The sequence below is a fragment of the Bacillus sp. ISL-4 genome (assembly GCF_018613275.1).
In the GTDB taxonomy this organism is placed as follows: Bacteria; Bacillota; Bacilli; order Bacillales; family DSM-1321; genus Peribacillus; species Peribacillus simplex_E.
Genome location: NZ_JAGGQN010000038.1, coordinates 1 through 115,343, shown reverse-complemented (window position 1 = coordinate 115,343; position 115,343 = coordinate 1). Strand labels below are relative to the sequence as shown.

Below are 115,343 nucleotides of genomic sequence, written 5' to 3'. Positions count from 1 at the left end.
AGTGGCTGTCATATTATTCCTCTCCTTCATTAGTAAATGCTTGATACTCATCTTCGTTTAGAAGGGAGTCTAATTCTTCTGGATTGGACATTTCTACTTCGACTAACCACCCTGCTTCAAATGGATGCTCATTAATCGTCTCTGGAGCGCCTTCTAACTCTTCGTTTACAGTAACTACGGTACCTGAAACAGGTGAGTAAAGTTCGGAAACTGCTTTAACAGACTCAATCGTTCCCATCGATTCATTGACAGTTACTTCATCATCAATCGCTGGATTTTCAACAAAGACGATATCACCTAACGCTTTTTGTGCATAATCAGAGATTCCAATACGAACACGGTTTCCTTCTAATTGTTGCACCCACTCATGTTCTTTGCTATATCGAAAACTTGATAATAATTTCGTCATTGTATTTTCCCCATTTCTTTTCTTTTTGTTTTTTTACTATTCCCATAATTCAGAATATATTTTAGGTGATTTTACTCTTAGGTAGTCGATATTAGGCTGCATGCAAGGTAACGGATATCGACTCATGAAAACTACACGATAACTCTATTAAAATATTTCCGCTTACCTTTTATAGAATGGTGCATTAACAATAACGGCTTCAATCTGTTTATTTCGGATTTCCACTTTTATCGGCGTCCCCACTTCAGCTTGATCGGCTGATACCAAGGCAAGACCTAAGCTTTTCTTCAAAGATGGTGATTGTGTTCCTGAGGTAACAATACCTATTTCCTCTCCATCTTTAGAAATTACCTTATAACCATGACGCGGAATCCCCCGACCTGTTACTTCAATCCCTACTAATTTTCGTTTTAATCCAGTTTCTTTTTGTTCTGTAAGAGCAGATTTTCCGATAAAGTCACTTTCTTTGTTCGTCTTTACGACAAAGCCGATTCCTGCTTCAAGCGGGCTAATATCGTTACTTAGTTCTTGGCCATAGAGTGCAAGACGTGCTTCCAGCCGAAGCGTGTCCCGTGCACCAAGTCCGCATGGTTTTAATCCACTCGCGGCTCCTGTTTCTAAGATCTTTTCCCAAAGTGCTACCGCTTTGTCTGCAGATAAATAAAGCTCATATCCATTTTCTCCTGTGTAACCTGTACGGGATACAAGTACGTCGGAAATCCCCGAGATGTTGACGTGTTGGGCGAATTTAAATGAACCAATTTCTGATAAATCAATTTCCGTTAACTTTTGCAAAATGCTTTCTGCCTTTGGTCCTTGGATGGCAAGCTGAGCGATGTCTTCCGAAATATTTTGGAGCTCCATCTCTCCTCTTACATGCTGCTTCATCCATTCGAAATCTTTCTCAATGTTTGCAGCATTAATGACAAGTAAATATTTTTCATTCCCTAATTTATAAACTAATAAATCATCGACCGTTCCACCGTCTGGATAACACATTGCGGTATACTGTGCTTGATTGATGCCAAGCTTTGTTAAATCGTTTGTAACAAGGTAGTTAATATAACTCTCGGCATCTTTCCCTTTCACAAGTACTTCTCCCATATGAGAAACATCAAAAAGTCCTGCTTCAGTTCGAACAGCTTCATGCTCTTCTAAAATGCTGGTAAATTGAACCGGCAGAGCCCAGCCACCAAAATTTATAACTTTTGCTCCGTATTTTTTATATACTTCAAAAAGCGGTGTTTGCTTTAATGCTGTTTCAATACCCATGTTCTACCCCCAATTATGATTTTCTGCAAAATAGATGTTCTTTCACTTGTTACCAGTTTCTTTCATTGCCAGGATTCCATAAGACTTATCTCGAAGGGTCCTTGGCAAATCTTTTATACAAAGCTTGAATAATCTCATTACAATGCGGCTCTCAATCCCTGTAAGGGACATGTCGGCTACTGAAGATGTAAAGGAGGTTCCAATCACATTCCGATTGATGAAAGGAACTTCAACATGTACTGCAACTGAATCACAAATCAATCGTGAAATTCAATGCAATGCAATGACTTTCGCTTCACGGCTTTCTTTGGAGTTCCGCAACTCAACGATTGTCCCAGCTGCCATGGCCGTTGCTTAGGTTTAAGCAAAGACATAATTCCATTAAGCTGCCCCTTTCTTTACACAGTAGTTGGCTGTTGAAATAACGGATAAACATCACAAATCTCTTTGGTTGTTTCTCTTGCTTTCTGAAGAACGTCTTTATTACCGTTACTCTTTAGAACGGTTGCAATCACTTCACCAATTTTCACCATTTCTTCCCTTTTCATGCCTCGAGTTGTTAAAGCTGCTGTCCCCATTCGGATACCGCTCGTAACAAAGGGCTTTTCTGGATCATAGGGAATCGTATTTTTGTTAACAGTAATGCCCGCGTCTTCTAATAATTTCTCCGCTTCTTTTCCTGTTAAATTCCACGGACGCAAATCTAAAAGGACAATATGATTATCTGTTCCACCAGAAACAAGGGCTGCACCTTCATTTTTTAATGTTTCTCCAAGTGCTGCAGCATTTTCAATGATTTGTTGCGCATAATCCTTAAAGCTTGGTTGTAAAGCCTCGTTGAAAGCAACTGCTTTTGCTGCAATGATATGCATTAGTGGACCGCCTTGAGTTCCTGGGAATACGGATTTATTAATCGCTTTAATAATTACCTCATCATTCGTTAAAATGATGCCCCCCCGCGGTCCTCTTAATGTTTTATGAGTTGTACTTGTCACAACATCTGCATATGGGATTGGGGATGGGTGAAGACCGGTAGCCACCAGTCCGGCTATATGAGCCATATCCACCATAAGTTTTGCACCAACTTGATCGGCTATTTCTCTAAATCGTGCAAAATTAATCGTTCTTGGATAGGCACTTGTCCCTGCAATAATCAATTTAGGTTGTTCTTTCTTTGCGATAGCTTCCAACTCATCATAATCAATTAACTGAGTATCTTTTCTAACTCCATAAGACACAACTTCAAACCATTTTCCTGAAACGCTGACTGGACTTCCATGGGTTAAGTGGCCACCATGTGAAAGGTTCATTCCCATCACCTTATCACCAGGCTGAAGCAGTGCGAAAAAAACTGCGAAATTGGCTTGTGCACCTGAGTGAGGCTGAACATTTGCATATTTGGCACCAAAAAGATTTGTTAAGCGCTCAATAGCTGCTTGTTCTGCCACATCGACAAATTCACATCCACCATAATAGCGCTTTCCTGGATAACCTTCTGCATATTTATTTGTCATCACGCTTCCCATGGCTTCTAATACATCAGGGCTAACAAAGTTTTCTGATGCAATCAATTCCAGTGTTTGATGTTGACGTTTCCCTTCCTTCTCAATCGCTTCAAAAATGGTTGAATCATTTTGTTGTAAACTCATTTTATTTTCCTCCTAAACGTTATTACTGAATTTTTACTCAATTCTGGATTTACATATGGTACTAGACACTAAAGTTTCTTTCCCGCTACAGGCCTACTTTTCTATGAAAACTGTTAATAACAGTATGCTTTACAACCTTTTTTGCACGCAAAAAAGGACAGAAAAGGGTCGTAGCGTTCTCTACCCTTCTCTGTCCTTTTACCTGAGAGTTTAGCTCCATTTTTTAATAGAGCCTTTCCCCTTTGGTGGCGTATATGTTTATACGCGCTCTCCAGAGGTGCGTCCATTTGTGGTTCCATCTACCTGAGAGATTTGTTCCAAGGGTCTTTTTGGAACTTGCTCCTTCGGTGGCTTGTCGCTTTGCACTCTCCCACAACTGTCATCCGCTTATTCAATTTGGTACATTTAGAATAGTTGTTGATAATAATTATGTCAAGTATTTTTGAAAGCGCTAACAAAACTATTCTAAAATATTTTTTCAAATTATAATTTGTTCATCCAGATATCTTAAGGCTTTTTATAACGGACAGATTTTTTTACTCACCGAGTTGGAAAATATGGAGCGTCAGCAATCTGGACAAACACCGTTAATAGAATCAAAGGGTTTCTTGCCTTTTAATTCCCCGCTACCTCTCTCTGATTCGCCTGTTCTACCTTCGTTTTGCGCACCTTATAGATCGCAATCAGCATAATAAACCAAACAGGAGTTACGAATAAGGCTACACGAGTATCGTTCGCAAGTGCAAGAACAACAAGGACGAATGCTAGGAAAGCAAGGATCAAGTAATTGGAAAACGGATAAAGTGGTAATTTAAATTTGTTCTTTTTCACTAGATCTGGTCTTGTTTTACGATATTTCATATGACTGATGACTGTAATTCCCCAAATATAAATGAAACATACTGTAGAAATACTTGTAATTAAGGTAAATACTCCTTCAGGCATTAAATAGTTCAAAACAACGGAAATTAAAATGACAACAGTTGAAAAGAGCAATGCATTGGAAGGCACTTTACGGTCATTAAGTTTTGCAAACGGCAAAGGTGCATTTTTATCTTTGGCAAGTGAGAATACCATCCGGCTTGTACTGAAGATTGCGCTGTTACATGCAGAAGCAGCCGATGTAAGGACGACAAAATTGACGATACCAGCAGCTCCAGCGATACCTACAGCCACAAATACTTGGACAAATGGGCTTTCCGTTGGGATGATTGCGTTCCACGGATAAACACTCATAATGACAATAAGTGCGCCAATGTAGAAAATTATAATCCGAATAGGAATATTATTGATCGCTTTGGGGATAACTTTTTCTGGATCTTTTGTTTCACCTGCTGTTAGTCCTACAAGTTCAATGCCAACAAACGCAAACACTACCATCTGGAATGAGAGGATAAAACCATTTATTCCATTTGGGAACATACCTTCATGACTCCATAGATTCGTGAAGCTTGCTGCGCCTGAATCAGTGGAAAAGCCTTTAATAATCATGAAAATACCGATAACAATTAGTGCTAGAATAGCTATGACTTTAATTAATGCGAACCAGAATTCCATTTCGCCAAAAAGTTTTACGGTTGCAAGATTCATAAATAGCAGAATGACAAGTGCAATTAACCCTGGCATCCACTGTGGTACAGAGGGAAACCAATACTGAGTATAAAGACCAACTGCTGTTAAGTCGGCCATTGCGATTGAAATCCAGCAAAACCAGTAGGTCCATCCGGTTATAAATGCTGCCATATTACCCAAATAGTCCCTTACAAAGTCAACAAAGGAATGATAGTGCAAATTAGATAAGAGTAGTTCTCCAAGTGCGCGCATGATTAAAAAACAAATGACGCCTGTAATCATGTAAGCAATTAAAATTGATGGTCCGGCTAAATGAATAGATTTTCCTGCTCCAAGAAATAAACCAGTTCCGATTGCCCCACCAATAGCGATGAGTTGTACGTGCCTGTTTTTTAGCCCTCTATCCAACTTTTGTTCCTGCATATGATTTCCCACTTTCTACTTTTATAGGCTAGCTGGAAATTCCCCCTTATAAAGGGTCGGTCCTTCGACTGTGAAATATTAGCGTACTGGAATATTGCACTATAGATGTAAGCGTTTTCTTTAGTTGGTACTAGATATAGGTTCTTTTGAAATCTACCAACCTATTTGAAAATATAGTGTTAATTGAACAAATCAAAAGATAGACTCATTTATCTACAGATCACCATGCACACTCCTCTCTTTTTATCTTTCCTAGTACAAAAAAGACAGAGGAAAGATAGGGATTTTCCTAACTTCCTCTGTCCTTTTACCTGAGAGTTTAGCTCCTTCGGTGGCCTATGGCTCTCTTCAGAGACGCGTCCAATTGTAGTCCTTTTACCTGAGAGATTAGTCCCCTGCTTTTTTAGGGTTTGCTCCTTCGGTGCTAAACAATGTTTAGTCTCTCCAACAATCATCATCCGCTGATATAAAGTTGTTTTTATAGTTGTATATTATCGGGTTTTAATGGATATTTCAATGATTATCTGAAAAAACTTTATTTTCTGAAATTTGAATATAGACAATTTTGATCTTTATGAACAGTGTATAATTTAGAAGATTTAGCTGCTTTTCTATGTCGCAAGGAATCCAAACAAGCTTATGTATAAGCGAAACATTTTTACATTTTTCCGATTGACAATACGGCTAAATTTTAAAGATGGGAAAGGACATAATGTCTATAGTTTCAAAATAATTGATGTATGGAAAAAGAGAAAATTCGAGACTCGCGAGAATGCTTGCAGCAGGATAGATTGCTTTGGAGCTTCCTCCCTAAGTTCAGCAGTTGTTTCAGAAGCTTTCTTTTCTTTAGCAACTTCCTCCTTGTCCCCACCACCTGCTATATTAGCAATGATGATAATTGCTAGAACCCATACCCACGACTTCTTTGGTCTCTTTAGCTTGATTTTCTTTTCCTTATCCATTTTACCTCATACCCCCCTTTACAGTTTTTCAGTCGGACTGTTGTAAACAGAAATAGAATAACATAATTTAGATCAATAAGGTTTAAATTTGTCATCTCGTATTCATTTTTCACTTTCTTTGTTAAAACAATATGTATTCGAACTAAATATAAAAAAGGTGGATTTACGAACCCTTTTATTGTGGAATTTCGGATGAGTGGAAGTTGATGAATACTCCTACGTAGTAAGGTTTATAGTTTTGTCCATATTAACAGAAAAGACAAAGTAGTTATGTCCTGAAACTATAACTTTGGAATTGAACCACATCTTGTTGTCTTTTCGATTAAAAAAGCCACAAGGTAAATAATTATTCTATTTCATTTTACCAGCGTCAAACTGGGACTTTAATTTGGTTAGCAGCATCTTTTAAAACATGTTTATAAAGTATGATCAATTTTATACCTTACCTTGATAAAATAACATATTATAAGAGCGTGTTTAGATTGATCAAAACACGCTCTTTTAGAAATTCAATCGAATCATTATTTTATAAAAAGGATTGATTTATTTGTATTTCCTATTTAAAGATAGGTGAAAATTCGTTGTTATCGTTGCCTTTTCCATAGGAATATGTTGGTTAAATTTTTTATTTAAGAATCAATCAGCTCCTACCTCGCACCGTGCATGAAAGTTTCCCTCCACACGGAGCTCCGTCTATCAGCTACAACCAATCTTTATTAGCCTATCTCGGTAATCGTTTTGCTTTTTATCAATAGAATTATCTAATACAGCAAAGCATGTCAACATCTGTACCACACCTTACAAATATTCTATTCTTTTTCCTAATCTAACTCATAATAACCACAAACAACATATCCTACTGCCTTTGCTGCCACGAGAAGGGCATCTTCATCGATATCAAATTTAGGATTATGATTAAAATAAGGTTTGTCTACTCCTTTAGGTGTACAAGCAATGTAAAAGAAGCAGGAAGGAATTTTTTCAGCATAATAAGCAAAGTCTTCAGATGGGGGCATTGCTGGAAATTCCTTTACCTCTTTAATATCTTTATCATTTGCATTCTTAAGTGACTCAGCAACCTTTCCTGTTAATTCAGGATCATTATATAAAGGTGGATAGTCATTCGTATATGTTAGTTCACATGTTACACCAAATTCCTCTTCAAGTCCTTTGACAAGACGTTTAACTTCTATTTCAATTTTTTCTTTTGTTTCAACAGTCATATAACGAATATCGCCTTCAAGCTCTACGCTGTCTTTAATTATATTAAATGTTCCTTTTCCATCAAAAGAACCAATTGTTATCACACCAATATCAAAAGGACTTAATCGACGGCTAATAATCGTTTGAGCAGCTGTAACAAAATGAGCACCAGCTACAATGGCATCATTTGCTAGATGTGGTGAAGAACCATGTCCACCTCTACCTTGAACTTTTAATTTCAAATAAGCCCTGCCGTTAAAGGAATATCCAGCATGATAACCAACCACTCCTGCTTCGTCCATTGGCAGCAGATGGATGCCAAATATATTATCTAAATCGTCAAGTACCCCGGATTCTACAATACTCTTTGCCCCGCCTGGCGGAACTTCTTCCGCATGTTGATGAATAATTTTGATTGTACCGGGAATTTCATCTTTTAATTGAATGAGGCAATCAGCTAAGACTAACAAGTAGGCTGTATGGCCATCATGACCACACGCATGCATAACGCCTTCATTTTTTGATTTAAAGGGTATATCCGTTTCTTCAACGATTGGAAGTGCATCAAAATCAGCTCGAAGACCGATGTTTTTTCCAGGCTTTCCACCTTTAATGGTCACGATAATTCCGTGTCCATTACCTACATTAGATTGAACTTCTGCGTCCTTTTCTTTATAAAAATCTATTATATATTGAGCTGTCTTTTCTTCTTTAAAAGATAGCTCAGGATTTTCGTGTAGGTGCCTACGAATTTCAATCATTTCAACTTTACGCGATTCTAGCATATCCATTAATTCACTTATCATAATCTCTTCACCCTTTCATTATTTTTCAAAATGCCACTAAAGGAGCCGTTTTACATTTCCATCTATTAATTATTCTATAATAGGGTTCCTGTTGCTACCAGCCAGTGTTTTTTTAGAAGCATTAGATGTTTTACGGCATTTTTTGGCACCAAAAAGAAAATTAAAGTTTACAAATTTTCAATGTCTTCCACTAACGTATAGTACCCACCTTCTGTATCTTTAATGAGATGTTGTATTTTGATAAAATGTTCTCAAAATTCACTTTTTTCTAGCCGATATTTATAAATCAATACTCTCAAAGGTAGTTTCCATAATTGCCTTATTATTATTAACAGAACGATGCCAACGGCTACTAATCCAACCAGGAACACCTTGAGATCCCTTCTAAAAATTGAGTAGCTCTTCAGCTTGGATAGCAACCAATTCATCTAGTTTTCCTGGTTTAGCTGTAAATACATCAATTCATACTATTGTATTACTTGATTCCATATTCATTATCTCCTGTCATTTAAATTACTTATCTAAATTCGTTAAAAATCGGTAATTCGTTTTATAAAAGGTTCGTCAGTGCTAACTGTCATTATTCTTTATGAAAAAAAACTAGGGAGTCAAATCCCTAGTAAATTTTACAAATTTATCACCTCCAGTAACAAAAAAAGACGGAGCTTTTTGCTCCGCCTTAATGCTAGAATATTTTTTTCTCATTCAACTCGAGAGCTAATTCTTTAAAGAACTGTAGCGATTCTGGATTTCCCATGGAGTCTGCATTCACTACCTTATCAAACTCGAACCCTAATAACACTTTACGAATCGGGACTTCCATTTTCTTTCCGTTCAATGTTTTTGGAATTTGTTCAACTACATGGATTTGGTCAGGAATAAAGCGAGGGGACACATGCCCTCTGATTTGTTCCTTGATTTTTGCCGTCAATGCAGGATCCAGGGCTTTACCGGGCTTAAGAACAACGAACAGCAACAGTGAGGAACCCCGGCCAAGCACTTCCCTATCAATGACAAGGCTTTCCATCACCTCGTCTATCGCTTCGACTACCCGGTAGATATCGCTAGTTCCCATCCGTACACCAGAACGGTTGATGGTCGAGTCGGAACGTCCATAAATGATACAGCTGCCCTTGTCGTCGATTTTTATCCAATCACCATGTTTCCATATGCCAGGATACGTATTGAAATAACTCTCGTAGTATCTTGACCCGTCTTGATCATTCCAAAAGTATAGCGGCATGGACGGCATCGGTTTGGTAATGACCAATTCACCGACTTCATTAATCAATGTTTGACCATGCTCATCAAAGGCTTCCGCACAAACCCCTAATGCCCTTCCTTGTATTTCTCCGATTCTCACGGGCAATGTTGGGACACCTCCAACAAAACCGGCACAAACATCGGTTCCGCCACTGGATGAACTTAGCCAGATATCCTTCTTGACATTCTCATACACCCATTTATAACCGTCGCCAGACAATGGGGCTCCAGTGGAAAAAAGAGCCTTCAATTTGGATAAATCATATTTTCCCATGGGTTTGTTTCCTAACTTCATGGAATTAGTAAGGAAAGGTGCACTTGTTCCAAAGAAAGTCATGCCTGTATCTTCCGCCAATTCCCAAAGGGCATCCATATTCGGAAAAGAAGGACTGCCGTCATAAAGGACGATGGTCCCTTCATTAAGTAGACCGCCCATAAGGAGATTCCACATCATCCAGCCTGTCGTCGTAAACCAGAATACAGTATCCTCGGAAGTCATGCCTTGATGGATTCTTGTTGATTTAAAATGCTCTAATAATATACCGCCATGCCCTTGTACAATTGGTTTTGGCATCCCGGTTGTACCTGATGAATAAAGAATCCACAGCGGATGATCGAACGGAACACTTTCAAAAGATAATTCTGTCTTTTCTTTTAAAAGGTCATCCCAAGGAATCACATCTGCCAGATTCACTTCCAAAACCGTTTTTTCTATGTAAGGAACTAACACGGTATGCTTGAGAGTGACCAATTCCTGTATAAGCTGTGAGACGACTGATGTTTTATCATATACATTTCCATTATACTGATACCCATCAACCGCCAGTAATACAACCGGTTCAACCTGTTTGAAACGATCTATGACACTTCTTGCCCCAAAGTCAGGTGAGCAACTGGACCAGATGGCACCTATGCTTGCTGTTGCCAAGAAAGCTATGACCGCTTCAGGAATATTTGGCATATAGGCAACAACACGGTCACCGGATTTCACACCAAGTTTCCTTAATGAATGGGCGACAGAAGCTACTTTTTCTTTCAGCTCTTTCCAGCTAACCTCTTGCTGCCTGATATGTTCGGAACGAAAAAAAATCGCCGTTTTTTCTTCTTGATCATTCAATAATGCATTTTCAGCATAATTAAGCCTTGCCCCCTCGAACCATTTCGCTCCTGGCATTGATTGCTCCGCTAAAACCCTGTCATATTTCCTGGCTGCTTTTACATCACAATAATCCCAAATTGAAGCCCAAAATTCCTCCAGTTCATCTACCGACCATTTCCATAATTCATGATAATCATGAAATGTTAAACCTTTCTTTTCTTTTAACCATTTCACGTATTTAGTCATTACCGTTTGCACGATTTGTTCCTTTGTCGGTTCCCAAATGATTTGTCCATCTGTAAGCGATTTCATTTCATCATCTCCCTTAGGCATCAAATGCGTCATTGAATCATTTCATAATATTGGTAGTTTACTTAAATTGTAATCTATGAGTTTAAAACCGTCAATTTACATTAAACTTAAATAGACTCGTTTTTATGTATTGGCAGGTTAATAGAGAAACATGTCCCTTTCCCTTGTACACTTGACACATGTACCGTTCCATCCATGCTTTTGATAACGCTATATGAAACCATCATGCCTAATCCCGTCCCTTTATTTTTTGTCGTGAAGTAAGGCTCACCTAAACGGTATATTTGTTCCTGTGTCATCCCAATTCCCTGATCTTGAATCTTAATTTGGATGGTGGTGGCAGCACGAATTAACTGTATGTATATTACACCATCATGTTGCATCGATTCTACGCCATTCTTTAAGATATTGAACAAGCATTGCTGGAATTTCTTCCTTTCCCCCATGATATAATAAGCTCCATCTTCAATTAGGGATAGCTTCAATTCTGTTCGATTATTGTTAGCCAATGGTTTTATGTTGTTCACGACATGCTGAATTTCCTCGGATACCCTTAATCGCTCTGTGTTTTCAGGGCTTATGGCAGCAAATGTCAAATAATCATTAATGACTTCCGTGGCCCGATCTAATTCCTTCAGTGCAATATTTGCATAATTGACCTTTGTATGGGAAGGCACGTCTTCGCTTAACATTTGAATATAGCCCCTGGTAACAGTAAGGGGATTTCTGACTTCATGAGATATGCTTGCAGCCAGATGACTAACGATTTGCAATTTTTCCGCCTTCACTAATTTTTCGAGAACCTGAAAATTAGTGAGGATGACTTCCCAAAGTAAGATTACAACAACGATTCCTATGACTTGGATCGTGAAGTATTGTTTCCATAGACTTATTCCGATAGTAAGTTCAAATACTTCTATTGAAATAAACTGTGTGAGAATTTGCACAATGAAGATTAATGATATACCGATGAGAATTTTTTTAATGACAGACATTTTCAGATAGTATTTAGATATAAAAAACAAGGAAACTCCAATGAGTGGAAAGGTGATGCATGAAATGTAAAATCCATTTTCCCCCCCTGATAAATAGCGAATTAGAAGAGTGATGACTATCAATATGATTCCTAACCGATAGCCTCCATATAAACCGCCTAAAAGAAAAGGGATCCATCTAAGATCCCAAACGAAATCCTCTTCTATAACAACGGGAAATAGCATGCATAGAACAAGTGAAAGAATAGGGAAAATCGATAGGAAGGATCCTTTTAATGCATCTAAACGATATACGTACTTCACTAGATAGCTCATTTGCAATAAAAAGATCGGAAAAAGGATAATTAAAAAGTTAATCAGTAAATCTTTTGTCATAAGATTCATTTTTACACCGAACTTTCGATATTTTTCGAAGATTTAGACAGGTGTATCAATCATAACAAGATAGAGAATGATAAGCTAGTGGAATTTCCATGCTGGTCTAAAAAAAGATGCAGCTAGAGGGACCAACAAAGAAAGCGGATGATTCAGGGCTAGAAAAAAACACTGAAACGACGAAGTCATTTCAGTGCCATCAAAAAAAGATCCGAATACGAACTTAATAAAGAGCTGACTTTGCGAGCATGGTAATTGTCGCATCATCCATCGGAGGATTATGAAGTCCTGCGCGTACATCCCTATAGTAACGTTGCAGGGGATTATTTCGTTGTAAGCTTTTGGCCCCAACGACTCTCATCGCTTTATCGACGATGGAAATCGATTTGTTGACGACCGATAACTTAACAGCACCCAATTGCTTCGATAATTCATCATGATCTTCAGGGTGCCGCACCCATTTTTCTGCGACAGAGTAGAGGAAATGGTGTGCTTCGCCCAATTCCAGTTCCATCTCCCCGATTGTCCGTTGAACATTCGGAAGGTCCCTGATTGGTCCTGGTAAGCTATTGGGAGAATAGGTTTTCGCAAATTCGACTGCGTAATTTCTGGCAGCCACTGCGATACCCAAGTAGCATGCCGGTATATGTAATAGCCACGCTTCAGGTTTTCTTTTTTCACCAGGATTGCTTTTCATCACATAATACTTTTCAGGCAGACTGACATCATTTAATACCAAATCGTGACTTCCTGTCCCCTGCATGGAAATCATATCCCAAGTTTCTTCTATACTTACCCCCATTACATCACGATGAATTAAAAATGTGCCTAGCTGCTCATCCTCGGGAACCCATGCCGTTACTAGAAAAATATCAAGGACGGGTGAGAGTGTAGTGAAAGTCTTTCTGCCATTCAAATTCCATTGATGACCCTTTTTGATAGCGATCGTTTCCGGTCGGCCTCCGCGCGTCGGGCTTCCCGTTCCAGCCTCGGATGCTGCCGTGTTGATGAGAGCGCCTTTCGACACTTCATCAAACAATTCATTCATGACTCCTTTTTCCCATGGTCTCTTCTCCGTTAAGGATAGGACCGTTCCGACATGCCACCCTATTCCTAAGGCTGTCGGGCCGCAATATTGGGCTATTTTTTCTTGGCATAGGAGAAAATCATATAAGGAACCTCCATATCCTCCATCTTCTTTTGCTAAAGTTAATTGGGGATATCCGAATTCCTTTAACACCTGAATGTTTTCAAAAGGAAATCCCTTTGAATCATCAAGCGCTTCAGATCGGCCGGAAAAGGACTGAATCGCTTCCTCTAATTTTTGAATATATTCTTTTTGCTTCTGTGAATGAAAAAACGACATGAAGATCATCCTCCTGTAGTAAACAAAATCCTGAACCATTTAGCAGCAGAAACAGAACTGCGAACGCCACTTTATCATATCACCTTAGTGTAGTTTATGATTTGAATCTGCCCATTAAGAGTCAATATCTTCATTTTTATATTCTTTGTTCGCATTCTTGTAAGCTTCCTTCGCCTGATCAATATCTTTGTTTTCGAGAAAGTAAGCTATCGCTGCTTGCCCGATTCCATATGTGACCGCGCCAGCTACCGCACCGGAAACCGCTAGACCAGCTCCTGGGATGAATCGGACTGCAGCCCTGACACCTTCCCTGACAAGGAGACCGATTCCAACATTGATCCCTAATGCCGCAATGAATTCACTTGCAGTTTTTGTATTGATTTCCTTATCCGCGATAAAACCAATCACCACAATCATCAAACCTTGAATGCCGGTTAAAATGGGAAAATCAGCGAAAGGTATTGGCTCTGCACCTATTAAACCGGCTATTGCCGTAAATGTTCCCACTATCGTCCGCGCGAATTTCTTCTTAACGAATTGGCTCTGCATCGCTTTGGCGGTCTTCAGCTTCGCTTCACTGGGTAAGGCCTCGATCAAGTAATCAGAAAGCAAATCTATGTTCCAACGCATATCATATTCAATATTTCCTTCTTCATCAAAATCAATATACGAACAAATAGGAATGATGTTCAATAGTGGTATTTCACACTCTTTAAATCGTTTTGACATCAAAGCGACGGCTTCATCAATATTCTGTTTTTTCTTAGGATTGGCATCAAAAGGTGCTTGTTTATAATGTGGCGGATCTAATTCATCCACTTGGGTGACCACACAGATTACGGGTACATCATAATGGTGATTCTCTTTAACAATTTTGCGCAGCTTATTCAACTCATTTAAATCTTCTTCAACCCTTGAATCTGTTTCTTTTGCTTTAATCAAGAAAAGAAACACATCAGGCTGTTCTTCGGTTACCGCTTTTATCAATTCATCCATTGGTGTTTCTTCTTCGAACTCTTCCGTAGGAGCTTCACTCTCACCCAGTCCCCGGGAGTCCAGCAAACGGATTTTGGGCTCGGCATCACTCGGGTACCAAAGCCATTTTCCCTTACCCGTTCCAGATTTAACGGAACTGACATATTGCCGTTCCTGTCCAAACATCGCATTGATCAGTGATGATTTTCCGGACCCTCGCCTTCCGACAAGAGCAATTCGCGGTTCCCTTGCATCAACTGTCATCGTTTTAAGCTTTAGGAGCTGGTCGAGCATTTTGTTCTTTTTCGATTGTGAAATGGGCAGCTTATCTACCTGGCCTTTAATGAAACTGAATATGCTTCCCATTTCTTCGTGTTTTTCCACCATCAGTCATTCCCCCTTGTTAAGAAGTTTTTTAAGTAACATTTACCCTTGAACGATTCAATTTAAGCATGTAACTTCAATCTCCTTGCAAAATTAGGGGCTCCATTTCTTATATTCATTTAACTCTTTTCTTTTAAGAACATAACGACACTGGCCATGTATTTTTGGATTTCCTGGACTTGAAAGGCTGCAGAATCCGCAATCTGTTTGTAATGATGCTGTCCTTCATCTGTGATTCGTAAATACCGTTTAGTTCGTTTTTCACTTTCCCATCTGCCGACAAGAAGGCCGTTCTCTTCCATTTCATGAGATAAATCGTATAAATAGCCGTTTGAAGCGATCCAACCGAACTGATTTTTAAGCAGATCGCCAATTTCCCCCATGTAAATGGGCTTCTTAGTGAAAGCGGCTTTTAAAGTTACATAACGGACAAGGTCTTTTACCGATATTATTTTTGAGAAATACGACCTGTATTCTTCTGGAAGTTCATTAATAACCGGTGGGTTTTCACCAGAACCCCTTAAATCAAACATGAAGCGATCAATGACCTTTTTCACTTCGGAAAACCGTTCCAGGAAATTTTCTTGGTACCATATGTAAAGCTCTTTGCCTTTTTCAGTAATTTGATAATAATTTCTTCCCTTATTCGTATATAATGATAAATGGTTGGATTCGACTAGCGTATTGGATATTTTACATAGATAGTCATAGCTATGTACTTTTCCAGTGAACGTATTTTTTAGGTCCTGATGAATTGCCCTTGGATAATTCGCTTTTATTCTCAAAGAGTGTAGTAAAAAAATCGTTAAAAATTCCCGCTGGCTCAACCCAACCGTTTCAACCGTTGCAGACAGTTTCTCCCCTTTCTTCACTGTCAAAACCCCCTTTATATACTGTTTATATAACATATTTATTAATTATTTCTTCCTTCCCCTTATTATCCTGTGCTCCCACATAATAGTAAAGTTTTTACTGCCTAACTGCCTAGTACTAATTTTTCGAATTCGATCTATTGTGGGATGAAGAAATTAAGAATATTCTGTCGAGGTTTATTTTAAAATATTTAAATAAAACAAAAAGAAGAAACGGCCTTATCTTGTGCCGTTTCTTCTTTTTGTTTACTGTTCCGTTAAAATGATCGGATCTTCTTTTGTAATGACGAGGGTATGTTCATATTGGGCGGAGAGTTTTCCATCTGCCGTTCTTGCCGTCCAGCCGTCTTGGTCCATTTTCATATGCCATGTTCCTGCATTCAACATTGGCTCGATCGTGATGACCATCCCCTCTTTTAAACGGGCACCTTTACCTGGCTTACCATAATGTAGGACTGTTGGGTCCTCGTGCATGGTTTTACCGATTCCGTGCCCTGTAAAATCGCGAACAACAGAAAACTTTTCACCTTCTGCATATGACTGGATTGCATGCCCGATGTCCCCAAGACGGTTTCCTGCCCGTGCAACTTCGATGCCCCTATATAAAGCATTCTTGGTTACATCCATTAAACGCTGAGCTTCATCGGAAACTTCTCCGACTGCATATGTCCAAGCTGAATCCGCCAACCCTCCGTTAAGGTTCACTACCATATCAATCGTAACGATGTCTCCCTCTTTTAAGGCCTTCTTTTGCGGAAAGCCGTGGCAGATTACATCATTCACTGATGCACACGTTGCATATTTGTAGCCGTTATAGCCCTTTTGTTCAGGAGTAGCACCATGCTCCTCCAAGTACTTATCGACAAATTCTTCGATTTCCCAAGTCGTGATGCCCGGTTTTATCATTTTTGCAATTTCTCTATGCGTAGCAGCAAGAAGTTTGCCCGCTTCATGCATCAAATTTATTTCTCGTTCACTTTTAATGGTTATCATTTAAAATCCTCTTTCGTTTTATAACTTTTCTGATTGAGACTCCTTATTTATCATATGCCTTTTTTTATATAAAAAGCAACCAAAAACCCGGTAAAAATCACCGGGTTAATTAATTCTTGACCTTTTCTGTACCTGTAATTCCGAGAAAAATAAGCTTTTGAATTACAAAAGTGATAAAAACACGTTTTCCTTTACCCAATTGCTCTATGATTATTTTTCCGGGGGTGAATTACCTACAACATTATAATCACTATGGGACTTAATTGTCTCAAAAATTCTATATAGGCCCATTCGCATTAATTGGATACAGATTCCCATTTAATGCGAATGAAACTCTACCTGTTTCCTCTGATACTACCAATACAAGGGCATCACTTCGTTCAGATAAACCTAAAGCAGAGCGATGTCGTGTTCCAAGTTTTTTTCCCCCTGTTGGTCTGTCTGAAAGCGGAAGGACATTTGCTGCGGAAACAATCTGATTTTGACTAACCAATACGGCACCATCATGTAGTGGATTTCCAGGAAAAAAAATTGATTCCAATAAAGAATGGGTTAACTCCGCTCCTATTGAAATACCTGGTTGGATTAAAGAATCAAGAGAATCTCCCCGTTGAATAACAATCAACCCTCCATGTCTCAAGTTCGACAAATTTTGTACGCAAATTGATAATTCGGGATATTTGTCCGTAAATGGTGACAAATAACAGTTCAAATAAAATGTTGCTGCTTTCATATCGATGTATACGAATTTATTCTTTATTTTCTCGAAATTTCCAAGAAGACAATAATTTTCATCACCCATTGCTTCTAAATTATCCTGTAATGCCGATATTACTTGACGAATTTCCTCTTTTAACATTTGTTTCATTGGTGAAAAATCACAATTGCCATTAGTCACAGGCATGCACCTCCCTTTTATTATTTCACTCTCTTTTTTTCAATAAATCTTAATTGGCTCTCTATAAAGAACATTCTTATTTTCCCTAGCTCTGTTTATGCCTTGTTAAATTTATAATTATGAATGTACTTAAAGTTTGTCTTCAAGATAATTAATTATTCATCTTAACTATCAATCAGTAATGAATTCACATTTTTTTATGTCATATGGACAAGGTAAGAGAATAGATATGTTAATGACCTGTTGAAAGATATCTTATAATAAGAGGTGGTATTAGATGCCTTACGTAACAGTATTTGACCAAGGAACGTTTGAAGTTGAAAATGGAAAAAAGTTAGTATTAGCATTGGAGGATAATGGTATTAATATTCTTCACCGATGCGGCGGGAAGGCTAAATGTACAACTTGCAGAGTGGAAATATTGGCAGGTGATTTTTTGGAGGTCACACATGAAGAAAAAAAGGTCTTTGAAGAAAAAGGAATGGAAGATCATTTGCGTTTATCTTGTCAAATTTACGTGAATGGAGACATAACCGTTCGCCCGATCAAGACAATTGAGAACTCTGGACTTCCTGCCGGGCCAAGGCCTGCAGACTAAATAGTAGTATCAAAAAACATCAAAATGACTAAAAATAGTTTTTCTAGTCGTTTTGATGTTCTTTTATCTTTTGCTAAATGATTTACTTCTTTTCCATGACCGCAAAGTAATTATCTTCATTATCAGCAAAATTGAAGACTCTTCCAGATGGCATATTCACAAGTTCGCCCACTTTGATATTCTTCTCCGAAAAGTCTTTATATAATTCATCAAGATTATCCGAGTAAAACATTAAAGAAGGTGTATTAAGATTTAATTCCGGCTGCATTTTAGCAATGAATTCCTTATTATGCAGGATGATACTCGTTTGTGCTTCCTTTGTTGGGGCTATTTCAATCCATCTTAGCCCTTGGCCGTTATTTTCTTCAGAAATTACACTAAAACCGAATTTTTCCGTCCAAAATTTCAATGACTCGTCTTGGTTATTTACATATAACATGATTTGACCGACTTTATTAATCATTTGCTTCTCTCCCTTTCTGCTAGCTCCGTTATTAATGATATCCATTACTTATAAGCATATTGTTGGTTGGAATTATATAACCAATTGAATCGTATAATAAATACAAGATTTAATCAATATTCACCAAGATTCCATTTACCGACTGGGAAGTCAATTTCTTTCGTATTTTGCTTAATTATTTCTTCTGCATAATCCAAATAATCTGTATGTGCGAATTCCCTTCCAGATATTGCGATACCACAGTTAATGGTACTTTAACTCTAACTCTCTTGGAGTAAAAAACCGTCTATGTTTTAATGCTCCTATTCAATTCATCAAGTGTAAAAGAAAAATGATATTTTTAGGAAGCTTCCCATGGTAGTTAAAAAAAGCCTTATAAACTTTACATACAGAAATTCACAGGAGTTGCAGGACTTTTCAATTTTCCCCAGAACTTCTATACAGAGTATTTCTTAAAGGAGAGTGAAATGGTGGTTATATCGAAAGAGGGTTTGTTAAATATATTGGAAGGCAACAGGAGATTAACAATGCGGGTGGTTGAAGCCTTCCCTGAAGAGGTATTATTTCACTATACCCCGGCCGGGAAGCTTCGCCCTTTCGCAGAGATGGTTAAAGAAATCATGAACATTGAGATTGGATATATGCGTGGTATTGCACTTAGTGTTTGGGAGTATCCAGATTCGTTTGCTGGAATTTCCACCAAAGAGGAACTAGTTTCAGCATGCGAAGCAGTAAGGGATGATACTAGGAAACTGTGGGAGGAAATGACCGAGGAAACGCTTGCAATGGTGGAAAAGGATCCCTTTTTCGGTCCCTCACAAAGCCACTTTGACAGACTTCAATATGCCTTGGAAAATGAGATCCATCATAGGGGACAAGGTTATATCTATCTTAGAACACTCGGAATTGAACCACCGGAGTTTTTTGTCAGGTAATAATGAAACATAATGTCAATAAACTTGTAGCAACGAATAAAAATTAAAAAAATTGGAGTGAGATAGATGTCAGTTGATGCATATCTTAATTTTAATGGGAATTGTCGAGAAGCAGTAGAGTTTTACGCAGAGGTTTTTGTAACGGAACAACCAAATATCATGACCTTTGGTGAAACACCACCTAATCCGGAATTTGCCCTTCCAGAAGAAGCGAAAGATTTAGTCATGCATACAAGGCTAAATATTAATGGAAGCAATGTCATGTTTTCCGATACTTTTCCTGGTATGCCCTTTGTTGAAGGCAACAATATCAGCCTGGCATATGTCGGTAATGATTTGGATGAAATAAAATCGATCTTTAACAAACTAAGTGTAGGCGGCACGGTTGGTCTAGAGCTCCAAGAAACATTCTGGAGTAAAATTTACGGTCAGTTAACCGATAAATTCGGAATCAAATGGCAATTCAACTTCGAGAGCTGAGAAATGAACATGACCCTTTATTGATTAATCTCCAATTTGGATATAGGTCTTTTCACTGGTGAAAAGTTCTATATCCTATTTTATTTCCATCACCAGGGGCAAAGATACTGTAACTAGCATAAGGATATAATTTTTCGTTAACCCTTAGAGGATGCTATATAAAGGTTATTAGTTAAATGATTGGCTAGTAAAAATTGAATTCTCAAACGCTTTTAATTTCACCCTAACCATTACATAATTTTTTAGGTTCCTGATAAATGGTGTATAGTAATAGGGTATTTCAATAATCGAAAAAACTAATTTCTTTTATAACCCCAATAACTGAAGGGTTTAGTTATAAAAGACTTGCTAATATGTAACCGAAAAGGAGAAATTATGAAAAACAAAATTCAAAAAATCACAACCAACTTGTGGTTTGATAATCAAGCTGAAGAGGCGGCAAAGTTCTACACATCCATCTTCGAAAATTCTAAGATCGGTAGAATTACTCGCTATGGAAGAAATCAAATCCACGGGAAGCAAGAAGGGTCAGTGATGACAGTGGAATTTGAATTGGAAGGACAAGCATTCGTAGCATTGAATGGCGGTCCTCAATTCAAATTCACAGAGGCAATATCATTTATCATCAATTGCGAGGATCAAGAAGATGTGGATTATTATTGGGAAAAACTTTCCGAAGGCGGAGACGAAAAAGCGCAAGTGTGCGGTTGGCTGAAAGATCGATTTGGTGTGTCATGGCAAATTGTCCCTGCGGAACTAACCGAGATGGTAAACGACGCCAATCCTGAAAAATCAGAAATGGTTATGAAAGCGTTGCTTCAAATGAAGAAAATTGACATAAAAACTTTAAAGCAAGTGTATAAGGGATAGGATCCAAGAAACAACTATCTTGTAAGATCTGTTTATTCTAGTAAAGTATACGATTTTGAAGTAACTAAAACCTAGTTTCTCGTTATTGTAGGTGTGAAATTAGGTTTTGATATTTGAATTTCCTTAAAGCTGTTAATCCCCATTCCCCTGGCGATCCCCCTATTAGAAAAGAAAAACCTTATTAAGTATAATGAAATAAATGATCTAGATAGTTTTTAAGGGAGAAATAGAAACGATGGACAATATATTTACTCCAGCACTACAGCGTGGCGATAAAATAATAGAAAGAAAAATCCGCTATGACTCCTTAGTTGTGGAATATAATTGTTTGCTGTTAAAAGCACAAAATCAACATGTCGTGCTTTTTCATGAAATCATGGATTCGTTCACGATGAAAGCGGGTCCTATAAAACTAACCATTCCTATAGGCAGTTATACAATTGCTCATTATTGGAAAGACCGTCCTTATAATTTATACATTTGGAGAGATAGCCAAGGGAATTATTTAGGATCCTATTTTAATATTGTAAGGAATACATATATGGAGGATAAGCTGGTTTCCTTTGAGGATTTGATCATTGATATCTTGGTGCTTCCGGGTGGGGCACATTTTATTTTAGACGAGGAAGAGTTACCTGTGCCATTAGAGCACTATGAGAGTGGTTCTGTTAAACAAGCCCTAAACTCTTTACTTGATTCCATTGATATTCTTCTTTCACAAACCATTTCAGAATCCGTGAAACTCTATAAACATAAAGACCTCCTTCCATGGTTGAACAACAAATGACATTGGTTTTGATACTTTGAATTCCACAACAGTGAAACCTTTAGCATGAACAAAAAGCCTACTTCATTCAGTAGGCTTTTTTTGTTCTCCCTCACTCACCATCAGCTTGAGCCGATATACTGTCGGCAAGCTCCTCAATGTTCTTAGATACCTTCGCACTGTATGAATAATCACCGTAGCAATATGGGTATCGAAAATTCTCTTTGTCTCCGCCGCAATCATAAAGGGTAGGGTTTTTTTCGACCTGAAGCATGGAAAACTTCTTCGCAAGCTCCTCAGTATGCTTGCCCCCTTTATTCGCAACGAAATCAATATAACCAATTCCCATGTTATATGCTTGAATGATCGTGGCAAAATCCACGTCCTTTTCATTGCCATATTCATTGATTCTCTTAAAATGTTTCACTCCATACTTAATGCTTTCCGTTGGTTCTGTGATTGTATTTGGATCAAGACCCGCTGACTCAGATGCCTGCATTGGGTCACCGCCCCGTCCTCGGCTTTCCTGCTGCATCAAAGCAATCAATGTCGAAGTATGCTCCTCAAGCCCGTATTTAGCCAACTCGTCTCTGAGAAGTGAACTATACTTTTTCACGTTCGTAAAAGAATCAAGCGTATTTACTGATGTGGAAACATTTTCGGAATTTGGGGTTCGCATGATCTCCTTTATTAGCAAAAATGCAAAGATGAGGATAAAAATGACTAAAACATTCTTTGATTTCTTACGTTTCTTCTTCACAATCTCTCTCCGTTATCTCTAAGTTATATATTTATATCTTAACAAATAGTAAGAGTAATAACTATTTAGAATACCAATTAAATGTTCTTGAAAATGAGATTACTAGCATTGAATTAGTATTTTATCTTTAACTCTTAACTTAACCCGCAAGAAAACTTAAAAATACCTGGTCACTCAGCGTATGTTTTTTCGGATAATGAGACACCCTATTATGTGGAGGTGATAGGTATGGATAGGAAGAATGATAAAGAAGAAGTCCTTGATGATAAAAAGAAAAAAAATAGAACTGAGTTTGGGGCAGATCCTGATGAACAAGAAATGAATGGTCTGTATGGTATGTTGGAAACTGAATATGAAGATAAGCTTCATGATAAAGAAAAATAACGAATGGTTTCTTGGAATTTTGTTAAGCGCCTTGTATGGCGTTTTTTTAATGAGTTCATCTGTTTTGAGCTTCTTGAATCTATTCTAAAGGTTCGCATTTAGGCTATAAACTGATTTTTTACATAAGCAAAAAAAACGAAAACCCAGAAAGTCTTCGTTTTTATCAAATCAAAAAAAGTTTTGGTCTCTCATAAAGGATACGATTAAAAAGGGAGTGACCTAATACTGGCACTCCCTTTACTTAATTAGTATTGTGATGATTGTCCGCCATCAATCGGAATGACTACCCCGTTAATGAACTCTGATTCCCCTGATAATAAGAAAGCGACTAAACGGCCGACTTCTTCAGGTTTACCAAAGCGTTTCTTAGGATTCACACTGACGAAATCCGCCATTGCTTCTTTCCAATTCTCCCCGCCTATTTGCCTGAATGAACCTTCTACCATCGCTGTTAAGATTACTCCTGGTGCAATGGCATTTATGCTGATTCCGTATTGACCATATTCTATGGCAGCTGTTTTTGTTAATCCTGCTACAGCATGTTTACTTGCAACGTACGCAGCTTGGTTGAGCACTGCACGAATTCCGCCTACAGAAGCAACGTTCACCACTGCCCCTGATCCTTGTTCTTTCATGATTGGCAGGATGTATTTCATGCCATAAAATACACCATTAATATTGATGTCCGTTACTTTGTTGAAAACGTTGCTATCGTATTCAGCCGTTGGTGCCTGTTTACCTTCGATACCCGCATTATTATAAAAACCATCGACTCTACCATATTTGCTGACTGTTTGGTCTACATAGTTCTTTACCGCTTCTTCATCTGATACATCTGCAGTGATCAGAAGCACGTCTGAATTTGGTGCAATTTCAAAGATTAATTTTTTTGTTGCTTCCAAAGATGCATCGTTTAAATCAACTAATGAAAGTTTGGCTCCTTCTTTAGCCATTTCCAATGCGGCTGCTTGGCCTAAACCTGATCCTGCACCTGTAATGATTACTACTTTGCCATCGAATCGTTTGCTCATATGTCAAAACTCCTTTTTAAGTTATCTGGAAAATCTATTTGATTATAATGATTATCCCTTAAAGCTTAAGAATCCATCATCAACAGGAATGACTTGTCCATTAATGGCATCCGCTTTTTCAGAGAACAAGAACGTTACAACTTCAGCAACTTTTTCTGGCTGAATCAATTTTTTTCTCATATGAAGTTGTGCCAAACTGTCCAGGAACTCTTGATCATCACCAATGATCGGCGTTTCGATAAAACCTGGTGCAACACCGACAACACGAATCCCATATTGCGCAAGTTCAATTGCTCCTGATTTAGTCATGGCGATGACTGCAGCTTTTGCAGCATGGTAATTAAAGCTGCCAATTGAAACCATCGTCCCATATATTGAAGCTGTATTAACAATCGTTGCGCCTGTTACCCCAAGCTCCACCATCTTCCGTGCTGCATAATACATGCCATAATAAACGCCGTGTTGGTCAACATCAACGACTCTGTGGTAAGACTCTGGATCCATCTCTAAAAATGGTTTTACTAGTCCAATTCCAGCGTTGTTGAAAATTCCGTCGATGGTGCCATGACTGGCAACTGCAGCTTCTACCATCGCTTCCACTTCTTCCGCTTTAGCTACATCCACTTTCACAAAAGAAGCCGTACCTCCCTTTTGTTGAATAGATTCAGCCGTTTCTTTAGCAGCAACATCATTGTAATCAGCCGCTACGACAATAGCCCCCTGTTCAGCTAATTTAAATGCAGTTTCCTTTCCAATTCCGCTGCCTGCTCCTGTAATTACTATGACTTTTCCTTTTAAACTCATGTATTCGTCCCCCTATACTAAAGTTTATTGCTTATCAGATTAAAATGGCCCCGCCGTCGATTACAAGTTCTTGACCCGTAATGTGGCTGGAAAGATCTGATACTAAGTACATCATTAGATTTGCAATTTCCTGCGGCTCAGCATACCGACCATCCGGAGTCGTTGCTTCCAACTGTTTTCTAGCCGCTTCAGCTGCCGCGGAATCACCTTGACCAAATCCGCTTTCAATCGACCGCATCATAGCCGTGTTGACGACACCTGGGCAGACTGCATTCACCCGTACACCGTGGGGAGCAACTTCGACACCAGCAGTTTTCGTCATTCCAAGAACCGCATGTTTACTTGCACCATACGCCACCATGTTTGGCGTTGCGAGTAAACCAGCTCCAGAAGCTGTATTCACGACCGCCCCGCTTTTCTGTTCAATCATATAGGGCAATACATGTTTCAAACCCAAGAAAACGCCGCGTACATTTATTGACATTAATTGATCGAAAACTTCAGTAGGATAATCGACAAGTGGCATGATTTTGCCTTCCCACCCAGCATTATTCAGGAAAATATCGATTTTCCCATAAGAATCTATCGTTTTTTGAACATAATTTTTTATATCGTCTTCATTTGTAACATCGGCTTTAATGAACTTCGCTTCGCCGCCTTTTTCTTTGACTTCATTTACCGTTAACATGCCAGCCTCTTCAGAAAGGTCAACAACAACCACTTTGGCTCCATTTTCTGAAAGTGTAATAGACGCTGCCCGGCCGATACCCCCGCCGCCACCGGTAACAATTGCTACTTTTTCTGTAAAATCAAATGCTTGCATAATATTCTCCCTTTCTCCCTTTGATCTTGGTGAAGATATTCTTATTTGAATACGATTACATCATAACATTACTTTTGTCGATTGTCGACAATTTGGTTTTAGAGTCAAAGACTCTACATCACTCCGCGATTCAGGGCTTCCTGAATTTCATTTTTTGCTTTAACGAAATCACCTTCGAGAATGGCCTCAATAGACATTTTTAATCTGAAATGGAAATTTTCCATCGTTTCTGTATTCCATTGACTTTGGGCAAAAACCATGAGGATATGACTGGCCTCTTCAAAAAATCTTGATAAAGCCTTGTTTTTAGCAATTGATAAAATATATCGAAATATCTGTGTTGCCCTTTTTTGATACTCGATTACATTACCTTTTTCACACTCATCGGTTGCACTTTCCAAATGCTTTCGTAATGATTGCTTATTTTCTGCGTGCCAATTCCCTTGTGAAAATTCAAAGCCCATCTGGATCAGCCCGATCGTAACATCATTATATTCAATGATTTCCTTTTGTGAAAATGGCTTGACGATCGTTCCCCGCCTCGGTATTCTCTCAACAATACCGTCAACCTGCAATAGATAAAGCGCTTCGCGTACAGGTGCACGGCTCGTATTCAATTCTTTGGAAATGTCTTCTTCGACAATTTTCTCTCCAGCTTCTATTTCCCCTTCAATGATTTTTTTTAAAATGTGTTTAGCGATTTGTTGTGGTAACGATTCCCCAAAATAAATGCCATCTGTCAAATTGGAAGTATTTCCAAACATCTTTCAGCACTCCTATACTTCTATAATTAATTGTGGTTCTTTTAGTATAACATAAGGATAGGAATTAACTTCCTTTGTAAAATACATACCATAATGGTAACCAACTAAGAAAAAGAGTATTAACCGTTGTGGAAAAAGCTCAAAAACGCGAGGAATTATACTAATGCTTCTGATTTTGGAATTAAATTCAACAGATATAGAGCCCCTTTTATAGAAAGGGCTCCATGTGTACATTTTTAATCCACAAGCCTAGGTTTCGCTGGATCGCAGTTTGGCTTTTCTGTGTCTGTCGATTCAGCAAGTTTCGTTAAATAATAACATTCTTCACGCCACATATGATCTGCCATTAATGGCGAAAATGTTCCAAGAGCCTGCGCACTGAGGTCAAGCTCCTCCAATTCATGCAGAAAGTGCTGAAAGAATTTAATTTCCAATGTGACGTCCGAATTCATTTTTTCCAATGCTGGAAATGTTGACAGATTGGTTCGTAAAAATCCAGCCATTTCAACAGCTTTTAAATAAAAATCATTAAAATGTTTTTTATATTGGTCACTTTTCTCTTTTAATCTTTTTTCAACATCATCCATATTGGATGATATTGCACCTGCATGCCCTGCTGCATCCAACAGCCAAAGCAAATGGTGATGTAGTTCATGAAAAACCGGCGGCATTTGATTTGAATTGAAGTATTTCAATAATCTTAAATATTCTTCTAATTCGTTCACCATATGATTAATGAATGAAGGTGAAAGATGTATTTTTATTTTACCTACTAGATGTTCTTTAAGTAGGCATAGCTTAAACTCTCGAAACCTTAATGCCTCTTCTTCTGCCATGGCAGTTAGTTGCGAAATCTCTTCTGAATTGGCTTTACCAAGGAGAGTATCAAAAATCCGAATGAATTCTGAGGCAATTTCAATGTTTTCCACTTCAACCGGAGCTAAAGACTCATGGATGAACCTGCCATGGTCTCCTAAGATTTGCAGCCAAAACCGATGCTCGAATCTTGCTGTTTTTTCCAAAAACTCGTTCATTCGCTCTCCCCCATAATTTAAAGTATCGATTGCACTCATGATTTTTTATTCCTTTAAGGATATACATATGAACAAAAAATGAAAAAAAGGTCAGCAAATTTATATTAAATGATTATCATTCTTAAGCGAAAAGAGAAAGGTGCCCTGCACCCTGTTTGCTCATCAACTTATTCTAACCAAGCAGCTATTGAATGCTTCCTCACTAGTCATACCTTACCGAAATAAATCTTAACGTAGCGTTCCAAATGTTTAATTCAAATGATGTATATCAAAGTTTATTACAGCTTATATTAGATCGGATTTCAAAAGAATATCTCCAAGAACTTTTATATAGACTTATATAGTCCCAAAAAATTCGGATACAAAAAACGAGCCCCTGAATAATTGGCTCGCCTTCGTAAGAAAATTAATAATTTGAGTCATTTACATCGGCTTCCATATCGATTTCCATATCCATTAGAGCTGAGCTCAAGCTTTTTCCATGCCGATCCAATGTAAGTGATTTTGTAACGCCTCCGCCTAGTGCGTTTTGCATGACAAAATTCAATGCTCCAATTTTTGGCAGTTCATACCTAACCACTTCACCCTTCACTATTTCATGAAAGTATTCCTTAACCTTTTCTGCTGTTACCTGTTTTTTTACTTTTTCATAATCTTCCATACGATAGACGATGACGGAAACATTTGAAATATTTCCTTTATCCCCTGATCTAGAGTGCGTGACTTGCTTGAGTTTCAATCTTGTCGACCTCCTCGTACGTTACGTTGATTGTAATATCTTCGCTAGGAATAAGAATTGAGGCAATTGACACAACCTCTTGGACACTAACCCGCACACCACCGCCTCCAGCAGGCCCATTAGTATATAGTGCTTCCACCTCTTGGCCAATTAAATTAGCGGCTCTTTTATCAGCAGTCCTGGCTGCCACCCTTAATCGTACCTCCGATAGTCTTTCTCCGTCATACAAAGGTGCCGAAATAGAGGATCCATATAAAGAATTAGAACCAATATGATCGATTCTCATTTCTTGAATTTCAATATTAGCCTGAATCAATCGATGTCTCACTACTTCTTCTGCCAGTCTTGACCTTCCCAAACAACCCGAACCTCCGTAACTAATTTCTGCTTCAACTATGTATCCGTCCAAATAGCCGATGCTCGTTTTATAGTAACCGCTCTTCTTTTTTCCAGACACTCCCTTAATATGCACTTGGTTTGTTTCTTTTTCTATCACTTCTATTTGAGAAAAATCAGCGATAACATCAGGGGTAAGATATCGGGTTGGGTCGTGAATTTCATATACAACCTGTTCCTTTACGGTAGCAGTCGTAACCATGCCTCCCGAATCCTTAAGCTTGGTTAAAAAAAAATCCCCATTTTCCTGTACTTCGGCGATCGGATAACCGACATTCCATAAGTCCGGAACATCCTTATACCCCGGATCTGCGAAATAACCACCGGTCACTTGAGCTGCACACTCGAGTAAATGACCAGCGGCTGTACCCCTACCAAGAAGCTCATAGTCTGTATCCAGCCAACCAAATTCATGCTTGAGTGGTGCAACTACTAATGAAGGATCTGATACCCGGCCCGTAATTACAATGTCTGCCCCTTCCCGCAAAGCGGTAACAATTCCAGAAATTCCGATATAGGCATTTGCAGAAATTATGGAAGACTTCAACTCTTTCAATGGGACTCCGGTTTCAATAATTGTACAATCCATGTACTTCCCAATGCTCGGATATACATCATCCCCACTTACAGCTGCTATTTTTAAATTACTGATGCCTTTTTCCTCTGCTATATTCTTAACAACCTTAGCGGCTGCGAGAGGGTTTGCTGCTCCCATATTGGTGATTAATGTAACATTATTCTCGACACACAGAGATAAGACCTTATCCATACGATACTTCAATAAATGGTTGTACCCCTTATCTGAATTTTTCATTTTCTCCTGCTGTGCAAGGGCAATTGTTCTCTCTGCTAAGCATTCAAAGATGATATAATCCAAATCTCCTTTTTGAATTAATTCCATCGCTGGCTCAATTCGATCGCCTGCGTATCCTGCACCCGAACCAATTCTAATCTTCTTCATAATAAAGTCCTCCCTTCAAGCTCCAGTAGGAATTGGAGCAATACTTGATCGTCACGATTGATATAAATTAACTGATTGAAGGGTACGCTTAGCACGTTCTACAATTGGAAGGTCAATCATTTTCCCTTCAAGCTGCAAAACGCCTTCCCCTTTGGCTAATGCCTGTTCGAACGCTCTTACAATTCCTTCTGCTTCCTCGATTTCTTCAGGGCTAGGGGCGAAGACCTGGTTTACAAGATCGACCTGATCAGGGTGAATGATTAATTTCCCTTGAAATCCAAGCTCCTTAACAAGCTGGGTTTCGGCTAGAAAGCCTTTATGATCTTTAATATCAACAAAAACCGTGTCAATAGGAGGTCCAACTCCCGCAGCCCTGGAAGTAACAACCAATTGGGATCTTGCATAGAGCAATTCTTGGGCATTCTTCGTTATTATTGCATTTATATCGAATGCATAGTCCATGGAACCGAATGCAAGCTGCTGAACTCTCTGACTAGCAGATGCGATTTCAAAAGAATTATATAATCCTAAAGCAGACTCTATTAAAGGTACAATTTTTATTTGGCCTTTATTTAGATTCTTTTTAGATTCCCCTTCAACTAATATATGATCTAAAGACATAATTTCTTCTTTTGTCTCAGCTTTCGGTAATACAATTCCTGTCAAGCCGGAATCGATTAAATCAAGTAAATCATCGTAAAAATATGGTGTGTGGAATCCATTTATTCTGATGAAATTTTCCTTTTCCTGATTCGCTTTGATAAATTTCCTTACTAAATCTCTTGCATCTTTTTTTCCTTCTGGAGAAACAGCATCTTCTAAATCATAAATGAATACATCGGCACATAATTGCTGCACTTTCTTTAATTTCTTTTCATCAGATCCAGGAATGAACATCCATGTCCGAGGAATCATAACTTCACCCCTTTCCATTTTTCCATCATTAGGAAGTTAATGCCTTATATTTTTCCGATGATTTGGTTTTCAAATCCAAACTCCTTTAGTATAGACTCTGTATGCTCGCCAACATCCGGTATAGGATTCATAACTGGCTCCACATCTTCGAAAGTAACAGGGGGGATGAGTGCATTTATTTTTCCGGCAGGTGAATCGACTTCTCGCCAACGTTTCCGGATCTTCAATTGTGGATGGTTGATGAATTCCTCTACCGTATTTAAATGGGCATTCGCAATTTTTGCTTTTTCAAGTTTTTCAATTATCCCACTCGAGTTCATTTTTTGAAAAACAGCGTCAATCATTTCCTTGAGAATACTGCTATTAGAAACTCGTAATGCATTACGCTGAAACTTTCTATCAGTAGTTAATTCAGATTTTTCTAACACATGTGTACAAAAGCTTTCCCACTCCCGCTCATTCTGAATACCAAAGAATACTAATTTTCCATCCCCTGCAAGGAACGGACCATAAGGATAAATCGTTGCGTGATTTGCCCCAGTTCGCTTCGGATCCATCCCACCATACCCAGAATAGTAAAGTGGATATCCCATCCATTCTCCCAACGCCTCCAGCATTGAAACCTCCATCACCTTTCCCTTACCTGTCCTAAAACGGGAAATAAGTGCAGTTAATATACCAGAGTACGCATACATACCTGCTGCAATATCCGCAATCGATATGCCTGTTTTCGATGGAGTGTCTTCTGTTCCAGTAATGGAAACGACTCCCGCCTCACATTGAATGAGTAAATCGTATGCCTTTTTATCCATATAAGGACCAAACGTACCGTAACCTGAAATTCCGCAAATCACAAGTTGAGGATATTTTTCTTTGAGGACAGTGGAACTAAAACCAAGTCGATCAACAGCACCGGGTGCCAGGTTTTGAATGAATACGTCCGCCTCCGAAAGCAGTTTATCCAAAACCAGCTTTGCTCCATCCTGTTTTAGATCAAGCGCCAAGGATTCTTTCGATCGATTGAGCCAGACAAAGTGGCTCGACATTCCGTGAACGGTTGAATCATAGTTTCGTGCAAAGTCTCCAGATCCAGGCCTCTCTACCTTTATCACACGCGCTCCCAAGTCTGCCAATTGGCGAGAAGCAAAGGGAGCTGCCACCGCCTGTTCTAATGATACAACTGTAATTCCCTCAAGAGGTAACATTGAACCACTCCCTAATTTAATTTTTCAACCTGTCTTATTTAAAGAGGTATTGCCCCTGTAAGCAATGCCACGATTGTCATCACGATAGTACTACCAAAAGCCCAGAAAAAAATCTTTTTCTGAAGATCTCCTAAATCGACCTTACATAATCCAATGAGGACAAATACAGACGGATTTAATGGACTCAAGGGAAAACCCGTTGTCCCGTTCCCTAATAAAGCAGCCCTGCCTATTTCTATTGGGTCAACTCCAAAGGCTGCCCCGGCCTCACTTAGGACCGGAAGTAGCCCATAATAAAAGGCATCAGGAGAAAATATTAAACTTAAAGGCATACTGACCACTGCTACTAGGATTGGTAGATGTCCTCCCAGCCAATCCGGTATAGCTGAAACCATAGAAACAGCCATTGCGTCAATCATCTTAGTTCCAGAAAGTATTCCTGTGAAAATACCAGCCGCGAATATTGTAGTACATACCATAACCATGCTTTGGGCATGAGAAGCAATTTGTTCTTGCTGTTTTTTCACGTCGGGAAAGTTCACTAACAAAGCAATGGCGAACGCAACAATGAATAAGACGGGCACTGGAATTATTTCCATTATTAAAGCAACAATCAAAGAAATAGTTAAGATTAAGTTGAACCAATAGAGTTTCGGTAGACTGGAAGACATTTCTAGTGTTGCCGCGATTTCTCCCGATTCCATTGAATCGCCTTTGTTAACCTTAATTATGCCTATTCTTTTACGTTCGCTCATACCAAATATATACGATACAAATACTACCCATACAGCCCCAGCTAACATGGCTGGAATAATGGGATTAAACAATTCAGTGGATTCCGCCCCAAGGGAAACCATTGCCCTAGCCAGCGGCCCTCCCCATGGAATGATATTCATGACACCCGCACCCAACGCTACTACTCCAGCTAAAGTAAGTGAGCTCATGCCGAGCCTTTTATAAATTGGCAACAAAGCCGTGACTGTTATCATAAAAGTTGCTGATCCGTCCCCATCCAAAGCAACTACTAAAGTTATGATAGCCGTGGCCATAACTATTTTGAGAGGATCTCCTTTTGCAAATCGAATTAGGCGGGATATCATTGGGTCAAATAAGCCCCTATCGATCATCAAACCAAAGTACAAAATGGAGAAACCAATCATAATCCCTGTCGGTGTAACTTTTGCAATTCCATCCAACATCATTTTCCCTATTTCCAAACCAAATCCGCCGATAAGTGCAAATATAATCGGCACAAGTGCAAAAGCGATTAAAACAGAAACACGTTTTGACATTACTAAATAAAGAAATGTACCAATCATCAGAAACCCTAAAATAGCCATTCACATATCCCCTTGTAAATGATTTATTTGTAGCCCTTATATCCATTTCAAACGAAAGGATTTGAAGAAAATACCTAAAAATCCTTTCAAACTCTCTGAGAAAACGGTTACATTCCTTGTCATGAAGAGAAATTACAAGTTGCTCTATGGAGGGAGTGATATATATTTATGAAAAAACGCTTAAGAGTTCTGTTTTACAATTTTATTTTGGTGTTATTATCTGGGGAGTATGGATTTGCTATCTTATGGAGGTGGCCAGTCAATGTACGATTCGTCATTTTCTTTATCAGAGTTACACATTGTATTAGTTTATCAAAATCAATACCAGTCTCTATTCCCATTTCATGAAGCATGAATACAAAGTCTTCAGTTGCATCGTTTCCTGCTGCACCCGGCGCAAAGGGACAACCACCTAATCCTCCTATGGAAGTATCAAAAGAAGTGATACCCGCTTGCAATGCTGCTAATGAGTTCGCTTTTGATAAACCATAAGTATCATGGAAATGGGCTGTTATTTTCGCTGAGGGTGATAGGTCCAAGGTTTTACCGAACAATTGATATACTTGCTTAGGATTAGCCCGGCCTATTGTATCGCAAAGCACAATTTCGTCCACCTTCAATTTTTCTAACGTATGAACAAGACCAAGGGTTGTCTCCTCCTGAACGGGACCTTCATATGGGCAATAAAAAGCAGTTGAGATATGGAACCGTATAAACATATTTTCATTTTTAGCCTCCTCTACAACAGAGGATAACTGGAATAAGGACTCTTCAATGGACATCCTTACATTTTTTTTATTAAACGTCTCACTTGCCGCAACAAACAAGGACAGACTGGTTGCCCCTACATCTTTAGCCAAATCAAATCCCCTCTTATTTGGAATCAAGGTCATGTATTGCACATCTTCTCGTTTGTTGATATTTCTAAAAACTTCGGCTCCATCCGCCATTTGTGGTACATGTTTAGGTGAAACGAATGAAGTAGCCTCCATTCTTTTAATTCCCGTCTCACTCAGCGCATGTATCAATTGCAATTTCGAATCAGTTGGAATAAAGATTTTTTCATTTTGAATTCCGTCCCTTGGTCCAGATTCTATAATATCAACACGTTTTGGAAAGTTCATTTTTATTTCATCTCCTCATTTTGTACTGCTATTTTTTCAGCTTAATAGTTTCATGATCTGAAATTACCCCGGAAGCGAGCCACTCATCATATTTATCCTCCGCTAGTTCCAAATCCCCCTTTAACACCTGTTCTGTGTGCTCTCCTAGTTTTGGACCAGCCCAATTAATACTTCCGGGAGTTTTACTCAACTTGGGTACAATGCCTGGAACTTTAAGTTTTCCCAGTCCTTCAACATCCATATTATGGATCATTTCCCTAGCAAGGAAATGTGGATCATGCACCATGTCCTCAACACTATAAATTGATCCTGCGGGTATGTCTGAATCATCAAGTAATACCAAGGCATCAGCTAAATTATGTTGTATCGTCCACCCACCAATTACTTCATCTAGATACTCAGCATTCTGTACACGTCCGTCATTAGATGAGAATTTAAGGTCATCCCTTAAATCTGGTCTTTCGATAACCTCCATAAGCCTCTTGAAAATGCCATCTCCATTTGCCCCGATTACAATGTATTTACCATCCCTGCAAGGATATGTATTCGAAGGTGCAATTCCTGGTAGGGTGCTTCCGGTTCTTTCACGAACCACTCCGTAATGGTCGTACTCTGGAACTGCACTTTCCATTAAACTGAAGATTGATTCATATAGAGCAACGTCAACACATTGTCCTTCTCCACCAGGTTGGTCTCTATGATATACAGCCATTAATGCCCCCATAACAGCATATAATGCAGTTACAGAATCTCCCAAGCTAACCCCGACCCTTGTTGGTGGCCTATCAGGATAACCTGTTAAATAGCGGATACCCCCCATTGCTTCTCCAATGCTTCCAAACCCTGGCTTATTTCGGTACGGTCCGTCTTGGCCATATCCTGATACCCTGACCATAATGATCTTAGGATTAATTTTTTTTAAATCATCATAGCCAAGCCCCCACTTCTCCATAGTCCCGGGTTTGAAGTTTTCAATAATTATATCCACTTCTTTTGCTAATTCCCGAATGATCTCTTGGGCTTCCATTTTGCGTAAGTCCAATGAAATACTTTTTTTGTTCCTGGATTGAACAAACCACCATAAGGATGTGCCCTCATATAGCAATCTCCAATTTCTGATAGGGTCCCCCTTTCCAGGAGGTTCTACTTTTATTACCTCGGCCCCAAAGTCAGCCATTAATCTTCCGGCAAAAGGACCAGCTATCAAACTACCTAATTCCAATACCTTTAATCCATCCAAGGCACCCTGTTTTATATCTTCACCCATGTACATTCACCTCTTTTTATTTTTTCTACCTAGATAAATTACGTTGTAAACGCTTGCTTTCTATAAAAATCAATTCCGTTAAAACGAAAACTTTCCTAATTTTTTGATAATTCTATAATAATTGACAATTATTATAATGTCAACGGTTAACCGTCAACATTTTTTTATGTTATAATTTGAGCTATTAAAGTAGGATTTAAGCTATTATTATTGAAATATATCTATGAACTGTAAAATCCAAATAAATTGACTATTATATATATAGATATAAATTTGTTACATAGGGGGGCAATATTATGAAAGAAATACAAAAAACTGAACTGCTTCATAATCAGGTATATCACATCCTGAAAGGTATGATAATAGACGGTGAATATCAACCTGGAGAGCGTTTGGTCGAAACCAGGGTTGCTGAAAGAATCGGGGTTAGCCGGGGTACAATTAGAGAAGCCTTCCAGATGTTATTGAAAGATTACCTACTCGTTCGTAATGGTAAGGTCATATCTGTTTATAACCCTAGCGTACAAGACATTATTGATGTATATCAATGCCGAATTAGCCTTGAATCCTTAGCTGTTAAATTAGCAACTCAGAATATCACAGATGAGGAATTAAGCAAATTGGTCGAAGTTATAAATGACTCTAAAATAGCCGTGAATATGAATGATACAAAAAAGCTTACACAACTAAATCAGGAATTTCACGATATCATTGATCTTGCTTCCCACAACCACCAATTAATCCAATTATGCGATGTTATCAAGACGAAAATACTATATATAAGAACTAGTATTTTAAAAGTGCATTTTAAAAACTTTTCCGATTTTGTAGATGATCATGAACGGATCCTTCTAGCCATTCAGAATAAAGATCCGGTACAAGCCGAACAGGAAATGCATTCCCATATCGAAAAAAGCTTCAACACAATAAAAGCAACTTTTAAGTCCATCATTGATCAATAAAGGATTTTATTTCTAATTTTTTTAATAGAGAAAAAAAGCAGTACTTTCCTTATTAAGTTTAAAAGATAATAAAAGATCATACATAATAGTAAGGACTAATATGTATGATCTTACATGCAAAAATAAGTATTAAATAAAGTTCAAAAAAATATCAAAATGACAGATGATGCTACTTAGGTATTAATTAACATATCCATCAAATTACTTGGAGCCAGAATGACCTGTAGTGATGTACTGTTTTTTTAGGTTATTATGTCAGATCGTAACAGTAACTGTTAATGTCGTTTACTGAATTGCATTAATCTGATATATGACCTAATTTCAACAGTAATTTTATATCCCTTCATTAAAATGATGATTCTTCATTTAAATAAATAAGGGCGGCAGTCCGATAGATTTCTGTTGTCTCCGCAAGTTCTTCAACATCTACATATTCATTTATTTGGTGTGGTACTTCCCTTTCCCCCGCTCCAATCGTGACAATAGGAATACCAGCCATATGAAGGAATGTCCCATCTGTTGCTCCTGGGACACCGTTATACACCGCTTCTTTTCCCGTAACGATTTGAGCAGCTTTTGCAACAGCTTTGACTACTGGGTTTTCACGATCGGTGATGGTCCATGGACGTTCCTCAATCACTTCCATTTCTGCTTTAAAATCAGGATCATCTTTAGCAAATTTGTCTATTATGTTTTGCAATTGAGATTTTATAACCTTATGTTCTTGTCCAGGTATAGTTCGAATATCCAATGTGGTCATGCATTGATCTGGAACGACATTAATTTGTGCTTCCCCGTGAACAGGTCCCATTAAGATTGTAGGTGTTATGGAGGGCCACCCCAACATATCATGCTTTCCAAGACGTTCTTTCTCAAGAGTTTCTAACTTATCAATTTCGCAGATTATTTTAGCCATACGTGTATTCGGATTGATTCCGCTTAAAGGCATAGCTCCATGAGCCATTTTTCCGTAAACATTAATGGCAATCCGCATGGCCCCCTTTTGTGTAATACAGACTTCATTTTCTTCGGGCTCACAAATGATAGCTCCTGTTACATCTTTTGCCCATCCCTGTTTGATAAAATGCTTAATGCCAATCATCATTCCCTCTTCATCACAAGGAATGCATAAAATAATTTTCCCAGACCAGTATTCCTTATCTCTTAATAAGGAATGGATAGCAGTAATCATACACGACAGATTTCCTTTTGTATCATTTGTCCCTCGGCCATACATTTTTCCATTTACAATTTCCGCTCCAAAAGGATCGTACTTCCAAGCTTCCCGTTCTCCTTCCGTTACCACATCTGTATGTCCTTCGAAAAGTAACGTTTTTCCGGGTCTGCCAGAATCAACAACGCCGATAACATTTGGACGGCCAGCCTCTACTTCTTCAATATATACTTCAATCCCTATATCTCTTAGATAGTTTGCTACATAGTTCGCGACTTTTTCTTCGTTTCCGCCTTCAACTCCGGGGCGATAGACACTTTCAATTTTGACAAGAGACTGAGTAAGTCGGATTACTTCCTCTTTATCTCTTATTCTCCTAGCCTGCATTTGCTGTACACTCATTCGTAAATACTCCCTTTCTATTAGAAATTTTTTCATGATTAGCGGTGATTCACCTTCAATTGAGAAACGTTCGTATACTCGTAATTTTCAAAAAGAAACTGTTAAAAAGTCCTTCGATTGCTTTCCCTTTTTAATTGAATGTTGGTTACACTTGGCTCATTGATTACAATCTAACGGATAGATCGGTCTAATAATTCTTTGATAATTAAAGCTAGCTACCTTACTCGTACTTAATCGTGAATCTACTGAGAATGTCTTTTAACAATGTGCTTAAACCAGCTCGGAAATGCTGTACTGATTTTAATGTGACAACCCGTTATTCATTTAGTTAGGATTTGGACAATATATCATTACTTTCTTTTTGGAATACCGCTTTACCGCCAATAATTCATATCTTTATTTTGATCGGTAGGTAGATGGCTGGTTTCCTCCTACAACCTGACCTGTAGAACTCTTCCTATTAACTGCACCATAAATTCCTAGAAGCGGATTAAACAGTGCGACCGGACTGTCGGAACCTCCAGCCGCTATTATCCCCTTATCAAGGAAATCACGTACTGGATACATATGATTGACTCGTTCTCCGTAACTTTTCATGTAGCCATCACCATATTCAAGGAAGAAAGCAGGATTGGGAATAGGAATAACTTCCAGTTGCCTTATCCGTTCAACTAAATCAGGCCTTGTAATTCCTGCATGTTCGATCCGATGGCGGTGATTCTTTCTTGGATGTTTTTTCAATGCCTCTTCAATACAGTTAAGCATCATTTCAATAGCCCGGTCTCCTTAAGCATGAGCTGTGATCTGAAATCCTTTTTCATGAGCCTCTCCGAGAATCCGGTTAAGTTCCTCCTGGCTAAAATACGATATAACTGAATTTTCTGAATCACCAGTGTATAAAAGTTAGTTTGGGATAATGGTATTTAATTAAAATGATCAAAATAAATTATTGATATAGATGACAGGCTACAAAGTGATTGGACCCTTTTTTTGTGAGTGCCGGTGATAGAACTTTGCAACAATCCATTACATGAGGACATCTCGTATGAAAAATGCATCCCGATGGGGGATTAAAAGGAGACGGTACATCCCCTTTTAAAATAATCCGTTCCTTTTTTAATTTAGGATCGGGAATTGGAACCGCGGACAATAATGCTTGAGTATACGGATGCAATGGATGTGAAAATAGTTCATCTGTTGCAGCCCGTTCTACCATATGTCCTAAATACATAACTCCTATGATGTCAGCTATATGTCGAACGACACTTAAATCATGGGCAATAAAAAGGTAAGAAAGATTTAAGTTATCTTGCAATTCCTGCAACAAGTTTATGACCTGCGACTGAATGGATACATCTAGAGCGGACACTGGTTCATCGCATATTACAATTTTAGGGTTTACCGCTAGTGCTCTAGCAATCCCAATCCTTTGTCTTTGCCCTCCTGAAAATTCATGGGGGTAACGGTAATATTGGTCTTCTCTAAGTCCGACTTTATGAAGTAAGTCCAAGGTTCTTTCCATACGCTCTTTCTTTGACCCCATTTTATGTATCTTCATAGGCTCTTCAATTGCATTCCCTATGGTTTGCTTTGGATCTAAAGAAGAATGAGGATCTTGAAACACCATTTGTATTTCTTGCCTAATTTGCTCGATTTCCTTCCCTTTTAACTTAAATAGGTCTCTTTCCTTAAATATGGCTTGACCCTCTGTAGGTTCCGTTAAACGCATGATAGTTCTTCCTGTTGTACTTTTCCCACAACCCGATTCACCTACAAGCCCAAGCGTTTCTCGTTCATTTAAGGTAAACTCTACATTATTTACAGCTTTAACATGCCCTTTCACTCGGCCAAGAGGTGTATGGATAGGGAAATATTTCCTTAAGTTCTTGACCTGTAAAATCGGAGTTCTTTCATCTGACAGCGTCTGCAATACCTTTTCGCCTCCCCTCTTGTAATACTGTTTCATAATGCCAACAGCGCACTTTATGTCCGTCTTCAATCCCTTTTAATTCAGGTGGTTTTTCTTCACACACACTTGTAGAATACGAACATCTTGGAGCAAAGCGGCACCCTTTGGGAATATCATTAAGAGACGGGACCATCCCTTCAATCACATGCATATTTTTAGAACGGTCCCCATCTAAACGTGGAATGGATTTTAGCAATCCTTTGGTGTATGGATGTAAGGGTTCCGAAAATAAAGATCCTACTTCAGCTTCTTCGATTATTTGGCCTAGATACATTACGACTACACGTGTACAGACCTCAGCAACTACTCCCAAGTCGTGTGTTATCAACATGACTCCCATGTTTAGTTCCTTCTTCAAACCTTGAATCAAGTCCAATATTTGTGCTTGTATAGTGACGTCTAAAGCGGTGGTGGGCTCATCAGCGATTAGTAGATTAGGGTTACAGGCCAATGCCATAGCAATCATTACTCTCTGTCTCATTCCTCCTGATAATTCATGCGGATACTCATTCACCCTTTTTTCTGGAGAAGGAATTCCTGTTAATTTAAGCATTTTTATAGCTCGGGTATAAGCTTCTTCTTTTCCAAGATTTTGATGAATGATGTAAGACTCTGCAATTTGATAGCCAATTGTATATACAGGATTAAGAGAAGTCATCGGATCTTGAAATATCATAGATATTTCGTTTCCACGGATGTGTCTCATTTGATCTTCCCTTAAGGATAGTAAGTTTCTGCCCTTATAGATGAGCTCTCCTTCATATTTAGTCGTGTTTTCATTTAACAATCGTAAAATAGATTCCGAGGTTACACTTTTTCCGCATCCCGACTCTCCAACAATCCCTAGGGTCTCTCCTGAATATATCTCGAACGAAACCCCATTAACTGCGGTAACAGGTCCCTGTTCTGTCATGAACGTCGTTTTCAGGTTTTTGACCTCTAATAAACATTCTTTACCCATAAACGTCCTCCTCATTAATACCGTGTTATTATTATTTCTTTACCTTATTGGTGTGCGGATCGAGTAAATCACGTAGCCCATCACCGAAGAGATTCAAACCCAAAACGGATAAAATAATGAATGCACCTGGAAAAACTGTCATCCACCAAGCATTAAAAATTACGATTTTACCATCAAATAAAATGTTTCCTAGGCTTGGTTCTGGCGCAGGAATACCTGCTCCCAAAAAGCTGAGCGATGCTTCAATTATGACAGACACTCCAAATACGTAGGTGATTTGAACAATCAGAGGAGACATAGTGTTTGGAGCAATATGAAGCCATATAATTCGCCATGAACTGGCCCCTTGTGATCTCAAAGCTTCTATAAAGGTTTGTTCTCTGACTACAATGGCAGCAGAACGAACGACACGCGCGACAGTAGGTGTATTTACAATAGATAACGAAAGAATGACATTAATTATATTTGGCCCTAATGCTGCCATGAGCGCAATGGCCAATAGAATTGCAGGAAATGCCATTAATCCATCACATATCCTCATCAGGATATGATCCAAGGTCCTATAATAAGCTGAGTACAAACCAATTATTGCTCCAATTACCAGTGTTATCGCTGCTACCGTAAGTCCAACGGTCATGGATACCCGAGTGCCATAAACTACCCGGCTAAATATATCCCTGCCAAAGTTATCTGTTCCAAAGAAATGTTCAGCACTCGGTGGGCTAAGACGAGCGGTTACTATCATGTCATAAGGTGTATATACGGTGATCAAAGGTGCAAAAATAGAGATTACACTGAGAATTAAGATAATCACACTTCCTGTAACTACAAGCCGATTTGAAAAATACCTGCGCAGAAGTAATGATTGACGTTCTTTCTTCATATGATTTTTTGAATATAATGGGTCTGTTTTTTGTATAATTGTTTTTGCTTCCATAAATCATTTCCCCTTCAATTCATTTCTTTATTTCCGACTTAACCGTACCCTTGGATCAACCACACCGTACAGTAAATCTACTATTAAATTAATGAATACATAAGCGGCGGAAACGAGCAGAACAGTTCCTTGGAGTACCTCGTAATCTCGCTGCACTATCGAGTTCATTATAAGTTGACCGAGTCCAGGTATATTAAAAACCGTTTCTGTAATTACAGCTCCCGCTACCAATGTCCCAAAGGTTTGTCCAACGACAGTCAATATAGGGATAAAAGCATTTCTCAATGCATGTTTATAAATGATTAATTTTTCTTTTACACCTTTTGATTTTGCGGTTTTAATGTAATTCATGCTGAGTACCTCTAACATAGAGGCCCTTGTCATCCGCGCAATCAAAGCCGCTTGTATGGCCCCAAGAGACAAGGCAGGCAATATTAGATATTCTAGGTGAGCCAATAGCCCATCATCAAGTGGTTTATATCCAGCTACCGGAAACCATTGGAGTTTCACTGCGAAAAATAAAGATAATAATAATGCAAGGAGAAAGCTTGGCAAGGAAATTCCCAACAAAGAACCCACCATGAAAATTTGGTCTGTGCTCGTTCCCCGTTTTTTTGCCGCAATAATTCCCATAGGAATAGCTATAAGTATAGAAATCCCCTGTGCCAATATCGCTAACGAAAGTGTGGGACCTAAGTGATTCATAAATACCTGTAATACTGGTTCCTTCATATAAATAGACATTCCCAAATCGCCTTGCAGAAGGCCAAAGACCCAATTGAAAAATTGTTCGTACATAGGTAGATTTAAACCGAGTTCTTCTCGTAATCTTTCAATGTCATCTTCAGTTGCATCTGCCCCAAGCATTACTGATGCCGGATCTCCTGGTATTAAATGCATAATGAAAAAGACTACAATAGCTACAGTTAATAGAACCGGAATGAGTGATAAGACTCGCTGTAGAATATAGGCTTTCATCAAGTATCTCCTTTCTACAATTAACCCCCTCACAATGTAAAACGTATGAAGGGGAATCTAAACAATTAATTTTATTCTTTAGCGGTCGTATTCCATAAAACAGGTCCAAGGAATTCTTGATATCCTTTGACTTTATCCGCTTTTACGGATATGGAATCATAAACACCAATATTAACAACAGGCATATCTTCCCAAATCACTCTTTGCAATTCATTAAAGGTTTCTTTAGCTTTATCCTGGGAAGGCTGAGCTTTAATTTGATCCAATAGTTTGTCTATTTCAGGGTTATTCGTCCAGCCTGCAAACTTTGCTCTGGAATCCAGGAATGGATATTGGAGAGGGGTTGCACTAACAGGCCAGCTAGTAAAAAACATTTCCCATTGGTCAGGTTTATTTCTGCGATCTAATAGAGTAGACCAATCCACCACGTCTAGCTTTACGTTCATACCGATTTTCTGAAGTTGTTGCTGAACTGCCACGGCCGAATTATAATGTTGTGAATAGTCACGGCTGGTCAGGATTCTTAATTCTTCCCCATTATACCCAGCTTCCTTTAGCAATTGTTTGGCCTTTTCAGTATCTTTAGTTTCATAAATTTCTTTCCCCGTGTCCGTGTACCATAAGCCTTGCTCTTTTAGCATATATCCAGGATCCAGTCTAAAATAGCCATCAGTAACGGCAGCTGTTAAGACGTCTTTTTTATCAATTGCTAAATTCACAGCTTGGCGTGCTTTAACATTTTTCAGGAATCCATTTTGTTTATTAAAAATTAGAGTGTGAATTCCCAAAGGCGCTTGTATGGTTTCGAGACTTGGTACATTTTTAAATTGTGGTGCTGCGTCCCATGGCATCATTACGCTCAAGTCATATTCTCCACTAATCATCCCTGCTACTCGGGTCGAGTTATCAGTGACGAAGTGAAAATATATGTCATCTACAAGAGCTTCCTTTTTACCAGCTAAACCGTCTGCAGGTTGGGATGAAGCCTGATAATCATCAAATTTCTTTAAATGAACGTATTGATTTTGTTTCCACTCTACAAACTCAAAAGGACCTGTTCCGATATATTCTTTGATTCCACTCTTATCAGCCGATTCTATCACCTCTTTGGGCATGATGGCTGCGAATTGTCCCACTTCTGCCAGTACTGGTAATAGAACGATAGAGGGTGTTTCGACATGCAGGATAACTGTATATTCATCTTTAGCTTCCCACTTAGAATTTCCCAGGTTTGCCTTTGCAACGGCACCTTCTTGCCATTTTGTCATGGAAGCAATGACATCCTCCGCCTTCATTTCTTTTCCATTATGGAATTTGACGCCTTTTCTCAAAACAAAAGTAACTTTTTTTCTATCTTTACTAACCTCATAGGATTCAGCAAGCATTGGAGTTACTTCAAATTTAGAATTTAAAGTGACTAGTGTCTCAAATATATGCCTTGCTGGGTCGCGTGTTGCATTTGCTGTTGTCAGGTGTGGATCCAGTGATGTCGGCTGGGCTGGATAGGCCACTTTTAGTGAACCACCTGGTTTGGATGATGAAGAATCAATATTGCTAGAACTATCTGACTTCGAACTGCATCCAACAAGCGCAAGAGTACAAATCAACATGACTATCGAAATGAAAAGATTTTTCTTTACAAACATTTTCTTTCCCCCTTTTATCATACTGTAATTTATATGGATAGATTTATTACTAATGCAGTGGAGGGTTTGTTCCTTCTGGAAGAGGGGTTCTGTAATTACCTTTGGCTTCTATTTCTTTTTCAAATTCTTCTTTTGCCACTTCCAATAGATTCTCATTTTTCATTAAATCGATGACGCTTAATCCTAATATTTTAGAAGCCATTAGCATTCCTTTTTGTCCGATTCCAGAACCTACCGAAGCGGTAAATTGCCAAGAATGGAATGGCGTACCAATAGGCGCACAAGCTGTATTGAATTGAGCAGTCGGAACATTCCATGAAACATCCGCCACATCTGTTGAACCGGCTAAATATCACCTTCATCGTAAGGTTCAACTATCGTGTCATTTAAGTTAAACTCTACTAACTCAAGAGGTGCACCGGATACTCTTACAACAGTCTCCTTTGTTCCTGGTGCAGAGGAAAGGGTCAACTCCTTAGCTAAAGCCCTATCTTTTTCATCAAATGGCGGGGGACCGACTTTTTTCATACTTTGCAGTAAAACTTGACCTAATACTTTATTAGGAAGCATGTTATAACAGCCAGTTAGGAACTGAACCTCATAATCGGTTTCCGTCATTAGAGCAGCACCCTTAGCAATATTTACAATACGATCATACATATCATCCACATCCTGCCTATATGGTGCGCGGATGTAATACCAAATTTGTGCTCTGTCAGGTACAACATTAGGTTCATAACCACCTTGTGTAATGGTAGAGTGAATTCTTGCGCCATCAATAAGATGTTCCCTTAGAAACTGCACGCCCGTATCCATCAACTGAACAGCTTTCAAAGCACTTCTTCCAGACTCAGGATTAGTAGCTGCATGTGAAGCTTTTCCGTGAAAAGTAAACTTTACAGAATTCATGGCTAAAGAACTGCTGCTCCAAAGAGTATTTAATGTACCGGGATGCCAGGTTAAACATAAATCTGCATCTTTAAATATACCTGCACGAACCATGTACACCTTGCCAACTAAGATTTCTTCCGCAGGACAACCAAAAAATTTAATTTTGCCTTTTATACCATCAACTTCCATGGCTTTTTTAGCAGCTAAAGCGGCGCCTACACCAGCGACACCGAAGATGTTGTGCCCGCACCCATGTCCATTACCGCCTTTTTCAACTGGATCCTTTCCCCCGGATACTTTTTGTGAAAGGCCAGGAAGGGCATCATATTCTCCTAAAATACCAATAACGGGTTTTCCGCAACCCCATGTTGCGACAAATGCGGTAGGCATAACTGCAACACCCATTTCAATAGAAAAACCCTGCTTTTCAAGTAACTCTGCTAATAATCTCGAAGACCGGTATTCTTTAAGACCTAGTTCAGCAAAATCCCAAATTTTCTTGGAAGCTTCGATCAATTCAGGGCCCATTTGATTGATCGACTCCATTACTATATCCTCGCTTCTCTTCATTTCGAGGTCGCTACTCATGGATTTCCTCCTTTATTGAAATTACACTCAAAAGAGGTAAGAGCATTTTCTTTCCGTGAAAGGTTTGGTATTTGTTTGATATTGTTTTAGGAAAAAGCTTAAGAAAAATAAAAAAATCTTGTCTCGTTCATTTTTAACTACCTCGTCTACTATCTACATTAAGAATTCTCCTTTACCTATTCGTGCAAGATTTGACGATAGGTAAAGCCGCGTATGCAATGTCGCTTTTAAGTGAACGAAGCAGCATATTTCGCAGTCAAAAAAATAGATTTATTAAAAAAATTAATGATATCGTTCTAATTTCATAACCTTACTCCGAATTATATAAAATTAGAGAATCGCTTTATGGACTCCCTTTTATTAATCCGTATATATCTTTTTTTAATTCGATATCTTGTTCTGCACTATCGTTTCTCTTTACCTAATATCAAGTTTATTTGATTGGGGCTGAACTGAAGCAGAAGTAACAAGTTCTTTCTTAATTGTAAAGACGAGTAGAAAGCAGATGAATAAGACTATACTAATAAAATATAATCCCGTCTCTACGCTACCTGTAGTATCCTGTACATAACCAATTACATATGGGCCGATAAAGCCACCTAAATTCCCAATGGAACTAATGAGTGCTATTCCTACTGCAGCTTCTAATTCAGTAAGGAATAATGAAGGAATAGCCCAAAAAGGTCCGAAAATACTATAGATACCAACAGTTGCAACAGACATCATAAAAATAGATAGTATAGGATCCGTAGTTAATCCACACCCCATAAGGCCAATAGCACAAACAAGCGGTGGAATAGCGGCATGCATTTTTCTTTCACCAGTGCGATCAGATCGTCGTGCCCACCAAACCATCGCTATTCCTCCAAAAATATAAGGAATCATAGTAATCAAACCGACTTGAGTATTTGTTAAAATATTCGAAAAGGATTTGATAATGGTTGGCATCCAAAACCCTATTCCGTACAAACCAGTGACTAACGTAAGATAAATAAGCGACAATCTCCAAATTCTAGTACTCCCAAATATATTTTTCAGACTAGAGTGTTTGCCTATTTCCTTTCCTTGATTATCTTTTTCAATTTCGGAAATGAGCCACTCCTTCTCTTCCTTTGTAAGCCACTTTGCTTGTTCTGGACGATCCGTTAAATAAAAAATTGTCGTAATACCTAAAATGACAGCAGGAATTCCTTCAAGTACAAATATCCAGCGCCATCCAGCCATTCCACCCCAATTAATATTATCGATGATCCACGTGGTTACTGGTGCTCCAATTATATTGGACACTGTCAAGGCTGTCATAAAAAGGGCTACTGCACGAGCTCTTTCTTTTCCACGGAACCAATACGTAATATAAAGTAAAACGCCTGGGAAAAATCCAGCTTCGGCAACTCCTAGTAAAAAACGTAAAATATACAAATGATTCGCATTTTGGACCCAGGCTGTTAAAATTACAACAATACCCCATGTTATCATGATTCGCCCAATCCATTTTCTCGCTCCTATACGATGCATTAGCATATTACTGGGTACTTCAAATAGAAAGTATCCAATAAAGAAAATACCGGAAATTAATCCCAAAGTGGATGCTGTTAACCCAAGATCTTTATTCATTTCCAGAGCAGCATAGCCAATGTTTACTCTATCTAAAAAAGCAATGATATATAACACAAAAATATAAGGAATAATTCTTCTGGATACCTTTTTTATCGTACGAGCTTCTAATCCAGATTTATGCATTTTACTAACCCCTCTTTGGAAAATTTTTGTGAACTTTGGAGAATAAAAGAATAGTTCGTTCTTTTTTATTTCCTCCGATTTTATTTAATGAACTCACGGCAATAACCAGTAATGGTTTAGTCAAAGTATACAGGGATTCTGGCGCAAAACTGCAATTAGTGTGTCAAATAGATTCGCTGATGAAAAGCTAGACTGGGACTGCTCTAAAGTGGGTGTCATAGGCTATAAATAATGGTGAAATAAAAAAACACGATTGGAGTTGTTCTTTTTCAGTATTATGGCAAAATCATAGTTTCAATATTAAAGGCCACTAACGAACATTTATATTTTTTTGAAAGCATACGATATTGCTTAAAGTACTTGCACTAAATCGTATGCTTTCAAAGATCACTTAAATAAATGAGTCTTGTTATCTATGTTTTCGTCGTGCTCATCGATTAAATTCCCCGTCCTCCATCTACATTGAGTATCTCCCCAGTTACAATTTTTGCTAAGTCGGAAGCGAGATAAAGGGAAGCTTGCGCAATATCCTCTGGTTGTATAAGGGAACCTAATGGAACACTATCCAAAAAGATTTTTTTCTTATCTTCTTCCATCAGTGTCCCATCCCCGTTCAAAAATTGATTGATCATCGGTGTATCAGCAGGTCCTGGGTTAATGGCATTCACACGAATTTTATACGGGGCGAACTCCAATGCCAATGCCTTTGTAAGCATAATTGCAGCTCCTTTTGAGGCGCAGTATGCATTTAAACCCGGACGAGCTCGAACCCCTGCAATCGAAGCAATATTTATTATCGAACCGCTTTGCTGTTTTTTCATGATTGGAGCTGCATACTTGGTAGTTAAAAAGATTGATTTCGTATTCACGTCCATAATCCGATCCCATTGTTCAATACTTAAATCCTCCACCTCTGTGAAGACCTGAGGCACACCAGCACAATTTACTACTATGTCTAATCTTCCAAAAACCTCCTCCACTACCTGGAATAGTGCAGCCACGTCTGAGTTATTAGAAACATCGACCTGAACGGCCTTTACTTTTTCGCTAGAAAACGAATCGCTTGCTGCTTTAGCTGCCTCGATATTCAAGTCTGCGAAGATTACATTTGCTTTTTGTTCAACAAATAATTGTGCAATGGCTTTCCCCATACCTGATCCTGCTCCCGTTACAATGGCTGTTTTCCCCTGTAATAATTTCTCAATCATAAGTTAATCACCACCATTTTTTCATCAGTCATTTCTTCAATTGTATATCTGGGTCCTTCCTTGCCAATTCCACTATTCTTAACTCCACCATATGGCATCATATCGTTGCGGTAAGTTGATACGTCATTCACGATTACTCCACCATATTCCAGCACCTTAACTGCCTTTAAAGCTAAAGCCAGATCTCGTGTAAAAATGCCTGCTTGAAGACCATATTCCGATTGATTGGCCGACTCAAATGCTTCCGAAATATCTTCGTAAGGGATTATCGCCACTACAGGTGCGAACACTTCCTGGCAAACTACTTTCATTTTCGGCGTTGTTTGAGTTAAAACTGCTGGATAAAACAGGGAACCTTCTCTACGAATCCGCGTAAGCGAAACAGCACCTTCTGAGATAGCTTCATTGACCCACTGTTCTACGCGAATCGCCTCTTTTTCATTAATCATTGGACCTATATCCGTGTCCGGTTCTTCCGGATTCCCAACTTTTAGTTTCTGAACATATGAAAGATACTTTTCTGTAAAATCATCCAATACAGAATTATGCACATATAAACGCTGAACAGATATACATGCTTGCCCTGCATTGTGAAAGCTACGAGAGGCCGTAAGTTTGGCCGCTTGGTCCAAATCAGCATCAAAATGAATAATGTTGGGTGAATTGTTCCCTAGTTCTAACGCTACTGGGCGCATTCCACTTTTCTCTTTAATATATTGTCCAACTCCTGCTGATCCAGTGAAAGAATACATGGCAATCCGTTCATCCTGTAAAAGCCATTCACCAACTTCAGCGCCACCATTCACCACATTTACATATCCTTTTGGCAGTCCAGCCTCTTCAAACAGTTCTACTAATTGAAACGTGGTCACAGGTGTGTTTGGTGCTGGTTTGACTACTACTGTATTTCCTGATGCTATTGCTGGGGCGATTTTATGTATCGCTAACAATAATGGGTAATTAAACGGAGTGATGGCTCCAATGACACCTTTAGGGACACGAATTGTGAACCCCAATCGATTATCCGCTCCTTCGACGGCCTGTAACGGAATCATTTCACCAGTAATTCTTTTTGCTTCTTCCGCGGACAAACGCAAAGTTTCAATTGTGCGATCCAGTTCTCCTTTTGCATCTTTAATGGTTTTACCTACTTCTCTCACCAAGGTGATCTCAAATTCTTCTCTACGTTCATGGAACAACTCTGAAGCTTTCAATAAAATTTGATACCTTTGAAATGCAGTTAATTTATCTTGTTTAAAGCATTTTTGTGCCTCTGTTATAGCATTATAAACATGTTGCTTTTCTGCCTTAGCAATATGAGTTAATACTTCACCTGTAAATTTATTGTATACAGGAATCTTTTCTTCTGTAGGTACTTGCTGTCCACCAATAGATAAATGATAGTCTTTAATAATCATTTTTTCTCCCCCAAATAGGTTTTTAAACTCATTTCCCGTATTTTTGAAACAATTGCATCTCCCATTTCCATGGTATTAGCCGTTCCTCCGAGATCAGGAGTTCTGATTTTACCTTCGAATAACACTTCTTCTATGGCGTTTAACACCAATTTCCCTAATTCAGGAAGTCTAAGGTGATCCATCATGAGACTAATGCTCCAAATTTGTGCAATTGGATTGGCAATACCTTTTCCTGCTATATCTGGTGCTGAGCCATGTATTGGTTCGAACATCGAAGGATATTTCCTTTCAGGATTGATGTTTCCAGAAGGTGCCAATCCTAGTCCCCCAACAATAGCGGCTCCTAAATCTGTTAAGATATCTCCAAAAAGATTGCTTCCCGCTACGACATCAAAACTTTCAGGCTTTGAGATAAAATACGCAGCAAGGGCATCTATATGATAGAGTTGAACATCTACATGAGGGTACTCATTTCCAATTTCCTTAACGATTTCATCCCAAAATGGCATGGTATGATTAATCGCATTGGACTTTGTTGCAACCGTTAGCCTTTTCTTCGCCCTACTTTCAGCCACTGAATATGCATATTTGAGAATCCTTTCGCTACCATAGCGCGTAAATACATTGTTTTGTATCGCCGCTTCATAAGGAGTGCCTTCGTGAATCCGACCACCGATATTCGAATATTCCCCTTCTGTATTTTCTCTAATTACGACAAAGTCCAAATCATCATGTGATTTATATCTCAAAGGGCTTTCCAATCCTTTAAGCAGTTTGACCGGCCTCAAGTTAACATATTGCTGAAAATGCCTGCGAATTGGAAGAATAAGTTCCCATACCGAAACATGATCTGGTACAGAAGGAGCTCCAACGGCACCAAATAAAATCGTGTCGTAATCCTCCAATAAACTCAATCCATTTATTGGCATCATCCTTCCATGTTTTAGATAATACTCACAATTCCAATCATAGAAATCGTAAACAAATCTTACATCTGAATGTACTTCCTCGAGCACTTTTAAAACTTTCAACCCTTCATTAACTACCTCTGGACCAATTCCGTCCCCAGGAATAATTGCGATGGAAAAGTGTTTTTGCAATTTCTTCACCTCATTATGTTTCATAATAATGTGCTACAAATTCATAACTTGCAAAAACCGTGCCAACAAAATAAAAACACTGAAAATTCAGATATATCAAACGATAAAGGGCCGTTTTATTTTACAAGCCTTCGATTAGTGTTTTAAATTACAACGATATGTTGAAATTTGAAACACTATAGATTATATTCTTTTAGTTTTCTCCATAACGTAGATCGGTCTACCCCTAGTGCTTGTGCGGTCTTAGTTTTATTATTGAAATATTTTTTTAAGGCCGCCTCAATCAGTTCTCGTTCATTCACTTTAATGCTTAAATCAGAAAGATCTTTCTGGTTTTTGTTCCTATTAAGCTTTTGTAAAAGAAATTCGCCGCTATGCAACGTTAAGGTTGTACCCTCTTCAAGCAGTACCATTCGTTCAACTACATTTCTGAGCTCCCTTATATTTCCTGGCCAGTCATATTCCTTAAATAATGTATATACCTCTTGGTCAATACTAACAATTTTCGTTTCGCGTTTTTCGTTAAATTGATTGACAATTGCACCCATTAGGTCAGGAATATCTATTAATCGATCGCGCAAAGGTGGTAAATCAACATTCAAAACGTTAATTCGGTAATATAAGTCAGTTCGAAACTTTTTTTCTTTAATTTCTTCCTCTAATTTTCGATTTGTTGCAGCAATGATTCGAACATCTACTGGCACAACACGATCGCCCCCGACCCTTCGCACTGTTTTTTCCTGAAGAACACGCAATAATAGAGCTTGGATATGAAGAGGCATTTCACCGATTTCATCTAAAAACAAAGTGCCACCGTGAGCAAGTTCAAATAGACCTGCTTTTCCTCCCTTATTCGCCCCTGTAAATGCACCCTCTTCATAACCGAATAATTCACTTTCCAACAGGCTTTCTGGTAATGCAGAACAGTTTACAGCAACAAAAGGACCCAGTACACGTGGACTTGCCAAATGAATACCTTGTGCGAATAATTCTTTGCCAGTTCCAGATTCACCTGTAATTAATACAGTTGCATCAGTTTTAGCAAATCGTTGGGCTAAATCTTTAGCCTTTACCAATTCCAAGGATCGGCCAACTATATCACTCAGTCTATGTTTTGCTTCGAGTCCACTTTGATGTAACATCTTTCTAAGTTTAAGCTCCATTTTTTGAATATTAGTGATTTCTTTAAAACTTGAAACTACGCCGACTATTTTACCTTTTACAATCACCGGGAATCGATTTATGACAATTTGCCTCCCCATGACTGTTGCAATATCCCCCATTTCAATTTTTCCAGTTGCAAGAATGCGCATCAAATCGGAATGAGGGATAAATTCCGTAATCTTATGTCCTTTTACTCCATCTTGTAGACCTAATAATTTTTTCGCATGTTCGTTAGCTACTGTAATTCTTCCCTCATGGTCTACTGCCACAACTCCATCGTGGGCAGATTTAACAATAGCTTCTACCTGATACCTTTCCATGGCTATACTTGCAGTTAATTTGTCAATGGAAATTGCCATTTGTATAGTAGAAATCAAAGAAGATAGGGAGGGGTTGATAAGATGTACGGTTCCTGTATGTGAATGAGTGAGTAAATCTTTCATCCAAACTGGAGCTACATACACCGTATCCGGTTGTATACCAGCTGAAAAAAATTTTTCTTTACTTACAAAATGTAATGGGATATGTGGATTTTCATCAAATTCTTTTTTTAGCCATTCATTTTCTTCATCTGATGCAACAACACAACATTTTTTGCTAGAGTCATTCATTAGACCTTTTTTTTCATTCGTTCTCTCAATATCATCCAGACGAATGGAAAGTGGTAGTATTGGAACTTGAAGAGCTTCTAATTCTTTTTGGTAGATAGCTGGCGTTATAATGACCATCGGGTTCATAATCTGCTCTAACAAAGCATTCACAGAATAAAAACGAGCCGTTTTGTATCCTACTCCTTGAAACAGTTTTCCAATTTGATTTTCCAATGAGTCACTCATTTTATATAAAGCAATCATTACACTTCTCCTTGCTACACAGATTTCGGAATCAAATCTACATTTTCATTACAATTATACACTTTACATACAATATATGGCATGCTAACTTCATGTCCAACTATATATTTCAAAGGTGTTCATGTTTGCTTTTCTCCCTCCTTGAAATGAAAAAATATGGATTCTTTTAAGAATAAAGTTTAAGGCTAATGACATTTTATTTTATTTAAGTGGTGTTCGAGTCTAAATGCACTTTGTTTAAAACCAAAGGCGGTCATTTTAGCACTTATTTAACTCCCTGGCAGTTATCTGCAAATACAAACATCATATTTGTATTGATTTAACAGTTCTGATTATGGTAAGATTTGTAAAATTCTGATTGTTTGGAGGAAGGTAGATTGTCAAAGGGAATAATGAGTTACATTGACTATCCAATGGTGAAAATTCCAGGGGGAGAAATAGAATTAAGGGACGACAGAATTAAAAGCAAATGGAAAGCAGAAATAAGACCATTCCTTCTTGCCCGTTATCCTGTTACTACGGATTTCTACTATGATATTACAAATAAATCGCCTAATTCTTTTGATCGAGATCTAAAACCTGTTGTGAATATTTCTTGGAATGAGGCAATTTCTTTTTGTAATCTACTTTCACGGAAAGCTGGACTGGGAGAGTGTTATTCTAAAAATGGTGAAAACATAGTTTGTGATTGGGAATCAAGCGGTTTTCGAATTCCTTCAGAAGCAGAGTGGCAATATGCATGTAAAGCTGGGGCTGCTGGTTATAGATATGGTGATCTGAATAAGATTGCCTGGTATAACGAAAATTCAGGGGGCATAATACATGAAGTAGGAACAAAGGAACCGAATCCATGGGGTTTGCATGATATGTTAGGGAATGTTTGGGAGTGGTGCTGGGATTTATATGATGAACAAGTGTACGGCACCTACCGTATTTTTCGAGGAGGTAGCTGGGCTGAGGATGCCAGGGGTTGTGGAGCTTCATGTCGTCGGCGCAGCCATCCGACATTTTGCATAGACGACCTAGGATTCCGTCTTGCCCGGTCTTTTTAACTTCACCAATCAAACCAACTTAATTCAAGGTTTTACAGTTTTACTAACGGATAACAGGAGGAAAACAGAGAAATCAGCTGTATCTATTTGTGATGAACAAAAAAAGAAGTAGGTTCAACAAAAAGGATCGATTAGAGATTAAATCCAAAAAAAAAAACCGTCTTTCATGTTTCTTAGCCGTACTGCTATTCATATTTCTTTCCAGTTTTTTTGGTTGGATTCCGATTGTGAACAAAATAAAAAACCTGATAATTTTTCAGGTTTTTTAATATTTTCATCATTCGATTACCAGAGAAAGGCGAGAAAAACTAAAGATGCAATTGCCCCAAAGGCAAATCCATTTGCAGCACCCCAACCATACCCTGCATTAAAACCTCCATAACCAAAACCCCCAAGGTTTCCGCCACCGTCAAATGGACGAATATATACACGGTTCGGCGTAAGGCGTAACCCGGTGTATGATTCCCCGATGAACGGTTCCTCTACTTGTACGAATTTCAACCGGCCTTTCAACACCTTGCCTGCATTTATGATAATAATTATGATAACCCATTTTACACTCCCCTTGTCCGTCGATTATACATCGTATGCATTCGGGGACTAGCATGCATGAATTAAATACCCACCAAACCTTTAAAAGTCTTTCCCATATTCCTTGTCAATGGTTAAAACACTCTTTGAAACCAAAGCATAAAATACATTTATACATGTACCAAAGGAGATTATGCCATGAAACACTCATACCAAGACGCACTAGCCATAATTGGAATTGAAGGGGCACACCCTGGTGGATTTGAACTGACTAAGAAGCTCTTGAAAAATGAAGAAATCGATCATACGTCAATAATCCTTGATGCCGGATGCAGGACTGGGCAAACCTCATCTTACTTGGCAAAAACGTTACTTTGCCAAGTATCCGCGCTTGATAATCACCCAGAGATGGTGAAACATGCAAAAAAAAGATTCCAACAAGCTAACTTAAGCATTGACCTATATAAGTCTTCAATTGAAGAACTGCCTTTTGACAATAATTCTTTTGATTTTATCATAGCCGAATCAACGACTGCATTCACGGATATACAAAAATCGCTCCGTGAATTTTTCAGGGTCCTTAAACTAGAAGGAACTTTGTTATCCATTGATATGACAGCAGAAACCAGCCTTGATTCTGCCTCAAAAAAAGAAATCATGGATTTTTATAATTTAAGAGATTTATTGACGCAATCCGAATGGTTAAAGGCCTTCCAACAAAACGGATTTACAGATTTAAAAATCTTGAGATCGAGTACCGTCTTAGAGGAATTAATGAATTCTTCAGCATCAAATAGCCTCGTTCAGCCATTAAATGAATCCTTGGAACGAGTCATGAACGAACATTACCGCCTCATTCTATCTTATGGAAACAGCCTCGGATATAGAGTATACAGAGCAAGTAAAAAGTAGGGCATTTATTATGCATTACGCAGCTCAAGATTGTCAGGAATTATGAATACAATAAAAAAACCTAGAACAAGTTCAAGGTTTAAAGGGATGGTTCTATTATCTTAGGCGATGATTTTTACACAATTTCGGCCATTCTTCTTTGCGGCATATAAGGCTTGGTCGGCCCGTGGCATCAATGTTTTGATGGAATGGCTTCGGTCACCAGCTTCAATTAAGGCATGAGTCACCCCGAAACTGCAGGTAACGGAAATCTTCTCTTCATTAACAACTGCAATGCTTTCCGAAACCTTTTTCCTTATAATATCGGCCAACTCATAGGCAGTGTCTAAAGCGGTATCCGGCAAACATATGATAAATTCTTCACCGCCATATCGCCCCAATAGATCTCCTTCCCGAACGTGCTCCTTTGCAGTATTTGCAACAAGCGTTATGACCGCATCCCCTGCTTCATGTCCAAAAGTATCATTTACATCTTTGAAATGATCGATATCGAACATGATGACTGAAACACTGCCGCCTTCCATGCTTAGAGCATCGAATAACATTTCCGATTTATTAATGAAAAATGTTCTATTCAATATTTGCGTTAATCCGTCCAAGCTGGCCAGTTGTTTCAACTTTTCCAGCATTAGCACTCTTTCAGTTACGTTGGAGAAGGTGATGATCTGTCCGATAGGCATGTTACTTTTGTTGAGCACAGGTGAAAAACCAATATGGTAATGTACCATTTTACCACTTAGGCTGCAATTAAAATCACTGTCTTGCTTAAGTTCGATTATTTCCTTAAGATGATGATTCCCATTTAGCACACTTGTAATCGATTTACCTATGGAATGTTCATCCAACAAGGGGATGACTTTGCACATTCCATGGTTATAGTCAACAATCAAACCCTGTTGATTTAAAACGATGACACCATCTTTCATACTTTCAAAGACAGTTTCCCGAGCGATCGGGGCTACATTGAACATTTGAAAAGTCAAAAGTGCCGCACCATGAAAGATAAACGTGATACTCATGGATACAGGACCAAGATCGATACCATATGAGCTTAATCCATTTATATAATAGTAATTTGCCATTATAGGAATAATAAGACCTGCCACCATCATTGATATTTGCATCCTAAATCTGAGTGAGGATTTTTTCACCTGCTTTAGCAATATGATTATACTTAACATGACACATAAAAAAAGGAAAAGGGAGTGGACGTAAAACCAAGGGCCCCCCACCAGTTTAATAATTGGAAAAGGACTATCGCTTCTCAATTCCATTGATTTGTAATACAAGTGATGAAGGTCATTTGTATAATGCATGAAAATGGTGATGAACGGAATGATGAAGAGTGCATATTGCCAGACCTTCTTAATTCTCTGCCCGACATATTCAAGGCACATCAACAAAAGGAATACTGGGATGAATGGTAAGGCCAAGTACTCGACCCTTAACCAAAATATGATTTGTTCCAAAGATGTACTGGAAAGTTCGAAAGCATAGGAAAAAGTAAAAATCGAAGACAATAATGTCACGAGAATATAGGGTTTTGCTCCAGGTGCATCCTTGATCCTTAACTGTGCAAATAAACATAGGAACAAGCTTAAAACACCTGCCATTATAACTACGAGTATGTATAACAATAATTCCCGCGGCAATGCGATCAACTCCGTTTAACAAAAAAATACTTTTTCCGTATATTATATAGCACTTTATGACTAAGTGACGAGAGTTTATTCAGGGAATTCTGAATTTTATATGTCAAGATTTTATAAACACGCCATATTTGAAAGCTATTTACTAACTCCCCTAAACCGCCGAACCTAAAATAACATCCAGTTTTTAAACATAAAAACCCTGCTTCATCACTTTGAACATGAGTGGCAGGGTTTTTGTAAATAAACAAAGTTTTAGATGCGGATTATACCTTTTCTGTTACTGCTGTGAATCGCTTTAAGAATGTCAGTATTTTTTGATAGACGGCAATTTCATTTTCTTTTTTGGAAAATCCATGTCCTTCATCTTCCAGAAGCATATAATCGACATCTCTTCCTTTATCCTTCAAGGCTTTAACGATTTGATCTGATTCTGCTTTGACGACACGGGGATCGTTTGCTCCTTGAATGACAAGCATTGGCTTTATCATGGATTCTAAATAGGTGATAGGCGAATACTCGATTAGTTTTTCTTTGTCTTTTTCCGGATTTCCTACCCACTGATCCATGACTGGCTTCCAGTCTTCTGGAACGGAATTGATAAATGAGAAGAGGTTGGATGGTCCGAAAATATCGACAACCGCTTTAAAATAATCCGCATGTCGTCCGTGTAGCAGAAGTGCCATATACCCTCCGAAGCTTCCCCCCATCAATAGAATGTTACCTTTTTGTGCATGCCCTTGGTTAATGAGCCAATCAAGGCCGGCTACATTATCAAGTCTTGGTCCATTTCCCCAATCTCCTTCCACCATTTTCGTGAATTCCAAACCATATCCAGTAGAACCGCGGAAGTTTGGCGCAAAAATACTGTAACCGTGATTCAGGAAAAATTGAAATGATGCCCTAAAGGACTTCCGTTCTGCCGCTTGAGGACCGCCATGTGGCCAAAAAATGACTTCACCATTGTCGTTTTCCCTTTTTGCCCTAAAAAATAACGATTCGATCTCCAAGCCATCAAAGGAAGGGTATGTAATGATGTCCGGTTCAACCAATTCATTGGAATCGACGCCAGGAACAGTATATTTAGTTAATGATACCCACTCATCACCTGTATTTTTATAGATATTATGAGGCTTTGTTGCGCTCATGCCAAATAAGTAAAGCGTGCTAGATGAAGCAACCTCAAGTTTATTAATGACGCTGCACGGCACGGGAATATTTCTCCAATCTTCATTTTGCAGATTGAATTCATATAATTGATCCTCTACACCCTTTTGACTTGTTATATATAATAGTTGATTCTCTTTACTATATTTAATGGCTGTAAAACTCTCATTCTCCAATTCTTTAACTTTACTGAATTTGTTTGTTTCAAGATTGTATGAAGCCAGATAGGTAAAGTCCGAATCATAATCAGTCAATAAATATATCATCGAATCCGAAACAAAAACACCATCATTCACTGTGTGTTGTTTCTCAGAGGGCGGAGTGAGCAAGATATCTTCGTTCCCTTTTTTTGCATAGAGAAGGGTATATGTATTAGCAAAGTGTTTATAGTAAAGTAAGGTTTCTTCATCTGGGCTGAAGCCAAATAAATAGGTCGCTGCGTCTTTCCCCTCCAGTACCAGCCTCTCCTGTCCTGATTCTAAATCTAAACAATAGGAATTTAGAAAGGAAGGATTTCCTCTGGATGTCGTGTAATAGAGCTTTTTACTGTCATTCGATAATTTTGGCATGAAATTACGTGTATTTTCATCATGGATGATTTCCTTCATTTTCCCGCCATTCAAAGGAACCCCGTAAAACTGGGTATTTTCATTACCGTCTTGATCGAAACCAGCAATTATAAACCGGCTCTTCTTATCATATATCAGCTCTTGGCAGCTCTGATCAATTGATGTAAGCGGATATGGAAAAGAGTTTGGCAAATCCATTCCCCATAAATTATACTTGCCGCTCAAATTGGTACTAAAAACCAGATGTTTTTCATCTGGACTTACAGCAAAATCAGCAATGGAAAAGGTTCGTAAAAATTGCTCAACATCAGGTTTTGGAAAAGTGATCATTTTGGCAACCCCTCACATTTATAATATAAAGAAAAATCTGTAATTTATTATACCATATTTTTCCTGATTTATATACGTAAATAGTCAGTCTATGGAAACCGAACATTCAAGTTATTATATATGCAACTTATTAGGAGTAAACGATTGTTCCGATGTATGCTAATTCCAAGGACATCGGGGCTTTTTTTTGTCATCCGATAGAATGATAGAAAGGGCTCGTTCAAATACGAAAAAAGTCTTAAGAGCACTTGGCTCTTAAGACTTTTATTAATCAATCGATATATCTTCTTGCTCCGGCATATTCCTCTCCGTATCCGGATGTTTTAATTTCATCTATCCTTACATGTGTTGAGCTGTTTGGCGAATGGATCATTTTGCCGTCACCAATATACACTCCGACATGATGGACCTTTCCTTTCCCTTTATCATGGGCAAAAAATAGTAGATCACCTGGCTGAAGATTTTCTTGTTCCACCTTTTTACCATATTGCGCCTGAATGGAAGAGTCCCTTGGGATCGTTATTCCATTAGCATGGTACATTGTATAGGTAAATCCAGAACAGTCAAATCCAAATCCGGACATTCCGGCCCAGAGATAAGGAAGCTCTAAAAATCCCTTTCCTGTTTCAACGATGTCCTTACCGGTTGGAGCTGGTATTTGATTTTCATTTTGATAGACGGAAACATCCTGCTTTTCTATCCATTTTGCTCCATTACTCGGTGTCATCACCTTCACTTTATCTTTTTTTACCTGCAATAGCGGGAGGCGGGTATCGAAGCTGACCTCCATGAATTTGGACTGAAGTTTCGAATCCGAATAAAGCCAAGTCTTCGGGGCATTTACAAGGACAAATCCTCGTTTAAATTGTTTCTCAAATGAATTTCCGTCTTTTAATTGAGCCTTTGGCATCCATCCTGGGTAACCAATATCATTTCGGGGCGTCGGTTGATTGGCAACGGCTACTTTCACCCATTCACCCTGTTCTTCTAAAATCGTCACTTTTGAACCATATAGAGCTTGTGTTTCCAGGTTACCCACAAGCCACAGCTTGTCTTCATAATTCATCGAGCCGATCCAGGCATTCAAATCAACAGGATTCGATGCAGAAGGAGCATCGATTTCCCTCAATAATCCCGGCTCCGTCCAAAGAGTTGCCACAGCTACATCTACATAGGCAATTCTCTCCTTCTCCTTTGAACTAGCTTCATTGGGACTGAATACTAAAATACTAAGAGCAAATATAGATAGCACTACAACGGTTAACCTTTTCAAAATAATCACCCTTTCGAAATAGTTTTTATTAGTAAAAAACACTATTGTATTAATAGTGTTTTTTCCAACAGATTATTTCAGCCCTTCATAAGGCTCATATTTCGTATACATATCTTTTCGGCGATTACGATCTTTGAAAGTGGTCGCCGCACCATTCTTTCGATTCTCATATAGTTCGTCCATATCGACCGTACCGGAAATGATTGTATGTTCATTCATTTCCGCCTCGGCTACTACTCCATTTGCTGGCCAAGCGCTGTCACAGGGGCTAAGTATACTGGCGCGGCCGTATCCGTTCGGCAGCGGTGTCCCTGGTTCACCAACAGTGGGGCAATGAACAAAATATACCTGATTCTCGATTGCACGTGCATGTGCGCAATAGCGTACCCGCCAAAAACCAGCCTCAGTAAATGTGTATGATGGGCAAAAAATGATGTCGGCCCCATTCACAGATAATATCCTTGAAATTTCAGGTATCTCCGCTTCATAACATACCGCTATTCCTATCTTAACCGGACCTACGGAGTAAACTTCCAGATCATCACCTTCAGAAGTATGCCAATTCGCTTCAGCAGGAAAGATATGAGTTTTTTTATGCTCAACGACCGATCCATCTTTATCAAAAATGTATGCGATATTGAAGTATTCATTTTCGCGGCGTTCCAGATGCGTGCCCGCAATGATGACCTGCTTTCTTTTTCTGGAGAGTGAACTGAAAAGATCTTTGTATTGATTGGTATATTTATCAATCCTGATAACGGACGAAGCATTTTGTTCTCCAAAGGCCGCTGATAACCCGATGGTTAACAGTTCAGGAAAAATGATATAATCCGAGTTTTAGGGAACTTGGTTGATCAAGTCTTCTACTTGTTCCTGAAATTCATTGAAATTTGACACTTTTTCTACTCGAAATTGACAAGCCGTTATTTTAATTTTCACAGAAGCCCTCCCAAATCATGCTTTTTATTCCATTAGCCTGGTTAAAAGAAATTAGGATATCTTGTCCAGATCATTCATTTCGGTCTGTTGCATAGAGATATGTTTAGTCAGTGCACTTACAATGAATGTTACTACAATATTAAACAACAAAGCTATGACGCCTGTACTGATATCATTAATTACATGTGGGATATCTGGCAGGAATGTAGCAACCTTCACATCTGCAATTGTGGCATATAAAACAATCAAGACGCCTGCCAATATCCCTGCCATTGCACCATACTTATTGATTATATTGGTTTTTGGTAAACTGCAAAACAACGAAGGTGCCAGTTGTGTAATTAAACTGTATGACATGATATTCAAGATGGCCAATGCCTCGCCGCCTGTTACCGTTACAATTAAAGCAATGATTGAGATACCGATGATGATGATCCTGGAGACAATCAATTGATGTGTTTCAGTCGCAGCAGGGACCAGAACTTTGTAAAAGCTATTTGTCAGACCTACTGATGCAGCCATTAGCATGACTGAAGCCGGTACTAGGGCCGTCAATAAACCTGCAGCTCCGATAACCCCTATCACCCATGGATCGAATGTTTGAATCGCCAGCCTTAAAAGTGAGAGATCCCCATCAGCCCCTTGCAAACCCGGGATTTTCATGATGGCTGTAAATCCGATGAAAAAAACGAATAGCAGTAACAATGTGTATAAGGGTAAAGCAATCGCATTTTTGCGAAGGGTCCTTTCCCCATTGGACGATAAAACCACCATGAATGTTTGTGGCAGCAAATAAAATCCTAGTGCATTCAGCAAAACGGTGGACACAAACCAGGACTGACTCAATCCCTGATCTGCCAAAACCAACATTTCCGGTTTAGCAGCTTGGACGGTCTCGAACATTGGCTGTATGCCTCCGAAGTAATGAAATGGAATGTAAATCCCTAAAAAGATAACGACCACCAAGATCATGAAATCTTTCAGTATGGCTGTCCATGCTGATCCATGAATGCCTGAAATCATTACATAGGTAGATACGACAACAGCACCGATGACACTTGCAGCAACTGGAGAAATTGCTCCGTAAGATGCTTCGGAAACAATGATACCTAATCCTTTGAGCTGTATGACTATGTACGGCACGAGGGCTAAGCTTCCCAATACAGCCACGATCATCCCCATTGTCCTGCTCTTATATTTAGATGCAAAATACTCTGGCTGAGAGATAATGGAATGGCGTTTTGAATATCTCCATATTTTAGGGACGAGCCAATATGATAGGACGTAGGCTAAGAAAATATAGGCGGGAACATAATAAGCAGCGGCACCTTTTGAGTAAGCCCACCCACTTCCGCCCAAGAATGTAAAAGTTGTATAAATTTCACCTGCTATCAAGAGAAAAATGAAGAATGTACCGAAGCCCCTGCCCCCTACGGCAAATTCCTCCATGTCCATATCCTTCCCTTTTCTTGCTTTTATCCCTAAATAAAGTGCCAGAACCAAGAAGATGGAAATGATGAGTAATGATATATTCATTCAGAATCACTCCCTTTATTATCAGGATCGAACTTATAGACAATCATTAAGATGATCGATGCCATGACCATCCAAAATGCAACCCAAAATAACAAAAAAGGCATACCCAATATGTACGGTTCTATTTTATTTGCATAGGGCAATAAACCTAAGAACCCTATAAATGGAACAAAAAGCAATAGCTTAATAGCATCCAAATTATACCCTCCCCTAATTAGGTTCCGAACATGGATGTATCACCATCAGTCGTGCCTAGTTTCAAACTGAACTGATGGGTTGATAGCATCCGTGGCTTACTGTCATTAGCTGCTTTCAACCAACCGTATATGCGTCTTAAGCGGACTGGATGGCAAGGACCGTTTCCAATATTACATTGACGCCTTTTTCACAATCTTCCCAAGTAGTAAGTTCCTCTTCACAATGACTTTTACCGTTGATGCTTGGAACGAAAACCATGGCAGTCGGTATATAACTGGCTATAAACTGCGCATCATGTCCTGCACCGCTTACCATTCTCTTATAGGGTAGACCTAATGTTTTGCTCGATTGCTCAAGCAAATTGCAAATGGATTTTTCGAACCAAACGGTATCCCTGTCCCACAATTTTTTCACTTGGATGTCGCAGCCGCCTTCTGAACCTGTTGTTGTAAGGCTTTCAATGACTTCCTCCACCTTTTCGATGACATTGGAATCCTTATGTCTCGCTTCTAGCGAAAAAACCACTTTATTAGGGATAACCGTATGGATATTAGGAAACACATTTACCCTTCCCATTGTAAAAACCAAATCGTCATCAAGCATGCCTAGCTTCTGACGAGCCTCCATAATCAAGCTATTCGCAGAGAAGAAAGCATCTTTTCTCATATTCATCGGGGTGGTTCCGGCATGATCGGATTCTCCCGTAACTTCTATTTCATAGCACACCATACCAAGGACACATTCAACGACACCGATCGTTAGTGATTCACGTTCAAGAATCGGCCCTTGTTCAATATGCAATTCTAGAAATGCAGTCGCTTCTTTTAAACGATTCTCTTTATCCCCTGCATATCCAATGGCATTCAAAGCACTTTCGAAAGTCGTTCCGTCACTATCTGTCTTTTGCAGCATGATGGATTTTTCGAATTTACCTGAAAGAACTCCCGAAGACATCATGGAAGGTTCGAATCTGGCTCCCTCTTCGTTCGTAAAATTGACGATCATTACCGGAATTTTAGGTTGGATATTATTTTCCACCAGAGTCCTCACGACTTCCAAGCCTGCAGCTACACCCAAGATACCATCAAACCGCCCGCCCTTTTTTACGGTATCCATATGTGATCCCATCACAATAGGCGGTTTGTTTTCAAGTCCCGCCAAAGTAGCGTAAATATTCCCCATATCATCAAGCTTTATGGTCATACCCAATTCTTTACAGCACGTGCAAAAGAAATCACGGACTAATCTATCTTCTTCGGAAAGGGATAGCCGTGTGACTCCATTGTTTTCTGTCCTTCCAAAATCAGCAAATTTCTCGAGCGTACGACTCAGCCTCTCACCATTAATTAATAATTTTTGCTTTTTCATAGCGAATATCCCCCTTTTAAATTCTACATGCGTTCGCTTATGCCAAAAATGAAAGTGTATTGTTGTTTTAGAATAGTTACGCTAGATTTATATTTCTACTAATGTTCCCCTATGATAAAGAATCTCCCCATTCAGAATCGTTGACTCAACATTCAAATCCTTGATATTTTGGGAATCTACTTTCAATATACTATCATTCAATACTACTAGATCGGCCAGCTTGCCTGCCTCCAGGCTGCCTTTGACATCTTCATCGAAACTCGCAAACGCGCCATTCCATGTGTATAGTTTTATGGCTTCTAATACGCTAATAGATTGAACCGGACCTATTTTCTTACCAGACCTGCTTGTTCTATTAACAGCAACGTGTATGCCTAATAAAGGGTCGTGATCAGTAACGGGAGCATCGGAACCTCCTGCGGCCAAGATGCCATTATCAATATAATCACGGGCGGCGTACATGTGATTGACCCTATTGCCGTAGTGTTCAATATAAATATCACCGAATTCATAAGGAAATGGGGGGTTGGGGATTGGGATGACTCCAAGTTCTTTCATCCTCATTTGTAAATCTGGCGAAGATATTCCAGCATGCTCGATTCTATGTCTATGATCTTTTCTTGGCGATTCATTCAATGCCTTTTCCACGCAATTCAAATACATCTCTATCGCTTTGTCGCCTTGGGCATGGACTGTGATCTGATAGCCTTTTTTATGAGCCTGACCTAATACTTGATAGATCTCCTCTTCTTTATAATAAAGAATGCCAAAATTGCCAGGATCACTCGAATAAGGCTCACGGGTAGCGATTGTCGGTCCGGTACTGCTGCCATCCGTAAACAATTTTGCTGGTCCGATTTTGAATCTTTCGTCGCCAGTTCCGGTTATGACTCCCGAATCCACCATTTTATTTACAAATTCATGAGAATTATTCAATGAACCGACCATCGCATAGATACGGAGACGAATATCGTTATTTTTTATGGCCTGCTGCATTAAACGGAAACTTTCAGGACCATGTGCACCAGCTTCATGAATGCTTGTTATGCCTGCTGCGATGAAATGTTCCGAGGCTATTTTCACCGCTTTCAACAGTTCACTTTCTGAATAACTTGCTCTGTCGGCCATTATCATATTTGCTGTTTCAATGAGTTTGCCTGTAATCCTCCCAGCCCTATCCTTTTCAATGATCCCTCCAGTTGGATTCTCTGAGTTCTCATCAATTCGGGCAATCGCTAACGCCCTGCTATTCACCACGCTTATATGGCCGCAAGTACGGGTTACCATGATGGGATGGTCTGTTGAAATAGCATCCAACTCCGCTATTGTTGGATAACGTTTTTCTTTCACAGCGGTCTCATTAAAGCCCCAGGCGCGAATCCATTCACCTTTAGGGATCGTCGAAGCTTTCTTCTTGAGATCGATCAATATATCTTCTACAGATTTGATATGTTCAGCTTTACAACTTACTGCCAATTGATTGACTCCGTACAATATAAGATGAATATGAGAATCTATAAACCCGGGAAGTAAGGACTTCCCCTGCAAATCGATCACATTCGTTTTTTCTCCGATAAATACCTTGATTTCATGATTCGTACCGACTGCCGAGATACGATTACCTTTAATTGCCAGGGCTTCTGCGACTTCATTTTTTTGATTTACGGTTATGACCTCGCCGTTTATGAACACGATATCAGCTTTCAAACAACACACCCCTTCCTTATTGTTCCACCCTCATTACTACGTCCTCTTCCTTTGCTTTCTCTCGCCTTTACTTATCGGAATATTCTGTTTTCAACAGATTCATTATATCCACACCAGATTGTGAAATCATTAGACAAATAGTTAAAAATTTCATCGTTTTTTTATACCTTTTATATAATTATGTCTTATTCCCTATGATTTGCTGATCTCCCTTTTATCACGCAAAAGTGATCAATAATATTCATAAGGTGTCTATAACCAATAAAATAGGGATAGGTATAGCTGCTGATATGCTTACCTATCCCGCCTTTTATTTTTTTACAATCCATTCAATCTTCCAATAATGCCAATGGTCAAATACTGTTTGTTTGCATTAAAATCCCATGTCCAGTTGCGAAGGCTTAATTCGCTTTTATCCACATTTTCAATAAACGTTTTTACCCCAATCAATGCTGCCCCATATCCTACGCTTGAGGCCAATGCAAAGATGGCATTTATCCCTTCATTAATTGTATCCATATACTCAGGTTCGATTTTTAAGATATCAGTCCATGTAATACAGAATCCATTTTGCTTGGTACATTTAGAAATAGAGTGATTCATTTTACGTACGATTTCATCCCTTAAATCTAAAATTCCATTCTTAATCTCTTCTGCGCCTTTTTTCTGATATGGGTGTTCATAATCAGAAAGCAGTTCCTTGGCCCAATTATAAAATAGTTGGGTATAAATGGCGGATGTTGCCACTATATCAAAATCATTATAATAATTAGCAAAAACACTTTCAGAAAGCTGGCCTAATCGATTCTCGGTTTCCTTTAAATATTGAATGATTTCCTTTGCCGGTTCACCACGATCCAGCATGGAAGATAGGTGGTGATCAAAATCCACTTTATCGAGGCCTGTTACATCGATTTCAACAAGGTGAATTTTCTTCCGGGTCCGTTCAGGCAAATTCGCCGTACCCTTTTCCATACTTTCCATATCAATATCAAATAAATATATGGAGTTGCATCTAGTCGCATATACTCTAAATCCAAATCATCGCAATTGCCTGCACCAACGATAGCCACTTTATCTGCGAACGCTTTTTTTGAAAAAACGGCATCGAATAGCCCCGTAACTTGTAGACGATGCTGTTGCCACCGCAACTTTCTGTATTCATCCCGATTATGATTCATTTTTCTTTGATAGATTTCCAAGTCAATCTCTCCCTTTAGGGTACTAACGATTTATTTATTGTAACAAAGTATCCCGATATTTTGGAGGGTGGGCAATTTAGATTTCGCACCGGGAAAAGATCCGCTCAATTTCCATAGTAAAAAGAGCGATAATAATGTTAGAATAATATGGTAATTATTGATTACAGGAGGGTATTCTTTGAGCAAAACAAAAAAGATTTTACTTACATTACTAGGTATTTTTTCAATCATTGTCGCCGGAGTGGTGATACTTGTGTTTTCATTCACACAGAGTATGAAAGCAGATCCCGCTGAAGAAAAGAAGGTCCGGGATCAAGCTGAACGATATTTAGAAAAAACTTTTCTTGACGGAACCGAAATATATGATGTTCTATACGACAATATGGGAAACCGGGGCTATTTTAAATACGCAGCTAAAGTGAAACATGAAAAATATGATACTCAATTTCTAGTTTTCTTTAATGATGATACAGGGAAAATGGAGGATACATTCATATCTGATAAATGGCAAGATGATGCTGAAAAAGAAATCAGGCCTTATGTTGAAAAAGAACTTGGTGACGTATTGATTTCCAAGGAAATGGGAGATATTGCAGAGAGTGATGAGTGGAAGGAGATTCAGGAAGAAATAGGCGATCATAATCAATTACTCTTGGTCTTTGATGAGGAGATCGGGAAAAAATTGAAGATTGATCCGAATAAACCAGCCAGCTATAAAGATTACGAAATTTCCCCAACCATTCGGATTACCCTTTCACGTAAGAAACAGGACGCAGATGAAGACCGCTTTATCGAAATTATCAATGCCCTAAAAAAAGATGGTGTTCTTAAACATGGAAATATGATTGTAGAATATATTGGTACCAATGGTGTGCCACTTGAAGATGAGGAAAGGAACAAATCTTTTTAAACGTTTGAGATTTTTTAAATAAAATACACATCAAAAATTTTTATCAATTTTTTCTAGACCAGCGGTTCGATAAATACTTAATACTTTCAATCCTTTGACTCCAGGCTTTTTTTCCACTGTTTTCATCCTTACATTTTGTAAAAAGTACATTATTTTTCAGATAATATATATATTTCGGGAAATATATTATGCTAACAAAGTGAAATGAAGTGTAAAATCATCTATTTTTAGTCTTCCTTATTATTCATTATGAAAATTATTAATCCTTCCATCTGAGTTATAGCCTCATTTTATGAATAAATGTACCTAGTAAAATATATTCACTAACTCTTTAATACCGTTAACGATAAACGTTAAATGGAAGAATTCCCCCCACTCCTATTAGATTTTCAAATTCAATAGAAGTGGGGATTTTATTGTTTTTAACGCACTTTTCAATCATAAAATATACCCTATCCGGTAAAACGTTCGGCATTTTCACAAAATTAAAAATAGGAAATTTAACCCAAGACTTTTACCCTTTTCTTAATCGTATAAATATTCAAAAAAATGTCGAGTTGAGTCATCTATACTTTTACCCTTATACTAGGGAAGAAAAATTGAAAGGGGAGAATTATACATGAAGAAGGATATTTCAATCATTGGTGTACCAATGGATCTTGGTCAAACTAGAAGAGGAGTCGATATGGGTCCTAGCGCAATCAGATATGCAGGATTGAGCGAAAGACTTGAAAGCATAGGATACACTGTTCGTGATGAAGGTGATATTAAAGTAGAAATACAAGAGAGAGCACAGAGTGATTTAGACACAAATTTAAAGAATCTGCAGGACGTAGCAGAAGGTAATGAAAAATTGAGTCAAAAAGTGGATGAAGTCATCCAATGCAATCGGTTTCCTTTAGTATTAGGTGGAGATCACAGTATAGCAATCGGGACATTAGCCGGTTTAGCGAAGCATTCTGAAAACTTAGGTGTAATATGGTATGATGCACATGGAGATTTAAACACTGCCGAAACTTCCCCATCAGGAAACATACATGGTATGTCCCTAGCAGTAAGTTTGGGTCTTGGCCACCCTGCACTGACTAACATTGGCGGATATTCTCCAAAGGTCAAACCAGAAAATATTGTCATTATTGGTGCACGTTCTTTAGACCAAGGTGAGAAAGAGTTAATCAGGGAAAAAGGAATTAAAGTCTATACGATGCATGAGATTGATAGAATAGGTATGACAAAAGTGATGGAAGAATCGATTGCCTATCTGAAGGAACGTACGGATCTTGTTCATTTATCACTTGATCTTGATGGTCTTGATCCAGATGATGCACCAGGGGTCGGAACACCTGTAATGGGAGGTATTAGTTACCGTGAAAGCCATCTTGCCATGGAAATGTTAGCTGAAGCTAATATCATTACATCAGCAGAGTTTGTTGAGATAAACCCAATATTAGACGAGCATAACAAAACGGCTGAAGTTGCTGTCGCATTAATGGGCTCATTGCTTGGAGAAAAATTACTTTATGGAGCGGAAGACCAATTTAATACTGCTGATTTACTGGTTGATGTTAAATAGTCGACATCTTTTTAGATAACTGGTATTGTAAGAACTTATGAGAGATTTCATTAAATAGATGGCACAGTGGAAATAGCCCCTACTTCAACAGGGTGCTTGTTACCCATTGAAGGATGGTCCACACGAATCCATTCATCCCTAGTTTCCTGACGCTTGGCTTCCTTTTCTTTATAAGCGGCGCTACCTGAAATTAATTCTGCATTGGAATCTATCTATCTCTAAATGCAGAAATAATCTCTTATTCTAGGGAATTCAACAACATCTAAGATTCAAATCAAATCTTTTACATTTGTGAGTAAAATACACAAATTCCCTAATAACGTCCAGACATAAATGAAACCGTTTGCACCCATCAGGTAAAGGAGTTTTTCAATGAAGACAATAGAAAATCAACCAAATGAATTAAAACGGAGCATGAAAGCAAGACATTTATTTATGATTTCAATAGGGGGATGTATTGGTACGGGCTTTTTCATTGGTTCAGGCTATACCATTCATGAAGCAGGAGCCTTCGGTGCTATCCTCTCTTACATAGTCGGCGGCTTCATCATGTATTTAACCATGCTTTGTCTAGGCGAACTATCCGTTGCCATGCCTGTTTCCGGTTCGTTTCAGACATATGCGACTAAGTTCATCGGTCCTGGAACCGGGTTTGCCATCGGATGGCTTTACTGGCTAGGTTGGGCCGTTACAGTTGCTTTAGAGTTTTTGGCAGCAGGACAGCTTATGCAAAGATGGTTTCCCGAATCACCCGTTTGGATGTGGTGTGCAATCTTTGCTTTTCTCATATTTTCACTAAACGCTTTATCAGCAAAGGCATTTGGCGAATCGGAGTTTGTTTTTTCCAGCATAAAAGTATTAGCCATCATTCTGTTCATCATCGTTGGCGGTGCTGCCATGTTTGGCCTTATTGATATGAAAGGTGGACAAGAAGCACCATTTTTCTCCAACTTTTTCAGTGAAGGCCTTTTCCCCAATGGGATATCGGCCCTGCTTATCACAATGATTACAGTTAACTTTTCCTTCCAGGGAACAGAGCTAATCGGAATTGCCGCGGGAGAAAGTGAAAATCCAGAAAAGGTCATACCTAAATCGATCAAACAAACCGTTTGGCGTACCCTTTTCTTCTTCGTTCTTTCTGTCTCTGTTCTTTCAGCGTTGATTCCAAGGGAACAGGCAGGAATCGTTGAAAGTCCATTCGTTGTTGTATTGGATAGTATCGGAGTTCCTTATGCGGCTGACATTATGAACTTCATAATTCTAATAGCGCTTTTGTCCGTTGCAAACTCCGGCCTTTATGCGGCAACACGTATGCTTTACTCGCTTTCTAAGGAAGGCATGGCAAGTCCGAAGCTCGGTATGGTAAATAAGCGAGGAATTCCGCTTAATGCCTTGCTTATCACCCTTGCAATAGCTGGTTTGTCTTTACTTTCAAGTGTAGTAGCCGCCAAAACAGTGTTTGTCTTTCTTCTCTCCCTTGCAGGATTAGGAGCACAAATTGGCTGGATTGCAATCGCGGCTTGTCTTCTTGCTTTCAGAAGGTCATATATCCGCAAAGGTGGACAGGTGGAAAACTTGAAATTCAAAGTACCGCTATATCCATTCATCCCCATTCTTGCCTTGATAGCAAACTGCATCGTCATGATCAGTCTTGCGTTTGTTCCTGAGCAGCGAATGGCCCTTTATTGCGGGGGGACATTCTTCCTTGGATGTTATGCGGTTTATCACTTTAAAGTGAAGAAAAACAAGAAAGTGGAATCTCCAATGCAGGAAGTTGAATTAAATGCCGGTAAAAAAATGGTCATTTAATCCTGAAGTCTGAGGAGTAGAGTAAAAATGGTAAAAAGCGATCTTTACAATTCATAAAGATTGCTTTTCAAAGAAGAAAAACCCTGGATGTTTTCAAACCAGGGTTTTTCTTTTATTAAATCACCGTTTCCTGCATAGCTATCCAATGGTAAACCGCTTTATAAATTCTTCCTTTCCCCTTCCAGCTTTTTTAGTTCCCATCTCCCTGTCTATGATAATAGGCATATAATAGGAAGTTAAATTTTCAGTTCCATTTAGTCAATAAAAAAAGTATGAAAAAAAATCATCTTAATCGATGATTTTTTTTTGTGCATATTCCTTTAATCTAGGCAGGATAGGCTCTAAAATTTCCTTGGCTATGTAATCCGTATCCAATCCAATGAAACGTTCACTTTCCATGTCGACCGATCTCGCATTTTCCGGGTCATTACAAAAAATAAACGATATGATACCGTTATCTACCGTCATATCTACATATTTAAATGTAATGTCATGTTTCGTAAGACAACTTTCAAACGCAATGCACAATTCATCTATATTTGATTGACTAATAGATGTGAATTTCATATTGATCATCCCCTCTGCTAAAGGATAGCAAAATAAAGCATGAATTTCAAAGCGAAATTCAAGTCCCATTCTTATGTTCATGATTCATCTGACACTTTCGACCAAAGTGAACATAACCAAAAACTTGACCTTGTTTGGAATATCATCATTTGAAGCCTTTTGATGAAAAATGGCATGTGTAGGATTTTCCCATAAGACATGAATGTAACCAATCGATTTCATTCAATTCCCCACCCTCACCCTGATTTATTTTTTTATCTTTCAACAATGATTAATAAGGATTTCCCTAGGCATAACCGCATATTGTATCGCCCGGTATGCAGTTCCTCATGAATAATCCATGGCATGTCTCATATCTTTATACAAACACCTTGTTAGGAGTGGGCCAACATGAAGTCTTTTTATAAAGGAACGCTCATTTTGATTGTAGCAGCGTTTTTTGGTGAATGTATCGAATTTTTAGTGAACATGCTCCTGGCCAGGGAATTACAAGAAGAGGGCATGGGGCTATATATGTCCATATTGCCAATTTTCTTTTTGATATATGTGATTGCCAGCCTTGAATTACATATTTCCATTTCAAAATTCGTTGCGGAAAATAAACAGGCAATGCATTATAATCTTATCATTCATGCACTTAAAATGGCTGCAGTCGTCGTATTGGTTATGTGTATAGTCATGCCTTTCATACTATCCTTCTCATCCATAATGGACAAATACCATCCCTATATTAAATGGCTGCTCATCACATTGATCCCCATAGTTTCCTTTTCATCGATTGCTAGAGGCTATTTCATGGGTGTCCAGCAAATGGGGAAGATTGCCTTATCCAACTTTTTAAAAGATATCATTCAATTCGGTTTGCTTTTCCTCATGTTTAATTTATTTCATTTTAACCAGGAAAAGTCATTATTGATGGCCTTTTTTGTTTTGATTGGCAGTGAGTTCCTCGTTTTTCTATACTTGATCAACCTTTTGATTCTTCAAATGCGAATCATGAGGCGCGGTACGAACTCGTGGACAACCGGTAAACATGCACGACAAAAGTTATTAGCCGTTTCGCTGCCCACCATGGGGTTAAGGATCTTTCATGCGATAACGAATGCCATCCAACCTTTTTTGATCCATACTGCCCTTCTCTCGGCAGGATTCGGTGCGGTAGTGGCTACAGAGCATTTTGGGATGCTGACTGGGGTTGCGATGACGATTGGCTTCTTTCCGGCCTTTATCGCGCATTCCTTAATGATCATGCTCATTCCGAATGTTTCGAATGCTTACAAGAAGCAGGACAAGGAAAAATTGAGGGTTTTATTGCAAAAATCGATGTCTTTCACCGTATTATATGGAGTACCGGCTGTGATTTTCATTTATTTCTTTGCGGAACCTTTAACCTCCCTCTTTTTTTCTTCAACATCTGCCGCATACTATTTAAAATTATTATGTCCTTATTTCCTTTTTCACTTTTTTGTCATTCCCATGCAAGCTTATCTCATCGGCTTGGGTTTAGTGAAGGATGCTTTCATCCATACCGTATGGTCCCATATTGTTGCCTTTTTAATGATGTATATCCTAGGGTCTCAGGCTTCTCTTAATATGGGAGGAATCATTTTAGGAATGAATACTGGGGCTGTTTTATTAACTTTCATGCACTACTTGACCATTTGCAAAAAAATCGGCATAAGCATCTTACTGACGAAATCAAGATCCATATCGATAAAGTGAGGCAAAAACCCTTGCTGTTATTGGTTTATAACGATTAAGATTAAAAATATTGAGCCTTTCCCTGTACATATCACCTTCGATACTGTATATTTCAACATACTTGGGTAATAATCAAGTAAAATGGTTTAAACTAACCATACAATTGTAATGGAGTGATTTCATGAGTAAAGCTAAGGCAAAGAGTGGAACGGGTAAAGGTACGGGCACTGGAACGGGCAAGAAGGGCTGGAATCGTTGGAAAACAAGTGCCAACAAGAAAAAAAGCGCCAAACCATATGTAAGTAAAGGCGTCAAACATTCCAATGACTCAAAAACATCCGGTCATGCTGCAGGTGACAAGACAGAAAAATAATTGCTTGTCCCATAATCCATACAAAATTTATGTTTGTTCCATATTCTCATACAGAGTGTTAAGAGATCTGTATGAGAGAAATGGGTCTTATAGATATAAACCACGGGCGATATCCATATGAAGCATAAGACTACAGCTATTATACATACCGTCAAAAAAGACACTCCAAATCCCGGTAGTGTCTTTCATTTTTTAATATTTTCTTTTTATCTAAATTGGTTTTTGGGTTTGATAGCATTGATTTTTTTCGGGGTAAACTCTGTACGGAAACCGTTAGTGGCTTTTTTAACAGAGTTTGTAACTGAATGTATCGCTTCACCAACATCCTGAGCAGAATCCAACAATGGTTCAACCGTTTTCATTTTAGTTTTTACATCGTCGGTGATTTCATTTGCAGTTTGCAATAGTTGTTTCGATTCGCCGGACAAATCGTGGATGGCATTTCTCACCTCAACCAATGTTTGATTGGCTTCACCTATCGTGACCATTCCCTTTTGTAGAGTACTGATTAAAAATACGACCAACCAAATGAAGGCTAAAGCGATCGCAGCCACACTGTATTGAATTATCAAGATAAAGCTCCCCCTCTAAATTAAATAGTAGAAACGATTACTTTAAATATGTTAGTGAATCCCGGGGTGCCTGTTTTTTAATGATAAATGATGATACTATTTAATTATTATTTGAACCCCCTCAGCTTCAGTTCGAGTTGAAGGAACTGTCGGAGTGGATAAATCCTTAGGGCGGCCTTCCAAACTGGCTTCTTTCATGGAATTGGTTACATTATGAATCATTTCCCCAACATCTTGAGCTGATTCCAGCAATGGATCGACATTTTCCATCTTCCCTTTTACATCCGCTGTAATTTGATTGGCAGAGTGGATCAATTGTTTGGACTCTTGCGTCAATCCATGTACCGCATTTCTTACCTCTTCCAGTGTCTTATTTGTTTCTTCGAGCGTCCCCATTCCTTTTCGCAGCGTCTGGTTGACATTATATATCAAATACACGACGGCTCCGGAGACACTGGCCACACTTAATTTAATAAACATTTTCATATATCCACTCCTTTCATTTAAATTTATGCACTGTCCCTTCCATTAATTCCCTAAAGCCCTTCACTTGTCCAGTCAGTTTTATAGAAGAACCATTCACCTTAACCTAAAAGAAGTTTAAAGGGTAGTTTAAAGGATAATAGTAAGGGAGAGACCATATTTAGGAGGAGATTTGTTCATGTCACATGAGAATTATTCATCTATTATCCAAACTTTAAATGATTGTATGACCGCGTGTAATCATTGTTATGACGCATGCTTAAAAGAAAATCATGTAAACATGATGGTGGAGTGCATTCACTTGGATCGGGAATGTGCGGATATTTGCTCTTATTTAGTACAGGCGATAGGAAGAGGTACACCGTTTATTTCAGAGTTGGCTGAAGTTTGTGCCAAGATTTGTGAAAGCTGCGGAAACGAATGTAAAAAACACGATCATGAACATTGTCAAAAATGTGCTGAGGCATGCTTGAGATGCGCAGAAGAATGCAGAAAATTAGCGTAGATGTTTCCTTTTATTAAAAATGGCAGGATATCAGCTACAAAGAAACCATTTGTGGTTAAGGGTCTTTCCCCTGCCCGAATGAAGAGTAGGATCGTGTGATCCTGTTCCCTTAATCGTATGTTTTCCATTCCCCATGTTTCATATAAATAGTCTACGAATGGATAAAAGACAACGGCATCCTTCGGAATTTCTAGCTGTACATAGCCTTTATACTCTAAAGTGGATTGATGGATAGGATAGACCGGCTTTAATTGATACTCCCTTATCCCTTCTTCAAATGGCAACCATTTTTGAATATTGGCTAAGTAAAAACCCCATTCATGGTCCTTATTCCGTATAACCCGTGCTTCAGGCACCTTGCTTGAATGGAATTTCTGGAATAATACGATATCTTGACTAGAATGATAATACTCAAATCGTTTTGGGCGTTGGGATTCAGATGGTTTCAGTAATCCGGCCGCTTCTTCATAGGCTGTTTCAGATATGACATAGATTGTCCTCTCATCTCCAAAAGGTACGACCTCTGCTTTTATTACCCCCTCTTGAATATACTTATAGACACTTTGAACAGACAATCCTAGTTTATTTGCTAATTCAGTAGGCCTCATACCCGTAGGGTGTGATTTCTTTTCATTCACAAGTTGATCAACTTCCGCTTTTTCATATCGTGCCTCTCTATGAATTCGATGGGGATCTGCAATTTTACTAATTTTCTTCTGCTTGGCATAATGATAGACCGTTGCTTTGGAGACCCCTAGTAAACCGGCTACCTCTTGCGTATACCATTCCACTTTATACCCCTCCTGTCTTCCTAGATTTCTCGTTCGTTTCATTCATCATTGACCAACGCTTGTTAACCCATAATTTCCTCATGATACAAAACGGCTTCCGCTTGTCCAAACCTTACGCGATATTGTAGACGTGGTTGATTGATTACTTCCAGGACCTCCCCTTTTTTCTTTAAGGGATCATCTCGTGTTTATTCTCAACATCTGAAATAGACTTAATATTCATGGCTTACGTCATACCCATACATAGTTCAGGGAGGTCAGGCCACCCTCTGACAATGAACATCTATACACACGTAACAGACTATTTAAAGGAGCAGACAGCGAAGAAATTCCAAAAGTACATTTAGCTATGATTTGTTGTCAAAATGTGATTAAAACTATTTTTCAGATATAAAAAAAAACCCCAACCAAAATGGTTCAGAGCCTTTGAAAAGGTAAAGAATTACGTTTTGATAACTCTATTATTTTAATTAGATATGATTATCTAAAATACTGTTAAATCAACGCTTTTATTAAATTATTTATAAATTGGTTATCTATGACTATGCCCTTTTATTAATTCTCTTGCCCTTTTTTGCCCTTTAAATAAAAAGCTTAAGCACTTATGTAGTCGCTAATCAGACAGTAAAAGGTTCGAATGATTAGCAGTGTGTGCCATGATAAATGACGTACGCTTTTTTTAGCTTCGAATCTTTAAAAGGGAATGAAAATGGGTGTTATGCTATACTTTGCATAAGGAAATTGAAATTTGGATAATTGAATAAATTATGTATTATCCAGCTCACTAGGGGGATGTCGGAATGTTACAATCTGTATGGTTTAATTTACCAGTTGAAAATTTAGAAAAGAGTGAAGCGTTTTTCGAGGGAATCGGATTCAATATTAATAAAAACCCAGATATGTTAGATAAAATGGTTGGTATTAAAGTGGCGAAAGGTTCGATAATCATTCTAATTGAAAAGTCTCATTATGAGCAGGTTTCTCGTGCTTCAGTACAAACTAATGCAAATGAAGTGTTAGTGTCGATAGGTGTGAAGGAAAATAAAGAGGTCGATGAGGTATTGGATAAAGTTGAAGCGGCAGGTGGCAAAGTACTCGAACGTTCAACAGAACATGAAGGATATTATGGTGGATTATTTGAAGATTTAGATGGTCACAAATTTAATCTGCTTGTGTGTTAACAATAAATAAAAGACTCAATTGCTGTCCCTAACTTATGAAAAGCTAGGAATGTGGCCCATGCTGGTATGGTATACCCTATCTATCCATTGTGGGTGTTTTCTGGTTGGACCTGTCGCCTTGCCCCGTGTCTTAAGAAATTGCAAATCAATCTATTTTAATTTCTGATATATTAATAATCAATTTAATACTAATTTATTTTTGTAGTTTATTTTGATTCCTGCCCAAAACTTCACTGCCCTTTTTAGTTTAGTTTTTGATATTATTGCATTTCTCCCAACTTATCAGAAATCATCGTTTGTTTTTCCACTTCCTCCAATCCCCAACACTAATGTTAGGGACCCATCCTTAAAGAGGGTAACTGGGCTATTGTTCTTTCGATGGAATAACAGGAAATATCCATGCGAGTTGAAAATTAAAATTTAACCTTCATAAAGTAAAGACTACCTTTATATTTCTTATTTTTGATGCTGAGATTCGCTCTACAGCGAAATTAACTTTTGTTTTATGGATAATGGTTCATTCGTTTTAATATAGAAGAAACTCGTCAAAGATTATATGATTTTTCTGTTTGGATTGAAATAATAGTATTTCTAGGAAGCTCAATGAAATAATTGGGCAATGGGCTTGGAAAATAAATTTATTTTTGACTGAGAGTTAATCTATGACAATTGAATAAGCAACTCTAAATGAAAAATCCTAGTAACTATCAACACCGGTATGCCTTTCCCTAGTATTTATTTAAATTGTAACCCTCACTAGAAATTATGCTTTCAACCTTTGGTCTTACCTTTTATCAGGATTTCCTGCGTGATTCGTATTATGTTTTTCGGGGGAAAGCATCATACCAACTAAAAAAGATCAAAAGGAGAAAAAAGGTTGGCCGCGAACTTTCCCTTTTTTTGATTCTTACTACTAACTCGTATAAATCCAAACATATGAACATCCATCTTTATACTCATCTTTCCCTTTCTATTGCAGATCATATGAGCAGTTATCTATCTACATGACCTCATTTTACAATAATAACTTTTTTATTTTACTGCCACGAAATAAGATTAAAAAAGTCCCCTTATGCAACAAACTTTAGGAAGACAAAAAATGGGTCATGAGAAGATTGATTACTCTCTTTACCTAATTAATCAAGGAGCTACAATCTCTGAAGCTGCTGAAAAAGCCGGGATGACCCGAATGACCCTTTATCAAAAAGTGAACTAAAGCGATTAGAAAAACCTCGTTGAAATCCAGCGAGGTTTTTATTTATTTATTTATTTATATATATACATTTTCTGTAATCTACTTTGCGGGATATCGTAGCTTATCTCCCTCTACCTCTTTTTTAACGGGGTATTTTCAGTATCAATCTTTTTCTCTTTTTTTGACTTCACCTATCGCTTCCTTTCAAAGTGAATTTTGAAAATCATTAGTTAATTTACATATATTTCAAATCACTAAATTCCACTTTAGTTTTTATCTTAATAAATCTTCACGTAAAATAAACTGAGCCAGTTCCTCCATATGATCTGAAATTGCCCGATCACTTTCTAGAGGAGGGCAAATTAGTCGGACTTTCTCTAAATAGTCTCTAGTTGCCTGGGCCAATTGATTTTCAGCTTTTTCCAGATAGATAGCTTGAGAAGCACAAATCATTTCAATCGCTATAACTCTAGCAGAATTGTGAATGATTTCCCGAGCTTGACGGGAGCCAATTGTACCCATGCTGACATGATCTTCCTGGTTTGCCGAAGTTGGAATGGAATCAACACTTGCGGGATGGGCTAATACTTTATTCTCGGAAACTAGTGAAGCCGCTGCATATTGAGCAACCATCAGGCCGCACTCTAAACCAGGATTGACAGCTAAGAAAGGTGACAATCCGCTTAGTTGCGGATTAACAAGCCGTTCTGTTCTTCGTTCAGAAATATTCGCCCACTCAGCTGCAGCTACTTTCAAAAAGTCCATTGAAAGCGCAATCGGCTGGCCATGGAAATGACCTCCTGAGATAATTTCTCCACTTTCTGAAACAATCGGATTGTCAGTGGCGGAGTTCATTTCTACTTTTAAACGCTCCTCAACATAATTAAATGCTTGCCAAGATGCTCCGTGTACTTGCGGGATACAGCGGATGGAATAGGCATCTTGAATGCGTACTTCCCCTTGGCGTGTAATCCTTCTACTGCCTTCCAGCCAATTTCTCATTCTTGAAGCCACGAATTCCAGCTCCGGATGGGGACGGACAGCTAGTAATTCGCTATCAAAGGCAGATATAACCCCATTAAGCGCTTCCATTGTTAAACAAGCTGCCATATCAGCTGCTAGACCGACACGCTCCGCTTCATTAAGCGCAAGCACCCCGACACCAGACATTGCCTGAGTTCCGTTTATTAATGCAAGGCCTTCTTTCGCTTCTAAAGAAACCGGTTTCAATCCAGCCCTTTTTAGTGCTTCCTTACCCTGAAGAATTTCCCCCTTGTATTCTGCTTTACCTTCGCCGACTAGAACGATGGCAATATGAGAAAGCGGTGCGAGGTCTCCGCTAGCACCGACTGAACCTTTACAAGGTACAACCGGGTGAACTCCTTTATTAATCATATCAACAAGAAGCTGCAGCGTTTCTTCCCTAATTCCAGAAAAGCCCTTAGCCAGTGCATTTGCACGTAGTATCATCATCGATCTTACAACCTCAATTGGAAAAGGCTCACCGACACCAACAGCATCTGCGCGTAATAAATTTAACTGTAATTTTGAAATATCCTCTTTTTCAATTTCGATGTTACTGAGTTTGCCGAATCCGGTGTTGACGCCATACACAACTTTCCCGTCATTAATTTGCTTTTCGATTCGTTTGCGGCTCTCTTGTACCCGCAATCGATTTTCTTCGGGAATACAAACCTTTGCGTTGCCATTAACTACCCTTTGTACCTTATAACGATCTAACGTATAACCATCTAATTCAACTAATTCTAAGTCGACTACTCCACTGTTGTGCATACCTTGTCCCACTCCTTTTATTTTTTATCTGAATATTTCATCTTCTTGAAACATTATAAAACTAATTCGGCAAAACACAAAAATAATAATTAAATAATATAGTGGTGAATAAATGTCACTGATTGACTTTTTATACTTCATTCAAATTATGCGTTTTTATGATTTACATACCATTGTTCAATAAGAGCTGCCGTTAATCTACCCGTGTTGACTAAGTTTTCAATACTGATACTCTCTCTGAACGAATGGATATTTTGGAATCCTAACCCTAGCGTCAAACATATTAACCCATTTTCGTTTAACACGTTCGTATCTGCACCACCCAACGTTTCTGTTAAATAAGGGTTGACTTTAATAATTTGAGAAGCGGTTTCTGCCGTTTTCACTAATATATCGTCCTGTGGAATATCAAACCCGCTGTATTTTTTCTCCAATGTAACGTTCACTTTCCCACCGCACTTTTCGGCGGCTTGCTGCATAATCTCTTCCATATGCTTTAGCTGCTCATCTAACTTCTCTTTTGAAAAGCTACGCACTTCCCCAGCAACCTTTACGCTTCCCGGAATAATCGATGTCAAATTACCACCATTAATAATCCCAATATTTGCGAGCGTCTCTTCATCGATTGTGCCTAATCTCATATTTAATAATCCTTCCGCAGCAATCAGAATCGCGCTGTTGCCTTCTTCGGCATTAAGCGCAATATGAGCAGCATTTCCTTCGACTTCCATCAAAATCCGACTACTGTAAGGTCCTTTCAGAATAATTTGACCGACATCACCGCTACTGTCGAAAATATAGCCCGTTTTACTTTTTGCCTTGCTATAATCCAGATAAGTTGCTCCGACAAGCCCAGGCTGCTCATTGACAGTTAAAATAAATTCAATCGGACCGTGTGGAACGCCACTTTCAATAATAGCCTGGACAGCTTCTAAATAAGCCGCCAATGCCGCACGGTCGTCCGCTCCTAAAATGGTTGTACCGTCAGAATAAATAACGCCATCTTTTATGACCGGCTTTAATCCTTCCGTTGGCAGCACAGTATCCATATGTGTTGAGAAAAACAATGAAGGAATTGATGAATCTGTTCCTTCACGCCAAGCAATTAAGTTGCCAACTTCGCCATCAAAGTTTTTATTGGCTTCATCGAATTCAATTGTAAATCCGAGCTTTGGCAGTGCTTTTTTCAAATAATCTGCAACAAGTTTTTCTTTCGTGCTCGGGGCATTAATTTTAGCTAGTTCTAGAAATAAATCTTGTAAACGTTCAGCATTTACATATTCAGCAGCATTAGAGACATGTTTCATATTCATTATTGTTACCTCCATTGTCTATAAATATATTAACTTAGTGATCCACTACGACTTTCCCATTTTTGATAACGGTTTGCACAATATTTGTTCCTAGCTCATAGGCAATATGCTTATATGTCGGGACATCCCAAATCTGCAAATCTGCTAATTTGCCTGTTTCAATCACTCCGCGGTCATTCAAACCGAGAGCTTGTGCTCCACCATACGAAGCAGCCTTTAATGCTTCCTCAATAGAAAATTTATACAATCGACAGGCAAGATTGATGACAAACTGCATTGATTCGGTATAACACGCCGGACATAAATCCGTCGCCAGTGCGATTTTCATACCTAAATCTAGCATCTTGCGGGCATCAAAAGGTCGCTTATGGCTAACAGCAAAGTCTAGAGCAGGCATTAAAACTCCGGTTACTTTTGCCTCTGCCAGTTTTTCCATTACTTCAACCGGTGTATAATTTAAATGGTCAATAGATACCATTTTCATTTCTGCCGCTAAGTCCGAACCGCCAATATAGGAGTAAGCATCTGCATGAATTTTCGGCTTCATCCCATGCTCTAAGCCGGCTTTCAAAATTAATTCAGATTCTACAGCTGTAAAATAACCTTCATCACACCAAACATCACAGAATTCAGCGAGACCTCGCTCACCTACTTGCGGAATCATATCATTAATAATGATGTCCAGATACTCACTTTTCGTCATATTTTCCGGAAAACCGTGCGCGCCTAAAAATGTGTTGAACACGTCAAGAGGCGTTTCTTTGCCCAGCCTTCTGCTTACTTCAAGAATTTTAATTTCACTTTCAGTTGTTAGTCCGTACCCGCTCTTGCTTTCAACCGTTGTGATCCCATATTCAAGCATTGTCAGCAGTCGTTTCTTTGATTGTTCAAATAATTCTTCTTCTGGTGTATTACGAGTAAGTTCGACTGTCCGATTAGGCCCGGTTATAATCCCGACTTTTTTCAATTTTTCCGGATCATTCCCAGTCAGTTTGGCAGCATATTCTTCAACACGTGTTCCATAAAAAACTAAATGGGTGTGGGAATCAACAAAACCAGGTGCAACAACTTTCCCTCTTGCATCAATAACATCTGATTGCTCTATATCAAATTTGCTAATAACCTCTTCTTCGGATCCAACTCCGACAATTTTATCATCTTTGATGGCAATCCAAGCATTTGTTAATGCTCCGATATCCCCCATGCCTTCCCCTATACAAGTAATTACTTCTGCCGCATTACTTATCACTAAATCGACCTTTGTCTTTACTTTCGTTTCGGACATCGTTACTATACCTCCCCCAAAAAATACTGGAACAAACATTTATTAATGCATATTTTGTGCCAAGGTTTCAAAACTATCAATATATTTCAGTTTTATTAGAATTACTAGAAAATATCAGTGGGAAATCTCAAATAGCTTTAAAAAATAACCATTTCTCATTCAAATAACAAACAAAAAACGCAGATAAAATTTGCATACCATTTCAATTCGCATAATTCAATAATAAATAACACTTAACAATATCAATCTTTTTCAGGTGCAAATAACCCTTGCATGCAGAGGTATGCCTCGAGGAAATCACCGAAAGAGCAGATTTCTTTATTCTTTACTGACCTCTTAATACAGCAATGAAAGGGTCTTATAGCCAAACCCTAAAAGTCATATATAAAAAACGCGATTGTTGTATAAAAACGATTCTCTAAAATCAAATCGTAATCATAAGCTAATTTTTATCCAGGACTCAGGACGTCGCTGATCCATTTTTTATACCCATGCAACATGCCGAGTCCTGAGTTTTATAGCCTCACAATTTTAATTATGTTTTAAGACATCCCCTTCAGAATGACTTTGCTTACTGACAACACGAGAACTTCGTGTAGCAAAACTCACAAACAGCCATGACTACGATATTGACAATCAAAGCGATAATTCCGACGTTCATATCTTTAATTTCTTGAGGCAATGTTGGGAATAACGAACCGATTGTTGTCTTAGTTACGGTTGTATAAACAACAGTCGCTGTACCAGCTAAGATTCCCGCGAACGCCCCCTGTTTTGTTACGGAGTTAGTTTGCAATAAGCTAGCGGCCAGTGATGGAAACAGTTGGGTCACCAAGCTTAACCCCATTAGAATGAGAGCGACGATTGTATTTCCGCCATTCAAAGCAAAATATACAGCAATTAGAGCGATAACAGGCACAAGAATCTTTGCTATGTTCACCACTTTGTGATTTGAAGCGGATGGCGAAAAAACTTGGTAAACGTTTTTCGCCAAGAGGGTCGAGGCCGTCATCAAAATCATTGAACCGGGAACAATTGCTGCTAGTAAACCTGCTGCACCGATGACACCGACAAACCAAGGGTCAAACGTTTTGATAGACATGAGCAATAATGCTTGATCAACATCCGGCCCCTTTAAATCCGGAACTTGTAGGATTGCCGCAAATCCAACGAAGAGTACAAGAATGATCATTAATTGATACAACGGCAGGATTATTGCATTTTTACGAAACGCATTTCCGTCTTTGGCTGAATAGACTGCACCGAAATATTGTGGCCACATATAAAAGCCGAGTGAGTACAGTATCAGCGTGGAAATGTACCACGAAACGCTAAACCCCTTATCCGGAAGCATTAGGTGACCGGGCTTCGCGGCATCAATTACTTCAAACATCGATTGGATTCCGCCGTAATAGTGGAACGGAATATAAAACCCCAAAAACAAGACAACAACGAGAATTAAGATATCCTTAACAACGGCCGTCCAAGCAGAACCGTGAATGCCGGAAATCATCACATAGGCGGTTACTGCAATCATCCCAATCCAAATAGCCATCGTCGAAGAAATTGAGCCATAGGACGCAACTGAGACAATAATCCCCAAGCCTTTCAATTGAAGTACGAGATAGGGAATCAAAGCAAACGTCCCCACTAAAGCTACCAGCACCCCTAAATATGGACTATTGTACTTCTTTACAAAAAAGTCCGACTGTGACAGCAAATTATGTTTCTTGGCGTACTTCCAAACAGGAGGCAGTAGAAAATAGGAAACTATGTAACACAGGCTCCCGGTAGCAAGAAAATAAAAAATTGGTCCCCCTATTCCATACGCCCACCCACTGGCACCAAGAAAAGTAAACGTAGAATAAATCTCTCCTGCCATTAATAAGATTAGGAAAAGAGTACCGAACCCTCGGCCCCCGACCGTCCATTCTTCAAGGTTCATATCTTTGCCCCTTCTCGCTCGAATTCCAAGGTAAAGAGATAGGAGCAGGCATCCAAAAATAATGAAGATGGACACGCTCATTCGTTTTCACTCTCCTTTCTCATAGGATCGAATTTATACATAATAGCTAATAGAATGGATGTGAGAACCACCCACAAAACATTCCAAAACAAGAGAAACGGCATGCCAAGTACGTAAGGGGTCACTCTATTAGCGAAAGGGAGCCCTACTAATATACCGATAAATGGAAGTAATGCAAGAAAATAAATAGGTTTCATTGATCCGACCACCTTTTTATCCTCTGAATGAGGAGAATATCGGGCTTCAGCCCATATAGTAGCTTGTCAATAATCCTCGTTGACTGACTATTTTATGTTATTGTTACTTTCGGCGATGTGTCTCATACCATTCTTGAACCCAGGCTGTAAACCTGTTTATAATATTCTGAAAATAACAAATAAAACTATTCTTTGTTTACGAAGAAATTTTTACACTATCAATTTGTTCTTGTAAAACGTTTTTTTTCCTCGTAAAGGCGCTAACCGTAAACATAACGATAATATTGATGAACAAAGCGATGATTCCATTGTCGAGATCCTTTATTGCTTGCGGCAGGGTAGGAAATAATGTTGCCATTGTCGTCCCTGTTAATGTAACATAGGCAACTGTGGAAACACCTGTAAATATCCCGGTGAAAGCACCCTGTACACTAATAGGATTTTTTTGCCACAAACTGAAAAACAGTGCCGGGAACAACTGGGCCACAAACCCGTATGCCATAATCAGTAACATGATGATCATTTCTCCGCCTGCAAAAGTAAAGTAAAGTGCCAGCAACGCGATGATTGGAACTGTAAAGCGGGAAATACGAGAAATCTGTTTATCTGTTGTATCCGGTTTCAATACTTTATAAATATTTTTCGCCAAAAGTGTCGCTGCCGTTATTAACAGCATGGAACTCGGTACAAGTGCTGTTAACAGTCCGGCCGCGCCGATAATTCCGATAAACCACGGATCAAACGTCATTTTGGCCAGTTTAAACAAAGCCAAATCCGTGTTTTCTAATCCTGGTACTTGAAGAACAGCTGCAAAGCCAATAAATAAAACAAATGCTAATACAATTTGGTACAGAGGAGTCATTGCTGCATTACGACGTAATACTTGGGCACTTTTTGCAGATAAGCTCGCACCAAACATGTGCGGCCACATAAACAAACCAAGGGCAAAAAGGATACTAGTAGAAACATACCATGATATACTAAGTCCGGATTCAGGAAGAAGCAAGAAACCAGGTTTTGCCTCATTGATTTGTTGGAACATTGGTTTAAGTCCACCATAGTAGTGATACGGTAAATAAATGGCCATAAATACGATTACAACTAACATAATGATGTCTTTGACAATCGACGTCCACGCTGAACCGTGAATTCCTGAAACGGTGACAAAAAGGGCAACGGAAACCACGCCAATCCAAATCGCAGCAGCCGATGATACAGTACCGTAAGATGCCTCCGACACGATAATTCCTAACCCTTTAAATTGTAGGACAAGGTAAGGAATAATTGAAATGATACCAACAGTAGCCGTGAGAACCCCAAGCTTTGTACTGTTGTACTTACTTGCAAAGAAATCGGATTGCGTTAAAACATTATGTTTTTTTGCATACTTCCAAACAGGAGGCAACAGCCAATACGAAACGATGTAACAGAGAGCACCGAAAACATAAATCATTGGTCCGCCAAGCCCGTAAGCTCCGCCGCTTCCGCCTAGGAAGGTATATGTCGTAAAGTTTTCGCCAGCCATTAGCAGAAACACAAAGATTGTTCCGAATCCGCGACCGCCAACAGCCCATTGCTCCAAGCTCATCTCTTTCCCTTTTCGAGAACGAATTCCTAAATAAATTGATAAAAATAAAGTCGCGGAGAGAATCATAAGAGCTATATTCATTATTCTTCATCCCCCTCATCAGCCGGGTACAATACGTTACTAATCCCCAAAAATACAGCTGTAAGTACTACCCATGATACCGACCAAAATAGAATGAATGGTAACCCGAGAACATACGGCTCCACTCGATTAATAACAGTAAGTGAACCAATAAACGGGATAACAGATAGCAAAATACATATTTTTTTCATAAACTTCCCCCTTCTAAACTGGCTTTTCATTTAAAAGCTTGATTGCAGTATTGACAAGTATGTTCACGCCGATATCGAGTGAATCCTCATCAATCGCAAACTGTGGATGATGAAGAGGATGAACAATCCCCTTCGATTCGTTCCTGACACCGACAAAGAAAAAGCAGCCGGTTGTCTTTTCCAAATAGGCGGAAAAATCTTCTCCGGTCATTAATGGTTTCATTCTTTCAACCGAATCTTCACCGACAACTTCTACCGCTGTTTCGTGAATCATTTTTGTAACGGCATCTGTATTGATCACAGGGCTATAACCGTAGTGATAGTCAAATTCAAATGCTGCGCCATGTGCCTCTGTAATTCCTTTAATTACTTTTTCAAGCATAGCAGGCAATTTTTTTCTCAACTCAGGATTAAAACTCCGTACGGAGCCACCCATTTTTACTTGATCAGGAATCACATTAATCGCCGATTCAGCGACAAATTGCGTAATTGAAATGACAACTGTTTCGAGCGGATCAACATTACGGGAAATAATATATTGTAAATTACTTACAATCTGTGCGGCGATGGCAATACTGTCAACCGAATTTTGCGGAATTGCAGCATGTCCCCCCTTTCCTTTAATGATAAGAGTGAACGTATCTGATGCTGCCATTGCCGGACCATATGTGATCCCAATTTTCCCCACATCAATCATCGGCATTAAATGAAGACCAATAATTTCATCGACTCCATCTAAAACCCCGGATTCAACCAGCTCTTTCGCCCCACCTGGAAATTGCTCTTCAGCATGCTGAAAGATAAAGACAATTTCACCAATAATTTTATCCTGGTTTTGCGAAAGTATTTTGGCAGCCCCTAATAACATCGCCATATGCCCATCATGTCCGCACGCATGCATAACCCCTGTATTCTTTGAAGCAAAATCAACGTTCGTTTCTTCAGTAATAGGTAATGCGTCCATATCCGCCCTAAGTGCGATGGTCCTCCCCGGCTTATTTCCTTTTAGTTTTGCTATGACACTATTTTTTATCGGTTTGGATACTTCAAGGTTTCCGAACGAGAGAAGCGTTTTATAAACGAAGTGCGATGATTTTTCTTCCTCATAAGAAAGTTCCGGATACATATGTAAATATCTGCGCCATTTAATTACTTCCTCCTTAATCTGGATTTTCTGAAGTGCTACGCTCATTCCTTTTCCCCCCTTCTATTCAGTATTATTGGAAATTCAATTTTCTTGTTTTACTTTTAAGCTTCCTATTTAATGGATAAAAACTTTTAAGGCTGGCACTTTTCTTTTAAAGTCGGATGCTTATAATTTTTCGATCAAACCAGCAAAAGTGATGCTCACAAGCTCAACTTTGTTTGTAATCCTGATAACGAGACGTTCCTGTTCATAAGGAGTGAATTGTATCTATCTTTTTTTGTAGAATTATGATTATTTCATCTAATTGTTAGTTTATTTTTATGATATTTGGATGAGACTCTTATCCTTGCTATTTTGTACATGTCCTGCCAATCTTGTTTATACTCTTAATTAAATCCAGCGCATTCTTCAAAATCATGAATCTTCTATCCTTTCTACCATTTATCAAATCTTGTTAATCTAGAAATTCTAAGCGAACTTCATAAGATTAAAATAAGCTTTGATTATCTATTTTTCTGCTACTCTAACATCCAGAAATCAACATTTAAACTTTATCTTAATTCCTGACTTTTTATAAAACGGATATTATGCTCCTAATATACCGATGAGCATGGCAGAATACGAGGCCTTAGTGCCAGTCAGCTCTAGAATCCATGTAAAGAGATAATCAAGTGAAATTTAATTCTTTCCATTAAGTTGAATGGCACTATAACCTGAAAACTTTAAAAAAACTTATGATTTGAATGCATCATTTGCTCCTGATCTTGAGCAGATTAAACCTCTTAATTATTGATTGTTTTTTTATGATTACTCATCTTTCCCAAACTTTAAAAAGGCAGTTTCCTTCCATGTTTTTTGGAATAGCAAACGAACGTAAATATTGATTCTCTTAAACTCTTTATTTTTTGTTTTGTTACTCATCACAGTCATCACCTCTGCTTTAACTGTATGAGGTTTCGATGGACGTCAAAATACCATGCCAGTAAAAAGCACTTGGAAAGAACATTTTACAAATATTGTTCTATAGTATGGATAGCAAATTATTTCCATCCGAAATCACTTGTTTTGCTGCTCTTTGAAATCAATCATACATTCTTCTAACGGGATTACTTTCGTTTTCTTTATAAATTTATAGCTGAGCCACAACAAGAGAAACAATGGGAGGCCAATATAGGCTGCCAAAACGTTTTTCCAATCGATATGTCCACTAATAAAACCTTCAAAGTTTTGCCCGAGCAAGATGACTAAGCAAAGGGCGAAGGCAAATATCGGTCCGAAAGGAAACCATTTTGCACGATAAGGCAGATCTTTAAGTGAATAACCTTGTGCAACATATGCTTTCCGGAATCGGTAATGACTCGCAGCAATACCGAGCCAAAAAATAAATGTCGTGATTCCGACTGAATGCATCAGCCAGATATAAATTGTTCCGTCGCCAAAGATGGATGCTAAAAAAGCTAGCATTCCGATAATCGCTGTGGCTACCAAAGCTATGACGGGAACACCTCGTTTGTTTACTTTAGCTAAAAATCGTGGCGCTTGTCCCTCTTGAGCCATGGCATACATGATTCGGCTTGTCACGTAAAGGCATCCGTTACCAGCTGACAATACAGAAGTTAAAATAACCGCATTCATAGCTGAAGCTGCAAGAGCGAACCCTGCTTTTTCAAACACGATGGTAAACGGGCTAGCCATGACCGTAGAGTTTTGAAGACTTCCGTTCGTATAAGGAACGAGAAACGAGATAACTATGATGGCCAGTACATAAAACAGAAGAATTCTCCAAAAGACGGTGCGAACTGCACGCGGTACATTTTTTGTAGGATTCTCACTTTCCCCAGCAGCGACACCGATGCACTCTGTCCCTGAGAAGGAAAAACCTGCAATTAACAATATGCTTAAGGTGCCAAGTGTACCCCCTACAAACGGAGCTTCTCCAGTGGTAAAGTTTTTAAATCCGACTGGCTGGCCATTCATGATTCCAAAAATCATCAATGTTCCAACAACAATGAAGATAATAATCGTTGCCACCTTAATAAAGGAAAACCAATACTCCCCTTCACCAAACCCTTTAACAGATAAAAAGTTTAATAAGAAAAGTAGCATTAAAAACAACCCACTCCATAACAATGACGAACTATCGGGAAACCAGTATTTCATAATCAGTGCAGAAGCAGATAATTCTGCAGCGAGTGTCATAGCCCAAGCAAACCAATAGTTCCAACCAAAAGCAAACCCAAGGGCGGGATCAATAAATCGTGTTGCATACGTACTAATCGAACCGCTTGTCGGCATAAACGAGGCCAGTTCTCCAAGACTTGTCATAACAAAATAAACCATAATGCCAATCACGCTATATGCAAGTAAAACTCCACCCGGGCCCGCTGTATGGATGGCCGGACCGGTTCCAAGAAAAATTCCAGTTCCGATAGTACCCCCCAACGCAATCATCGTAATATGGCGTGCTTTTAATTTTTTTTGTAAGCTAACCGATGACTCATTTTGTTCCACATTTGATGAAAATTGCAGCTGTTGATTATCCAAACTAATACCCCTTTAAAATCTTTTGAAGAAATGTGTTACTGCATTAATTTAAAAGGAACCCATATAGGCTGAACGAATACCTAAAAAGCATAACCCTGCTTCAATTACTAAAATTCACCTCCACTCTATCTACCAGTAAATTTTTAATAATCTTTTCCCTTTCTCCTTTCACTTATTTTTAAATATTATTAAGGATAAAGAATGGTAGAGATCATTCGGACCTCTACCATCTTTGTTTTTGCACGTGTTACGCTTTAACGTTTTCCGGCTCTAAATCTTTCGGACCGAATGTTGCTTTTGGTGACCACCATAATGGAATTTGGATGCTTTCTTTCGTTAATTTACCTTTACCATTGGCAACATTTTGAGCAATTTCATAACCAGCTTGAGCATGACGGACAACACCGATACCAGAATCAACTGTCATCGCAACTTCCAGTCTCATGTCAGATTCAGCTGTTCCATCAGCAATCATCGTTACACCCGTATGAACCGCCTCACCCATGGAATAATTAGCTTGAAGGGCGATTAAATCGCACATACCAACTGCGTTTAGAAGTCCATTCAATACCGGCCAATCAGAGATTAAGTCACTTCCATCTTTCATGTTTTCAGATTCAAATGTTGGATTCACGATTGAACCGGAATCCAGATTATCACGTGAGAATGCAACAGGACCGGATAACTCTCCTCGGCGAATCATATCATTTACTTCTAATGCAAAAGCTTTACGTTGACCAAATCCCATGTAACAAATACGAGCTGGCAATGCTTCAATTGGAATATGCTTTTTCGCAAGTTTAATCCAGTGAGTTACGAGATAGTCATCACTAAATTTTTCTAAGATCATATCATCAATTTTCCTTAAATCATCTGCTTCTCCTGATAAACAAATCCATCGGAAAGGTCCACGGCCTTCACAGAAGAGCGGGCGAAGATATTCAGCCACGAATCCCGGTAAACGCTTAGCTTCTTTCTCATCCATTCCTGCATCTATACACTCTTTACGGTGACTCGTACCATATTCAAAGGAATGTACACCGAGGTCCATAAATTTGATTAACGCTTTCAACTCACGAACCATCGTGTCTCGTGCTTTTTCTAAGTAAAGTTCACGATTGGAATCACGAAGCTCTTCTGCTTCTTCAACCGTATAACCAGAAGGTAAGTAGGAAATCGGATCATGTCCAGGAGTCATTGATGTTGTGATATCTGGCATGAATCCCTTTTGAATAACTTCTTCAAAAATATCAGCTGCATTTCCAACAACTGCCACACCGAGTGGTTTCCCTTCTGTTGCATGCTGTGTTGCGATGGCAATCGCCTCATCCAATGAATCAGCTAATACATCAATAAAGCCTTTTTCAATCCTTCTATTGATAATCTCTGCGTTGGAGTCACATAGTATAGCAACACCGCCATGCATCGTCATTGCTCTTGTTTGGTTTCCTCCCATACCGCCTGCACCAGCTGTTAAAAGGATTTTCCCAACGAGTGAATCATTGTAATGAAGACGGGCAATCGCCGATAATGTTTCAAATGTCCCCTGAATAACTCCTTGTGTCCCGATGTACTCCCATGGAGCTGCAGTATAGTTTGCATACATCGTTAAGTTCTTATCTTGTAAATCATAGAAAGTCGGCCAGTCTGCTTTCATTATGTTTGTCGTTGCCATCACAACTGTCGGAGCATATTTATGCGTCTTAAAAATGGCAACTGGCATCCCGGATTGAACCACAAGCGTTTCATTATCTTCAAGTTCCTTTAATGATTTAACAATGGCGTGGTAAGATTCCCAGTTACGCGCTGCTTTACCGATTCCTCCATATATGACAAGCTCTTCTGGCTTTTCTGCATTTTCCATATTGTTTTCAAGCATCCGTAAGATAGATTCTTGTCTCCAACCTTTACAACGAAGTTCTGGTCCTCTTTGCGCTTTGACTGAATATAAGATTTCTGGCTTTGACATGTATAATTCCCCCTGATTTAAATGTTTTTTGGAACTCACTTTATATATTGCAAATACTGTGCCAACAAATGTCTGTATATGTACATTTTTGTTTTTTAAGCTATAACACAGATAGTAACGGCCATGTGCTTTAGAAGATAAATTTATTAAATTACAAATTATGGTATTTTATCCCTATTTTTGCGCAGATGTTATTTGCATCTATTTGAGCAAAAATTCATTTTCATACCACTGAAATTGGGAACAGTTGCAAAACTATAGGTGCAGATAAAGATTGCACGCATGCTATTTGAAATATTCGGAATTAATGTTATATTCAGTTAAGTAAATGTGAATCAGGGAGGATGGAATTTTGATTGCTGCATCGATAGGTTCATTAATGAGAAGCTTTGTGGACGCTGTTATCGTCTTAAATGAATATCATGAGATTTTATGGCATGACACTGATGGGGTTTCCCTTGAAGTAATTGATGGTATTCATATATCTAAATTCATCCCTTGCGAAGAAGTGGGGTTTTTAGAGCACGAGACATTTTCAATTATAGTGAACGATAGGAGATTGTTATTTGATGTGAAGAAGTTTACTGCAGATAATCCATACACGATCCTATGTATTGAAGATATAAATTTAATGACCAATCCAAAGATGCGATTATTTTGCCTTGAGAAAATTATTGAAACACTTGATGAAGGGGTGATGATGAGTAACCAGGACGGGGAAATCACTCTTTACAATTTGGCACAGGAAAAAATGGAGGGGTTGAATAAACTAGATATTATGGGCAAGCATCTATGGTCTGTCTATGATTATAATCCGCAAAACTCCGAGCATAAACACACCTTTAAAACTGGAAAACCGATTTTTTCAAGATACCGAGCACATTCAAAAGTTAATGGGATTCCCAAATATGTGAATTATAGTACGTTTCCGATTCAAAAGGATGGGGTAACGATTGCTGTTTTCTCTCTTAGTACGAATGAGTCCAGGCTTAAGGATAGGCTTCATCAAACTATTGAGGAAAAAAGACAAACAATTGATACAAGTATGAACCTATTGGATTCAAAGAATGGGACCACCTTTACTTTTAACCATATTAAAGGTAAAAGTCTTGCACTAAAAAACTTAATTAAGGAAGCACAAAATATTTCAGTACATAATACCGATGTTTTAATTATCGGTGAAACTGGGACAGGGAAAGAATTGTTTGCTCAAAGTATGCATAATCACAGTCCTAGAGTTAATAGTCCGTTCGTGGCAATCAACTGTGCAGCAATACCAGAAAACCTGCTGGAAAGTACCTTATTTGGAACGGTTAAAGGAGCCTTTACCGGATCGACAAACCAAATAGGGCTATTTGAATATGCAAAGGATGGCACCCTATTCCTGGATGAAATAAACTCAATGCCAATGACTTTACAAACTAAGCTTATGCGAGTTTTACAGGAGCGCGTAGTCCGAAGAGTCGGATCCAATGATATTACCCCTATTCAATGTACAGTCATCAGTGCATCAAACGAAGATCCCGAGAAACTGATTTTAGAAGGAAAAATGCGTCTTGACTTGTTTTATAGAATTGCACACACAAGTCTCTACATCCCTTCTTTAAGGGAGCGCACAGAAGATATTCACTTTTTTATAGAATATTTTCTAAACTCCTATCAGGAGAAATTCAACAAGTCTGTTCCGTCTCTTTCAAAAACATTGCAAATGACTCTTCTCCAATATCATTGGCCTGGAAATACACGAGAACTGGAGCATTTAATCGAGAACTTAATTATAAGAGTAAGTGAAACTGATCAAGCCATTGAGGTAGACCATCTTCCCGCTTATATGAGAACAAAAATCTTTGTTGACCAAAAGGATAAATCCAAAGAATTAAAAGGGACTGAAAAGAAACCTTTTAAGTCTATTTTTACGAACTCTCAAGAGCACTTTATCCAAAAGACCTTGGAACAAACAGACTGGAACATATCACAAGCTGCTAGGAAACTTGGGATTACCCGGCAAAGCCTTCAGTACCATATTAAAAAGCATGGAATCATCAATCCACATTTATAAAAAAGGAAAAGATCATTTCTACTCGTTTTAAAGGTAGTTAACTTTAATCCTATTTACAAAAAACTTGAATACCCATTAAAAGAATAAGATCCTCTATGTAAGAAATAATTTTATAAAGCTTTAATAAAGGGCGAAACTTTGGAAAAATCCTTAGATTTAAACAAATTTATATGTATATTTTAAAAATGCAGTTAAGTATTTTAAATCAAATATTAAACCACCATATTAAACCTCGTCCTAAAATCAGGACGGGGTTATGAGTTTGAGGTTTTAAAATTATATGACTTTATTGTCACTTTACAATATAACCTTTAATTAGTATTTTACGAATTGTTTAACTGAAACAACTCCCGGCTTAAGACCATTATGTGAGTTTAAAATATCCAACAGAAAAATATTGATATTTTCACACAACGTTCAAACGTTAATGAAAACGCTTTCAATTATTGGTGTATACTATATGTTATACTACCGATTGTTGCACTAAGTTTTTTACTAATCATCATAAATAAATGATTTCTAGCATAAAAGTAACTTTTATAAAGCCAGATAGGAAGGAGATGATCAGATGATATTAAAATCATTAAAAAAAAATGGGATAATGACAATCACTTATTTTAAAGATGGGTTTTTAGAAACATGTAAAGGCAATATGTATAAACTTAACCTTAATGAACAAACCCTGTCCATAAAGGATAATAATCAAAAGATCTTCTCCATTCGTTTATCTCACATCAAGGAAATACATTAACTTAGATAGAAACGGCCTTAGAGGAAAATCGAGGCTTTCAAGAAAATCCATCTTTATATTGATGCTTACAGAGCCAGATTAGTGTCAATCTCCCCCGATATGGACTTTCCCATCTAACCAGATGGGAAACATCCATACTTACTAATTCTTCCGTGTGTTGGTTTCAACCCTACAATCTCACTGAGGCAGGAATCTGTTTTTTCGGTTTAGCCTTCATCTGTTCCCCTATTTCAGCAAATTCCATTTGCTAATGCGCACTTTTTAATTCCTTCTTTAAAAACTAATTCTACCGTACATAAAAAGAACGATTGGATACAAAACCGTCCTTCACTTTCCCGAAATGATTTTCAGCAATTTTCATAAAAGCTGCGGTTCGTGTGCAAATATGACTTGTTAAAAACATAGAAACTCAATATACATTTCATCTATGAACTATTGCTACTCCAAATAATTTATTATGAATTCAATCTTACTTTGGACAGACCTCTTATAATCAGTATTATGTAAACTAATACATCACTAATCACTAATCACTAATCACTAATCACTAATCACTAATCACTAATCACTAATGCATTAATATTGAAAGGATCAATATTATCATGTACCCTTTGAATAAATTTATTTCTTTCTTGTTCGTCCTCAAATTGGGCTTTCATCATTCCGTCGGGGTAATGATATAACGTGGTCCGAGATAGTGAAACAATTTCCACAACCTGCTGGATCTAAACCAGCCTGGAACTATTATACATATAAAAATGAGGTATTCGATTATGAGTCCAAACCTGGATTTGATGTCAATCGTGACTTTAATCCACACTTAGATTATGTCCCTCAACCAAAGCATATATGAGATGTGCAAATAACTATAATTATAATTTTTCCCGACAACTTAATGTAGCGGTATAAGCAAAATTATGGGAATCCTCCATATGGAAATATCTCACTATACCCACAAAATCAAAATTTACCTGGTACAGCTTTAGGAGCTTTTGTCCTTAACGGAAGTGGGACGGTTCTTTTTGAAGTTAAAGGTCAAACACAATCGATGGGACAAAAAAAACAGGACAACTGGTTAAAGCTGTTGAAAGAGCTTTATACGGAATTATCAGTGGAGTTTCAGAAGGATTTGTTTATAACATCAATCCCGAAAAATACGAGTCAATTCCTTTAACTAAGGGTAGCAATAATAAATAACGGGAAGCCTAGGTATTTATCGGTTTCCCGTTTTTAGTACGTACAGTGTTAAACTGTATATACGGGTATTCTCTTAAATTAAGAGGAGGTTAATGACTCCCTCACTACAATAACTTCGCAAATTTCTACAAGGTATGTATAAGAGAAAGTATGAGGAAATAATTCAGCTTGATATTTTCCTGTTAAAAAGAAATATTTCAATATCTCGCCTCTTGAATAATTATAATATGGATAAGAAAATTACCTAACAACTCCAAATGGAGGGCCGTTGCTTGTTGGCAGCAGCCTTTTTGGTATTGGCTTTAATAATTAAGCTTTTATTGATTGCGATGCACAGGCACCGAAACAAAATTGGAGTTTTTTGATTGTAGTCAAGTGATCAAGAACATGTCTTGAATGATATTAAGTTTTCCTGCAATGATTCCTAACAATGGGAGATTGTTTAAACTTGCTTTCTCAATCAAATTCAGAACCCACTTACACCATAAAATTTCTTCTTTATCTAACATACTCCTTCTATTAAAAAGAATATAACGACCAAAATTTTTAGACGTCATTTCTAAACCATTCTTCTCATGTGTTTGTTCAATTCCGGCTATATTTTCATCTCGCATAGCCACCGTTTTTTCTAATTTGGAAATTCGATCCTGAATTAATTTTTTCGCATTTTTCTCATCTGATAACCAAATAGAATAAATCTTAACAAGAAATTCATCTCGAATAATGAAATCGGATGGAGATTCGGTGACCCATTTTTCTAATTTTTTTCTTCCTTTTTCTGTGATTGAATATACTTTTTTATCAGGTTTACCAGATTGTTGTATATGTTCAAATTCCAAGAGCCCATTCTTCTCCATTTTGGTTAACAGAGGATATACTTGACTATGCTTTGCAGGCCATAATACCTCTAGATATCCAACTAATTGATAGCCGGAGCATGGTTTTCTACCAAGCGAACTAAGAATCGCATACCCAAGATTATTCATATAATCCCCTTTCATCCGTATATAGCGGTCAACATATAGTGTGATGTTAGCACGATCCTATCCAACATTCCCTACTGAACTTTTTCTTAAAACCAAAGGTTAAACAATCCTTCATTAACCCCTAAATTATACATATAGTAAATTCCAAAAAACGTACTAATTGCGCCCATAGTGAATACAAGTGTACTACTAATTTTAACACGTTTCACACTTAGCACAAAAGGGATACCAATAATCGTAGTGAAAAAAAGCATACCCACGACCGTTCCTACTCCAAATAAAAGGATATAAATAGCCGCTTCCCAAACACTCTTTACTGTACTCATCGTTAATATAACTATAGCACCACTTCCTGCAAGGCCATGGACTAGGCCAATAAACATCGATTTCAAATATGAAGAATGTTTATGTTGGTGTTTATGCTTATGTTTACCATCATGTTCATGGGCATGAACATGATTATGTTCATCTCCATCATGTGCATGCTTATGTACATGAATATTTTTGAAAGAAAGGATTGTTTTAACTCCAAGATAAACAAGCATGATTCCTACTAAAAATTCTAAGGACATCGCCCATTTCTCTGGTATTTCTCCCTTCATAAGAATGAGAATAATACCAACTATAAATAGTGTTGCCGTATGGCCTATCCCCCAAAACACTCCTGCCAGGGAAGCGTGCCATAACTTTTTGCTTTGACTTGCAATTGTTGATACTGCTATCACATGATCAGGCTCAATTGCATGCCTAATTCCCAAAATAAAACCTAGTGCTAAAACTGAAAACAATGTTGTATCCATAAATTATTCTCCTTCGAACTCTTTGTCTCGTATAAAAAACCCGGCAACCTTTTTATTGCCGGGTTCTACGTATTAATACTTTCTTAGAAAACACGGTTTGGTGTTAAACCACTCTTGACTAATAATTCGATGACACTCAGTAAAGATTTTCTCTATTACTTGTGTCGAGTTAGCTAACACGCGAACCGTAAATCCTTGTATAGATAATAAAGATAGGCCTACTTTATATCGATCTGTATTCTCATAAATAGCCTGATATAACCGATCAAGGAGGTCATGGCTTGTTTGTTCGCCGACCACAATCATGGAACCTAAATGCGAAAACCCTTCCATGAAGCCAATCTTCTCCATATTTTGGACAGCAGGATTCAATTGGATATGATCATAGGCCACAAGCTCATCGTCCATATAAATTTCATTGATGAATTGAAGCCGATTATAACTGAAACGATCTCCATCCGGAGACCACCCGGGGGTTAAAATGTCAGAATAAAGGAAGGTTGCCCCTTTCTCCATGCGAATGACATTTTTTTGTTTATAGCGTGCGTCCTGATACATAATCAGGGGATCCGGGATATACTCGAGATGACTTCCAGACTTAAGAAAAATTTCTGTTTCCTGATAGGCATGGGTATTGGGTGTCTTATAAACCTTTGTTGCGGATTGTGTCGTTAAGGTTAGTCTCGCTTGTTTCTCGAGCGTAATTTGCATTTTATAGCGATCTCCGTCTAAATAGCCTCCACCGGGGTTCAATATATAATAACAAGCTTGTCCAGAGTCGTCATGATAAACCGGACGCATCACTTTCAATGCGCCCTGGAAATATACATTTTTCGCTACAGTCTTTCCAATCCGATCTTCGACATCTAAACGCAAAACTCCAGTCCAGTCTTCCATTATTCCAATCCTTTTAATAATGCATTCTTCTTAAGCCAGTCGATGACCTGATCAAGCCCCGTGCTATCTTTTAAATTGGTAAAAACAAACGGTTTATTTCCGCGAAAAACCTTCGTATCAGACTCCATCACTTCGAGGCTTGCGCCAACGAAAGGAGCTAAATCCGTTTTATTAATGATGAATAAATCTGATTTAATCATCCCTTGGCCGCCTTTACGCGGAATTTTTTCTCCTTGAGCTACATCAATAATATAGATGGAGAAATCCACAAGCTCTGGGCTGAAAGTCGCCGCAAGGTTATCGCCTCCGCTTTCCACAAAAATGAGCTCCACGTCCGGATGCTTCTCTTTTAATTCATCGATAGCCGCAAAATTCATGGAGGCATCTTCACGAATAGCTGTGTGCGGGCATCCGCCTGTTTCAACCCCAATAATGCGGTCTGCCGGTAGGACTCCATTATGCATTAAAAATTTAGCATCTTCTTTTGTATAAATATCATTCGTCACAACGGCCATGCTGATTTCACCGTCTAAATGACGGGTTAGCTTTTCAACTAACATCGTTTTTCCGGCTCCAACAGGTCCGCCTACTCCGATTTTAATCGGTTCCATACAACAACACTTCCTTCTATAATTAAGACATGAAAATACGGATATTTACACGCTCATGTTTCATTTGAGATAACTCTAAACCTGGTGAAATGATTCCAAAATCCTCTTCATCTGAATTTTGGATTTTTTCTGTTGCCTCTATTAAAGCACTTTGAAACTCATGAATCGTCTTCTGTCCCGCGGTTTGTCCTAACGGAATCGCCCGAACCGCATTTTGAACAAGACTTGAAACAGTAGAATACAAATAATAGAGGGTGGTAGTTGATTTCGGAACACCAAGATGGTGCCCTATCATCGTAAAAGCAATCGCTGGATGTCCAAAGGAGTGCTTCTCCTTAATCCGTTTTTGATATTGCGAGAGAACAGGAAACTCATATAAAGTTCCCACAAGGTTTACCATGCGTTCTCCCATTCTTTTGGTGCCTTCTCTCGTTTCACGCGGCAAATTTTGAACCGTCAGCATTCGATCGACCTTCCACACCGTTTGTACATCCTCATTTTCCAAGGCTTCATAAACAAGACGGGTTGCCAGCCCGTCTGAATAGACGAGCTGTTCATTTAAATATACATGAAGCCACTGGGAAAAAGATGCTTGATCATACACTTGATCTTCTTGAATGTACGTCTCTAGACCATACGAATGACTAAAAGCACCAGTTGGAAAATTCGAATCACATAGTTGAAATAAAGAAAGAATATTAGGATTCATGGCTATGTCCAATATGGCGAAATGCCTGTTTTACTTTCCGATCTTCACGTGTATAAGGAATTTGAAGCTCTTGCAGCAATTCTTCGACAAGATAATCATACTGAACGAGCATATTGTTCTCTTCAAATTGAGCTGGAAGGTGACGATTCCCCAATTGATGGGCAATCGTTCCCATTTCCTTTAAACTACGCGGGCTAATGACCAATAAATCATCGGAAAGGACATCTACGACAATCATATTTTTATCATCCATATATAAAACATCGCCCGCCACAAGATCACGTGGTTCTTTTAAGCGAATGCCAATTTCATGGCCGTGGTCGGTGGTCACTCTTTGAATTCGTTTCACTAAATGAGCACTTTCCAGATATACCTTTTCCATATGGCGTTTCGTAATTTCTTCTTTGTCCATTACTTCGATATTTGTAACAATTTTTTCAATGATCAATAGTTTCACCTCAAAATAAGACTTAAAATAAGAAATAGCGTTGTCCCATCGGTACTATATCCACAGGTTCACAAGTAATGAGTTCCCCGTTTACTTTTACCTCATACGTTTGTGGATCAACCGTAATCTCAGGCGTTTCGGAATTAAGCTTCATTTCTTTTTTCGTTAAGTTCCGAATACCATGAACTGGAAGAACCATTTTTTCCAAGCCTAATTTTTCATGCACTTTATCATCAAAAGCCACTTGAGAAACAAAGGTAATGGAGCTCTTAGACAAGGCTTTTCCATAAGATCCATACATTGGACGATAAATAACTGGCTGTGGTGTCGGAATGGACGCATTGGCATCACCCATTAAGCTTTCTACGACAAAGCCATTTTTAAGAATCATTTCAGGCTTCACGCCGAAAAATGCCGGTGACCAAATGACAAGATCCGCCACTTTTCCGACTTCAATCGAACCGACATATTCAGAAATACCATGCGTGATAGCAGGGTTAATCGTATATTTAGCCACATAACGCTTCGCACGATTATTATCAGAAAGCTCGCTGTCACCTTCCAACGTTCCTCGCTGTTTTTTCATTTTATCTGCTGTTTGCCATGTACGTAAAATAACCTCGCCAATTCGTCCCATTGCTTGTGCATCTGAGCTAACCATACTGAATACACCCATATCTTGAAGAATATCTTCAGCCGCAATCGTTTCGCGTCTAATCCGTGAATCAGCAAAGGCAAGGTCTTCAGGAATAGATGGGTTTAAATGGTGACACACCATTAACATGTCCAAATGCTCGTCGATCGTATTAATTGTATATGGCAAAGTCGGGTTTGTAGATGATGGAAGAACATTCATAAAGCTCGCTGATTTAATTAAATCAGGAGCATGTCCGCCCCCTGCCCCTTCCGTATGGTACATATGAATAACTCGGTCTTTAATCGCCGCTAGCGTATTTTCCAAAAATCCGCCTTCATTCAACGTGTCTGCATGGAGAGCAACTTGTACGTCATATTTGTCCGCTACTCGGAGAGCGTGGTCGATAGCAGAGGCTGTAGCTCCCCAGTCTTCATGCACTTTTAATCCGATTGCGCCTGCACGTACTTGTTCAGCTAACGCCTCTTCATTCGCAGCTTGTCCTTTTCCAGTGAAGCCTACGTTAATTGGAAATCCTTCCGCTGCTTGCAGCATTCTATGAATATTCCATTCACCTGGCGTAACAGTTGTGGCTTTTGATCCTGCAGCAGGACCCGTGCCTCCTCCAATTAAAGTCGTAAGACCAGAAGCTAATGCAGTCTCAACCTGTGCTGGATTAATAAAATGTACATGGGAGTCAATTCCACCAGCTGTGACGATCATCCCTTCCCCAGCAATAATTTCTGTAGAAGCACCAATTATAATATCCACATTATCCATTACTAAAGGATTTCCGGCTTTTCCGATTCCAGCAATTTTTCCGTCACGGATTGCAATATCCGCTTTATAAATTCCGGTATAGTCTAGAATAACAGCATTTGTAATGACTACATCCGGAACTCCATCTTCGCGAGTTGCAAGAGGATGTTGCCCCATCCCGTCACGGATTACTTTTCCGCCGCCAAAAACGACTTCCTCACCATATGTAGTATAATCTTTCTCAATTTGGATCACTAAATCCGTATCCGCTAAACGAATGGAATCTCCAGTCGTTGGGCCGTACATCCCAGCATATTGCTTTCTTGACATTTTAAAACTCATTGATTTCCCCCTCTTTCCACGGATCCATCTGTTTTATTATTAAATCCATACACACGACGTTCTCCACCAAAATCAATCAATTCTATTTCTTTTTCATCTCCAGGCTCAAAACGAACGGCAGCACCAGAAGGAACATTTAACCGTTTTCCAAACGCTTCTTCTCGATTGAATTGAAGAGCTTCATTGACTTCATAAAAGTGGAAATGAGAGCCAATTTGAACAGGACGATCTCCTGTATTAATTACAGATAGCTTTGTGACTATTTTTCCAGCATTACAAATAATCTCTTCTTCTTTTAAAAATAGTTGCCCTGGTATCATTTGAGCATGCCTCCTTGTCGATTATTATCTGATTGGATTATGAACCGTTACTAGTTTCGTTCCATCAGGAAAAGTAGCTTCTACTTGAATATCGTGGATCATCTCTGGAATACCTTCCATAACATCTTCGCGCGACAAAATCATTGCACCATATTCCATCAATTGTGCAACTGTTCTTCCATCCCTTGCCCCTTCTAACACTTCATAGGTGATAAGTGCTACGGCTTCTGGATGGTTTAATTTTAATCCTCTTTCTTTTCGTCGCTTAGCAAGATCAGCTGCGACTACAATCATGAGCTTATCTATCTCACGCGGTAATAATTGCATCGTAAAGCCTCCTAGTAATTATAAGATGACAAAAAACTAAAAATTCCATCAATTGAAGTTTTTCTTTCAAACCCATTAATGGTTAGTTGACTTAATCAGGAAGTATAAGCTGTTTATCCCCCACTTCCATAAGGTGGAGATTACACCCTGTTTATCTGAGATAAATGGAAAATACACCCTTATCCTTCCTGCTTTTTCGCTAATAAAGAATCAACATTCATCCTTTATCAATAACGTTATCTAAACTATCTACAATCAAACGATCAAGAATCATTTCATGGTAAAAAACCATTGAATTTTATACCAAACATCACTATTTTAGAAAAAACAATAATCTTGGAAGTTTCCTGTATACAGCTTTGTTTTTTTACCGAAAAATTCGGAATTCACTAAAAATAGAGGATTGATTCCCTAGAAACATTACTATATCATAATATATAACTTTATATATATATATCAAGTTATATATACTCTTATATATTTAATAGTAAAATGAATAGACTTTATAAGGGGGAGATTTATGAAAAGAGAAAGGATTTTGTATTCAAAGGAGGGAAAATGCTTTCCAGGAAAATAGGGCTTACAAAATTCTCCTATTAAAAAGTTAAACTCGGGATAAATGATTTTATTGCATTTTTCGTTTTAGTTCGTTTAAGTGTTTTCACATTGCGCTTCTACTGAACTTAACTCTCGATACTTAATTAACAAGTTATGTGTCTGAGGATATTAAAACTGTAGGAATTGAATTGATTGTATCTGAACCTATAAATATCTTAATTGAGAGGTTAGTATTATGCAAAAAGCCAAACGCACTTCATTAACCTATGGAATGTTTCTTTCTTTAATGAAGTCATCACTGAAAGGAATCTCTCAAGTCATATTAATTGAGAATGCTGTTAGTGGTTTCATTATTCTAATGGCGATCACGATTTACTCTTATCATTTGGGGATTATTACTCTATCTTCCGCTATCATAGGAACACTAATCGGAAAACTCGGAGGTGCAAATGAAAACTGTGTGAATTCAGGTTTATACGGCTACAACTCTGTACTGACAGGCATTGCACTAACATTGTTTTTAACTGGACCCTATCAGTGGATCATTGCTTTAGTTGGAGCTGCTTTAGCCGCAATCTTTTCTGCAGCAATGGTGCATTTTATGAGAAACACAGGGATTCCCATCCTTACATTCCCTTTTATCATTCTGACTTGGTTTATGTTGCTTGTATCTTACCGTTTAAAGGCTTTCCAGTTAAGTCCGGGACTAGTGCCTCAAGACCTATTACACTGGAACTTAAATATCGCTGGAAAGGTTAATTGGTTGGAAGGAAGTTTTAAGGGGATAGGGCAAATTTTTTTCCTGGATAGTACCATATCTGGCATGCTGCTATTTATTGCCGTATTTTGGGCCGGATGGAAATATGGCCTATTTGCCATCTTAGGCAATGCGTTTGCTTTACTCATATCATACGGACTTGGAGGGGAACACTCGTTAATTATCACGGGACTTTATGGCTACAATGCGATATTAACCTCCATTGCCGTATCTATGGTTTTTAAAGAAGAACAAAATCGTGTTGCGCCTATATCAGGGATCATCGCAGCTTGTTTGACCGTACCCCTAACAGCAAGTGTAGATACCTGGCTTTTACCATATGGCCTTCCAGCCCTGACAATGCCTTTCGTTCTTAGTACCTGGCTATTCCTAGGTGCGAGAAAAGTTCTCCCTAAGTTGTAACAAATTAAGGCTTCAGTTTGCTCTCACATGTTCAGGCATACTTTTTGTAAATGGATGTTAAAAGCAACGAATAATGACATTGAAAAAGTCAGGAGATTAGCTGGTCATAGTAACATCACAACCTCAGCACTGTATTTGAAAGATTCCTATAGTGACTTAGCGGATGCTGTTGATGCTCGAAATTTTAATTCTGTGAACATGGTGCTGATCATCCGAAAGCTTTCACTTAGGATTTCCAGAGAGTTACTTAACGATGCAAAGGTAGCAGGTCTTTGGAGTTAATCACCCCTCATGCTCCATTCTCGAGAATCCAAACAATCTCCGCGGACCGTAAACTTTGGTGATGGCTGGCTATAGAACACATATGGTGATTCTTCGACATAAGGTATCTCCAAAAGCTTAACCAAGACAGAAAATTCGGACTAGTATTCAATTAACGTATAACAATGATGGATTAATCAATAAGGTAGGATACGGAAGTCATTGGACTGAAATTGGATATGAGAATAAGCATTTTGTATCCATTGTTACTAAAGAATAACTTTCCTACAATTCACTAGGACAGTTAGCATCTTAAATAGATGGAAAGGGGATACTCAAACTATTGCTAAGGAAGCTGCTAGTCAAATTTCTAAAAACTCTAGAACCTGAGCTCGATATGGCTGGTATAGGCTTGTCATCCATTACTTTTTTTCATCCCCCCTTCTCGTATAACACGTAAAAGTCTAAATTACTAATCTTGTTATCTCAATAATTTTTATCTATAGTAAAATAATAGCTTAGGATGAAAATCTATACCTAATATTCTAATAATTCTTAAGACAGCAATCATTGGATTGCTATCTATCATAAACTACTCTCGAGTTTTTGGCTTTATTATGTAAACTAGATTGCGATGTTCTTCAACGAAAATGGCACGTTAGTCATAATGAAGAAGCAAGAACCATACTGTTGTGTTCAGGCGGACTTTTTAAAGTGGAGTATGCTTATCTCTAATTGATGAACAAACGCTATTTGGATTGGTAACATCCGTTTATACTTGGTGTTGGAAATCTTTCTATGTCAGCTAGAGTAATACCATACGAATTTTCAAGAGGTAGCACCCCTGAAACACTAGTTGTAGCATTTTCATTTTTAGGTTTCAAAATAGTACGGCCGAGGCTTATACCAAATCGAGTTGTAAAAGGAGATAACCTTGGAAACTAGGACAACAAAATGGTGTAACCATTAATGATATCAAACAAGAAAATAATCGTCATGGCGATTGGATTTATATAGGACCACTTTAACCCTTTCACTGTCTATCAGATAATACTTTGAGTGAGCGGGTGCATCTGGATTTACATCCTTTAGCTAACAGGCTGCTACACGAAAAAAGAAGTCTTGGCATAAAGCCTCAACTTCTTTCAGATCTAATATACCAATGCGCTACCAAAATTCATAAAAAAGCATGATAAACTTATCTAAAAAATTAATATTTTCTAAGAAAACTTGGGCTTATTTTAAACCATTCTTCACTAATCATATGATGACATATCGTAAATAATCGTTCGATTGTTTGCGTCGGATTTGCTAACACTCTAATGGTAAATCCTTTTACTGGAAGTAAGGAAATTCCAACATCATATGCATGTGTACTCGAATTCAGGACATCATATAACCGATCCAAGAGATTAGGGCTCGTTTGTTCTCCAACGACCATCATGGAACCTAGATGTGAAAAGCCTTCCATGAAACCCAGAGCCGCCATATTTTGCGTGGCCGGGTTCAAATTAATATGATCATAAGCCACCAGTTCATCATCCAGATAGATTTCATTAATTAATTGAATCCAATTATAGCTGAACCGTTCACCATTAGGGGACCACCCTGGAGTAATAATGTCTGAATAGAGGAATGTAGCACCTTTCTCCATGTGGATTATATTTTTTTGTTTATAACGCGCATGTTGATACGCGATTAACGGATCAGGGATATACTCCAAATAACTGCCTGCTTTAAGAAAAATTTCTGTTTCCTGATAAGCTAGTGTATGCGGTGTTCTATAGACTTTTGTCGCGGATTGTGTAGTTAAGGTTAGTCTAGCTTGTTTCTCCAATGAAATTTGCAGGTGATAGCGGTCACCGTCTAAGTAGCCCCCACCCGGATTCAAAATATAATAACAGACTTGTCCAGACTCGTCGTGATAAATCGGACGCATGACTTTCAATGCTCCCTGGAAATACACATTCTTTGCAACGGTTTTTCCCTGTCGTTCTTCGAGGTCTAAACGCAAAACTCCTGTCCAGTCTTTCATTTCAATCCAACCCTTTTAAAAGTACATTCTTCTTAATCCAGTCTATGACTTGGTCAAGCCCTGTATTGTCTTTTAAATTGGTAAAAACAAACGGTCTATCTCCACGAAAAATCTTCGTGTCCGGCTCCATTACTTCCAAGCTCGCACCAACATAAGGGGCTAAATCCGTTTTATTAATGATAAATAAATCAGATTTAATCATCCCCTGTCCGCCTTTTCATGGGATTTTTTCACCTTGGGCAACATCAATAATATAAATAGAGAAATCAACAAGCTCAGGGCTGAATGTTGCCGCAAGATTATCGCCGCCGTTTTCTACAAAAATAAGCTGAACATCCGGGTGTTTCTCTATTAATTCATTGATGGCCGCAAAATTCATCGAGGCATCTTCACGAATCGCTGTGTGAGGGCATCCGCCTGTTTCAACCCCAATAATGCGTTCAGCAGATAGCACTCCATTTTGTATCAAGAATTTGGCATCTTCTTTTGTATAAATATCATTGGTTACAACTGCCATGCTGACTTCACTATCAAGGCTCCGGGTTAGCTTTTCCACTAACATTGTTTTTCCTGCTCCAACAGGTCCTCCTACCCCAATCTTAATAGGTTCCATGAAAATACGAATATTCACTCGCTCATGTTTCATTTGAGATAACTCAAGCCCAGGCGAAGTGATTCCAAAATCCCCTTCATCCAAGTCTTGAATTCTTTCCGTTGCCTTTACTAATGCGTCTTGAAATTGCTGAATCGTTTTCTGTCCGGCTGTCTGGCCTAATGGGATGGCCCGAACCGCATTTTGGACAAGACTTGACAAAGTAGATTACAAATAATAGTGGGTAGTGGTGGATTGTGGAACTCCAAGATGATGCCCTACCATTGTAAAAACAATCGCTGGATGTCCAAAGGATCGCTTCTCTTTTATACGATTTCTATACTGAGAAAGAATGGGTATCTCATATAAGGATTCCACGAGATTTAGCATGCGCTCGCCCATTCTTTGGGTACCTTCCCGCGTTTCACGAGGCAAATTTTGGACCGTCAACATTCGATCTATCTTCCACACTTTTTGGAAGTCTTCATTCTTTAAGGCCTCATATACTATATTCTTCCTTTTTTTATTCTGACATGGATTATATTGCTCGCCTCTTACCGATTGGAAGCTTTCCATTTAAGTACTAATTTAGCGCCTCAATCTTTAGCCAATTGGACACTAAACATATCTGGGAAGGTCAATTGGATGGAAGGAAGTTTTAAAGGAATTGGACAAATATTTTTCCTGGATAATACTTTATCTGGAATCATTCTATTTATCGCAATATTTTTGGCTGGATGGAAGTTTGGTCTCTATGCTATTTTAGGAAATGCAGCTTCCCTGCTCATCTCTTACGGACTAGGAGGGGAACACCACTTGATTTTTATGGGACTGTATGGATACAATGCGATATTAGCCACTTTAGCTGTATCCGTCGTATTTAATTCGGACAACCAAAGATTTCCGCCACTAACAGGAATCGTCGCAGCTTGTTTGACCGTACCATTTATGGCTGGATTAAGCACTTTGCTTTTACCCTATGGCCTTCCATCCCTGACAATGCCTTTCGTTCTCAGCACTTGGCTTATTCTAGGAGCGCGGAAAGTTCTGCCTAGGATGTGATTGGGCTCTCCGCGGTACCTGTACTGACAACCTCAAAAGAAAAGGGCAACTCAAAACCAAAGGGTCAGACCCCACAATGCAATATCTAGAATCAGAAGGATTTTATCGTTCCAGATATAGAAAATTCCGTGGGAGTCAGACCCCTTTTAAGTTGCCCTCTTTTTCATATTATTGTAAGTGATTCGACATCAAGTCATGAACCTTTGATTCAACAGCTTCAAGATGATCCTCTTCAAGATTGTTTTTCGGGTGTGGATTATACCAATGAATTTCTCCATCATGGAAAATACCTTGATAATTATCCCCTTGAATGTTTAACGAGAATTGTTGACGTTCATGAATTTGGCCCTCAAACAATGGTTTTACTTCGAAATCTTCAAACACTTTGAATCCCTCCTAAGAATGGTACCTTTTCAAGTTTTACCCGAAATGATAGGAAATAGTCCATCTTGGTGAAGAGTCTTTTTAGGAAATCAGTCGTTTCGAGAATATAAGGCTGCTTAGAAGGAAATGGAATGTCGTTAATACCTTGTGATGTCAAGGGATCTAGAGAAAAAACAAGGTCTAAACCCCTTGCTTTTTCAGGTACGAAACTTAAGATATTATTAATAGTTTTGACCGAAAGTACTTCCGTTGTAATCATTGACGGAATTCGATAGCTTTTAGATTCTGCTAAATCCGGATAATAGGAAAGAACATACTTACCTTAGTCCTCATGATGCTCTTTTTACGCATAACTCGAACGAACTTAACACCTTCCCTTGCAACTGGATTACTTCCAATAATAGAAAGATGTCTACTTTACTTCAAGGATGGGATCGATTACAAAATTAGATTCCTACCAAAAGAAAATCTTCATTCAAGATGAATTGGATTCGGAAGTACGCTCAACTTTTTTAATATTGTTGACGTCAAGTACCATAGCAATTAACCTATGTGAAGACCGACGCGAAAGTAAAAACCTAACTTTTCATAAAGAAAAAATACTCTGGAGAATATCTCATTCCCAGAGTATTTTACACTATAGGGGTCTTGCCGCATCGCCATCAAGCTAAGGTGAATTTGTATAATTAACATAACTTATTGTTAGTCCGTGATCTGGATGAAGCTGTATCGTAATTTAGGGAAACAAAGTCCCGGCTCCGACAGCTTGCACAACCCGACCAATTAATATAATGAAAAAATTCGGAGGTATACCACAAATTAAAGTTCCAAACGCGAAAAGTCCCATTGAAGTTAGGTATAGCTGTCTTGTTGTGAATCGTTCCATCAATTATTTGGAGTAGCCTCATAATTCATAGAAGAGAAGGATATTGAGATTCTATGTTTCTAACAGTTCATATTTGCACCAGAACCCTAATCACCTCATTGATTCTTTTAGGTTTCCTGTAACGAGAATAGAACCTAAAAGTACTATTACCGCGCCTATTACAAATTGTAAGCTAACAGGGGTACCTATAAATATAATTTCGGTTACGATAGCCCAAAAAACATAAGTATTGTTAAGCGATTGACCTCTGGCAGCACCGATTAAATTAATTGACATGTAGTATAAAGAATAATTAGCAGCTCCTAATAAACCTGCTATGACTATTAACCATACTATCTTTGATGACGCTGCTTCAAATACTAAAGGATAGCCATGAATAAATGATACAATAAACAGCGCATAACATAGTGCAGAGGTCATTTGCCTTATATTAATTGCATATAGAGGAACGACGTCTTCTCCTTTCATTCCCCAAGCACCGATCACCCCTTCTAGCCCCCAAAATATGGCGGCCCCTAATGAAAAAAATATTCCAATGAAAAAGTGACTATCGATGTTAAACTTCGATGGCATATATGCTAATATAATCACTCCGATGATACTTAAAACAACACCGAACCAAGTTCTTCTGTTCATTTTTTCCTTCAAAAAAGTGAAAGCAAGCACAGCACCTATACCAGGAAATATAGAGGAAATACTTGCCGCGTAAGTTGCTCCTAAATATTGAATACCTAGAAAATAAAAGGTCATTGCCAAAGGTCCGCCTGACAATGCCCCTAAAACTAAAATCGCACCACTCTTTGTTTTAAACAACTTTAATACATTAATATATTCACCTTTTACAATCATGAATAAGGATACCCATAAAGCAGAGAAAAAGTCATGCATGGAAGCGGCTATAATTGGTGCAAGTACAATCTCCTGTTTAAAAGGTGAACTTGCGATTATAACGCCAATTACCACTGTATCTATTCCCCAAGCAACAGCTGAAGTAGCCCCTAGGCCTATACCCATTCTAGCTTTTTTACTACTTTTTACATTCATTAGTTAAACCTCTTTTTCGAAAAATCATTTCACCGGAATCAGCTATATGAAGAATCAGCTTTATTTTCTGATGAATATTTTTACTCAATTATCGATCACACTACTTAAATCCAGATATTTTGGATTCATTGTTTGGTTAGGGCTTAGGGTTGAACAGGTCACCTTACTACACCCTTCATGACAGCGCCTCTTTCCGTGTCGACTGTCAATGCATATTTAATTTGACCTTCAAGAATAGAGTTTATTCCTTTTGAAGCTAAGCAATATTAAACTCAAATGCTTACTCCACTTCCTTTTTTCCTGATAGAGATTAGCCTGTACCTTACCAACATTAATATCAGACAGAGAAAAAGACTTTTTATAAGTCAAATGAAGAAAGGATGGAAAAATGAAGGTCAAAACACCTCAATCTAACTGTAACGATGCCCCAGCTTCTTAAAATTTGTTTAGAAACTTATTTTGGTAGGACTTATTCAACATATTAAATATCCTAATGATTTTTGGAGAAAAATAACCCATTTTTAATTATATATTCCTATATAAAATTCAGAATATTTAGTATAATATATTTATAATTGGTACGGACGTCATGATGTCCATGACGCTTTTTCAATAGCATTTAGTAGGGGGGCTCTTTCTAGTTGTTTAAATAAAATATTTCTTACAACATCATCGGTGTATATGGCATAAATCAAGAGGTGTTATGGATAGGATTTTAAATCAGAAAAGGGGTTTTTTCTTGAAAAGAAATTTTTTAAGTAAAAGAAATTGGTTTATCTTCTCCCTAGTTTTTGTGCTTGCATTAGTAGGTTTTTCTTCAGGTACACTTCCAGACCATCTTGATCCTCTTGCACCTGACAATGTTTACTTTAACGGAAAAGTTATCACCATGGACAAAGATGCTACTATTGCCGAAGCCGTAGCAGTCAAGGACGGAAAAATCATTGCTGTTGGTTCAAATAAGGAAATTAGCAAGTTAAAGGGACGGCACACGAAAGTCGTTGATTTAAAGAATAAAGTGTTATTGCCGGGATTCTATGATGCCCACAGTCATTTTCCGAGCTCCGGAATGGATGGGACTGTTCAAGTTAATTTAAATAGTCCACCGGTAGGTCCTATTAAAAATATTGATGATCTGATCATTGCCTTGAAAGATCGAGCTATGGAAACCCACGAAGGTGAATGGATGCTCGGTCGAGGGTACGATCAGTCACTTTTAGCGGAAGGACGTCACCCGACACGAGAAGATCTGGATAAGGTATCAACGGAGCATCCAATCTATATCGGACATACTTCCGGACATTTAGCAGTAGCTAATAGTGTTGCACTTAAATTGGCAGGAATTACAAAAGATACTCCTGATCCACCTGGTGGGGTAATCGTAAGAGACCCTAAGACAGGAGAACCGACTGGGGTATTAGAGGAATCTGCTAAAGGTCTTGTAAGCAAGCATATTCCTGTTGTTACAGAAGAGGAAAATCTTGCAGCGTTTAAAAAGGCTGTCCAGGATTATATCTCAAAAGGTGTAACGACCTCGATTATAGCTGGGGCAAATAAACAGGGTCTTATTGATTTACAAAGATATCAGAAGCAAGGTTTGCTGCCGTTAAGGGTTACAGCCATGGGTGCCGGGTTTGGTGGCGTTATAACCCCTGGTGAATTAGGCGGTATTGTAACAGGTTTCGGTAGTGATATGTTGAAGCTTGGCCCTGTGAAGCTGTCTCATGATGGATCCATCCAAGGGTACACCGGCTATTTAAGTAAACCGTACCACGTGCCGCCGGGAGATGATCCAAATTATCGGGGATATCCGGCGACAAGTCGTGAGGAATTAACGAAGCGAGTAGTGGAATTGCATAAGGCTGGATACCAAATTGCGATTCATGGTAACGGAGACGCAGCGATTGATGATATTCTTTTCGCCTTCCGTACTGCCCAGGAGAAGTATCCTCGTAAGGATGCCCGTCATCGTATTGAGCATGCTCAAATGGCTAGATTAGATCAATTGGATGAAATGAAGAAACTGGGTGTTACACCATCATATTTTGTTTCCCATACCTTCTTTTGGGGCGATCAGCACAGGGATATATTCATGGGACCTGAACGTGCCGCTATGATGAGCCCTCTTAAATCGTCCATTGATCGTGGTATTAAATTTAGCATTCATCTTGATTCTCACATTACCCCAATGGACCCGCTGCAGGCAGTATGGTCTGCTGTTAACCGGATTTCAAGAAGCGGCAAGGTGATAGGTCCGGAGCAAAGAATCACACCATTAGAGGCACTTCGCGCAGTAACAAGTGATGCAGCATGGCAAAACTTCGAGGAAAATGAAAAAGGCTCAATTGAAAAAGGAAAATTTGCGGACTTTGTTGTTCTGGAAGAAAATCCGTTAACAATTGACCCTATAAAAATTAAAGAAATCAAAGTACTTAAGACAATTGTGAACGATAAGGTTATCTACGAAAATTAAATTAAGGATAGGATGCACGGGGACGGTTCTACTGCTTCATTTACTTGCTGGTGAAGCACAAGAACCGTCTCTTTGCTTCCTGCGTGCCCAGCAAGCCGTTAATTGCTAGTTGGCGAAATCCAACCCGAGTAAGTGCCAAGACGCTCGGTAGCTGAGAGGCAACTGGTGAAGAAATACTAAAGTTGAAGCTCTGACAAAGTAACTCTCTTTAAGGGGGGGAATACCAGCTAATACAAAGTTATGTGCTTATTCAAATCGAGTAGGAGGAGGCGCCTAGCCTCCGACCTCTCACACCACCGTACATACCGTTCGGTATACGGC

The 115,343-nt window shown here is 38.5% G+C and carries 104 protein-coding genes, 5 pseudogenes and 3 riboswitches (1 of these 112 running past the window's edge); of the genes and pseudogenes, 25 read left to right on the top strand and 84 right to left on the bottom strand.

The window, feature by feature from the left end; genetic code table 11:
* The 3 genes from gcvPA to gcvT all read right to left on the bottom strand — a co-directional run.
* A protein-coding gene (gcvPA, locus tag J7J00_RS21590) for an aminomethyl-transferring glycine dehydrogenase subunit GcvPA (RefSeq protein ID WP_214794470.1) crosses the window boundary here: on the bottom strand, positions 1 to 12 show its 5' portion. The gene continues 1,341 nt to the left of window position 1, outside the view; 12 of the gene's 1,353 nt are visible here — the first part of the coding sequence; it begins with the start codon at positions 10 to 12; the stop codon falls past the left edge of the window.
* 1 nt (position 13) lies between these two features.
* Positions 14 to 409, bottom strand: a complete 396-nt coding sequence (gene gcvH, locus J7J00_RS21585) for a glycine cleavage system protein GcvH (RefSeq protein ID WP_098372267.1) — start codon at positions 407 to 409, stop codon at positions 14 to 16.
* Between the two features lie 162 nt (positions 410 to 571).
* On the bottom strand, positions 572 to 1,681 hold the full coding sequence (gcvT, locus tag J7J00_RS21580; protein ID WP_214794468.1) for a glycine cleavage system aminomethyltransferase GcvT: 1,110 nt from the start codon (positions 1,679 to 1,681) through the stop codon (positions 572 to 574).
* 124 nt (positions 1,682 to 1,805) lie between these two features.
* On the opposite strand from gcvT, the gene J7J00_RS21575 reads away from it, so the two are divergent.
* On the top strand, positions 1,806 to 2,039 hold the full coding sequence (locus tag J7J00_RS21575; RefSeq protein ID WP_214794466.1) for a hypothetical protein: 234 nt from the start codon (positions 1,806 to 1,808) through the stop codon (positions 2,037 to 2,039).
* Between the two features lie 40 nt (positions 2,040 to 2,079).
* Here J7J00_RS21575 and glyA read toward each other — a convergent pair whose 3' ends face one another.
* The 11 genes from glyA to cdaS form a co-directional block, all read right to left on the bottom strand.
* Positions 2,080 to 3,330 carry a serine hydroxymethyltransferase gene (gene glyA, locus J7J00_RS21570; protein WP_214794464.1) on the bottom strand — a complete coding sequence of 417 codons (1,251 nt, stop codon included), beginning with the start codon at positions 3,328 to 3,330 and terminating at the stop codon, positions 2,080 to 2,082.
* Positions 3,331 to 3,510: 180 nt separating this feature from the next.
* Positions 3,511 to 3,615: riboswitch (glycine riboswitch) on the bottom strand.
* 330 nt (positions 3,616 to 3,945) lie between these two features.
* Positions 3,946 to 5,325 carry an amino acid permease gene (locus tag J7J00_RS21565; RefSeq protein WP_214794462.1) on the bottom strand — a complete coding sequence of 460 codons (1,380 nt, stop codon included), beginning with the start codon at positions 5,323 to 5,325 and terminating at the stop codon, positions 3,946 to 3,948.
* Between the two features lie 297 nt (positions 5,326 to 5,622).
* Positions 5,623 to 5,679, bottom strand: a riboswitch (glycine riboswitch).
* 3 nt (positions 5,680 to 5,682) lie between these two features.
* A riboswitch (glycine riboswitch) is annotated at positions 5,683 to 5,783 on the bottom strand.
* 258 nt (positions 5,784 to 6,041) lie between these two features.
* On the bottom strand, positions 6,042 to 6,287 hold the full coding sequence (locus J7J00_RS21560) for a hypothetical protein (RefSeq protein ID WP_214794461.1): 246 nt from the start codon (positions 6,285 to 6,287) through the stop codon (positions 6,042 to 6,044).
* Positions 6,288 to 7,108: 821 nt separating this feature from the next.
* On the bottom strand, positions 7,109 to 8,296 hold the full coding sequence (locus J7J00_RS21555) for an amidohydrolase (RefSeq protein WP_214794459.1): 1,188 nt from the start codon (positions 8,294 to 8,296) through the stop codon (positions 7,109 to 7,111).
* A gap of 685 nt (positions 8,297 to 8,981) precedes the next feature.
* On the bottom strand, positions 8,982 to 10,970 hold the full coding sequence (locus J7J00_RS21550; protein ID WP_214794458.1) for an acetoacetate--CoA ligase: 1,989 nt from the start codon (positions 10,968 to 10,970) through the stop codon (positions 8,982 to 8,984).
* A 107-nt stretch (positions 10,971 to 11,077) separates the two neighbouring features.
* Positions 11,078 to 12,340, bottom strand: coding sequence for a sensor histidine kinase (locus J7J00_RS21545; protein WP_286201511.1), 1,263 nt, complete (start codon positions 12,338 to 12,340; stop codon positions 11,078 to 11,080).
* Between the two features lie 223 nt (positions 12,341 to 12,563).
* A complete protein-coding gene (locus J7J00_RS21540) occupies positions 12,564 to 13,706 on the bottom strand; it encodes an acyl-CoA dehydrogenase family protein (protein ID WP_214794454.1) in 1,143 nt (380 codons plus the stop codon).
* Positions 13,707 to 13,820: 114 nt separating this feature from the next.
* A complete protein-coding gene (locus J7J00_RS21535) occupies positions 13,821 to 15,068 on the bottom strand; it encodes a GTPase family protein (protein WP_214794452.1) in 1,248 nt (415 codons plus the stop codon).
* Positions 15,069 to 15,184: 116 nt separating this feature from the next.
* A complete protein-coding gene (locus J7J00_RS28710) occupies positions 15,185 to 15,937 on the bottom strand; it encodes a PadR family transcriptional regulator (RefSeq protein ID WP_181762328.1) in 753 nt (250 codons plus the stop codon).
* Positions 15,938 to 16,183: 246 nt separating this feature from the next.
* Positions 16,184 to 16,930, bottom strand: coding sequence for a type I methionyl aminopeptidase (gene map, locus J7J00_RS21525; protein ID WP_214794450.1), 747 nt, complete (start codon positions 16,928 to 16,930; stop codon positions 16,184 to 16,186).
* Between the two features lie 277 nt (positions 16,931 to 17,207).
* Positions 17,208 to 17,834: a sporulation-specific diadenylate cyclase CdaS gene (gene cdaS, locus J7J00_RS21520; protein ID WP_286201510.1), complete on the bottom strand. Its 627-nt coding sequence runs from the start codon at positions 17,832 to 17,834 to the stop codon at positions 17,208 to 17,210.
* Positions 17,835 to 18,105: 271 nt separating this feature from the next.
* Here cdaS and J7J00_RS21515 point away from each other — a divergent pair, with 271 nt between their 5' ends.
* Positions 18,106 to 18,426 (top strand): 2Fe-2S iron-sulfur cluster-binding protein, encoded by a 321-nt coding sequence (locus J7J00_RS21515; protein WP_214794446.1) that lies wholly within the window; start codon positions 18,106 to 18,108, stop codon positions 18,424 to 18,426.
* An 82-nt stretch (positions 18,427 to 18,508) separates the two neighbouring features.
* Here J7J00_RS21515 and J7J00_RS21510 read toward each other — a convergent pair whose 3' ends face one another.
* Entirely contained in the window at positions 18,509 to 18,889 is a 381-nt protein-coding gene (locus J7J00_RS21510) for a VOC family protein (RefSeq protein ID WP_214794444.1), read from the bottom strand.
* Between the two features lie 467 nt (positions 18,890 to 19,356).
* On the opposite strand from J7J00_RS21510, the gene J7J00_RS21505 reads away from it, so the two are divergent.
* From J7J00_RS21505 to J7J00_RS21490, 4 genes are all read left to right on the top strand, one after another.
* Positions 19,357 to 19,824, top strand: a complete 468-nt coding sequence (locus tag J7J00_RS21505) for a DinB family protein (RefSeq protein ID WP_286201509.1) — start codon at positions 19,357 to 19,359, stop codon at positions 19,822 to 19,824.
* 66 nt (positions 19,825 to 19,890) lie between these two features.
* On the top strand, positions 19,891 to 20,304 hold the full coding sequence (locus J7J00_RS21500) for a VOC family protein (protein ID WP_214794442.1): 414 nt from the start codon (positions 19,891 to 19,893) through the stop codon (positions 20,302 to 20,304).
* Positions 20,305 to 20,679: 375 nt separating this feature from the next.
* Positions 20,680 to 21,174 (top strand): VOC family protein, encoded by a 495-nt coding sequence (locus J7J00_RS21495; protein ID WP_214794440.1) that lies wholly within the window; start codon positions 20,680 to 20,682, stop codon positions 21,172 to 21,174.
* 235 nt (positions 21,175 to 21,409) lie between these two features.
* Entirely contained in the window at positions 21,410 to 21,961 is a 552-nt protein-coding gene (locus J7J00_RS21490) for a ribonuclease FAU-1 family protein (RefSeq protein WP_214794438.1), read from the top strand.
* Positions 21,962 to 22,052: 91 nt separating this feature from the next.
* Here J7J00_RS21490 and J7J00_RS21485 read toward each other — a convergent pair whose 3' ends face one another.
* Positions 22,053 to 22,700, bottom strand: a complete 648-nt coding sequence (locus J7J00_RS21485) for a lysozyme family protein (protein ID WP_309487220.1) — start codon at positions 22,698 to 22,700, stop codon at positions 22,053 to 22,055.
* 228 nt (positions 22,701 to 22,928) lie between these two features.
* Here J7J00_RS21485 and J7J00_RS21480 point away from each other — a divergent pair, with 228 nt between their 5' ends.
* A complete protein-coding gene (locus J7J00_RS21480; protein ID WP_214794436.1) occupies positions 22,929 to 23,084 on the top strand; it encodes a DUF4021 domain-containing protein in 156 nt (51 codons plus the stop codon).
* A 245-nt stretch (positions 23,085 to 23,329) separates the two neighbouring features.
* Here the strand turns inward: J7J00_RS21480 and J7J00_RS21475 are convergent, their stop codons facing one another.
* From J7J00_RS21475 to J7J00_RS21420, 12 genes are all read right to left on the bottom strand, one after another.
* On the bottom strand, positions 23,330 to 24,115 hold the full coding sequence (locus J7J00_RS21475) for a glucose 1-dehydrogenase (protein WP_214794434.1): 786 nt from the start codon (positions 24,113 to 24,115) through the stop codon (positions 23,330 to 23,332).
* A 51-nt stretch (positions 24,116 to 24,166) separates the two neighbouring features.
* Complete coding sequence (locus tag J7J00_RS21470; protein WP_214794431.1) at positions 24,167 to 24,919, bottom strand: SDR family NAD(P)-dependent oxidoreductase; 753 nt, start codon at positions 24,917 to 24,919, stop codon at positions 24,167 to 24,169.
* A 34-nt stretch (positions 24,920 to 24,953) separates the two neighbouring features.
* The gene (locus J7J00_RS21465; RefSeq protein WP_214794429.1) at positions 24,954 to 25,742 is read right to left on the bottom strand and encodes an SDR family NAD(P)-dependent oxidoreductase; all 789 of its coding nucleotides are present in this window, start codon (positions 25,740 to 25,742) and stop codon (positions 24,954 to 24,956) included.
* Positions 25,743 to 25,855: 113 nt separating this feature from the next.
* Complete coding sequence (locus J7J00_RS21460) at positions 25,856 to 26,506, bottom strand: GntR family transcriptional regulator (RefSeq protein ID WP_214794427.1); 651 nt, start codon at positions 26,504 to 26,506, stop codon at positions 25,856 to 25,858.
* A 236-nt stretch (positions 26,507 to 26,742) separates the two neighbouring features.
* The gene (locus J7J00_RS21455; RefSeq protein ID WP_214794425.1) at positions 26,743 to 27,540 is read right to left on the bottom strand and encodes a DUF2935 domain-containing protein; all 798 of its coding nucleotides are present in this window, start codon (positions 27,538 to 27,540) and stop codon (positions 26,743 to 26,745) included.
* A gap of 406 nt (positions 27,541 to 27,946) precedes the next feature.
* The gene (locus tag J7J00_RS21450; protein ID WP_214794424.1) at positions 27,947 to 28,279 is read right to left on the bottom strand and encodes an AtuA-related protein; all 333 of its coding nucleotides are present in this window, start codon (positions 28,277 to 28,279) and stop codon (positions 27,947 to 27,949) included.
* Positions 28,251 to 29,636, bottom strand: a complete 1,386-nt coding sequence (locus J7J00_RS21445) for an acyclic terpene utilization AtuA family protein (RefSeq protein ID WP_214794422.1) — start codon at positions 29,634 to 29,636, stop codon at positions 28,251 to 28,253. The genes J7J00_RS21450 and J7J00_RS21445 overlap by 29 nt, the downstream gene beginning before the upstream one ends.
* Before the next feature lie 51 nt (positions 29,637 to 29,687).
* The gene (locus tag J7J00_RS21440; RefSeq protein WP_214794420.1) at positions 29,688 to 30,551 is read right to left on the bottom strand and encodes an HpcH/HpaI aldolase/citrate lyase family protein; all 864 of its coding nucleotides are present in this window, start codon (positions 30,549 to 30,551) and stop codon (positions 29,688 to 29,690) included.
* Positions 30,552 to 30,595: 44 nt separating this feature from the next.
* Positions 30,596 to 31,756, bottom strand: coding sequence for a CaiB/BaiF CoA transferase family protein (locus J7J00_RS21435; protein ID WP_214794418.1), 1,161 nt, complete (start codon positions 31,754 to 31,756; stop codon positions 30,596 to 30,598).
* Positions 31,757 to 31,794: 38 nt separating this feature from the next.
* The gene (locus J7J00_RS21430) at positions 31,795 to 33,096 is read right to left on the bottom strand and encodes a CitMHS family transporter (RefSeq protein ID WP_214794416.1); all 1,302 of its coding nucleotides are present in this window, start codon (positions 33,094 to 33,096) and stop codon (positions 31,795 to 31,797) included.
* A gap of 194 nt (positions 33,097 to 33,290) precedes the next feature.
* Positions 33,291 to 34,220, bottom strand: coding sequence for a hydroxymethylglutaryl-CoA lyase (locus J7J00_RS21425; RefSeq protein ID WP_214794415.1), 930 nt, complete (start codon positions 34,218 to 34,220; stop codon positions 33,291 to 33,293).
* Positions 34,221 to 34,248: 28 nt separating this feature from the next.
* Positions 34,249 to 35,487 (bottom strand): CaiB/BaiF CoA transferase family protein, encoded by a 1,239-nt coding sequence (locus J7J00_RS21420; RefSeq protein WP_214794413.1) that lies wholly within the window; start codon positions 35,485 to 35,487, stop codon positions 34,249 to 34,251.
* 296 nt (positions 35,488 to 35,783) lie between these two features.
* On the opposite strand from J7J00_RS21420, the gene J7J00_RS21415 reads away from it, so the two are divergent.
* The gene (locus J7J00_RS21415; protein WP_214794411.1) at positions 35,784 to 36,449 is read left to right on the top strand and encodes a GntR family transcriptional regulator; all 666 of its coding nucleotides are present in this window, start codon (positions 35,784 to 35,786) and stop codon (positions 36,447 to 36,449) included.
* A 346-nt stretch (positions 36,450 to 36,795) separates the two neighbouring features.
* Here J7J00_RS21415 and J7J00_RS21410 read toward each other — a convergent pair whose 3' ends face one another.
* The 14 genes and pseudogenes from J7J00_RS21410 to J7J00_RS21345 form a co-directional block, all read right to left on the bottom strand.
* Positions 36,796 to 38,025, bottom strand: coding sequence for a M20 family metallopeptidase (locus tag J7J00_RS21410; RefSeq protein ID WP_214794409.1), 1,230 nt, complete (start codon positions 38,023 to 38,025; stop codon positions 36,796 to 36,798).
* A 420-nt stretch (positions 38,026 to 38,445) separates the two neighbouring features.
* Positions 38,446 to 38,922, bottom strand: a pseudogene (locus J7J00_RS21405) (amidohydrolase family protein); the annotation flags it as partial.
* Between the two features lie 49 nt (positions 38,923 to 38,971).
* A complete protein-coding gene (locus J7J00_RS21400) occupies positions 38,972 to 39,955 on the bottom strand; it encodes an ABC transporter ATP-binding protein (protein WP_396020594.1) in 984 nt (327 codons plus the stop codon).
* Entirely contained in the window at positions 39,936 to 40,955 is a 1,020-nt protein-coding gene (locus J7J00_RS21395) for an ABC transporter ATP-binding protein (protein WP_214794406.1), read from the bottom strand. The genes J7J00_RS21400 and J7J00_RS21395 overlap by 20 nt, the downstream gene beginning before the upstream one ends.
* A gap of 31 nt (positions 40,956 to 40,986) precedes the next feature.
* Positions 40,987 to 41,892, bottom strand: coding sequence for an ABC transporter permease (locus tag J7J00_RS21390; RefSeq protein WP_214794404.1), 906 nt, complete (start codon positions 41,890 to 41,892; stop codon positions 40,987 to 40,989).
* 27 nt (positions 41,893 to 41,919) lie between these two features.
* Positions 41,920 to 42,870: an ABC transporter permease gene (locus tag J7J00_RS21385; protein WP_214794402.1), complete on the bottom strand. Its 951-nt coding sequence runs from the start codon at positions 42,868 to 42,870 to the stop codon at positions 41,920 to 41,922.
* Between the two features lie 71 nt (positions 42,871 to 42,941).
* Positions 42,942 to 44,516, bottom strand: coding sequence for an ABC transporter substrate-binding protein (locus tag J7J00_RS21380; RefSeq protein ID WP_214794400.1), 1,575 nt, complete (start codon positions 44,514 to 44,516; stop codon positions 42,942 to 42,944).
* Positions 44,517 to 44,565: 49 nt separating this feature from the next.
* Positions 44,566 to 44,847, bottom strand: a complete 282-nt coding sequence (locus tag J7J00_RS21375) for a hypothetical protein (RefSeq protein ID WP_214794398.1) — start codon at positions 44,845 to 44,847, stop codon at positions 44,566 to 44,568.
* 14 nt (positions 44,848 to 44,861) lie between these two features.
* On the bottom strand, positions 44,862 to 45,995 hold the full coding sequence (locus J7J00_RS21370) for an amidohydrolase (RefSeq protein ID WP_214794397.1): 1,134 nt from the start codon (positions 45,993 to 45,995) through the stop codon (positions 44,862 to 44,864).
* 417 nt (positions 45,996 to 46,412) lie between these two features.
* The gene (locus J7J00_RS21365) at positions 46,413 to 47,735 is read right to left on the bottom strand and encodes an MFS transporter (protein ID WP_214794395.1); all 1,323 of its coding nucleotides are present in this window, start codon (positions 47,733 to 47,735) and stop codon (positions 46,413 to 46,415) included.
* Between the two features lie 437 nt (positions 47,736 to 48,172).
* Entirely contained in the window at positions 48,173 to 48,943 is a 771-nt protein-coding gene (locus tag J7J00_RS21360) for an SDR family NAD(P)-dependent oxidoreductase (RefSeq protein WP_214794394.1), read from the bottom strand.
* Positions 48,940 to 50,361, bottom strand: coding sequence for an aldehyde dehydrogenase family protein (locus J7J00_RS21355; protein WP_214794392.1), 1,422 nt, complete (start codon positions 50,359 to 50,361; stop codon positions 48,940 to 48,942). The genes J7J00_RS21360 and J7J00_RS21355 overlap by 4 nt, the downstream gene beginning before the upstream one ends.
* Positions 50,358 to 51,485 (bottom strand): tartrate dehydrogenase, encoded by a 1,128-nt coding sequence (locus J7J00_RS21350; RefSeq protein ID WP_214794390.1) that lies wholly within the window; start codon positions 51,483 to 51,485, stop codon positions 50,358 to 50,360. The genes J7J00_RS21355 and J7J00_RS21350 overlap by 4 nt, the downstream gene beginning before the upstream one ends.
* A 152-nt stretch (positions 51,486 to 51,637) precedes the next feature.
* On the bottom strand, positions 51,638 to 53,479 hold the full coding sequence (locus J7J00_RS21345) for a sigma 54-interacting transcriptional regulator (protein WP_214794388.1): 1,842 nt from the start codon (positions 53,477 to 53,479) through the stop codon (positions 51,638 to 51,640).
* Positions 53,480 to 53,871: 392 nt separating this feature from the next.
* Here J7J00_RS21345 and J7J00_RS21340 point away from each other — a divergent pair, with 392 nt between their 5' ends.
* The gene (locus J7J00_RS21340; RefSeq protein ID WP_396020596.1) at positions 53,872 to 54,531 is read left to right on the top strand and encodes a formylglycine-generating enzyme family protein; all 660 of its coding nucleotides are present in this window, start codon (positions 53,872 to 53,874) and stop codon (positions 54,529 to 54,531) included.
* Between the two features lie 285 nt (positions 54,532 to 54,816).
* Here J7J00_RS21340 and J7J00_RS21335 read toward each other — a convergent pair whose 3' ends face one another.
* Complete coding sequence (locus J7J00_RS21335; RefSeq protein WP_309487219.1) at positions 54,817 to 55,032, bottom strand: hypothetical protein; 216 nt, start codon at positions 55,030 to 55,032, stop codon at positions 54,817 to 54,819.
* A 228-nt stretch (positions 55,033 to 55,260) separates the two neighbouring features.
* Between J7J00_RS21335 and J7J00_RS21330 the strand changes: the two genes are divergently transcribed.
* Entirely contained in the window at positions 55,261 to 55,974 is a 714-nt protein-coding gene (locus J7J00_RS21330) for a class I SAM-dependent methyltransferase (RefSeq protein WP_214794386.1), read from the top strand.
* 101 nt (positions 55,975 to 56,075) lie between these two features.
* Here J7J00_RS21330 and J7J00_RS21325 read toward each other — a convergent pair whose 3' ends face one another.
* The 10 genes from J7J00_RS21325 to J7J00_RS21280 all read right to left on the bottom strand — a co-directional run bounded on the left by J7J00_RS21325 (position 56,076) and on the right by J7J00_RS21280 (position 67,912).
* The gene (locus tag J7J00_RS21325; protein WP_214794384.1) at positions 56,076 to 57,626 is read right to left on the bottom strand and encodes a histidine kinase N-terminal 7TM domain-containing diguanylate cyclase; all 1,551 of its coding nucleotides are present in this window, start codon (positions 57,624 to 57,626) and stop codon (positions 56,076 to 56,078) included.
* A 263-nt stretch (positions 57,627 to 57,889) separates the two neighbouring features.
* Positions 57,890 to 59,689: a S9 family peptidase gene (locus J7J00_RS21320; protein ID WP_214794382.1), complete on the bottom strand. Its 1,800-nt coding sequence runs from the start codon at positions 59,687 to 59,689 to the stop codon at positions 57,890 to 57,892.
* A gap of 271 nt (positions 59,690 to 59,960) precedes the next feature.
* On the bottom strand, positions 59,961 to 60,962 hold the full coding sequence (locus tag J7J00_RS21315; protein WP_214794380.1) for a C40 family peptidase: 1,002 nt from the start codon (positions 60,960 to 60,962) through the stop codon (positions 59,961 to 59,963).
* Between the two features lie 72 nt (positions 60,963 to 61,034).
* A complete protein-coding gene (locus J7J00_RS21310) occupies positions 61,035 to 61,784 on the bottom strand; it encodes a nitrilase-related carbon-nitrogen hydrolase (protein ID WP_309487221.1) in 750 nt (249 codons plus the stop codon).
* Positions 61,785 to 61,952: 168 nt separating this feature from the next.
* Positions 61,953 to 63,437, bottom strand: coding sequence for a sodium:solute symporter family protein (locus J7J00_RS21305; protein WP_214794378.1), 1,485 nt, complete (start codon positions 63,435 to 63,437; stop codon positions 61,953 to 61,955).
* A complete protein-coding gene (locus J7J00_RS21300; RefSeq protein WP_095393819.1) occupies positions 63,434 to 63,634 on the bottom strand; it encodes a DUF3311 domain-containing protein in 201 nt (66 codons plus the stop codon). The genes J7J00_RS21305 and J7J00_RS21300 overlap by 4 nt, the downstream gene beginning before the upstream one ends.
* 136 nt (positions 63,635 to 63,770) lie before the next feature.
* Positions 63,771 to 65,003, bottom strand: a complete 1,233-nt coding sequence (locus J7J00_RS21295) for a Zn-dependent hydrolase (protein ID WP_214794376.1) — start codon at positions 65,001 to 65,003, stop codon at positions 63,771 to 63,773.
* Between the two features lie 87 nt (positions 65,004 to 65,090).
* Complete coding sequence (locus J7J00_RS21290; protein WP_214794374.1) at positions 65,091 to 66,710, bottom strand: amidohydrolase; 1,620 nt, start codon at positions 66,708 to 66,710, stop codon at positions 65,091 to 65,093.
* A gap of 318 nt (positions 66,711 to 67,028) precedes the next feature.
* The gene (locus tag J7J00_RS21285) at positions 67,029 to 67,694 is read right to left on the bottom strand and encodes a hypothetical protein (protein WP_214794372.1); all 666 of its coding nucleotides are present in this window, start codon (positions 67,692 to 67,694) and stop codon (positions 67,029 to 67,031) included.
* Positions 67,616 to 67,912 carry a hypothetical protein gene (locus J7J00_RS21280; RefSeq protein WP_214794370.1) on the bottom strand — a complete coding sequence of 99 codons (297 nt, stop codon included), beginning with the start codon at positions 67,910 to 67,912 and terminating at the stop codon, positions 67,616 to 67,618. The genes J7J00_RS21285 and J7J00_RS21280 overlap by 79 nt, the downstream gene beginning before the upstream one ends.
* A gap of 178 nt (positions 67,913 to 68,090) precedes the next feature.
* Between J7J00_RS21280 and J7J00_RS21275 the strand changes: the two genes are divergently transcribed.
* The 3 genes from J7J00_RS21275 (at position 68,091) to J7J00_RS21265 (ending at position 72,204) form a co-directional block, all read left to right on the top strand.
* Complete coding sequence (locus tag J7J00_RS21275; protein WP_214794368.1) at positions 68,091 to 68,822, top strand: hypothetical protein; 732 nt, start codon at positions 68,091 to 68,093, stop codon at positions 68,820 to 68,822.
* A gap of 619 nt (positions 68,823 to 69,441) precedes the next feature.
* Positions 69,442 to 70,395 carry an arginase gene (gene rocF / locus J7J00_RS21270; RefSeq protein WP_214794366.1) on the top strand — a complete coding sequence of 318 codons (954 nt, stop codon included), beginning with the start codon at positions 69,442 to 69,444 and terminating at the stop codon, positions 70,393 to 70,395.
* A gap of 372 nt (positions 70,396 to 70,767) precedes the next feature.
* A complete protein-coding gene (locus J7J00_RS21265) occupies positions 70,768 to 72,204 on the top strand; it encodes an amino acid permease (protein WP_214794364.1) in 1,437 nt (478 codons plus the stop codon).
* Between the two features lie 288 nt (positions 72,205 to 72,492).
* Here the strand turns inward: J7J00_RS21265 and J7J00_RS21260 are convergent, their stop codons facing one another.
* Complete coding sequence (locus tag J7J00_RS21260; protein WP_214794362.1) at positions 72,493 to 72,771, bottom strand: hypothetical protein; 279 nt, start codon at positions 72,769 to 72,771, stop codon at positions 72,493 to 72,495.
* An 84-nt stretch (positions 72,772 to 72,855) separates the two neighbouring features.
* On the bottom strand, positions 72,856 to 72,993 hold the full coding sequence (locus J7J00_RS21255; protein WP_214794360.1) for a hypothetical protein: 138 nt from the start codon (positions 72,991 to 72,993) through the stop codon (positions 72,856 to 72,858).
* Between the two features lie 168 nt (positions 72,994 to 73,161).
* Here J7J00_RS21255 and J7J00_RS21250 point away from each other — a divergent pair, with 168 nt between their 5' ends.
* Complete coding sequence (locus J7J00_RS21250) at positions 73,162 to 74,493, top strand: polysaccharide biosynthesis protein (RefSeq protein ID WP_214794358.1); 1,332 nt, start codon at positions 73,162 to 73,164, stop codon at positions 74,491 to 74,493.
* Positions 74,494 to 74,653: 160 nt separating this feature from the next.
* Positions 74,654 to 74,845, top strand: coding sequence for a DUF3934 family protein (locus J7J00_RS21245; RefSeq protein WP_214794356.1), 192 nt, complete (start codon positions 74,654 to 74,656; stop codon positions 74,843 to 74,845).
* A 206-nt stretch (positions 74,846 to 75,051) separates the two neighbouring features.
* Here J7J00_RS21245 and J7J00_RS21240 read toward each other — a convergent pair whose 3' ends face one another.
* Together J7J00_RS21240 and J7J00_RS21235 are read right to left on the bottom strand one after the other, a co-directional pair.
* Positions 75,052 to 75,417 (bottom strand): DUF948 domain-containing protein, encoded by a 366-nt coding sequence (locus tag J7J00_RS21240; protein ID WP_214794354.1) that lies wholly within the window; start codon positions 75,415 to 75,417, stop codon positions 75,052 to 75,054.
* A gap of 96 nt (positions 75,418 to 75,513) precedes the next feature.
* Positions 75,514 to 75,903 carry a DUF948 domain-containing protein gene (locus J7J00_RS21235; protein ID WP_214794352.1) on the bottom strand — a complete coding sequence of 130 codons (390 nt, stop codon included), beginning with the start codon at positions 75,901 to 75,903 and terminating at the stop codon, positions 75,514 to 75,516.
* A gap of 175 nt (positions 75,904 to 76,078) precedes the next feature.
* Here J7J00_RS21235 and J7J00_RS21230 point away from each other — a divergent pair, with 175 nt between their 5' ends.
* Positions 76,079 to 76,405 (top strand): four-helix bundle copper-binding protein, encoded by a 327-nt coding sequence (locus J7J00_RS21230; RefSeq protein ID WP_214794350.1) that lies wholly within the window; start codon positions 76,079 to 76,081, stop codon positions 76,403 to 76,405.
* Here J7J00_RS21230 and J7J00_RS21225 read toward each other — a convergent pair.
* Positions 76,348 to 77,196, bottom strand: coding sequence for a helix-turn-helix domain-containing protein (locus tag J7J00_RS21225; RefSeq protein ID WP_214794348.1), 849 nt, complete (start codon positions 77,194 to 77,196; stop codon positions 76,348 to 76,350). The two genes, J7J00_RS21230 and J7J00_RS21225, sit on opposite strands and share 58 nt — an antisense overlap.
* An 800-nt stretch (positions 77,197 to 77,996) precedes the next feature.
* Here J7J00_RS21225 and J7J00_RS21220 point away from each other — a divergent pair.
* Together J7J00_RS21220 and J7J00_RS21215 are read left to right on the top strand one after the other, a co-directional pair.
* The gene (locus tag J7J00_RS21220) at positions 77,997 to 78,377 is read left to right on the top strand and encodes a VOC family protein (RefSeq protein WP_214794346.1); all 381 of its coding nucleotides are present in this window, start codon (positions 77,997 to 77,999) and stop codon (positions 78,375 to 78,377) included.
* A 1,099-nt stretch (positions 78,378 to 79,476) separates the two neighbouring features.
* Entirely contained in the window at positions 79,477 to 79,593 is a 117-nt protein-coding gene (locus J7J00_RS21215) for a hypothetical protein (RefSeq protein WP_396020593.1), read from the top strand.
* Between the two features lie 252 nt (positions 79,594 to 79,845).
* Here J7J00_RS21215 and hutH read toward each other — a convergent pair whose 3' ends face one another.
* From hutH to J7J00_RS21165, 10 genes are all read right to left on the bottom strand, one after another.
* A complete protein-coding gene (hutH, locus tag J7J00_RS21210) occupies positions 79,846 to 81,366 on the bottom strand; it encodes a histidine ammonia-lyase (RefSeq protein ID WP_214794342.1) in 1,521 nt (506 codons plus the stop codon).
* Between the two features lie 146 nt (positions 81,367 to 81,512).
* Positions 81,513 to 82,679, bottom strand: coding sequence for a M20/M25/M40 family metallo-hydrolase (locus J7J00_RS21205; protein WP_214794340.1), 1,167 nt, complete (start codon positions 82,677 to 82,679; stop codon positions 81,513 to 81,515).
* A gap of 34 nt (positions 82,680 to 82,713) precedes the next feature.
* A complete protein-coding gene (gene hutI / locus J7J00_RS21200; protein WP_214794338.1) occupies positions 82,714 to 83,964 on the bottom strand; it encodes an imidazolonepropionase in 1,251 nt (416 codons plus the stop codon).
* 571 nt (positions 83,965 to 84,535) lie between these two features.
* Positions 84,536 to 85,990, bottom strand: a complete 1,455-nt coding sequence (locus J7J00_RS21195) for a sodium:solute symporter family protein (protein WP_214794336.1) — start codon at positions 85,988 to 85,990, stop codon at positions 84,536 to 84,538.
* Positions 85,987 to 86,187, bottom strand: a complete 201-nt coding sequence (locus tag J7J00_RS21190) for a DUF3311 domain-containing protein (RefSeq protein ID WP_214794334.1) — start codon at positions 86,185 to 86,187, stop codon at positions 85,987 to 85,989. The genes J7J00_RS21195 and J7J00_RS21190 overlap by 4 nt, the downstream gene beginning before the upstream one ends.
* 196 nt (positions 86,188 to 86,383) lie before the next feature.
* Positions 86,384 to 87,856 (bottom strand): sodium:solute symporter family protein, encoded by a 1,473-nt coding sequence (locus tag J7J00_RS21185; protein WP_214794332.1) that lies wholly within the window; start codon positions 87,854 to 87,856, stop codon positions 86,384 to 86,386.
* Positions 87,856 to 88,047 carry a DUF3311 domain-containing protein gene (locus J7J00_RS21180; RefSeq protein WP_098177423.1) on the bottom strand — a complete coding sequence of 64 codons (192 nt, stop codon included), beginning with the start codon at positions 88,045 to 88,047 and terminating at the stop codon, positions 87,856 to 87,858. Before J7J00_RS21180 ends, J7J00_RS21185 begins: the two co-directional genes overlap by 1 nt.
* Positions 88,048 to 88,060: 13 nt before the next feature.
* On the bottom strand, positions 88,061 to 89,239 hold the full coding sequence (locus tag J7J00_RS21175) for a M20 metallopeptidase family protein (RefSeq protein WP_214794331.1): 1,179 nt from the start codon (positions 89,237 to 89,239) through the stop codon (positions 88,061 to 88,063).
* A 1,011-nt stretch (positions 89,240 to 90,250) separates the two neighbouring features.
* On the bottom strand, positions 90,251 to 91,645 hold the full coding sequence (locus J7J00_RS21170; protein WP_214794486.1) for an amino acid permease: 1,395 nt from the start codon (positions 91,643 to 91,645) through the stop codon (positions 90,251 to 90,253).
* A 340-nt stretch (positions 91,646 to 91,985) separates the two neighbouring features.
* Positions 91,986 to 93,707 carry a urocanate hydratase gene (locus tag J7J00_RS21165; RefSeq protein ID WP_214794329.1) on the bottom strand — a complete coding sequence of 574 codons (1,722 nt, stop codon included), beginning with the start codon at positions 93,705 to 93,707 and terminating at the stop codon, positions 91,986 to 91,988.
* Positions 93,708 to 94,059: 352 nt separating this feature from the next.
* Between J7J00_RS21165 and J7J00_RS21160 the strand changes: the two genes are divergently transcribed.
* The 3 genes from J7J00_RS21160 to J7J00_RS21150 all read left to right on the top strand — a co-directional run bounded on the left by J7J00_RS21160 (position 94,060) and on the right by J7J00_RS21150 (position 97,370).
* Positions 94,060 to 95,766, top strand: coding sequence for a sigma-54 interaction domain-containing protein (locus J7J00_RS21160; protein WP_214794327.1), 1,707 nt, complete (start codon positions 94,060 to 94,062; stop codon positions 95,764 to 95,766).
* Between the two features lie 568 nt (positions 95,767 to 96,334).
* Positions 96,335 to 96,517 (top strand): YolD-like family protein, encoded by a 183-nt coding sequence (locus J7J00_RS21155; RefSeq protein WP_214751313.1) that lies wholly within the window; start codon positions 96,335 to 96,337, stop codon positions 96,515 to 96,517.
* Positions 96,518 to 97,214: 697 nt separating this feature from the next.
* The gene (locus tag J7J00_RS21150; protein WP_214794325.1) at positions 97,215 to 97,370 is read left to right on the top strand and encodes a hypothetical protein; all 156 of its coding nucleotides are present in this window, start codon (positions 97,215 to 97,217) and stop codon (positions 97,368 to 97,370) included.
* A 715-nt stretch (positions 97,371 to 98,085) separates the two neighbouring features.
* Here the strand turns inward: J7J00_RS21150 and J7J00_RS21145 are convergent.
* The 9 genes from J7J00_RS21145 to J7J00_RS21105 all read right to left on the bottom strand — a co-directional run bounded on the left by J7J00_RS21145 (position 98,086) and on the right by J7J00_RS21105 (position 104,547).
* Positions 98,086 to 98,700 (bottom strand): PadR family transcriptional regulator, encoded by a 615-nt coding sequence (locus tag J7J00_RS21145; RefSeq protein ID WP_214794323.1) that lies wholly within the window; start codon positions 98,698 to 98,700, stop codon positions 98,086 to 98,088.
* Positions 98,701 to 98,786: 86 nt separating this feature from the next.
* Positions 98,787 to 99,500: a HoxN/HupN/NixA family nickel/cobalt transporter gene (locus J7J00_RS21140; protein ID WP_214794321.1), complete on the bottom strand. Its 714-nt coding sequence runs from the start codon at positions 99,498 to 99,500 to the stop codon at positions 98,787 to 98,789.
* Positions 99,501 to 99,572: 72 nt separating this feature from the next.
* On the bottom strand, positions 99,573 to 100,397 hold the full coding sequence (locus J7J00_RS21135; protein WP_214794319.1) for an urease accessory protein UreD: 825 nt from the start codon (positions 100,395 to 100,397) through the stop codon (positions 99,573 to 99,575).
* Complete coding sequence (gene ureG, locus J7J00_RS21130) at positions 100,397 to 101,008, bottom strand: urease accessory protein UreG (RefSeq protein ID WP_214794317.1); 612 nt, start codon at positions 101,006 to 101,008, stop codon at positions 100,397 to 100,399. The genes J7J00_RS21135 and ureG (J7J00_RS21130) overlap by 1 nt, the downstream gene beginning before the upstream one ends.
* 22 nt (positions 101,009 to 101,030) lie before the next feature.
* A complete protein-coding gene (locus J7J00_RS21125) occupies positions 101,031 to 101,717 on the bottom strand; it encodes an urease accessory protein UreF (protein ID WP_214794315.1) in 687 nt (228 codons plus the stop codon).
* Positions 101,707 to 102,165 carry an urease accessory protein UreE gene (ureE, locus tag J7J00_RS21120; protein WP_214794313.1) on the bottom strand — a complete coding sequence of 153 codons (459 nt, stop codon included), beginning with the start codon at positions 102,163 to 102,165 and terminating at the stop codon, positions 101,707 to 101,709. The genes J7J00_RS21125 and ureE overlap by 11 nt, the downstream gene beginning before the upstream one ends.
* 22 nt (positions 102,166 to 102,187) lie before the next feature.
* Positions 102,188 to 103,900, bottom strand: a complete 1,713-nt coding sequence (gene ureC, locus J7J00_RS21115; RefSeq protein WP_214794311.1) for an urease subunit alpha — start codon at positions 103,898 to 103,900, stop codon at positions 102,188 to 102,190.
* Positions 103,897 to 104,220, bottom strand: a complete 324-nt coding sequence (gene ureB, locus J7J00_RS21110; RefSeq protein WP_214794309.1) for an urease subunit beta — start codon at positions 104,218 to 104,220, stop codon at positions 103,897 to 103,899. The genes ureC and ureB overlap by 4 nt, the downstream gene beginning before the upstream one ends.
* A 24-nt stretch (positions 104,221 to 104,244) precedes the next feature.
* Positions 104,245 to 104,547 carry an urease subunit gamma gene (locus tag J7J00_RS21105; protein WP_061465959.1) on the bottom strand — a complete coding sequence of 101 codons (303 nt, stop codon included), beginning with the start codon at positions 104,545 to 104,547 and terminating at the stop codon, positions 104,245 to 104,247.
* Between the two features lie 793 nt (positions 104,548 to 105,340).
* On the opposite strand from J7J00_RS21105, the gene J7J00_RS21100 reads away from it, so the two are divergent.
* Together J7J00_RS21100 and J7J00_RS21095 are read left to right on the top strand one after the other, a co-directional pair.
* A complete protein-coding gene (locus tag J7J00_RS21100) occupies positions 105,341 to 106,285 on the top strand; it encodes an urea transporter (RefSeq protein ID WP_214794307.1) in 945 nt (314 codons plus the stop codon).
* A 24-nt stretch (positions 106,286 to 106,309) separates the two neighbouring features.
* Positions 106,310 to 106,462: pseudogene (locus tag J7J00_RS21095) on the top strand (tyrosine-type recombinase/integrase); the annotation flags it as partial.
* 1,294 nt (positions 106,463 to 107,756) lie between these two features.
* Here J7J00_RS21095 and J7J00_RS21090 read toward each other — a convergent pair.
* The 3 genes and pseudogenes from J7J00_RS21090 to J7J00_RS28950 form a co-directional block, all read right to left on the bottom strand.
* Entirely contained in the window at positions 107,757 to 108,581 is an 825-nt protein-coding gene (locus J7J00_RS21090; RefSeq protein ID WP_214794305.1) for an urease accessory protein UreD, read from the bottom strand.
* Between the two features lies 1 nt (position 108,582).
* Positions 108,583 to 109,194: pseudogene (gene ureG, locus J7J00_RS21085) on the bottom strand (urease accessory protein UreG).
* Positions 109,195 to 109,374: 180 nt separating this feature from the next.
* Positions 109,375 to 109,626, bottom strand: a pseudogene (locus tag J7J00_RS28950) (urease accessory protein UreF); the annotation flags it as partial.
* Positions 109,627 to 109,674: 48 nt separating this feature from the next.
* Between J7J00_RS28950 and J7J00_RS21075 the strand changes: the two are divergent.
* On the top strand, positions 109,675 to 110,235 hold the full coding sequence (locus tag J7J00_RS21075) for an urea transporter (protein WP_214794484.1): 561 nt from the start codon (positions 109,675 to 109,677) through the stop codon (positions 110,233 to 110,235).
* A 168-nt stretch (positions 110,236 to 110,403) separates the two neighbouring features.
* On the opposite strand, the gene J7J00_RS21070 is transcribed toward J7J00_RS21075, so the two are convergent.
* The 4 genes and pseudogenes from J7J00_RS21070 to J7J00_RS21060 all read right to left on the bottom strand — a co-directional run bounded on the left by J7J00_RS21070 (position 110,404) and on the right by J7J00_RS21060 (position 112,549).
* Positions 110,404 to 110,619 carry a DUF5342 family protein gene (locus J7J00_RS21070; protein ID WP_214794303.1) on the bottom strand — a complete coding sequence of 72 codons (216 nt, stop codon included), beginning with the start codon at positions 110,617 to 110,619 and terminating at the stop codon, positions 110,404 to 110,406.
* Positions 110,612 to 110,878, bottom strand: a complete 267-nt coding sequence (locus J7J00_RS21065; RefSeq protein ID WP_214794301.1) for a hypothetical protein — start codon at positions 110,876 to 110,878, stop codon at positions 110,612 to 110,614. The genes J7J00_RS21070 and J7J00_RS21065 overlap by 8 nt, the downstream gene beginning before the upstream one ends.
* A gap of 480 nt (positions 110,879 to 111,358) precedes the next feature.
* A pseudogene (locus J7J00_RS28340) lies at positions 111,359 to 111,508 on the bottom strand (MFS transporter); the annotation flags it as partial.
* A gap of 87 nt (positions 111,509 to 111,595) precedes the next feature.
* Positions 111,596 to 112,549, bottom strand: coding sequence for a DMT family transporter (locus J7J00_RS21060; RefSeq protein ID WP_214794299.1), 954 nt, complete (start codon positions 112,547 to 112,549; stop codon positions 111,596 to 111,598).
* 739 nt (positions 112,550 to 113,288) lie between these two features.
* On the opposite strand from J7J00_RS21060, the gene J7J00_RS21055 reads away from it, so the two are divergent.
* Entirely contained in the window at positions 113,289 to 115,022 is a 1,734-nt protein-coding gene (locus J7J00_RS21055) for an amidohydrolase (protein ID WP_214794297.1), read from the top strand.
* Positions 115,023 to 115,343 lie beyond the last annotated feature (321 nt).

Coding starts and splice junctions, on each gene's coding strand:
- gcvH (WP_098372267.1), bottom strand. CDS start 409: ATGACGAAATTATTATCAAGTTTTCGATATAGCAAAGAACATGAGTGG.
- gcvT (WP_214794468.1), bottom strand. CDS start 1,681: ATGGGTATTGAAACAGCATTAAAGCAAACACCGCTTTTTGAAGTATAT.
- glyA (WP_214794464.1), bottom strand. CDS start 3,330: ATGAGTTTACAACAAAATGATTCAACCATTTTTGAAGCGATTGAGAAG.
- J7J00_RS21565 (WP_214794462.1), bottom strand. CDS start 5,325: ATGCAGGAACAAAAGTTGGATAGAGGGCTAAAAAACAGGCACGTACAA.
- J7J00_RS21560 (WP_214794461.1), bottom strand. CDS start 6,287: ATGGATAAGGAAAAGAAAATCAAGCTAAAGAGACCAAAGAAGTCGTGG.
- J7J00_RS21555 (WP_214794459.1), bottom strand. CDS start 8,296: ATGATAAGTGAATTAATGGATATGCTAGAATCGCGTAAAGTTGAAATG.
- J7J00_RS21550 (WP_214794458.1), bottom strand. CDS start 10,970: ATGAAATCGCTTACAGATGGACAAATCATTTGGGAACCGACAAAGGAA.
- J7J00_RS21545 (WP_286201511.1), bottom strand. CDS start 12,340: ATGACAAAAGATTTACTGATTAACTTTTTAATTATCCTTTTTCCGATC.
- J7J00_RS21540 (WP_214794454.1), bottom strand. CDS start 13,706: ATGTCGTTTTTTCATTCACAGAAGCAAAAAGAATATATTCAAAAATTA.
- J7J00_RS21535 (WP_214794452.1), bottom strand. CDS start 15,068: ATGGTGGAAAAACACGAAGAAATGGGAAGCATATTCAGTTTCATTAAA.
- map (WP_214794450.1), bottom strand. CDS start 16,930: ATGATAACCATTAAAAGTGAACGAGAAATAAATTTGATGCATGAAGCG.
- cdaS (WP_286201510.1), bottom strand. CDS start 17,834: ATGCCTGTGACTAATGGCAATTGTGATTTTTCACCAATGAAACAAATG.
- J7J00_RS21515 (WP_214794446.1), top strand. CDS start 18,106: ATGCCTTACGTAACAGTATTTGACCAAGGAACGTTTGAAGTTGAAAAT.
- J7J00_RS21510 (WP_214794444.1), bottom strand. CDS start 18,889: ATGATTAATAAAGTCGGTCAAATCATGTTATATGTAAATAACCAAGAC.
- J7J00_RS21505 (WP_286201509.1), top strand. CDS start 19,357: ATGGTGGTTATATCGAAAGAGGGTTTGTTAAATATATTGGAAGGCAAC.
- J7J00_RS21500 (WP_214794442.1), top strand. CDS start 19,891: ATGTCAGTTGATGCATATCTTAATTTTAATGGGAATTGTCGAGAAGCA.
- J7J00_RS21495 (WP_214794440.1), top strand. CDS start 20,680: ATGAAAAACAAAATTCAAAAAATCACAACCAACTTGTGGTTTGATAAT.
- J7J00_RS21490 (WP_214794438.1), top strand. CDS start 21,410: ATGGACAATATATTTACTCCAGCACTACAGCGTGGCGATAAAATAATA.
- J7J00_RS21480 (WP_214794436.1), top strand. CDS start 22,929: ATGGATAGGAAGAATGATAAAGAAGAAGTCCTTGATGATAAAAAGAAA.
- J7J00_RS21475 (WP_214794434.1), bottom strand. CDS start 24,115: ATGAGCAAACGATTCGATGGCAAAGTAGTAATCATTACAGGTGCAGGA.
- J7J00_RS21470 (WP_214794431.1), bottom strand. CDS start 24,919: ATGAGTTTAAAAGGAAAAGTCATAGTAATTACAGGAGCAGGCAGCGGA.
- J7J00_RS21465 (WP_214794429.1), bottom strand. CDS start 25,742: ATGCAAGCATTTGATTTTACAGAAAAAGTAGCAATTGTTACCGGTGGC.
- J7J00_RS21460 (WP_214794427.1), bottom strand. CDS start 26,506: ATGTTTGGAAATACTTCCAATTTGACAGATGGCATTTATTTTGGGGAA.
- J7J00_RS21455 (WP_214794425.1), bottom strand. CDS start 27,540: ATGAACGAGTTTTTGGAAAAAACAGCAAGATTCGAGCATCGGTTTTGG.
- J7J00_RS21445 (WP_214794422.1), bottom strand. CDS start 29,636: ATGAAGAAGATTAGAATTGGTTCGGGTGCAGGATACGCAGGCGATCGA.
- J7J00_RS21440 (WP_214794420.1), bottom strand. CDS start 30,551: ATGATTCCTCGGACATGGATGTTCATTCCTGGATCTGATGAAAAGAAA.
- J7J00_RS21435 (WP_214794418.1), bottom strand. CDS start 31,756: ATGTTACCTCTTGAGGGAATTACAGTTGTATCATTAGAACAGGCGGTG.
- J7J00_RS21430 (WP_214794416.1), bottom strand. CDS start 33,096: ATGGCTATTTTAGGGTTTCTGATGATTGGTACATTTCTTTATTTAGTA.
- J7J00_RS21425 (WP_214794415.1), bottom strand. CDS start 34,220: ATGAACTTTCCAAAACGTGTTGATATTATAGAATCTGGACCAAGGGAC.
- J7J00_RS21420 (WP_214794413.1), bottom strand. CDS start 35,487: ATGGGTGAAGATATAAAACAGGGTGCCTTGGATGGATTAAAGGTATTG.
- J7J00_RS21415 (WP_214794411.1), top strand. CDS start 35,784: ATGAAAGAAATACAAAAAACTGAACTGCTTCATAATCAGGTATATCAC.
- J7J00_RS21410 (WP_214794409.1), bottom strand. CDS start 38,025: ATGAGTGTACAGCAAATGCAGGCTAGGAGAATAAGAGATAAAGAGGAA.
- J7J00_RS21395 (WP_214794406.1), bottom strand. CDS start 40,955: ATGGGTAAAGAATGTTTATTAGAGGTCAAAAACCTGAAAACGACGTTC.
- J7J00_RS21390 (WP_214794404.1), bottom strand. CDS start 41,892: ATGGAAGCAAAAACAATTATACAAAAAACAGACCCATTATATTCAAAA.
- J7J00_RS21385 (WP_214794402.1), bottom strand. CDS start 42,870: ATGAAAGCCTATATTCTACAGCGAGTCTTATCACTCATTCCGGTTCTA.
- J7J00_RS21380 (WP_214794400.1), bottom strand. CDS start 44,516: ATGTTTGTAAAGAAAAATCTTTTCATTTCGATAGTCATGTTGATTTGT.
- J7J00_RS21370 (WP_214794397.1), bottom strand. CDS start 45,995: ATGAGTAGCGACCTCGAAATGAAGAGAAGCGAGGATATAGTAATGGAG.
- J7J00_RS21365 (WP_214794395.1), bottom strand. CDS start 47,735: ATGCATAAATCTGGATTAGAAGCTCGTACGATAAAAAAGGTATCCAGA.
- J7J00_RS21360 (WP_214794394.1), bottom strand. CDS start 48,943: ATGATTGAGAAATTATTACAGGGGAAAACAGCCATTGTAACGGGAGCA.
- J7J00_RS21355 (WP_214794392.1), bottom strand. CDS start 50,361: ATGATTATTAAAGACTATCATTTATCTATTGGTGGACAGCAAGTACCT.
- J7J00_RS21350 (WP_214794390.1), bottom strand. CDS start 51,485: ATGAAACATAATGAGGTGAAGAAATTGCAAAAACACTTTTCCATCGCA.
- J7J00_RS21345 (WP_214794388.1), bottom strand. CDS start 53,479: ATGATTGCTTTATATAAAATGAGTGACTCATTGGAAAATCAAATTGGA.
- J7J00_RS21340 (WP_396020596.1), top strand. CDS start 53,872: ATGAGTTACATTGACTATCCAATGGTGAAAATTCCAGGGGGAGAAATA.
- J7J00_RS21330 (WP_214794386.1), top strand. CDS start 55,261: ATGAAACACTCATACCAAGACGCACTAGCCATAATTGGAATTGAAGGG.
- J7J00_RS21320 (WP_214794382.1), bottom strand. CDS start 59,689: ATGATCACTTTTCCAAAACCTGATGTTGAGCAATTTTTACGAACCTTT.
- J7J00_RS21305 (WP_214794378.1), bottom strand. CDS start 63,437: ATGAATATATCATTACTCATCATTTCCATCTTCTTGGTTCTGGCACTT.
- J7J00_RS21295 (WP_214794376.1), bottom strand. CDS start 65,003: ATGAAAAAGCAAAAATTATTAATTAATGGTGAGAGGCTGAGTCGTACG.
- J7J00_RS21285 (WP_214794372.1), bottom strand. CDS start 67,694: ATGGAAAGTATGGAAAAGGGTACGGCGAATTTGCCTGAACGGACCCGG.
- rocF (WP_214794366.1), top strand. CDS start 69,442: ATGAAGAAGGATATTTCAATCATTGGTGTACCAATGGATCTTGGTCAA.
- J7J00_RS21265 (WP_214794364.1), top strand. CDS start 70,768: ATGAAGACAATAGAAAATCAACCAAATGAATTAAAACGGAGCATGAAA.
- J7J00_RS21260 (WP_214794362.1), bottom strand. CDS start 72,771: ATGAAATTCACATCTATTAGTCAATCAAATATAGATGAATTGTGCATT.
- J7J00_RS21255 (WP_214794360.1), bottom strand. CDS start 72,993: ATGAAATCGATTGGTTACATTCATGTCTTATGGGAAAATCCTACACAT.
- J7J00_RS21250 (WP_214794358.1), top strand. CDS start 73,162: ATGAAGTCTTTTTATAAAGGAACGCTCATTTTGATTGTAGCAGCGTTT.
- J7J00_RS21245 (WP_214794356.1), top strand. CDS start 74,654: ATGAGTAAAGCTAAGGCAAAGAGTGGAACGGGTAAAGGTACGGGCACT.
- J7J00_RS21235 (WP_214794352.1), bottom strand. CDS start 75,903: ATGAAAATGTTTATTAAATTAAGTGTGGCCAGTGTCTCCGGAGCCGTC.
- J7J00_RS21230 (WP_214794350.1), top strand. CDS start 76,079: ATGTCACATGAGAATTATTCATCTATTATCCAAACTTTAAATGATTGT.
- J7J00_RS21220 (WP_214794346.1), top strand. CDS start 77,997: ATGTTACAATCTGTATGGTTTAATTTACCAGTTGAAAATTTAGAAAAG.
- J7J00_RS21215 (WP_396020593.1), top strand. CDS start 79,477: ATGGGTCATGAGAAGATTGATTACTCTCTTTACCTAATTAATCAAGGA.
- hutH (WP_214794342.1), bottom strand. CDS start 81,366: ATGCACAACAGTGGAGTAGTCGACTTAGAATTAGTTGAATTAGATGGT.
- J7J00_RS21205 (WP_214794340.1), bottom strand. CDS start 82,679: ATGAATATGAAACATGTCTCTAATGCTGCTGAATATGTAAATGCTGAA.
- hutI (WP_214794338.1), bottom strand. CDS start 83,964: ATGTCCGAAACGAAAGTAAAGACAAAGGTCGATTTAGTGATAAGTAAT.
- J7J00_RS21195 (WP_214794336.1), bottom strand. CDS start 85,990: ATGAGCGTGTCCATCTTCATTATTTTTGGATGCCTGCTCCTATCTCTT.
- J7J00_RS21190 (WP_214794334.1), bottom strand. CDS start 86,187: ATGAAACCTATTTATTTTCTTGCATTACTTCCATTTATCGGTATATTA.
- J7J00_RS21185 (WP_214794332.1), bottom strand. CDS start 87,856: ATGAATATAGCTCTTATGATTCTCTCCGCGACTTTATTTTTATCAATT.
- J7J00_RS21180 (WP_098177423.1), bottom strand. CDS start 88,047: ATGAAAAAAATATGTATTTTGCTATCTGTTATCCCGTTTATTGGTTCA.
- J7J00_RS21175 (WP_214794331.1), bottom strand. CDS start 89,239: ATGAGCGTAGCACTTCAGAAAATCCAGATTAAGGAGGAAGTAATTAAA.
- J7J00_RS21170 (WP_214794486.1), bottom strand. CDS start 91,645: ATGATTGCGTTGGGGGGTACTATCGGAACTGGAATTTTTCTTGGAACC.
- J7J00_RS21165 (WP_214794329.1), bottom strand. CDS start 93,707: ATGTCAAAGCCAGAAATCTTATATTCAGTCAAAGCGCAAAGAGGACCA.
- J7J00_RS21155 (WP_214751313.1), top strand. CDS start 96,335: ATGATATTAAAATCATTAAAAAAAAATGGGATAATGACAATCACTTAT.
- J7J00_RS21145 (WP_214794323.1), bottom strand. CDS start 98,700: ATGAATAATCTTGGGTATGCGATTCTTAGTTCGCTTGGTAGAAAACCA.
- J7J00_RS21140 (WP_214794321.1), bottom strand. CDS start 99,500: ATGGATACAACATTGTTTTCAGTTTTAGCACTAGGTTTTATTTTGGGA.
- J7J00_RS21135 (WP_214794319.1), bottom strand. CDS start 100,397: ATGGAAGACTGGACTGGAGTTTTGCGTTTAGATGTCGAAGATCGGATT.
- ureG (WP_214794317.1), bottom strand. CDS start 101,008: ATGGAACCGATTAAAATCGGAGTAGGCGGACCTGTTGGAGCCGGAAAA.
- J7J00_RS21125 (WP_214794315.1), bottom strand. CDS start 101,717: ATGAATCCTAATATTCTTTCTTTATTTCAACTATGTGATTCGAATTTT.
- ureC (WP_214794311.1), bottom strand. CDS start 103,900: ATGAGTTTTAAAATGTCAAGAAAGCAATATGCTGGGATGTACGGCCCA.
- ureB (WP_214794309.1), bottom strand. CDS start 104,220: ATGATACCAGGGCAACTATTTTTAAAAGAAGAAGAGATTATTTGTAAT.
- J7J00_RS21105 (WP_061465959.1), bottom strand. CDS start 104,547: ATGCAATTATTACCGCGTGAGATAGATAAGCTCATGATTGTAGTCGCA.
- J7J00_RS21100 (WP_214794307.1), top strand. CDS start 105,341: ATGCAAAAAGCCAAACGCACTTCATTAACCTATGGAATGTTTCTTTCT.
- J7J00_RS21090 (WP_214794305.1), bottom strand. CDS start 108,581: ATGAAAGACTGGACAGGAGTTTTGCGTTTAGACCTCGAAGAACGACAG.
- J7J00_RS21065 (WP_214794301.1), bottom strand. CDS start 110,878: ATGATTACAACGGAAGTACTTTCGGTCAAAACTATTAATAATATCTTA.
- J7J00_RS21060 (WP_214794299.1), bottom strand. CDS start 112,549: ATGAATGTAAAAAGTAGTAAAAAAGCTAGAATGGGTATAGGCCTAGGG.